We start from the raw sequence: 115,343 nt of genomic DNA on the forward strand, positions 1-115,343 counted from the left end.
TGGCAAAACTCAGTCGTAAGGTGTAATTCTTTAATAAATTCAGACATAAAAATAGGCCACAACTTCTGTTGTAGCCTATTATGAGCCCTTTGAAAGATCGTTCAATTAGCTTAAACGATCTGCATTAGGGCTAGGCTCGGGTTTTTTATTAATACCAATAATATTTTGAATGTTGTTACCAAGCATCTTCGTCTAATGTGAGATTCTCACCTCCAAATCACTCTTTATTTTAGTCATTAAAAAGCCCGACTAAGCTCGGGCTTTTTGGTAACAATTAGCTAGGCTAATAATTACGCTTTGAACGTTACTACAACACACCTACGCCTAAAGTAAGAGCGCCACCTTCATATGACACTTTATTCTAGACATTAAAAAGCCCGAGACTAAGCTCGGGCTTTTTGATAACAATTAGCTAGGCTAATAATTACGCTTTGGACGTTACTACAACGCACCTACGCCTAAAGTAAGAGCGCCACCTTCATATGACACTTTATTATAGACATTAAAAAGCCCGAGACTAAGCTCGGGCTTTTTGGTAACAATTAGCTAGGCTAATAATTACGCTTTGAACGTTACTACAAAGCACCTACGCCTAAAGTAAGAGCGCCACCTTCATATGACACTTTATTCTAGACATTAAAAAGCCCGAGACTGAGCTCGGGCTTTTTGGTAACAATTAGCTAGGCTAATAATTACGCTTTGAACGTTACTACAACGCACCTACGCCTAAAGTAAGAGCACCACCTTCATATGACACTTTATTCTAGACATTAAAAAGCCCGAGACTAAGCTCGGGCTTTTTGGTAACAATTAGCTAGGCTAATAATTACGCTACGATAGTTGCTACAACACCAGCACCTACAGTACGACCACCTTCACGGATAGCAAAACGAAGACCTTCATCCATCGCGATTGGTGCGATTAGAGTTACTGTCATCTTGATGTTATCACCAGGCATTACCATTTCTACGCCATCTGGTAACTGTACGTCACCAGTTACGTCAGTTGTACGGAAGTAGAACTGTGGACGGTAACCTTTGAAGAATGGAGTATGACGACCACCTTCATCTTTCGAAAGTACGTATACTTCTGAAGTGAATGTAGTATGTGGGTTGATTGAACCAGGCTTAGCTAGTACTTGACCACGTTCAACGTCTTCACGTTTAGTACCACGTAGAAGTGCGCCGATGTTTTCGCCAGCACGACCTTCGTCTAGAAGCTTACGGAACATTTCAACACCAGTACAAGTAGAACGAGTTGTATCATTGATACCAACAATTTCTACTTCGTCATTGATGCGGATGATACCAGCTTCAACACGACCAGTTACAACAGTACCACGACCCTGGATTGAGAAAACGTCTTCGATAGGCATGATGAATGGCTTATCAATGTCACGCTCTGGCTCTGGGATGTAAGTATCAAGTGCGTTTGCAAGCTCAACAATCTTATCTTCCCACTCTTTCTCGCCTTCTAACGCTTTAAGCGCAGAACCAGCAATTAGAGGTAAGTCATCACCTGGGAAATCGTATTCTGAAAGAAGTTCACGAACTTCCATTTCTACTAGTTCAAGTAGCTCTTCGTCATCAACCATGTCACATTTGTTCATGAACACGATGATGTAAGGAACGCCAACTTGACGAGAAAGAAGGATGTGCTCACGCGTTTGTGGCATAGGGCCATCAGTCGCAGCAACTACTAAGATCGCGCCGTCCATTTGAGCAGCACCAGTGATCATGTTTTTAACATAATCGGCGTGACCAGGACAATCTACGTGTGCGTAGTGACGTGAAGGAGTATCGTATTCAACGTGAGACGTTGAAATAGTGATACCACGTTCGCGCTCTTCAGGAGCGTTGTCGATTGATGCGAAATCTTTAGCAACACCGCCGTATACTTTTGCAAGTACGTTAGTGATTGCTGCAGTTAGTGTAGTTTTACCGTGGTCAACGTGGCCGATTGTACCAACGTTTACGTGCGGTTTTACGCGTTCAAACTTTTCTTTTGCCATCTTAAAAAATTCCTAATAAAGAAATTAAAGCCTGACTCACTATTGAGCCAGACAAGCTAAAATTATATAACAGCGCGAGCTGAAATTATTGTATCTGCAACGTTTTTAGAGGCTTCAGCGTACTTCACAAACTCCATAGAGTATGAGGCACGGCCCTGTGTTGCAGATCGTAAAGCAGTCGCATAACCAAACATTTCAGAAAGAGGAACCTGCGCATTAATTTGCTTAAGTCCACCTAATGCATCTTCCATGCCTTCGATTATGCCGCGGCGACGGTTTAAGTCGCCAACTACATCACCCATATTTGAATCAGGAGTGAGTACTTCAACCTTCATTACTGGCTCTAGTAGTACAGGGTTAGCTTTAAGCGCCCCATCTCTCATTGCCAGTGAACCTGCTATTTTAAATGCCATTTCATTCGAATCTACATCATGGAATGAACCATCATATAAAGTCGCTTTAACGCCAAGTAATGGGTAGCCTGCCAGTACACCTTGAGACATTTGCTCTTGGATACCTTTGTCTACCGCAGGGACGAACTCTTTAGGAACAGAACCACCTACGGTTTCGTTAACGAACTCGTAAATTGGTGACTCATCATCCGTAATATCCATCGGTTCAAGTTTAATCCAAACGTGACCATATTGACCACGACCACCTGACTGACGTATAAACTTCCCTTCAACCTTAACAGTTGAACGAATAGCTTCTCGGTATGAGACCTGCGGCTTACCAACGTTACATTCAACACTGAATTCACGTTTCATACGGTCGACGATGATATCTAGGTGAAGTTCACCCATGCCAGAGATTATAACCTGGCCTGATTCTTCGTCAGTTTGTACTCGAAAAGAAGGGTCTTCAGCAGCTAGTTTACCCAGCGCGATACCCATCTTATCTTGGTCAGCTATAGTGCGGGGCTCAACCGCAATAGAGATTACTGGTTCAGGGAATTCCATACGCTCAAGCGTAATAATAGAATTCGGATCACACAGTGTTTCACCTGTTGTTACGTCTTTAAGACCAATAGCTGCCGCGATGTCGCCTGCGAAAACTTCTTTGATCTCTTCACGAGAGTTTGAATGCATCTGTACGATACGGCCAAGTCGCTCACGCTTACTTTTTACTGGATTATATACCGTGTCACCCTGTTTAACAGTACCAGAGTAAACACGGAAAAAGGTCAAGGTTCCAACAAACGGGTCTGTTGCAATCTTAAAAGCGAGTGCAGCAAACGGCGCCTTATCATTAGCTGGACGTTCTTCCTCAGTACCATTTTCTAAGATACCTTGGATTTGTTTCACTTGCTCTGGTGAAGGCATATATTCAACAACGCAATCAAGCACAGCTTGAACACCTTTGTTTTTAAATGCGCTACCACAAGTAACTGGAACAATCTCATTAGCTAATGTTCGTTGGCGTAAAGCATTTTTAATTTCTGCTTCACTTAACTCTTCACCTTCTAAGTATTTATCCATTAGTTCTTCTGTTGCTTCAGCAGCGCTTTCAACTAAGTGAGAGCGCCATTCTTCAGCTAATTCCAGAAGTTCTGCCGGTATTGCCTCATAAGAGAAAGTCATACCCTGGTCCGCTTCGTTCCAGTTAATCACTTTCATTTTTATAAGGTCAATGACACCTTTAAAGTCGTCCTCAGCGCCTACAGGCAACTGAATTGGAACAGGCGTTGCTCCAAGACGAGATTTCACCTGGCTAACCACAGCTAAGAAGTCAGCGCCCGTGCGATCCATTTTATTTACGAAGATCATTCTCGGAACTTCGTATTTGTTCGCTTGACGCCAAACTGTCTCAGTTTGCGGCTGTACACCAGATGAAGCACAAAGAACAACTACCGCACCATCTAATACGCGTAAAGAACGCTCTACTTCGATAGTGAAATCTACGTGTCCTGGAGTATCAATAATATTGATACGATGGGCGTCAAATTGAGCGTCCATCCCTTTCCAAAAACACGTTGTTGCAGCAGAAGTGATTGTGATACCACGCTCTTGTTCCTGCTCCATCCAATCCATAGTTGCAGCGCCATCATGTACTTCACCGATCTTATGAGAAAGACCCGTGTAGAACAGAACACGTTCTGTTGTGGTGGTTTTGCCTGCATCTACGTGAGCGACAATACCTATATTACGATAGCGCTCAAGTGGAGTTGTACGTGCCATATGATCCTCTTAAAGGTTAAAGACAGATTACCAACGGTAATGAGCGAATGCTTTATTCGCTTCAGCCATACGGTGAACGTCTTCACGTTTCTTAACCGCAGTGCCTTTATTATCAGAAGCGTCAACGATTTCTTGAGCTAAACGTAAGCCCATAGATTTTTCGCCACGCTTACGTGCAGCGTCTACTAACCAACGCATACCTAATGCGTTACGACGAACTGGACGTACTTCAACTGGTACTTGATAAGTTGAACCACCAACACGGCGAGATTTAACTTCTACCTGTGGGCGGATGTTATCAAGTGCAGTTTCAAAGATTTCTAGGTGCGACTTGCCTGATTTCTCAGCAGCCACGTCTAGCGCACCATAAACAATTTTTTCAGCAGTAGATTTCTTGCCGTCTAACATCACGATGTTAACGAATTTAGCAAGAAGTTCCGATCCGAACTTAGGATCTGGAAGAATTTTACGTTGACCGATTACGCGTCTTCTAGGCATTTTGTATCTCCGGTTTATTCAGGTTTGCTCTTTCGAGTCAATCACCCAAAACAATAATTATAAATATTTAGTGCTTGGCCTTACTAACGGAAAACAATTAGCCTTTAGGGCGTTTTGCACCGTATTTAGAACGAGCTTGACGACGATCGCTAACGCCTGCACAGTCAAGTGCACCACGAACAGTGTGAAAACGCACACCTGGTAAATCTTTAACACGACCACCACGGATTAGGATTACACTATGCTCTTGAAGGTTATGACCTTCACCGCCAATGTATGAAGTTACTTCGAAACCGTTAGTTAAACGTACACGTGCTACTTTACGTAACGCCGAGTTTGGTTTCTTAGGTGTAGTTGTATATACGCGAGTACATACACCGCGCTTTTGCGGACACGCTTTTAGTGCAGCTGAGTTACTTTTCGTAACCTTGCTACGGCGTGGCTTACGCACTAGCTGGTTAATAGTTGCCATTTAAATAGCTCCTGAAATTAAAATTACTACTGAAAAAAATAAAAAATCCGCCCTTTATTTACGAGCCTGCATTAAGCACACAAGTAAATGGGTGGCGGAATTTTAATGAGCAAAGTTTAACCTGTCAACCTAAACTAACCGCAAGACAGCATATAACTGACTTGCGATCACTTAATCTATTGATTAAGAACAGTTTATTGATTTCCAGACAAATCAGCATTTAGAGCGTCTGTAAGTGCTTGAGTTGCCTCTTCTGCACTTACTGTTTGCTCTTCTACTACTACTTTGCTTTGTTTACGGCGAGCCATACGTTCTTGATGATACGCAAAACCGGTACCGGCTGGGATCAAACGACCCACAATTACGTTTTCTTTAAGACCGCGAAGCTCATCGCTCTTACCATTCACTGCCGCATCTGTAAGAACACGTGTTGTCTCTTGGAAAGACGCTGCAGAGATGAAAGATTCTGTTGCTAGTGATGCTTTTGTGATACCCATTAACTGGATTTCAAACTTAGCTGGTATCTTACCTTGTTTTTCAAGGTCACGGTTTGCGATATTAACGCGCGCCACTTCGATTTGCTCACCGGCTAAGAAGTCAGTATCACCGCCGTGCATAATGGTACATTTACGTAACATTTGACGGATAATTGTTTCAATGTGCTTGTCATTGATCTTAACGCCTTGCAAACGGTAAACCTCTTGCACTTCGTTAACGATATAGTTAGCAACATGAGTCACACCACGTAGGCGTAAGATGTCATGCGGTGATTCAGGACCATCGGCGATAACTTCACCTTTAGACACTTGCTCACCTTCAAACACGTTAAGTTGACGCCATTTAGGAATCATCTCTTCGTAATGATCACCCTCAGCTGGAGTAATAACTAAACGCTTCTTACCTTTAGTCTCTTTACCGAAGCTAATTGTACCAGTTACTTCAGCTAATATAGCTGGTTCTTTTGGCTTACGAGCTTCAAATAAGTCGGCTACGCGTGGTAGACCACCCGTGATATCACGAGTTTTCGAACCTTCTTGCGGAATACGTGCTAACACGTCACCTGGGTTTGCTGTAACGCCGTCAATAACTTCAATCGTCGTGAATGAAGGAAGACGTGTTTCTTGCAGACCGCGCTCTTCACTTTCGATGATAAGCTTTGGTTCTTTCGTATTTACTTTAGCAAGATCTTTTACAACTACACGGGTTAAACCAGTTAGCTCATCAGTCTGTGCTTCAGTATTTGAATCATCGATATCGCTGAACGATACTTTTGATTTATGCTCAAGAACGATTGGGTGACTATGCGGGTCCCAAGTAGCAACGATATCGTTACCTAGAACTTCAGCATTGTCTTGCACTGTTAATACCGCACCGTAAGGTACTTTATAACGCTCTTTCTCACGACCATGACTATCAATGATAGTAATTTCCGTAGAACGAGAGGTAATAACAATCTTACCGTCTGTGTTTAATACGTACTTAGAGTTATGAAGTTTTAATGTACCGTTAGTTTTAACTTGTACATTATTTTCTGCAGACGCTCTAGATGCCGCACCACCGATGTGGAAGGTACGCATTGTTAACTGTGTACCCGGCTCACCAATTGACTGTGCCGCGATAACACCCACTGATTCACCAGCGTTGATGATATGGCCACGTGCTAGGTCACGACCGTAACAGTTAGCACAAACACCAAAGTCATTATCACAAGTGATAACAGAACGTACACGAACTTCATCTACTGAATGCTCTTCTAAAAGATCACACAGTTTTTCGTCTAGCATGATATTACGTTCAACAAGCACTGTATTAGTACCTGGAATCACAATATCTTCAGCAACAACACGACCTAGAACACGTTCACGAAGTGCTTCTACAACATCACCACCTTCAATAAGCGGTTTCATTGTTAAGCCATCTTCTGTGCCACAGTCATCTTCATTGATTACCAAATCTTGTGCAACGTCTACTAGACGACGCGTTAGGTAACCCGAGTTTGCTGTTTTAAGTGCTGTATCGGCAAGACCTTTACGCGCACCATGCGTTGAGATGAAGTACTGAAGTACGTTTAGACCTTCACGGAAGTTAGCTGTGATTGGAGTCTCGATGATTGAACCATCTGGACGTGCCATTAGACCACGCATACCCGCCAACTGACGAATCTGTGCAGCACTACCACGGGCACCTGAGTCGGCCATCATAAACACTGAGTTAAATGACGGTTGCTCTACTTCTTCACCTTGTGCATTGATAACTGTGTCTTTCGACAAGTTAGACATCATCTCACGTGATAAGTTTTCGTTTACACGTGACCAGATATCGATAACTTTGTTGTACTTTTCACCAGCCGTTACAAGACCTGATTGGAATTGTTGGTTGATTTCAGTAACTTCAGCTTCAGCTGATTCAATTATCTGTGCTTTAACCGGTGGGATAACTAAGTCATCAATACCGATAGAAACACCTGACTTCATTGCATAATGGAAACCGGTGTACATAACTTGGTCAGCAAAGATAACTGTATCTTTAAGACCTAGACGACGGTAACACTCATTCAATAAGCCAGAAATCTGCTTTTTACCTAGCGGCTGGTTGATTGACGCAAACGGCATGCCTTTAGGTAAAATTAGAGACAGAATTGCACGACCAACAGTTGTATCGATAACAGTAATAGTATCTTCTACTACGCCGTCTTCGTTTTTAACTGATTGGCTAATACGTACTTTCACAATTGCGTGAAGGTCTGCATTGCCACTGCGGTATGCTTTTTCTGCTTCTTTTGGATCTTTAAATATCGCGCCTTCGCCTTTAGCGTTAATGCGGTCACGAGTCATGTAATAAAGACCCAATACAACATCCTGTGAAGGAACGATGATTGGCTCACCATTCGCAGGAGATAGAATGTTGTTTGTTGACATCATTAATGCACGAGCTTCAAGCTGCGCTTCGATTGTTAACGGTACGTGTACCGCCATTTGGTCACCATCGAAATCGGCGTTGTACGCCGCACATACTAATGGATGCAAATGAATCGCTTTACCTTCGATAAGCACAGGCTCAAACGCTTGGATACCCAAACGGTGAAGTGTTGGTGCACGGTTAAGTAATACTGGATGTTCACGAATTACTTCGTCAAGTACATCCCATACTTCCGGAACTTCACGTTCAACCATCTTCTTAGCAGCTTTGATTGTCGTAGCCATGCCGCGACGTTCTAATTTGCCATAGATGAATGGTTTGAATAGCTCTAGTGCCATCTTCTTAGGAAGACCACATTGGTGAAGCTTAAGTGTAGGACCAACTGTGATTACAGAACGGCCTGAATAATCTACACGCTTACCAAGTAAGTTCTGACGGAAACGACCTTGCTTACCCTTGATCATATCAGCAAGAGATTTAAGAGGACGTTTGTTAGAACCTGTAATTGCACGACCACGACGACCGTTATCAAGTAGCGCATCTACCGCTTCTTGTAACATACGTTTTTCGTTACGTACAATAATGTCTGGTGCTGCTAAATCTAGTAGACGCTTAAGACGGTTATTACGGTTAATAACACGACGGTAAAGGTCATTTAGATCAGATGTCGCAAAACGACCACCGTCTAATGGTACTAATGGGCGTAGATCAGGTGGCAATACTGGAAGTACTGTCATGATCATCCACTCAGGGTTATTACCTGATTGGTGGAACGATTCCATTAACTTAAGACGTTTAGTGATTTTTTTACGCTTAGTTTCAGAGTTAATTGTTGGTAACTCTTCACGCATCTCAGCTATTAATTGAGCAAGATCAAGTTCACGAAGCAAGTCTAAAACTGCTTCAGCACCCATCTTAGCTTCAAACTCATCACCGTGCTCTTCTAGTGAATCTAAGTATTCTTCTTCACCTAATAGCTGACCACGCTCAAGCGTTGTCATACCAGGTTCAGTTACTACGAATGATTCGAAGTAAAGAACACGTTCAATATCACGAAGCGTCATATCTAGCATTAAGCCAATACGTGACGGTAATGATTTTAAAAACCATATATGTGCAACTGGGCTCGCAAGGTCGATATGACCCATACGATCGCGTCGCACTTTAGTGAGTGTTACTTCAACGCCACACTTTTCACAGATCACACCACGGTGTTTAAGGCGTTTATATTTACCACATAAACACTCATAATCTTTCACTGGGCCGAAAATACGGGCACAGAATAAGCCATCGCGCTCAGGCTTGAAAGTACGGTAGTTAATAGTCTCAGGTTTCTTTACTTCACCGTATGACCATGAACGAACCATGTCTGGTGAAGCAAGACCAATGCGAATTGCATCGAATTCTTCGGTCTTATTTTGTTGCTTCAGAAACTTAAGTAAGTCTTTCACCTTAGCTCTCCTGTCGGAGTTAATCTTGAGGACGGATAATCTCGTCCCTACATTCTATTCAGCCGTAACAGATGCTGCAGCGTTAACTGCAGCATCTAATTGGCTTAATTTTCTTCCAACTCGATGTTGATACCCAGTGAGCGGATTTCTTTCAACAATACGTTGAACGATTCTGGCATACCTGGTTCCATTTTATGGTTACCATCAACGATGTTTTTATACATCTTAGTACGACCGTTCACGTCATCCGATTTCACTGTTAGCATTTCTTGTAAAGTGTAAGCAGCACCGTAAGCTTCAAGTGCCCATACTTCCATCTCACCAAAACGCTGGCCACCGAACTGTGCTTTACCACCCAGCGGCTGCTGAGTAACAAGGCTGTAAGAACCAGTAGAACGTGCGTGCATCTTATCGTCAACCAAGTGGTTAAGTTTAAGCATGTACATGTAACCAACGGTTACTTGACGTTCAAACTGATCGCCAGTACGGCCATCATAAAGTGTAACCTGACCACTACGAGGATAGCCCGCAAGCTCAAGCATGTCTTTGATTTCGCTTTCTTTCGCGCCATCAAATGCAGGAGTAGCTATTGGTAAACCACCTTTTAAGTTTTCAGCTAGACGACGAATTTCGTCATCAGTGAAGCTAGCAATATCTACAACTTGGCGAGATTCGCCAATTTCGTATGCTTGCTTGATGAAGTCACGTAGCTCATGAAGCTCACGTTGCTCTTTCATCATCTCTTCAATACGTTCACCGATACCACGTGCAGCAAGACCCATATGTGTTTCAAGGATCTGACCGATGTTCATACGTGATGGTACACCTAGTGGATTCAATACGATATCTACCGTACGACCTTTGTCATCGTAAGGCATATCTTCTACTGGTACGATAGTCGAGATAACACCTTTGTTACCATGACGACCCGCCATTTTATCACCCGGTTGGATACGACGTTTAACAGCTAGGTATACTTTAACAATCTTAAGTACGCCTGGTGCTAAGTCATCACCTTGGGTAATTTTACGACGTTTGTTTTCAAACTTCTTATCGTATTCAGCTTTAAGTTCATCGTACTGTGCAGCTAGTTGCTCAAGCTCAGCTTGCTTGTCTTCTTCAGCAAGGCTTTGCGTAAGTACTTTTTCAGCATTTAGAGATGCAAGTTTATCTTCATCAAAACCAGCAGCTATAAGTAGCTTACGTGCACGGTCTAAAACGCCTGCTTCTAAAATACGGAACTCTTCGTTGAAGTCTTTCTTCGCTTCGCGAAGCTGCATGTCTTCAACTTCTAACGCGCGTTTATCTTTTTCAACACCATCACGGGTGAAAACTTGCACGTCAATTACAGTACCAGTTACAGAATTTGGTACACGTAAAGAGCTGTCTTTAACGTCAGACGCTTTTTCGCCGAAGATAGCACGCAGTAGCTTCTCTTCAGGTGTAAGCTGTGTCTCGCCTTTAGGAGTCACTTTACCTACTAGGATATCGCCGCCTTTAACTTCAGCACCAATATATACAACGCCTGATTCATCAAGCTTGCCTAGTGCAGACTCACCCACATTCGGGATATCTGCAGTGATCTCTTCTGGACCTAATTTAGTATCACGGGCAACACACTGTAGTTCTTGAATATGGATAGTCGTTAGACGATCTTCTTCAACTACGCGCTCTGATAACAAGATTGAATCTTCGAAGTTGTAACCGTTCCATGGCATGAATGCCACGCGAAGGTTTTGACCAAGGGCTAAGTCACCTAAGTCAGTCGAAGGACCATCTGCTAACACGTCACCACGAGTAACCGGTTCGCCAACCATACAAGTTGGTTTTTGGTTAATACATGTATTTTGGTTTGAACGTGTGTATTTGGTTAAGTTGTAGATGTCGATGCCCGCTTCACCAGGAATGCGTTCTTCTTCATGTACATTTACAACGATGCGACTTGCGTCAGCATACATTACTTCACCACCACGTTTAGCAACGATAGTTACACCAGAATCTTTCGCTAGTGTTAACTCAATACCAGTACCTACTAACGGCTTATCCGCTTTCAATGTTGGTACTGCTTGACGTTGCATGTTTGAACCCATCAATGCACGGTTAGCATCATCGTGTTCTAAGAACGGGATAAGTGCTGCCGCTACAGAAATCACCTGTTGTGGTGATACATCCATATACTGCTGGTCCATGCGACCCATAAAGGTAGATTCACCTTTGTGACGACATGGGATAAGTTCATCAACAAACTCATTGGTTTCAGTTAAGTTTGAGTTCGCCTGTGCGATAACAAACTGACCTTCTTCAATGGCTGATAAATAATCAACTTCATCAGTTACAACACCGTCTACCACTTTGCGGTAAGGTGTTTCTAAGAAACCGTAGTCATTTGTACGTGCGTACGTAGACAACGAGTTAATTAGACCGATATTTGGACCCTCAGGAGTCTCGATTGGACATACGCGACCATAGTGAGTTACGTGAACGTCACGTACTTCAAAGCCTGCGCGTTCACGAGTTAGACCGCCCGGACCTAATGCAGAGATACGACGTTTATGCGTAACTTCTGATAGTGGGTTATTTTGGTCCATAAACTGTGATAACTGAGACGAGCCGAAGAACTCTTTAACAGCTGCCGAAATAGGCTTAGCGTTAATAAGATCTTGTGGCATTATTGCGTCAAGGTCACCTAAGCTTAAACGCTCACGTACAGCACGTTCAACACGTACTAGACCAACACGGAATTGGTTCTCAGCCATTTCGCCAACACTACGTATACGACGGTTGCCTAAGTGATCGATATCATCAACATCGCCTTGACCGTTACGAATAGCAATTAATACTTTCATAACAGACACGATGTCTTCTTTGCTTAATGTACCAGGGCCTGTGTCTGTATCGTAACCAACACGGCTATTGAACTTCATACGACCTACAGTAGATAAGTCATAACGTTCTTCAGAGAAGAACAAGTTCTGGAATAAGGCTTCAGCCGCGTCTTTCGTCGGTGGCTCGCCTGGGCGCATCATGCGGTAAATTTCTACTAGTGCTTCTAAACGGCTGCTTGCAGAGTCAATGTTTAATGTATTTGACATGTAAGCACCGCTGTCCACTTCATTGATATATAACGTATCAATTTTAGTGTAACCGGCTTTAACCAATTCAGCCATTAGCTCTAGAGTTAGCTCGTCATTTGCATTTGCAATAACTTCACCAGTTGACTCATCAACATAGTTTTTAGCTACAATACGGCCAATGATGTACTCATGTGGTACTTCTAATTGCTTAATGCCTTTCTTTTCGATGCTCTTGATGTGGCGAGCCGTAACACGACGACCGCTTTCAACAAATACTTCACCGTCTTCGCTCTTGATATCAAAAGCGGCAGTTTCACCACGTAAACGCGAAGGTACAAGTTCCATAAGAACTTTACCATTCGTTACTTCAAACGTAGTGTTATCGAAGAACATATCTAGGATTTGTTCGCTAGAATACTCTAGTGCACGTAGGATGATAGACGCCGGTAATTTACGACGACGGTCAATACGTACATATAAGTTATCTTTTGCATCAAATTCGAAGTCTAACCATGAACCACGGTAAGGTATAACGCGTGCGTTATATAATACTTTACCCGATGAATGGGTTTTACCGCGGTCGTTATCAAAGAATACACCAGGGCTACGGTGTAGCTGAGAAACGATAACACGCTCTGTACCATTGATTACAAAAGTACCGGTATCTGTCATGAGCGGAATTTCGCCCATGTAAACTTCTTGCTCTTTAATGTCTTTAACTGTGCCTGGTGCTTCTTTGTCCATAACAACAAGACGCAGTTTCACGCGAAGTGGAGCAGAATAAGTCACACCGCGAATTTGACATTCTTTTACATCGAAAACTGGCTCACCAATACGGTAACTTACGTATTGAAGCTCAGAATTTCCCGAGTAGCTTTTAATAGGGAACACAGAACGGAAGGCAGCTTCCAAACCATGATCGCCATCAGCGTCCGGCACTAAGAATTTTTTAAACGATTCTAACTGTGTAGACAGTAAAAAAGGTATATCCAAAACTTGTGGACGTTTACCAAAATCCTTACGGATACGTTTCTTTTCAGAATAAGAGTAAGCCATGGGGTTCCTCAGCTTGCTGATCTTTGACCCGACCTGTTCTTGTAAGAACAGACTTAACTGGCAGCTATGCCAAGATTTTACAACATTTAACTGTTGTTCTAATTAGATCCCACTTTAACACTAGCAAACTATAAAGCGTTGAAAGTAAAGAAAAAATCAGATTTTATTTGAGCTAAAAGAGTGCATCACTCTATAGCGCAAAAAGGCCGGTGATTAAATAATCACCAGCCCTTGCCTGATTTCTCAGGCAGCGAACTTAGCAAAAGCTAAATTACTTAACCTCAACTTCAGCACCAGCTTCAGTAAGATCTTTTGCAAGTGCTTCAGCTTCTTCTTTAGATACACCTTCTTTAACAGGTGTAGGAGCAGCTTCAACAAGAGCTTTCGCTTCTTTAAGGCCAAGGCCAGTTGCGCTACGAACAGCTTTGATTGCAGAAACCTTGTTAGCGCCAGCGCCAGTAAGGATTACGTCAAATTCTGTTTTCTCTTCAGCAGCTTCAGCAGCTGGACCAGCTACCATTGCAGCTGCAGCAGTTACGCCGAATTTTTCTTCCATTGCTTCGATAAGAGCAACAACGTCCATTACTGACATTTCAGCAATTGCGTCAAGGATTTGGTCTTTAGATACAGACATTACAAATTTCCTAATAATTAACGGACATTACGTCCAAATAAATTTTACACCGAAAGTGAGATTAAACAGCTTAAAATTAAGCAGCTTGCTCTTCTTTCTGTACACGTACTGCTTCAATTGTTTTACACAATTTGCCAGCAGACGCTTCTTTCATAGCACTCATTAAGCGTGCAACAGCTTCGTCGTATGTAGGTAATGTAGCAAGCATTGCTGCATCAACAACATTTCCTTCAAAAGCGGCCGTTTTAAGCTCGAATTTCTCATTCTTTTTCGCGAAATCTGAAAAGATACGCGCAGCAGCACCTGGGTGCTCTGATGAGAAAGCGATTAAGCTTGGACCAACAAATGAATCAGAAAGACACTCAAAATCTGTTCCTTCAAGAGCACGTTTTGCTAAAGTGTTACGGACAACTTTCATCCAAACACCATTTGCACGAGCTTCTTTACGAAGGGCAGTGATTGCGCCAACTGTTACACCACGAGAATCTGCAACAACTGCAGATAGAGCACCATTGGCTGCTTCGTTGACTTCAGCAACTATTGCTTTTTTGCCTTGAAGATTTAAAGCCATGGGTGTTACTCCTGGTTTAATGGGGATACCGATTATCGGATTCCCCTGTTCTACTCTTCCCTACCAAACAAGGTAGAGATGCTTTTTACGGCGAGAGCCAGAAGGATTAGGAAAAATCTATCTGGGGTCTACACCGTCTACGTAGGTGAATATTAAGGCCGAAGCCACCTACGGTCTTGGACGGAAGCCCAATTTATCGTTAACCCCGAAGGCCTAACGAAATTATGGACTTCAACCCGAATTCTTTACTTTGCCAATTAATAAATTAATCAACAAAATGGCGCGAAATTATAGTACAAATTTCACGCCATGTAAACACTGATTAAGCTACAGTTGTGCTTAAAGTGTTTTGGTCAACAGAAACGCCTGCGCCCATTGTTGTAGAGATAGTTACTTTCTTCAAGTAAACACCTTTAGCTTGAGAAGGTTTAGCCTTCTTAAGCGCAACAATTAGAGACTCAAGGTTTTGTTGTAATTGCTCTGCAGTGAAATCAACCTTACCAATAGTAGTATGGATGATGCCATTTTTGTCATTACGGTAACGTACTTGACCTGCTTTAGCATTTTTAACTGCTTCTGCAACGTTAGGCGTTACAGTACCAGTTTTAGGGTTTGGCATTAGACCACGTGGGCCTAAGATTTGACCTAGTTGACCAACAACACGCATAGCGTCTGGTGATGCAACAACAACGTCAAAGTTCATCTCGCCTTTTTTAACTAGTTCAGCAAGATCTTCCATGCCTACTAATTCAGCACCGGCTTCTTTTGCAGCTTCTGCATTAGCGCCTTGTGTGAATACAGCAACACGAACGTCACGACCAGTACCGTTAGGTAGTACAGTAGCACCACGAACGTTTTGATCAGATTTACGAGCATCGATACCAAGGTTAACGGCAACGTCAACACTTTCTACGAATTTAGCTGTCGCTAACTCTTTTAAAAGAGCAACTGCTTCATTGATTTCGTAATCTTTTGTTACTTCCACTTTTTCGCGGATAGTACGCATACGTTTAGTTAATTTAGCCATTTCTTAGTCCTCTACGTTCAAGCCCATCGCACGCGCAGAACCTGCGATAGTGCGAACCGCTGCGTCCATATCGGCAGCTGTAAGGTCAGTTCGTTTTGTCTCAACAATTTCTTCAAGTTGAGCACGAGTTACTGTGCCTACTTTATCAGTGTTAGGACGGCCTGAGCCTGACTTGATACCAGCAGCTTTCTTAAGTAAGTAAGCAGCAGGTGGCGTTTTCATGTCGAACGTAAATGAACGGTCACCGTAAACAGAGATCACTACAGGAACTGGAGCGCCTTTTTCGATAGACTCTGTACGTGCGTTAAACGCTTTACAGAATTCCATGATGTTTACACCGTGTTGACCTAGTGCAGGACCTACTGGAGGACTAGGATTAGCCATACCAGCGGCAACTTGTAGCTTGATTAGAGCTTCAACTTTTTTAGCCATTATAAATACCTCATTTGGTGGGTCTCAGCCTTGTGCGCGCGAGGACGCGTACTCTAACGGCTTCCCAGTTTAAAAATTGGTTTCGTACTTTTTGCACAGTAAAAATAAATTTTACCTTAATACAAAAAGGCCGCTGATTATAAGTTAATCAGCGGCCTTTTTCAAGCTTCATGCCAAAATTTAAATAAAAATTAGCGAAGCTTTTTTAATCAATTACTTATCTTGCTCAACTTGACCGAATTCAAGCTCAACTGGCGTAGAACGACCAAAAATAAGTACAGATACTTTTACGCGGCTCTTTTCGTAGTCAACTTCTTCAACTACACCACTGAAATCTGCAAATGGTCCGTCTGTAACGCGAACAACTTCACCTGGTTCAAATAATGTAGCAGGTTTAGGTGCTTCAGCATTTTCTTGAAGGCGATTAAGAATGCGTTCTGCTTCTTTAGGAGTTATTGGAGCAGGACGATCAGACGTTCCACCAATAAAGCCCATTACACGTTCAGTGCTGTTCACTAAGTGCCAGCTTGCGTCATTCATATCCATTTGTACTAATACATAACCTGGAAAGAATTTACGCTCAGATTTACGCTTTTGGCCAGCGCGCATCTCAACAACTTCTTCAGTTGGTACTAGTATCTCACCAAAGCTCGATTCAAGACCTTCGATTTTAATGTGTTCAGTTAACGTTTGAGCTACACGCTTTTCGTAACCAGAAAAGGCTTGTACTACATACCAACGTAACTTAATTTCTTTGTTCTCGTTCTCATCCGACATGGGATCAGATCTCCAATCCAGTTAAAAAGCCTACAGCGCGGAATAAAATGCCATCTAATCCCCAAAGGATAAGTGCCATAATCACTGTTGCAACCATTACAATTAATGTCGTGTGGGTAGTTTCTTGGCGCGTTGGCCAAATAACTTTGCGTACTTCAATTCGAGCTTCTTTAGCGAAAGCAAGAAAGTTACGTCCCTTAAATGTTTGCGAGGCAATTGCTAATCCGGCCGCTATTGCAACAACAACGCCGATAGCACGTAGTAGTACAGATTGATCTGCATACATGTGATTACCAACAACTGCGCCTGCAAGTAGCGCGATTGCTACTAACCACTTTACTGACTCCATCGCACTTGATGGTGTTTCTACATTCGTGCTCATAATATTATTACCTTAACTACAGACACAACAACCCTACACTACGGTAAGGTTAATCCATTAAAATCTAAACTTAAAAACAGACTTAATTTAAACCGGTTTTTAATCTCAGACTACTCAAACCACAAGTAAAACTGGCAGGGGCGGAGAGATTCGAACTCCCAACCATCGGTTTTGGAGACCGCTGTTCTACCAATTGGAACTACGCCCCTGCAAAGTGGATGCCTATTATACTTACGCAGTCCATTAACACAAGCCTAAAAGATACCCACATTGGAAAATCTCGGCATTGCATTAAAAAATCAATCTTAACATTGATTAAAAAGCAGTTTATGATTGTCCAAATTATAGGGACTCACAATTAGATAGGAAGTCTGTGAAAGCAATAAAAACAATCATAAGATACAAAATTATTAGCTTTTTATTATTATTTCATATTAGTTCTTATGCCCTGCCATTGTACTTAGATACATATACAAATGAACAAGGTTTATCACAAAATTCAATTACCTGCAGTACCACTGATGAAAAAGGGTTTCATTGGTTTGCTACCCAAGGTGGCTTAAACCGATTTGATGGGTATGAATTTAAGCACTATAAATTCAATCCTTCACAACCTAGTATTTCGGGAAATTGGATTACGGACTGCCTGAATTTAGGAAACGGCCACATTTGGTTTGCTACAACAAGTAATGGGCTTAACTTATTAAATACTGAAACAGGAAGTTTTAGTGTTTTTAACCAGTACTCAACCCCTCCTATTACAAACGAACGTATTTCATCAATTTCTTCTAATTCGCCACAAATCATTTGGATTGGTCACGATAAAGGGCAACTTACTCGTTTAGATACATACACAGGTACTACCGAATTATTCTCTTATCAGGGCACGAATCACTTAAATGTTGTTTTTAAGGATGTGCTTTTTGATGATCAAAAAAACCTTTGGTTAGCAAGTAGTATCGGGCTGATTAAGTTCGATACACAAACACATCGGTTCGAACATATATCTAATAGCCCTGAACAGCTCTGGCAATTAAAAAAAGCAGCAAACGGCAAATTTATTATAGGAGGCAAGACTGGTCTAAGTGTTTTTGACTCAAACACACTCGCATTTTATAACTTTGAGCAACTCAAAAATGTTTGGGTCACAGATATACTTTTTGATGATGAAAAAAAATTATGGGTAAGCACTTATGGTCATGGTCTTTATTACCAAGCTACAGATAATTTATTAAGTAGCGAGTTTCGTCAACTTACTCACTCTCCAGATTTAAAACATGGCTTAGCTAACGATCACCTATTATCACTTTACCAAGACCCTCAAGGCATTATTTGGATTGGTACAGACGGCTATGGATTACATCGCTATGATAAAAGGCAGACTCAGTTTGGTCATCAAAAACATCAAAGCAATAACCCAGCTTCTATCTCGAATGACTTTGTAAGAGCAATACTCAAAGACAGTAACAACTTACTTTGGGTGGGTACGCGCGACGGACTTAACAAACAAACTGACACAGGATTTAAACGCTATAAAACAGATAAAAATCAAGATATAGGCTTAACTAATAACAATATATTTAGTCTTTATGAAGATGCCAATAAACGCGTATGGATAGGCACATACGGAGGTGGTTTACTGCTTTACAACCCAATTAATGATAACTTTTCGGCTTTTACTGTGCAAAGCCATCAACTCAGTAGTAACCGTATTTATGCAATCGAAGGTGATCTAAGTGGTAATTTATGGCTGGGCAGTAACGAAGGCTTAACGCGATTTAATCCCGATACTTCACAGGTTACAAATTTTAAATACACCGCAGATAAAAATAGTATCTCAAATAATACTGTTTTTAGTATTACTTATGACAGCGACAATAACGCTATATGGGCAGGAACCCGCGCAGGGTTAAATAAACTTTCTTTACATGATGAAACATTCACTCATTACCAAAGCGATCTTAAAAAGCCTAATAGTTTAACGCATGACATGGTTACATCCTTGCATTTACAAGATAAAAACACTTTATGGGTAGGTACTTTTGGCGGGCTCAATAAATTAAATATCCAAACAAACAAAGTAATAAGCATTACAGAGTTTGATGGCTTACTTAACGATAATATTTTTGCAATTAAACAAGATAGCAGCGGTTACTTGTGGCTAAGCAGCAACCAAGGCCTAACCCGTTACGCTCCTCAAACCCAACAAATGCAGCATTTTTTACCCGCAAACGGTATACAGCATCATTCTTTTATTTTAGGTGCCGCTTTTCAAGCAGATGACGGCGAGCTATTTTTTGGTGGTATTAACGGTTTTAATCAATTTGATCCGTTAAAACTAACCCTAGCAACTCAACCCCCAAAACCCGTTATTACAGACTTACTTATTTATAACCAGTCAGTCGCGACGCAGCAATATATAAAAAACAAGACCCAAACGGCTAAGCTTATAAGCTATACAGACAGACTCTTTTTTAAAGAAGAAGATGGTGTTATCGGCTTTAAATTTTCTGCTTTAAACAGTGCAGAGCCCCCTTATCAATACCAATATGCTTACAAGTTAGCTGGGTTAGATAAGCAATTTTTATACGCAAACAAAAACCAGAGGCAAGTTAGTTATTCTCAACTTCCCGCTGGAAGCTATCACTTTATTGTAAAAGTTAAAGATCAATACGGTCAATGGAGTGATGATAAAACAATGGTTGCGCTTAAAGTTACTCCACCTTGGTGGAAGAACAATGTTGCCTATGTCACTTACATCATGATCGTATTATTTATAATGTGGTTAATTATAACAGCAAGGTATAGAGCTAACGTTGCAGAGCAAGCAAACTTAAAAGAGAAAGAACTTAGCAACTTAAAAACCCAACTATTAGATAATGTTAGCCATGAACTTAAAACACCATTGAGCTTAATATTAGCGCCACTTGAGAGTTTACAAAAAAGCCATAAGGATTCAGACACCCAACAAAAACTAGCGATGATTCAACGTAATAGCTATAAGCTATTGGATCAAATAAACCAACTTTTACAGCTCAGCCAGCGCCCAAGCACAGCAGTGAAACACGTCACACCCTATGCTATAAAGCCGGTAGTTGAACAATTAATTGAAGATTTCACTCCTTTATTTAAACAAAAAAATATTACGTTCGAGTTTGAAGATTTAACACAAAAAACTATTCCCATTAAATTAGAGCTAAATCATACAATTTCTATTATCAGTAACTTATTGAGTAACGCCCAAAAATACACTCCAAACACTGGCAAAGTATTACTTCAGCTATTAACTCAAAAACAAAAATTAATCATCACAGTCTCAGATACTGGTGTTGGTATAGATAAAGAGCACCTTGAGACCGTTTTTCAACGATTTACACGCATAGATACGAGTAATCAAAGCGGTAGCGGTATTGGCTTAGCGCTGGTGAAGCAGCTAGTTGAGCAATATGGAGGAACTATTGAACTTAAAAGTGAATTAAACAAAGGCAGTTGTTTTACTGTTTCACTCCCAACAACTCAAATAGACGAAACCTCTAACCTTACCGCTCTTGCTGTGTCTAAAAGCAATAATTTATGTGCAGTAAAAAGTAATAAGATTCTTATTATTGAAGACAACGATGAAATGCGTGATTTAATAACGTCACTATTTATTAGTAGCTTCACGTGTATAAGTGCAGCTAACGGAGAGCTAGGTTTAGCTTTATGTAAAAACGAAATGCCTGACTTGGTAATAAGTGATGTAATGATGCCCGTTATGGATGGCTATCAGTTTATTAAAGCACTGCGCAGCGACACGGCTATTAGCCATATTCCGGTGTTATTACTTTCAGCAAAGGCAGATACGCACAGTAAATTAAAGGGCCTAGACTTACTTGCTGATGACTATTTGAGTAAACCTTTTGAGCCGCAGCTGTTACTCAGCCGTGTTCAAGGGTTATTAACGATTAGAGAAGTACTTAATCAACATTTAAAACAACAACTACCTGCTTTATCACAAACAACCCAGCTCGACCCACAAATGGCGCAAAGTAAAGATTATGTATTTACCGAGCGTGTAAAAACGACAGTAAAAGAGCATTACCAAGACGAAGCATTTAGTGTAGAGGAATTTGCAGCAGCGCTCTACCTCAGCCCTCGCGCTTTACAATTAAAAATGAAAGCCTTGTACAACCTAACACCAAGCGATTACATTCGAAATATTCGTTTAGAATTTGCACAAGAGCTTTTAAAAAATAGTGAGCTTGCAATTGGCCTGGTAGCACAGCAAGTTGGCTTTAATTCACAAAGCTACTTTGCCCGGTGCTTTAAAGCAAAATATAATATGTCCCCAAAAAAGTTTCGCGAACAATCCTGATAAATTTCGCCTGTGTGACTAAAAATTTCGCACCAGTACTATTATTAACCTACTGATTTAACTAAATTAACATGAATTTAAATATTAAAGGAAATGCACTGCATTTCCTTTGAGCATATTAATTAAGGACAGTCATATGTTAAAAGCACCACAAAAACTATTATTAACGGCACTATTAACTACCACTCTGAGCGCTTGTCAAAGCACCTCCACAAATGTTACGTCAGGTCAAAATTCACCAGACATAAACACTGTCGCCCAAGAACAATACAATGGGCCTAAAGCTCGTATTGCTGTTGCACGCTTTACCGACAAATCAAACAACTCAAAATGGTGGCGTAAAGAAATAGGCGACGGTATGGCTGATCAATTGACTACGGCACTCGTATCAACAAATCGCTTTATTGTTTTAGAGCGCCAAGCGCTTGATGCTGTTTTATCAGAACAAGACCTAGCAGCCTCAGGTCGCGTTAGTGCATCATCGGGTGCCGCTTATGGCGAAATAGAAGGTGCTGAAATAGTCGTTATTGCAGCGGTAACAGAGTTTGACGATGACAGCTCTGGTGCAAGTGTTGGCAGTGGCGGCTTTATGGGCGATGTATTTAGCTCTGTATCAGCTGGTTTTTCAGGTTCTCATATGGCAATTGACCTACGCCTTATCGACACACGCACATCACGAATTTTAGCAGCAACAAGTGTTGAAGGTGGCAGTAAAGATTTTGACTTTACTGGAGCCGCAACCAACTTTGGTGGCGCACTTGTTGGCGGTAATATTAGTGGATGGTCTGATACCCCTAAAGAAAAAGCCCTTCGTGAAGTTATTATTAAAGCGGTTGAGTTTTTAGAAACTAAAATTCCAGATACTTACTATCGCTATAACAGTAACAACACTTTAGCATCGGGTTACACTGCGCCGCCACCGGCAGCTGTACAAGCAAAAACAGCCAGCAAGAGTGCTGTAACAGTCGATGTACCAACCCATAGAATGCCACATTATGAAAAGATGGATTTAGCAATGTCTCGCCTAAGCTTGGTATGTTTGGGTTACCTAAGAAACCAGCCTGATTACGAAGAATTCGAAACACAGGATGTTGAGTACGATCGTAAAACAGTTATCGCACTTCGTGAGTACCAACAAGATAAAAAACTAAAGGTAACCGGTTTAGCTGATGAAACAACTAAGAAGTCACTTGATGATAGTGGTTGTATTGCTAAAACGAACAAATCAAGCCTCGAAAGTATAAGCAACATGTTTAAGTTTAATTAATGGCTTTGACTTGGGTAGCTAATAAAAAGAGCTACCCAAGTACTCACTATCTAGTTAGCGCCTTTAACAAGTGGTACTCCGTTATTACCTACCGGAATATAAACAGTTGTATGATTAGGTGACTCAGCCATTTTTATTTGTGCATTAATAGCTTCATGTTGAATGTAATTAGCTGTTAGTGTTGCGTTAATTATCTTCTGAGCTTGAGCAATCCCTTTGGCTTCTTCAACCCTAATTTCAGCGTCTTTTTTGGCAATCTCTTTTTGTGTTTCTTTTTCCGATAATAGCTGCTGAGCTGCCAATTTTTTCTCAACTGCATTAGCAACAATATCGGGGTAATTAATATTGCCTACTACAACGTTTGCAAGTTTAAACGGCGTTGTCGATAAATAACTTTGCAGGCGCAGAGTCACTTCTTTCGCAATTTTCTCACGATTTGTTTTAAGCTCACCACTATCGTATTTTTGTACTGTATCGCGCACATACGTTCTAAAAGTTTCACGTACAAAGCGTTTATACCAATTTTCGGCGCCGTACTGCTCTACCACAGTTTTAACAGAGCCACTCTCAATAGCAATAACAGCATGAAAATCAAATTTAATATTTAAATCATCATTCGCTAAGATTCTAAATGTCTCGGTATATGTATTAGGTCGCATATCGATGTTTACCACTTCATTTCGCAGTAATGACATACCGTAATTAGATGGGCCCTTCATTGTTCCTTGATAACCACCTTCACCAAATACACGCGGCTTTTCGAATACGTAGCCTTCTTCACCTGCGGGTGTGCTTGGGTTAGTACATGCAGTTAATCCAAAACCAACGACTCCTACAACCAATGCACCTTTAAATAGGTTATTAAACAATGTTTGTGTCCCGGAGTTTCTTGCTCTCATCATCTTTCCTTTAATTACTTTTTAATATTGTATAAACGTCACTTAACAAGCTTGAAGCACCAAATCTAAATGTATTTGCTTGCAAATAATCATCCCCCATTATTGCGCGCGTAAGCGTTAAATAATCACTGGCATCGGCAACAGTTTTAACACCGCCGGCAGCTTTAAAGCCCACACGTTTATCCGAATTTTTAATGGCTGTTAGCATAATTTTTGTTGATTCAAGAGTTGCATTAATGGCCACTTTACCCGTACTGGTTTTTACAAAATCGGCACCACCTTCAATTGCCAATTGAGTAGCCTGCGTTATTAGCGCTTCGGTTTTTAGCTCACCGCTTTCTATTATTACTTTTAGTTGGGCGCGCGACCCACATGCTTTTTTACTTTCGCTTATATAGCTAAGTACTGTTTGAACATCGCCCGCTATGAGTTTTTTGTAAGGAATAACCAAATCAATTTCGTCAGCGCCGCGCTCTATTGCAATAAGTGTTTCGTTAATTACATCACTCAGTGGCGCATCACCCGTTGGAAAGTTAGTGACCGTTGCTACTTTTACGTGGCTTAGTTCTCGTGCCGCTAATGCGATTTTAGCATCATCAACAAAGTCGCTATAAACACATACGGCGGCAGGTGTGCCCAGCGTCGGGTTTATACTATCAACAAGTGCTTGAATGCTTTTGGTGGTATCGCTGGTGTTTAAGCTTGTTAAATCCATCAGTGCGACTGCTAATGCGGCATCTTTTTGGTGTTGTGTCATTAGAGCTCCGTTGCTTATGTAATACCAATTTTATTAAAAACATGATCATTTTAGCGTATTAAATAACTTACTAACTACGTTAAAAATTATTTATATAGAACAACTATGTATCATAATTTTAGCCTTGTTATTGAGCTATTTTCTCGTCGCTATAATAGATCACTAATTTAATGCAATTGGTATAAGTACAAAATTTGATATGCCTCCATATTAACAAATTAAACCAAACTCGCTATAGCTCATAACCAAACACTATAAGCTGTTTATTTTACTTGTAACTCGGCGCAATCCCTTGTTAACTAACTCTTAGGCCTAAAAAGCCCACCTATTATAACTTTTGGTTATATCAACTTGGTTTTAATTATTTTTTACTTATTGATAGCCGCTATATTCTGCTTATCAGAATAAAGCGTTTTCTTATATTTGAATTTGTTTAGGGGTCTTATTAACGTGCAGTATTTACCTATCTTTACCAAACTCGACAACAAACCAGTATTGGTTGTTGGCGGTGGAGAGGTCGCATTACGCAAATGTCGCGCGTTTTTAAAAGCGAGAGCGAGCGTTACTTTAGTAGCGCCTTGGTTTTGCGACGAACTAAAAGAGCATGCGCATAATAATGAAGTAACGCTTATTGATGCTTATTTTGATGAGTCGCATCTCGATGGCAAAATGCTTGTTATTGCAGCAACCGACCGCGATGAAGTAAACAACAACGTATTTGAACTTGCCAATGCCCGCAATGTATTTGTAAACGTGGTTGATGACCAACCTAAATGTACGTTTATATTCCCATCCATTGTTGACCGCGACCCAATTACGATTGCGATATCAAGTGCAGGCACAGCGCCGGTACTTGCACGTCGCTTACGCGAAAAGCTCGAAACCCTTATTCCGCATCATATTGGTCCACTTGCAACACTTGTTGGTGGCTTTAGAGACAAAGTAAAAAAACGCTTTAAACATTTTTCAGACCGCCGCCAATTTTGGGAAGGCGTATTCGACTCATCTGTCGTGAGTAAAGTGCAAACCGGTGATACTCAAGCCGCACAGCAACAACTAGAGCAAATGCTAGATGCTAAAGCAGAACCTGAAGGCGAAGTATATATAGTAGGTGCAGGCCCTGGCGATCCAGAGCTTTTAACACTTAAAGCACTACAACTTATGCAACAAGCCGACGTCGTCGTTTACGACTTTTTAGTGTCTGACGAAATTATGGAATTAGTGCGCCGCGATGCTGACCTTATTTGTGTAGGCAAACGTTTAGGCGATCATAGTGTTGTTCAAGACGACACCAACCAAATGCTGGTCGACCTTGCTAAACAAGGCAAAAAAGTGTGCCGCATTAAAGGTGGCGACCCGTTTATTTATGGTCGTGGTGGCGAAGAAGTACAAGTACTGGCTGCTAACAACGTAAATTATCAAATTGTACCAGGTATTACAGCCGCTGCAGGTTGTAGTGCTTATGCGGGTATTCCGCTAACGCATCGTGACCATGCACAAGCCATTCAATTTGTAACTGGCCACTGTAAAAAAGACGGCCAAGAACTTGATTGGCAATCGTTGGCAAAAGCAAATCAAACGCTTGCTATTTACATGGGCGTAATTAAATCGCCGCACATACAAAGCGAGCTTTTAAAGCATGGCCGCAAAGCCGACACACCTGTTGCCATTATCGAAAACGGTACACGCAAAAATCAGCGTGTAGTAACAGGCCAATTAGGCGAACTTGCCGACTTAATCCAGCGCAACAGCATTATATCGCCTGCGTTACTCATTATTGGTGAAGTAGCCGCCCTGCACTCGCAACTAGCGTGGTTTGGGGAAAACGAACAAACAAGCAGCTTTGCACAGCCGCTAACAGATGTATCAAATACATAACCGAATTTTAAATTTGTAACTTTTAATCATTTTAGTAGGACGACTAACAATGGCTTTAACTCACCTTCAGCAACTTGAAGCTGAAAGTATCAAAATCATGCGCGAAGTCGCCGCTGAGTTTGAGAACCCAGTAATGCTTTACTCTATTGGTAAAGATTCGTCGGTACTTTTGCACTTAGCGCGTAAAGCATTTTACCCTGCAAAAATTCCGTTTCCGTTATTACACGTAGACACCAATTGGAAGTTTCGTGAAATGATTGAGTTTCGCGACCGTATAGCTAAAGAATACGGTTTTGACCTACTGGTACACAAAAATCCAGAAGGCATTGAAATGGGTGTAGGCCCGTTTACGCATGGCTCGGGTAAACATACCGACATAATGAAAACCCAAGGCTTAAAGCAAGCACTTAACAAATATGGTTTTGATGCTGCATTTGGTGGCGCACGCCGCGACGAAGAAAAGTCACGCGCAAAAGAACGTGTTTACTCATTCCGCGATAAGCACCATCGCTGGGATCCTAAAAACCAACGTCCTGAGCTTTGGAACACTTATAACAGCCAAGTTAATCCGGGCGAAAGCATTCGTGTTTTCCCGTTGTCTAACTGGACTGAGCTTGATATTTGGCAATACATTTACCAAGAAAACATCGACATGGTACCGCTTTACCTAGCAAAAGAGCGCCCTGTTGTTGATCGCGATGGCACCCTAATTATGGTTGACGATGAGCGTATGCCACTTAATGAAGGTGAAGTACCGCAAATGAAATCTGTACGTTTTCGTACATTAGGCTGCTACCCACTTACCGGTGCAGTTGAGTCAACAGCAAGTACTTTAACCGAAATTATTGAAGAAATGCTGCTATCTACGTCATCTGAACGTGAAGGTCGTGTTATTGACCATGATTCAGCAGGCTCAATGGAGAAGAAAAAACGTGAGGGGTATTTTTAATGTCTAGCCAAAATAACGATACATTTAACGAAGTAAAAGAAATAGGCATAGACGCCTACCTAGCACGCCAACAAGACAAAAGCTTATTGCGTATGCTTACGTGTGGCAGCGTAGATGACGGTAAATCAACATTGATTGGCCGCCTACTGCACGACAGCCACCAAATTTATGAAGATCAGCTAGCAGCCCTTCATAAAGATAACGAAAAAGTAGGTAATGCAGGTGAAGATCTTGACCTTGCATTATTAGTTGATGGCCTACAAGCTGAGCGTGAGCAAGGCATTACCATTGACGTAGCGTACCGTTACTTTTCAACGGCTAAGCGTAAATTTATTATTGCCGACACGCCTGGGCACGAGCAATACACGCGTAACATGGTAACGGGTGCATCAACAAGTGATGTCGCCATTATTTTGGTTGATGCGCGTTACGGCGTGCAAGTACAAACCAAGCGCCACAGCTTTATTTGTGACTCGCTTGGCATTAAGCAGTTTGTTGTTGCCGTTAATAAAATGGATATCGTTGATTTTGACGAAACCGTGTATGAAAAAATTAAGGCCGATTACCTTAAATTTGCTGAGCAACTTAACGTATCAAACATTAAGTTTGTGCCTATGTCGGCGCTTAAAGGCGACAACGTAGTAACGCGATCTGCTCATACACCGTATTACACCGACAAGCCGCTACTTGAATTACTAGAAGATTCGCCAGCAGCCGAAACAGATACAGGCTTTGAAGCGCGCCTACCGGTGCAATATGTCGTGCGTCCTAACTTAAACTTCCGTGGTTTTCAGGGCACACTTACGTCGGGCAAGATACACGTAGGCGATGCTATAAAAGTATTACCGTCGGGTAAAACATCAAGCATTAAAGAAATTGTTACCTTTGATGGCAATTTAGATAGTGCTGAAGCAGGCCAAGCAATTACCGTTACCCTAAATAACGAAATTGATATTAGCCGAGGCGACGTAATAGTACCTGCAAATTCAACGGCCGTTGTTACTAACCAGCTGCAAGCTAAAATTGTGTGGATGCATGAGTCGCCATTAGTATTAGGTAAAAGCTATAACCTAAAGCTAGGCAGCAAAAACACTTCAGCTATTGTTACAAAAATTGATTACACAATTGATGTGAACACGCTTGAGCACGGCACTAGCGACTCATTACAGTTAAACGAAATTGCGATTGTAACGCTTGAACTAACCGAAACTATTTTGGCAGACGAGTACCACAGCAATCACGAAACAGGCTCGTTTATACTAATCGATCGCTTATCAAACCTAACGGTTGCTGCGGGCATGATTGAACAAGTACTGCAAAGCCAAGCACAGCAAAGTAACTTTAGCGAATTTGAAGTTGAATTTAACAGCTTAGTACGCAAGCACTTTCCGCATTGGCAAGCGCTTGATATTTCTAAGTTATAAGTTAACTTTAGCCTGTTAGGAATTTAAAAGCATGGTAGAACAGCTCGTTTTAACAGGCATTATGCTTACCTTAGTCGGGTGCCTTTTTGGCACCCGTATTAATCCAGCATGGTTATTTGTAAGCGCAATTGGCACCAGCTACTTAGCAGGGCTAATCGATCTTGAGAGCATGTTAATTAATTATGCTAACCCGTCGCTTATCACCTTAGTGCTATTGGTGTTAGTGTCGACCGCAATAGAAAAAACCACCCTAATTCAAAAGTTAGCGCAATCGCTATCTAAAGGTAGTTTAGTAAAATCGGTAACAAAATTGGGGTTATCAACCGCCTTTTTATCGTCGTTTACTAACAATACCGCCGTTGTTGCATCGCTTATTACCGCGATAAAAGACAACCCTAATCACTCCCCTTCAAAGCTATTATTACCGCTGTCGTACACTGCTATTTTGGGCGGCACTATTACGCTTATTGGTACATCAACCAACTTAATCGTCAATGGCTTTGCAGTTGATGCGGGCATGGAACCGCTGGGCTTTTTTGACTTTACCTTAGTGGGTTTAGGCGCGTTAAGCGTAGGCCTAATTACCATTTTAGTGATGCTTAAATACTTACCCGACAACGGTAAAAGCGACCAAGAAGTCGTGCCTTTTTACCTAGAAGGCAAAGTACAAGCAAACTCAAAGTTAATAGGCCAAACCGTTGAAGAAAACGGCCTGCGTGATTTAAAAGACTTATTCCTCGCTGAAATTATTCGCGATGGCAGCCGCATTTGCGCAGTCACCCCGCAGCAAATTATTCAAAAAGATGACGTGCTGCTTTTTGTAGGTGACATAAAATCGGTGCCATTACTTACCCGTTTCGACGGCCTAAAAGTAGTACACGAAAATCATCAAAAAGACATAGAACATTTAGTAGAAGTAGTCGTAAGTCAGTCTTCAAAATTTATAGGTAAAACCGTAAAAGAAGCCCGCTTTAGAGAGCAATTTCATGCTGCTGTTATTGCCATTCGCCGTGGGCACGACCGCTTACAAGGCGGCCTGGGGCAAGTGCAATTACAAGCTGGCGACTCACTTATACTCGCACCAGGTAAAAACTTTTACACCTTGCCTAATTTAAAGCGCGAATTTGTGTATATTTCAGGGTTTGACTTACAAGCCCACCTTGCACCTAAACAATCAAACATTGTGCTACTAAGCTTTGCCGCAGTACTGGGTTTAAGCATTATTGGCATAGTGCCGCTGGTTAAAGGCTTATTAGTATTACTAATTGGCTTAATGCTCAGTGGCACCATAAAACTTAACGAAGTAAAACGCCGTTTTCCTATCGAGTTACTCGTAGTCGTAGGCAGCGCCATTGGCCTTGCTAAGTTAATGATAGGCACCGGACTTGCCGGGCAAATATCCGACGCCATGTTTATGGTACTTGGCGACTTTGGTCCTTACGGCGCATTTATTGCCATATTTTTAATGACCGTATTATTTACCGAGCTTATTACTAATAACGCAGCAGCTGCCTTGTCGTTCCCTGTTGCTTACTCGCTCGCGGTTGGTTTTAATGTAGACCCGCTGCCATTTATTATGGCGGTTGCCTTTGGCGCATCAGCTAGCTTTATATCGCCATTTGGGTACCAAACTAATCTAATGGTTTATAGCGCGGGTAACTATCGCTTAAAAGATTACATAGTGATGGGCTTACCCCTTTCTATTATTTATTCAATCACGGTATTAACCTTGATCCCGCTGGTATTTCCATTTTAATACCTGCGCTCACAGCATAAGAGACTCTCACTATGGATGAAAATATAGTTTGGCATAACTACGCAACTACAAAAGCACAGCGTAGTGAGCAAAAAAAACATAAGCCCGCTATTTTATGGTTTACCGGCTTTTCAGGCTCTGGCAAAAGCACCGTAGCAAACGCACTAGAAGCTGCGCTTAATCAGCAAGGTACGCACACTTACCTACTCGATGGCGACAACGTACGCCACGGTTTATGTAAAGACCTAGGCTTTAGCGACGAAGACCGCATTGAAAACATACGCCGCGTAGGCGAAACCGCTAAATTAATGACCGACGCTGGCTTGTTAGTACTTACTGCGTTTATATCGCCCTTTAGAGCGGAGCGCGACATGGTGCGTAACTTAGTAGATGACGGCGAGTTTATTGAAGTATTTATCGATACCCCGCTGGATGTATGCGAAAGCCGCGATCCAAAAGGGTTATACAAAAAAGCCCGCGCAGGGGAGATAAAACATTTCACGGGTATCGATTCAAGCTACGAAGTGCCAAACAATCCAGAAATAATTTTAGATACAAGTAAAAACACCCTAGACCAATCGGTTACACAACTGATAACGTATCTAAAACAAAAGCACATAATATAGGTTAACCCCATGAATCAAACCGAACTGCTAGAAGAAACCCTCATCCTTGCCCGCAAAGCAGGCCAAGCGATAATGGGAATTTACGAAAAGGACTTTAACGTTGAATACAAAGCCGATGAAAGTCCCGTAACCGACGCCGATTTAGCAGCTCACAAACTGATTGTGGCAGGGCTTCAACAGCTCACACCCGACATTCCAATACTCAGTGAAGAAAACGCCGACATAAGCTGGGATGTACGCCAAACGTGGAAAAGCTACTGGTTAGTTGACCCAATCGACGGCACTAAAGAATTTATTAAAAAGAACGGTGAATTTACCGTAAACATCGCCCTAATTAAAAACGGCACTCCTATTTTAGCCGTAGTAGATGCACCTGCCCTTGGCGTATCGTACTTAGCCGCCGAAGCAATTGGCGCATTTAAAGATAAAGGCGATGAGCGAATTGAGCTTAAAGTAACGACTAAACCTAACAAAGGGTTAATTCGTGTTGTAGGCAGTCGCTCGCACCCATCACCCGATTTAGCCGAGTTTGTGAAACGCTTTGATGAGGTTGAAATGGTGTCTAAAGGCAGCTCACTAAAGCTGTGTTTAGTCGCTGAGGGCAGCGCCGATATTTACCCGCGCTTAGGTCCAACTTGCGAATGGGATACAGGCGCAGGCCATGCAATCGCCGAAATAGCCGGTGCTAAAGTCACTAAGCTTGATGGCAGCCCGCTTATTTATAACACTAAAGATGAGTACTTAAATCCGTATTTTATTGTAAGTGCGATAGAAGAGTAAGCACGGTTTAGCGTAGGTTGGGTTGAGTGAAACGAAACCCAACATCTTTAAATCATGAGCTTTAAGCAGACGCCAATAAGTCTGGATTTTCACTCGTAATAAGATAGCTTAAACCACGAATAGTGCTCCTGTAACTAATTATGCTCTGCGTTCTATTAAAAAACAATTTCACCACCGAGAGCACAGAGTCGCTTCGCTACACAGAGGTTTGAAACCTAAGCTAAAAACATAAGTCGGAATCTCGCCGAAGCTCAACTCTAACTTACTCTTCTGATAAACCTAAATTATCGATGACTTTAAATTTCTGATCTTCTGTAATATCTTGATGTTGAAAACATTGAATTTTGTTTTTTAAGTATACCTTTTCATCTGTCGTAACTTTTAGTAGGTGCTGTCGAAAATAAATAGCTTCAGGTTCAGCAAACTTAGCATTATTTATAAGGAGTAATGTCGCATTTGCTGAAACACTAGCTAGACAAATACTTAAAATATTTTCCATCCTCTTTTCATCAAAGTTGAATTTTGAGTCATCGAATTGTGTAAATACCAAATAATGTATTGTTAACTCAATGGATTCCATATTTAGTTGGTCTAAGTTTTCAAGTAAAAACTCTCTAAAATCTATGCCCTGTGTAAAACTTTTGGCTTTCTCAGCGATCTTCCGGCGTTCTTCTATCTCTTCAACATCAAAATAATGACCTTTAGAGTCTTTTTTAACAAATAAACTAGGTAACTCTCGAGCTATAAAAAGATAATCGTAATGCCAAGTAAGGATCCTGAATAATAAAGGTTGAGCTGATTCAATTCCAGCTAATTTATTTAACACTTTTTCAAAGTGACCTTCAATAACAACTGTTCGTAATAGTGTATCTTCAAAAATACTAGGATATGAAAATAAACCTGACTTTTCAGCCTGTTTATTGTCTAAAACAGCAAAGGCTAACAACTTTCTCTTATTCTTACTTTCAATGTCATCACCAACTCCAAAAACACCATTAAAACGCTCAAAACTAACTAACCAGCGATGATCTGAGCATATATAATTAGCTAACTCTGCTACGTTTTCAGGGGATATCGTTTTAAAATATTTCAACACTTCCTGATCTCTTAGCTCATTTTTAGGAACGGTTTCTAATAAAATTCTATTTAAATAATTCACCGTATCTTGCGAATTACCAACTCCTTGAAGATAACCTCTACCATCTTTTTTAGCGAAATTACCTTCAGCTTCCATCAAGTGGTCAGGTAAATCAACTAAACACTCAAGAAGTGAAGTTAATGCTTTATTTTCAATGGGGGAGGAGTTATTAGTAACTAGGTCATGTAACATTTCTTTAATACTTCTACTACCTTCAACTGGATTTATATTGGAACCTGTACCATTTAGTAGCCTCGGATAGTTACTGATAAACTGATTGAATAATACTGGTTTTAATTCTCTTAAAGTCATTAGTAGCATTAAAGAATCAAATGCCACTTCTCCTAGAAGTTTTTCATTTACCCAACACTTATCAACTCGGCGCATAACACGCTTGAACATGCGCATTGAAATAATTAAATTGCTAGCAATAATTCCAGGGAGGTAACGCTTTTCACTAAAAATATCAGAGGTTAATTTTTTGTATCTATTAAAATTAGTAATAAATGGTTCATTGGTTAAAACCATTTCTTTATTAAATATCTCTTTAGTACTTAATTCTGCCCACTTACATAACTTATCTCTAAAATCTTGCTCTACAATCGTCTCAACATAGTCAGCTATCTTACTCAACACCTCAATATGCTCAATTTTAGTATTACCCATCGCAACGATAAAATTGATATGACTTAAGTTTCTATTTTTCAATCTATCTAGTAGCGCGGCTATAGCATTTAAACGTTTTGCACTTTCTTCATCAGTACCACGATCAACATCTTGCAGAGTAATCAATAATTTATGGTTTGTTGTGTCAAGAACGTCATTAAGCTTTTGAAAACTTCCTTCAATATCAACAGGACCTGCTAGCAAGGTAGATACAAACTGAAATGCACTACCACCTGATTTTAGAGCTTCGGTATAGTGTTTAGGTAGCGCACGAAAGGCGCACATATCAATGTGCTGACTTATATCGTCTATAATATGGCTCAATACAACATGCGCAACGCTACCAGTTTCTGCGCCCCAAGTAGATATATCGCTGTGTATCCAAACACTCTCTTTTTCAGAGTTTCTTGCTAAATCATTCACAATACTTTCGACGATACTGCTTTTTCCGCAACCATAAGGCCCACATAGCGCTATGTGTTGTGCTAAATTTTTTTCATACTTATCACGACCATTTTGCAGCCGCTCGGTGATACGCTTTGCATACACCTGTAAGTCGGGCTCTAATCTTTCTGTACTTTTGATAATTGAATCATCTTTGAACCATTCTCTGAAATCTTCTAACGTTTTTAGTTCTGGGCTTTCTTTAGTTTCAATCGGCTCAATTTCAGAAGTAAAGTTTTGTTGTTTGCTCTGCCTGTGTTCATTGCACAATAAGTAAATCGCTAAAATTAAATAACTAGCAGCTAGGCTGATAAATACATAAAAAGCAGCTGCTATATAAGCAAGACCAACAGCAAAATCTACATACATAGTCGATAGAGCAACCAATACAGCAGTAAAAATTGGCTTTTGGGTATAAAGCTTTGCCTGATAAATGACGGTTATGAGCATGCCAATAAACGTAAGTGCTAGGTATTTTAAGCTCATAAAGCTTTGTGCGTATAACGCAGCTTCATCAAATTTTGGTGCTGTGCTTAGCATATAAAAAGCAGTCAGAAGTAATGACGCTAATACAGCAATTGTTACAGGCGGATATCGCCAGCTAAATACAATACTGCGTTTAGGGTGCGATATATAAAACTTATCAAGCAGGAGCTTTATGCCAATACCTGCTAAAAATGCACTGCTGTAATGTAAAACAGGACTGGCATGTAAAATAGCGCCTAAACTTGAATATGCCTTTTGTACAAGACCGATTTTGCTTAAAAATACAGTAATTGTTGCGGCGGTAATTGCGCACAATAAAAGGGAAAGCCAGCGCGTGGCTGTAATGGGGAGTGTTTTAACTTGCGACAACTTAATATCCTTATCAATACGTTACCTTGCCAGTGTATATCAATTGAATATTATTGGATAAGCAAGTTTAAGAAATAAAGTCGCCTCTTGGCTTTACCGCTAGAATGACGCTATGGCTTGTTGGGTTTCGCTTAGCTCTACCCAACCTACGCTTTGATATAAAAATGGAGTTTTATTCCTTCAGGTCTTGTTTTTAGTTTAGGACGAAAGTCAAAAAGAAAGATCTGACTCTATTCTTTTTCTTACGCTTAACGATTTTGCTGGGCGATAAAAGCAAGCGAGTGCTGATTGAATAAGTCAGGGCGTTCCACATTGCAGACATGGCCGCAATGATGAATAGTTTGCAGTACGCTATTTTTATGACGCTCAACCATTTCTTTAACAGGGCCAAGGAACATATGATCTTCCTTACCCATAATGTACAGAATGGGAATATCAATGTCTTTTTCTTTGAAATATTGCATTAAAGGATTTACGTCCATGGCTAATTTAAACCATTTTATAAACTCTTTTTGGCACAAGCGTTTTGCTTCACGAACAAACAAAAGTCGAGATTCTTTATGGCGCTTTTTAGGCATCATAATAAAAGCAAATAAGCGATACAGCCACATATAAGGCAGGAAGTGTTTAAAAGTATTACCTAAATAAACCAATGTATTACTGCGAGTATTAAAACGAGTAACCGCTCCACCTAGCACCATGCTAGAAACATATTGCGGCGCAATTTCAGCAATATTTCGAATAATAATTGTGCCCAATGAAATGCCAACAAAGTGTGCGCTGGTGATATTGTTATGCTCTAACACATCGATAATGTCTTTAGAGACATTATTAAATGAATAATTATTATCAACAAAGTTTTGTACTAAATTATTCGATTTACCGTGGCCACGAAGATCTAGCAACAACACATTATATTCTTTTTTATAAGCTTTAAGCTGACGAAACCAAATTGCCGAACTACCACCTGCTCCATGGACAAATACAACCCATGTTTTACTGGTTTCGTGCGCAAAAGTAGTATGGAAGAGAATGTCTTTGCTCATTGCAGTTAGCGGCCTATTTACTTCGTTTGGCATATTCAATTGTAGGAAGTATAACGGAGTTTAATAAAAATCTCTTATGAAGTTGAGATCAATGGCTTCTACTTAACAGCTTTTGGGAGCAGATTTTGATTTTTAAATGAAAACCAATAAAAATGACCTTCCTCTATTTTTACGTTATGAAAACCGCCTTCCTCGGCTTTCCTGCTAGCATGACGCTATAGCGTGTTGGGTTTCGCTCTAACCAACCTACCCCGTACAGTAACTCTATAATGTGGCTTGCCATTTAAGGCTTTTGCTCACTTTTACACCACTGTTTCGTATTCATGACACTTACCCTCCAATTGAGTCTAATTAATTAGTCTAAAAATCTCTTCAAAACATGAAAAATGTCTCTAAAAACTATACCCTTCGGCGCAGTTATTATTTAAATAATGGATGAGCACACACATGACAACATCTCAAGATGCAACGCTTTCAAATGCATCACCAAACACACACACAAATTCAAATACAAAAACTAAATGGAACCTGCACGATACGCAGTGGACATTAAGTTTATTTGGTACCGCCGTTGGTGCGGGTATTTTATTTTTACCTATTAACATTGGTATTGGCGGTTTCTGGCCGTTAATTATTATGGCGTGTTTAGCGTTCCCAATGACCTTTTTTGCGCACCGCGGATTAGCGCGTTTTGTACTTTCATCAAAAAATAAAGATGCCGATTTTACCGATGTAGTTGAGGAGCACTTTGGTGTGACTGCGGGCCGGTTAATTTCCTTATTATACTTTTTATCTATATTCCCAATTTTGCTTATTTACGGTGTGGGTTTAACCAATACCGTTGATAGTTTTATGGTTAATCAAATGGGGATGGAATCACCTTCTCGCGTGCTACTTTCGGGCGTATTAGTTGCAGGTATGATTAGCTTAATGATGGGCGGCGAGCGCTTAATGCTACGTGCCTTTGCTATTTTAGTTTATCCGCTTGTGGGCATATTGTTCTTTTTATCACTTTATTTAATCCCAAGCTGGCAGATGCCAGATATGACGGTGCCTGAAATAGGCAGCTTTGGTAAAACGTTGTGGTTATCGATTCCTATAATTGTGTTTTCGTTTAGCCACGCAGCGGCTATCTCAAGCTTTGTAAATGTGCAACGCGGTCATTACGGCGAACAAGCTACACGTAAGTCTGAGGCGATTTTAAAGCGCACTAGCTTGCTACTTATTACCTTTGTACTGTTATTTGTGTTCTCTTGCGTGCTGTCGCTTACAGGCGAGCAAATGGCAGCGGCTAAAGCGGCTAACGTATCGGTTTTATCCTATCTTGCTAATATTACTGATAACTCGTTTATTGCCACACTTGGGCCACTTGTTGCCTTTATTGCTATTACATCGTCGTTTTTGGGTCATTTTTTAGGTGCACGCGAAAGCTTTACAGGATTAGTAACTAAACAAACAGGCTTAAGCGCTGGCGTTACCGATAAAATTGGTGTGTTAATCATGTTTTTAGCTATTTGGTTTTGTGCTGTTAAGAACCCAAGTATTTTAGACATGATGGATCAGTTATCGGGCCCTATCATCGCGATGATTTTATTCATTATGCCAATGATTGCAGTTTATAAAGTACCTGCACTTAATAAATACCGAAATCGCTTTAGCACGCTATTTATATTAGCGGTTGGCTCGCTTGCTGTATTTGCACTTTTATACAGTATGCTTAAGTAATAAAACTATTTATACAAAGCCCGGCTACTTTTTAGCTGGGCTTTTTTGTGTGCTGTTTATCTCAAATTGTTTTTTTATAGTCGCTCTTCAGGCATGTTATAAATTAACTAGCCTAAAAATAAAACAATTATGCACTTTACTAAACAACTCCTACTTTACGTAAGCTTGCTAACTACGCTTGTTTTAAGCCTCTTTGTTAAAGCCGATGACGCTCCCGCTATTTTATCGATGAAAGAGCGCGCTGCTTTTATAGATAAAATAACTGAGCTTAGAGTTAATACCTTAATGCCCTCATTAATGAAGCAGCACAACACTGATATGTGGCTACTTATAAGTCGTGAATATAACGAAGATCCAATATTAAAAACAATGCTGCCTGCAACATGGCTTTCAGCCAGACGCACCACTATTTTGTTATTTGCACTTAATAAACAAGGTGGTATTGATGCTTACGCTATTGCGCCTTATAAAATAGGTAACGTATTTAAAAAAGGGTGGGATAAACAAACACAACCAAGCCAGTGGGAAGCACTCAATACACTTATTGAGCAATACAAACCTCGCAACATTGCGCTTAATACTTCTACCGACTGGGCACATGCCGATGGCCTTGTGCTAGGCGATTACAAAACCTTAATGGCTAACTTGCCCGCCACTTATCACAATAAAATAATTTCTGCAGAGCTGCTTGCTGTTGCGTGGTTAGAGCAACGCATTCCTGAAGAAGTTAAAATGTATAAACATATTGTCGCTATTGCCCATCATATTATTGCAGAGGGGTTTTCGGGTAAAACAATTACGGTTGGTAAAACAACTAGCGATGACTTGGTATGGTGGTTTAGAGAGCGCGTAAAAGAGCTAAAACTACAAACATGGTTTCACCCAAGTATTGCTATTCAGCGCGCCGATGCGAAGTCGTTTAATCATGAAAAAAGCTTTACCAATGGCTACGATGATAACGTTATACAAGCCGGTGACTTACTTCATGTAGATTTTGGGATTACTTATTTACGCTTAAATACCGACACGCAGCAGCATGCGTATGTGCTCAAAGAAAACGAAACGAGTGCGCCTAGTTACTTAGTTGAAGCACTAAAAAGCGGTAATAAACTACAAGACATATTTACCAATCAATTTGCGGTAGGTAAAACCGGTAATGAGGTTTTAGCTGCAGCACGAAAAGCCGCTATTGATCAGGGATTAAAACCCACTATTTATACTCATCCTCTTGGCTATCATGGCCACGCTGCTGGCACTACATTAGGTATGTGGGATTCTCAGCAAGGTGTACCGGGAGATGGTGACTATCCGCTGCATTTAAATACGGCTTACTCAATTGAGCTTAACAATGCTGTGTTTATAAAACAGTGGAATAAAGAAATAAGAATAATGCTAGAGGAAGATGCTATTTTTGATAAAAGCGGTGTCTGGTATTTAAATGGCCGACAAACACAGCTATTGCTTGTAAAATAAAGCATAAAAAAATGGCGCTCACTGAGCGCCATTTTTAATTTAATTCGTTGCTATTATTCTGTATCTGGCAGGTTACGGCCATAGAATATTTCTTGCATTTCACGGGTCAGCTTTGAGCGAATTTCGTCTTCTTCGCCTTCAGATAAATCTGCCGTAGAAAGGCCGAACAAATACGTGTTTAGATCGGTTTCTTTTAACATCATTTTGGTATGGAACAGGTTTTCTTGATACACGTTCACGTCCATCATTTGGTACGCTTCTTTTGTATCTTCTGTCATGAAGTTTTGAATCGAGCTAATAGCATGATCAATGTAGTGCTTAACACCGTTTATGTCGCGGGTAAAACCACGAACGCGGTAGTCAATTGTTACTACGTCTGATTCAAGGCTATGAATTAAGAAGTTTAACGCTTTAAGTGGCGAAATAATGCCACAAGTAGACACTTCAATATCAGCACGGAATGTACAAATACCATCATCAGGGTGAGCTTCTGGGTATGTGTGTACACAAATGTGGCTTTTATCTAGGTGCGCAACAACTGAATCAGGTAATGGGCCTGGTGCTTCGTCAGCATCGTAATTTTGCTGCTCTTCTACTGGTTCTTCTGAAACCAAAATAGTTACACTTGCGCCTTGCGGTTCATAATCTTGGCGCGCTACATTTAAAATGTTAGCACCAATAATATCAACAACTTCACCTAAAATGTCGGTTAGTCTATCTGCACTGTACTGCTCATCGATATATTCAATATATTCTTTACGTTGTTGCTCGGTCTTTGCGTAACAAATATCATAAATACTAAAGCTTAAACTTTTGGTTAAATTGTTAAAGCCATGAAGTTTAAGTTTATCGAAGGGTTTGTTCATAATAAACCAACCTATAAATTAGTGGGTTCTGCACCTGCAGAATGAAAAGTTCGCGGATTTTATACGAATTTCCCTCGTGGAAAAAGCGTTATTTTGCTTGATCTTGCACAACTTCGTGGCTATGCGTAATTTCTACTGTTTTATCAAGCATTAATGCAACTGAGCAATACTTTTCAGCAGAGAGTGAAACCGCGCGTGCAAGGTGCTTTTCAGACACATTATTGCCTTTAACAACAAAGTGTAAGTTGATTTTGGTAAACACACGTGGGGCTGTTTCGGCGCGCTCTGCACTTAGTTGTACTTGTACATCTGAAAAATCTTGTTTGGCTTTTTTTAAAATACTAACCACATCAACTGATGAGCAACAGCCAACTGACATTAAAACCATTTCCATTGGGCTTGGTGCTGCACTATCGCTGCCGCCATCAAACACAACATTGTGGTTAGAATTAGAACGACCAATAAACGTATCGCCTTCAACCCATTTTACATTTGCTTGCATTGTTATATCTCAAAAAAATATTTTCTTGATTGTAAGCAAGTTAGCCGTAGTTGCAAATGAAAATGCAACGCAGGGCTATAAAATGGCTAAGATTGTTGTGTTAAAGCGCTATCAAAGAGGTTTTTTACTAAACCTGCAAATTCATCTATAAAGGCATGCTGTTCAACCGTGACAGGCTGTGAGGTGATGCTGCTGAGGACTTCTTCTAAATCGTAAACAATGCCATCAACTTCGCGTACAATTTGACTACGCTGCTCTGTGTTGAGGTTTGTGTGCTGCTCGCAAATGAGCATCACATTTTGTGCAATAACGTCTTCAATTAACTCCATTACTGTTGGGGCACCTGGTTTTATTTCGCCTGGCTTCTCAAACAATGCTAAATTTTGAGTTAGATACATGATCAAATCATCGTACCCTTGCCTATCTAAAACCATTTTTGTACCACCTTTGTATAATTAATTATTTTTGATTTAAGCAGAAAGCGCTGTTGATTGCTAGCTTTGCGCGTTAGCAATACAAAAAAAGCAGCCGAAGCTGCTTTTATAATAATTAAGTAGTATTACTACTTAATCTATTTTTAAGCCTGGGCTTAGTGTTGCTGGCATAGCTACTTTTTCAAGCTCTACCGAAGCAACTGGGTATGCACAGTAATCAGCTGCGTAATACGCACTTGCTCTGTGGTTGCCCGATGCGCCAATACCACCAAACGGTGCTGCGCTTGATGCGCCAGTAATTGGGCGATTCCAGTTAACAATACCTGCACGAATACGACGTAAGAAATGGTCGTAATCTGCTGCACTGTCACTTAATAAACCAGCCGATAAACCAAAGGTTGTATCGTTTGCTTTATCAATTGCTTGGTCAAAGTCGTCAAAGCGGAATACTTTTAAAAGTGGTCCAAAATGCTCTTCATCTGGGAAGTCACTAATATTTGTACACTCAATAATACCTGGTGTTACAAAGCCAGTATTAGCTGTGTGCTCAAGTTCTACTAATACTTCACCACCAAGTTCAACAAGCTCGTTTTGCGCTTTAACCATACCCGCAGCTGCAGCTGATGAGATCATAGAGCCCATAAATGGCTGGTCTGCATCGTCATAATTACCTACTTTAATCGCTTTAGTTGCTGTGATTAAACGCTCCAGTATCACATCGCCTTTGCTACCAGTTGGTAAAAATAGTTTACGTGCACACGTACAACGCTGGCCACTTGAGATAAACGCTGATTGAATAATATCGTGAACAACCGCTTTAGTATCTTCAACGTCAGTAATAATAAGTGGGTTATTACCACCCATTTCTAGCGCTAAAATTTTACCCGGTTGACCCGCAAACTGTTCATGTAAAATATGACCAGTACGCGAAGAACCCGTAAAGAACAAGCCATCAATACCTTTGTGAGCAGCAAGGGCTTTACCCGTTTCTACTTCACCTTGTACAAGGTTAATGACACCTGCTGGTAAACCTGCTTTTTCCCACAGTTTAAGCGTAAGCTCAGCTACTTTAGGAGTCAGTTCAGACGGTTTAAACACAACCGTGTTACCTGCTAAAAGCGCTGGCACAATGTGGCCATTAGGTAAGTGACCCGGAAAGTTATACGGACCAAATACGGCTACAACACCATGTGGCTTATGACGAATCATCGCACGGCCAAGTGGCATTGCGTTTTCTACGTCGCCAGTGCGCTCTAAAAATGCTTTTTCAGAAATGGCAATTTTACCAACCATAGCACCCGCTTCTGTGCGAGTTTCCCACAGTGGCTTACCTGTTTCTTGTGCAATAGTAATAGCGAGCTCTTCGCTGTTTTCTTTTAATTGCGCTGCAAATGCTTTAATTATTTCTAAACGCTCAGTAAAGCTTTTATCAGCCCATGCATAAAACGCTTCGCGCGCTGCATTTACTGCGGTGTCTACTTGCGCCGCAGTTGCCGATGAAGCCTGCCAAATAACGTCGTTATTTGCAGGGTTTACTGAATTAAATTCTGTGCCTTGGCCTTGTGACCATTGACCATTTATAAATTGTGCAGGATGAGTCATATACTTTCTCCTAAATTAAATCGTGGTTGCACTAACAATATCGCCAGTTTGCAAATGCAGTGCATCTGCTATTTCTTGCGATAAAATAAGGCTTTTTGCGCGCTCGTCAAATGTCATTGGTGCAACGGTTGCTCTAAAATCTTCAAGCTTTTCGTTGGCTAGTAACACCATGGTGTCGCCAGTCATTTCGCCAATTTCAACGTTAAAGTGATTTGCATTACGAATAGTCGCAATATTATCTACTTTTGCTTCAACCGTTGGGCCGCCGTCAAAAATATCTACGTAGCCATTAAACGTAAAGCCTTCGCTTTTTAATAACTCGATTGCTGGGCGAGTGTTGTCGTGTACTTTACCTATTACGGCTTGCGCATCTTTACTTAGCAAGTTTACGTAAATTGGGTATTTAGGCATTAATTCAGCAATGAAAACCTTTTGACCAATACCTGTTAGGTAATCGGCTGTTGGAAAATCCATTGAGAAAAAGTGCTCTTCAAGCCACTGCCAAAAAGGGCTGCTGCCGTTTTCGTCAGACACACCGCGCATTTCTGCGATTACTGTTTGCGCAAAACGCTCTTGGTGCTGTTTTATAAACATAAAGCGCGCTTTTGAAAGTAGCTTACCGTTACAATTTTTACGATAACCATCTTTTAAAAACAATGTGCAAAGCTCTGTAGCACCTGTGTAGTCGTTACATAGCGTTAAAATATCAACCGCTTTATATACGTCTAATGTGCGAGAAGAGTGAATCACTTTACTTAAGTGATAATGATAAAATGCATCATCAAGCCCTACCGCAGCTTCAATTGCAGATGTTCCTACAACGTCACCGGTTTCGCTATCTTCAAGAACAAACAGGTAGCCTTCGTCACCAGGTTGTGACGTTTGTTTAGCAAAAGAGCTTACTGAATGGTCGATCTTTTTTTGCAATAGTTCTTCGTTTAATGGCAAAGACGTAAAACCATGCCCTGATTCGTGGGCAATTTTCAGTAATGCTGAATAATCATTTTGCTGGATTGGGCGAAGGATCATCATGAGTCCGCTTGCTCCCTTATAAATAACGGTAAATAGGAATTGCAGGGCAAGCAGTGCTTGCCCTTAATTGGTTGGCTTAAGTCGCTTATGCGTTTACTACGCTTGCTACTGCTTTTTCAAAGCGTGCCATACCTTCGCGAATGTCCGCTTCAGGAATTACTAAAGATGGAGTGAAACGTATTACGTCTGCACCAGCAACTAATGACATAAGGCCTTGCTCAGTCCCTGCCACTAAAAACTCTTTTGCACGACCTTTATATTGCTCGTTCACTACCGCGCCAATTAATAAACCTTGGCCACGTATTTCGCTAAATACGTTGTATTTTTCGTTAACCGCAGTAAGTAGTTCATTAAATAATGCTGCTTTAGCTTTTACGCCAGCAAGTACTTCTGGCGTATTTACTGTATCAAATGCAGCTTCTGCAACAGCACACGCAAGCGGGTTGCCGCCATAAGTAGAACCATGAGTACCTACTTTAAGATGCTGTGCAATTTCAGTTGTTGTGATCATAGCGCCAATAGGGAAACCGCCGCCAAGTGCTTTAGCTGAAGTTAAAATATCAGGTACTATGTTTAAGCCTTGGTATGCGTATAAATCGCCAGTACGGCCAACACCTGTTTGAACTTCATCAAAAATAAGCAGTGCGCTATGTTTAGTACATAAATCGCGAACGCCTTGAGCAAACTCGTCAGTTGGTGAAACAATACCGCCTTCACCTTGTAGAGGTTCCATCATTACGGCACATGTTTTATCGCTGATAAGCGCTTCAAAAGCAGCTAGGTCGTTGTAATCACAATGTACAATGTCGCCAGGCTTAGGACCAAAACCATCTGAATATGCAGCTTGGCCACCAACAGTTACGGTAAAGAATGTACGACCGTGGAAACCTTTGTTGAACGCGATGATTTGTGATTTTTCTGCGCCAAACTTATCAAGTGCAAAACGACGCGCTAACTTAAGCGCTGCTTCGTTTGCTTCTGCGCCTGAGTTGGCAAAATAAACTTTTTCAGCAAATGTAGCATCAACCATTTTTTTAGCTAGGCGAAGTGCCGGCTCATTGGTCATTACATTTGATAGATGCCAGATTTTTTCGCCTTGCTCTTTTAATGCGCCTACTAATGCAGGGTGGCAATGGCCAAGACAGTTAACTGCAATACCACCAGCAAAGTCGATAAACTCTCGACCTTCTTGATCCCATACGCGAGAACCTTCGCCTCGAACAGGAATTACGCTTGAAGGTGCGTAGTTAGGAACCATTACGTGATCAAATAATTCGCGATTGACTGTCATTTTATTTCCTCTTAATTGTGAGCAACACAAAACATCAAAATAGGTGTTTGGTTAATATTTGTAACCAACTTTATAGGCAAGATCAGTAACCTGATAATTGCGCAAAATTGCTTTGTGGTTCAATTTTCAGACGCACATTATTTCAGAATTACTTATATCTGTCTCGTTAAAAACTTTCATGTATCCCTTGAAAATAAAGGGCTAAAGATATTATTTCATAGATAGTGAATAACTATTTGCATAGCCATTCATACTTGGTTTTAGACAACTAACCGCATGAGCGCAGAGGCAAGCACGCTTTAATCGGCAAATATGCAATATAACAATAGAGTGAGAATGAATGGTTAGTCGCAAAAAAATTAACAAAAAATTCAGATTTTTAGTCAATTTGAATAGCTAAATTGGTAAAATTACTCGATTGGAGGGTTTTTAGTTCCGCTTTAGTGAACTTAAAGTACGAAAACCAGCTTAGAGTTTCATCAGGCTCAATAAGTTGATGCTCTTTTAAATTAAGATATTGAGAGTAGCACCGTGCCTTTAGCATTACTTCTGTTAATGGCAGTAATGTATCGCCTTTATCTACCCCATTTACTAGCTGCTGCATTACACCTTTAAACGGTAAATATTTAAAAGCCATTTTGTCTATTACTTTGGCGCTTACTTCTATCGACTTATTGCTAAGTAGAGTGGTTAAAAATAGCGGGTCGGGCTGTAGCTCTAACAATGCGGTGTGTAAATCTTTTTGGTTTTCATTTCGGGCTAACTGCACTTTGCGTTGCCATACTTTCTCAAACGTTTTTAAGTACAAGCGCACTAATGCAATTCGTCCTACATCTAAAAGCATTCCAAGGGTAAATGCATGTACGTCATTCACATTATTAATTTGTGCAATTTTTTGCGCTGCAATCGCGTTTGCCATCGCGCTGTCGCGTAGCCGGCGTTTTAATAATGAAAATGGTTCGGTGCTATGTGGCATCCAATGACGCGCAGCAAATGTAGGAATCACTAGCTGTAAGTTATCAAGGCCAATATAACGAAGGGCAAGCGATGGTTTATCTACTTTTACAGACGTGTTTTTACTACGTTGATTACGGTAGTAAGGTAAATTAACAAGCGTTACTAATTCTCTACCCAACCAGCTTATATCATTAACCAGTGGCTCTAAACGCCCTACCGATGCCGACTTTACAGCTAATATATCGAGTATATTGGCAATGCCATCTTCAATACCTATAGTACTGTGAATTACGCCATCTATATCTTCGAGCTGCTTATATATAGCTGTTTCAATTGTTTTGTGCAGTTGCTCACTCGCTTGAGCGCGGTACTTATGATGTGCAGTACTGCTTTGCTGGCGTTTATTCTGTGCGGCCACTTCAACCTGAAGCAAAGTACGTTGCTTCATGGGTTCGCCGTAATCTATATCTAATGTATGAATGAAACCAATTTGCTGATGCGCAAAGCTGTGCCCAAGCAATAAGTCATGAGCCCGTTGGCTTAGTATTTTGGCAGTACGCTGCTGGGCTACAAGTTCAGTCATGACATCCATTAATAAAGTATTAAATGCTCTGTGTATTATAACATTAGAAGCGAGTTAAAAAGTTATCAAGCAGTTCTAAGCCTTGATTAGTTAGAATAGCTTCGGGGTGAAACTGCACACCTTCGATTGCTAGTTCATTGTGTAACAACCCCATAATTTCGTCAAACTCGCCTTGCTCAGTCTGAGTCCATGCGGTTACTTCAAGTTCTTTAGGTAGAGTTTGCTCTTTAACCACTAAAGAATGATAACGACATACTGTTAACGGGTTAGCTAAGCCTTTAAACACCCCTTTATTAGTATGAACTATGGGTGATGTTTTACCGTGCATTACTTTTTTAGCACGAATTACATCTCCACCTAAAGCTTGTGCAATAGTTTGATGCCCCAAGCAAATTCCTAAAATAGGATATTGCCCTTTTAGTTGCTCAACAACATTTAGTGAAATACCCGCTTCGTTAGGGGTGCATGGCCCTGGCGATAACACGATGTGCTGCGGGTTTAACTGTTTTATTTGCGCAATGCTTAGCTCATCATTACGTTTTACTAAAACGTCTTGATCTAAACGCTGAAAATATTGCACTAAGTTGTAAGTAAACGAATCGTAGTTGTCGATCATCAACAGCATTACACAACAGACCTTATAAATTATTGACCACTACTTTACACAAGTGGTACTAAGCGCTGCATTCTACCACTATTAATTCGTCAACATAAATGAGGTTTGTTTATCTTACGTTAGAGCTATCTTTAGAAGGAATATTAGAATTATAAAGAAGCCGGCTAAAAAGCCGGCCTTAATGCATTATTGTACGTTTATAACCACTTTACCCAGTGCTTGGCCACTTGCTAAGCGGTCATGCGCTTTAGCTGTATCTTCTAATGTAAAATCTTGCTCATCAAGTACTGGGCGCATACCGCCTGCTTCAACAATTTGCGCAAGTTTAGTAAGTTTGTCGCCGTGGTCTTGACGGTTAAAGTCATGGATCATTGGAATAAGCATAAAGATTACGTTTAACGATAACCCTTTAAAGTGTACTGGGCTTAAGTCTACTTCTAATAAAGAGAGCGTTGTAGATACCTGGGCATTTAGCTTTGCTGCTGCAAACGAGTTAGTAAGGTTACCGCCTCCTACTGTATCAAATACCATGTCAAAGCCCACATTGCTGGTATGTTTTTCAACGTATTGCTCTACAGTTTCGTCTTTAAAGTTAATGCCTGTAGCGCCAAAGCTTTCTATTAGTGCTAGTTGCTCTGCGTTACCGCCAGTTGAGTAAACATCAGCGCCAAAGTGTTTAGCTAGTTGTACTGCTAAATGGCCTACACCACCTGCGCCACCGTGCACTAACACTTTTTGACCTGCTTTTACATTTGCACGCGTTAAGCCTTCAAGTGCAGTAATACCTACAAGTGGAATAGCGGCTGCTTCTTTCATTGTTAGATTTTTAGGTTTGTGAGCAATTAAGCGCTTATCAGCAAGCATAAACTCAGCAAGTGCACCTGGTAAATCGCCTAGGCCACCAGCACAACCGTAAATTTCATCACCTACAGTAAACTCTGTTACACCGTCTCCCACAGCTTCAATAGTGCCCGCAAAGTCCATACCTAAAATGCCTGGTAACTTTGGAGCAAATGGTAAATCGGCACCCATTTGACGAATCATCATATCAATTGTATTTACGCTAGTTGCAGCAATGCGAACCAATACGTTACCTGCGGTTACTTGTGGTTTTGCAACCTCTGCTGCTACAAACTCTTCAGTGCCACCAAAATTATTAATTGTCATTGCTTTCATGAGTGTTGCCTCTATTAGCTGTTTATAGTTAATGTGTAATGAGGTTCCATTGTAGCTTTGCCTTTAATAAATGATAATAAGGCTAAATACACAATCTGTTTCAACATAATATTGAGAATCGAGTATGAATAATGACCACCTTGCTTTGTTTGTACGCATTGCTAATACATATAATATAAGCCTAGCAGGAAGAGAGCTTGATTTATCACCAGCAGTAGCGAGTGCATATATTAGTAAGCTTGAGGAGAACTTAGGAGTACGACTTATTCATCGTACTACGCGCAAGGTGTCGCTGACCGAAGAAGGCGAGGCATTTTTACCTCATGCACAAGAGGTGCTAGCAACATTAGAAACCGCACGCGCCTCGGTAGGTGCAGGAAGCTTAGTGCCGCAAGGTACATTACGTATCACTGCGCCTGCTTCTTTTGGACGAATGCATATAGTCCCTGCCTTAAAAAGCTTTATGCAAAAATACCCAGGGCTGACTATAGATTGCCGCTTTAGCGATACTATTGTTGATTTAGTAGAAGGCGGTTTTGATATTGCAATTCGCGATGCGGCACTTAAAGATTCAAACCTAATTGCTCGCAAACTGGCATCTGATAACCGTATTGTATGCGCATCGCCTGAGTATATAGCTAAAAACGGCTTGCCTAAAACACCGCAAGATTTAGTTAATCATCAAATTATTAACTTAGCCAGTATAGAGAGCTGGGGTTTTAAATCAGGTAAAGACACTCTTAATATTAAAACCAAAGGCGCACTTCGTTTTGATAACGGTGAAGCCGTTCGTGATGCGAGCGTACAAGGGTTAGGTATTACTATTAGTTCAAATTGGTGTAGCTATAAATATTTAGAAGATGGCAGCCTAGTAGAAGTGTTAAAAGACTTTCCGCTGGTAGCTAATGCCGATATTTGGGCTGTATATCCAAGCAATAGATTATTAGCCCCTAAGGTGCGTGCGTTTATCGATCATTTTATTGCCTACTTTGGTGAAGTCCCTTATTGGGAAAAGCAGTAACGGCTAAAAAGTAAAAACGGTTGTTTGTGCTACATCAAATTAGCGGCTCGATGGTTGAATTATATCTATGTAAGCCCCAGTGTATTATATGAAAGGCAGTAATTCACTTATACAACTCACTTACTTGTGAGCTCATTTATATCCTACTAAGGAGCGAATATGTTAGGCGAAGACCACTCATTAACAAATGACTTTCCAGAGTACTTAAAGACCATTGCCGAGTTAAATGAAAGCGATACTGAATTTGCAAAAAAAGCAGATAAGTACGACAAGCTAGATAAAGAGATTAGGGTATTAGAGCTCAAAGATGCGCCCATAAGCGATGAGCAAATGCATCAACTAAAACATGAACGTACAGAACTAAAAGATTGGCTATACGAACGCTTGCAGCAAGAGCAGTAATGCCACTAAAAAAAGAGCTCACTGATGAGGTGAGCTCTTTAGATCAACAATGGGTATTTTCTCTAAAACTTTACAAAGCCACCCACAGGTTTCATAAATACACTGCTTGGGCCTGCAAAGGCTTGTGCAAACTCTTCTGATAATTGACTAAATACCGTTACTTTATCCATATCAACTACGCTTAAAAATAGTGGGCCACTTTCGCCCCAACCAGCAAGATGCGCTTTAGCAGCATCTTCATCTTGGTAACGCTCGTAAATATGTACACTGCGTTTGCCTTCACTTACTGTCCACTCATACATTAAAGTGCCCGCTTCACTTTTAGCCAAAGTAACTAATCGCGCCATTACCAGTAAAAACTCATCGTATTTACCTTCTTTAATTTGGCCTTGTACTGTCCAGGTAACATGATTTTTCATTATGCTTTGCCTAATTTAAGCTGTGCTAAAATACTGCCTAACGTATCTACTAGTTGTTGATTTTTAGCATTATCAAGTGCATCAACATGAGGAGGCGCAAAGCGTCCTGTATCGTTATCAAAATACAGGCCTGCGGCATCTTTAAATTCATCACTAAGCGCTGCGCGACAAAAAATATTTGCGCCAATTTTTAAATCCCCACCATCTATACCGTAAGCGTCTTTTACCATTTTGCTTCCCAGTAACGATTTAGGGTTTACCGATACAACTAATGGCCCAGTATCTTTAAGCTCAAGCCCTAAATGACGCGACCACATAGTAATAGCCAATTTACTTTGTGCATAAGCCGCACTATCAGAAAGTTCAGTGTTACCTATAAGTGCATTTAAGTTAACGCTTGATTGCGCAGCTGATGACACATTAACCACTCGCGAATCATGACCAAGAACAGGTAACAATAGTTTTGTAAGAAGATATGGCGCAATCGTGTTTACAACAAAGCGAGCATCAAGGCCGTCAATTGTTGTAGCATCAACTAATTGATAAACGCCTGCATTATTAATAAGTACGTCAAGCTGGTTATTATTTTCGGCCAAATCGGCTAATACATTTTTTGCCAAAGTTTGAACTTGGCTCATATCGCTTAAATCAGCAATATAAGTATGTGTACTTGCATTTGGGTATTGCTCGGTTAAAGCTACTTGTAGCGCATTTAGCTTTGCTTGGCTGCGGCCATGTAATAATACGGTGTGACCTTGTGCTAATAACATCTTTGCCGTTTCTAGCCCAATGCCATCGGTAGCACCGGTAAGTAAAATTGTTTTGTTCATGTTGATCTCTCCTTACTTTATTTTCGCTATATTAGCACCCCGACTTACTGCTGATAATTAGGCCAATAGTTGAATCAGTTTATAGAATTAATTGATAAAGCTAAGCCTATGTTAGTTAATATAAAAGCATTCCTTTAAAAGGCAGGTAAGTGTTTAAGCTGAATGTTTTTTATGCTTTTATTTGAATTACCCAGCAATCATAACTATTGTTTTTAAACCTCCTTAATAGTAGTATTTATCATATAAATACACTTTTCGAGAAATAACATGAAAGTTTTAGTTACTGGCGGCATGGGTTACATAGGTAGCCACACATGTATTGCATTGCATGAAGCAGGTATTACGCCTGTTATTTATGATAACTTGTCTAATGCAAGTGCGCGGGTACTTGACCAACTCGAAAAGATTACAGGTACTCGGTTTGAGTTTATTTTGGGTGACATTCAAGACGAGCAACAATTTAAACTCGCCCTAAAACATACTAAAGCCGAAGCTGTTTTTCACTTTGCGGCTTTAAAAGCCGTTGGCGAATCTACCGAGCAACCGCTGCGTTATTATCAAAATAATGTGTCGGGCACATTAAGCATGCTACAAAACATGCAAGATGAAGGCGTTAACCATATTATATTTAGCTCATCGGCTACTGTGTACGGCGAGCCAGACTACCTCCCTATTGACGAAAAGCATCCTATACGCGCAACTAACCCATATGGTTGGACTAAAGTTATGGTTGAACAAGCCATGCAAGATGTATGTAATGCCAACAGCAAATTTATGGGCATAGCGCTTCGTTACTTTAACCCAGTAGGTGCACACCCAAGTGGTTTATTAGGTGAAAGCCCTAATGGTATTCCTAATAACTTAATGCCATTTATTGCTCAAACTGCAGTAGGCAAACGCGACATGGTTAATATTTTTGGTGACGACTACGACACCGAAGATGGCACAGGCGTGCGCGACTATATTCATGTTTTAGATTTAGCTAAAGGTCATGTTGCGGCATTTATGCAACATAAAACAGATACCGCCTTCCATGCTTACAACTTAGGCACAGGGCAAGGTTATTCTGTGCTTGATATGATTAAGGCATTTAGCGCATCAGCCAATAAAGATATTCCGTATAAGATTGCACCGCGCCGTGCAGGTGATATTGCCTGTAACTACGCCGATGCCACAAAAGCGCAAAACACACTTAACTGGCACGCAGAACTAACACTTAGCGACATGACAAACGACACATGGCGCTGGCAAACTAATTACCCAAGTGGGTTGGAGAGTTAATATGGCTTTATTAGAAAGTACTCACAGACGTAAAAATCCGCTAACGGGTCGTTGGGTATTAGTGTCACCACATCGTAATAACCGCCCATGGTTAGGCGCAACAGAAGCCGTTAACGAAAACGTATTACCAAAACACGATGACAGCTGCCCACTTTGCCCAAGTAATACCCGTGCAAATGGCGACAGTAACCCTGATTACAAATACACACACGTATTTAGAAATGACTTTGGCGCATTAACGCCTAATGCCAGCGAGCAATTACAAAGCTTAGAGTCAGACAGCGATTTATTTATTGCCGACGAAGCCAGTGGCGAATGCCGCGTAATTTGTTTTTCTCCAGAGCATAATAAAACACTACCAGAGCTTAGCCAAAACGCATTGCACGAAGTAGTAAAAACCTGGAAACAAAATTATACAGAACTTGCACAGCAGTACGAATGTGTACAAGTTTTTGAAAATAAAGGCGAGATCATGGGTTGTTCGCAACCTCATCCTCACGGCCAAGTATGGGCTCACTCGCATTTATCAACCGAAATAGAAGCCGAAGATAACCAGCAGCTTGCCTATTATAAAAAGCATGGCACAGCCATGCTTGCCGATTACGCGCAAAAAGAGCAAGCAGATCAAACACGTGTTGTATTTGAAAACGAACATTGGCTTGTTGTTGTGCCATTTTGGGCAGCGTGGCCGTTTGAAACAATGCTAGTAACTAAAGATAACATTCAAAACTTTAGCCAGCTAAACGATGCGCAAACCGACTCTTTGGCTCAGGCACTTAAAGTATTAACCACTAAGTACGACAACGTATTTAATTGCAGCTTCCCATACTCAATGGGATGGCACAATGCACCGGCTAATAGAGGCTCTGATGAGCAACATTGGCGTTTGCATGCACATTTTTATCCGCCGCTACTTCGCTCTGCTACTGTTAAAAAACACATGGTAGGCTACGAAATGCTAGGCGAAAGCCAACGCGATTTAAGCGCAGAAACCGCTGCTTCTATTTTAAAAGCAGCCAGTACAACACACTATAAAGATACAGCAGGACACACAGATGAAGCTTAACGAATTCCAACAACAATTTTTGTCACTGTATGGCGCGCCTGCTCAAGGTATTGCTGCAGCACCGGGGCGTGTAAACCTCATTGGCGAATTTACCGACTACAACGACGGTTTTGTTTTACCGTGTTCGTTAGAGTTTCGTACCCAAGTAATGTTTAAAGAGCGCGACGACAATATTATTACTGTGCATTCTTTAAATTACCCAGGCGAAAAAGACAGCTTTAGTGTTGATGAAGAAATCACTGAAGGCCAGTCGCAATGGGGTAACTACATTCGTGCTGTTACTTATGTTCTTAAAAGAGCGGGCTACACACTACGTGGTGCCGACCTACTAATTGACAGTAACTTACCGCAAGGTAGTGGCTTGTCGTCATCGGCAGCACTAGAAGTTGCAGTTGGCGGTATGTTTAACCATATTGCACAGCTTGGTTTACCGCCAGAGCAAATTGCGCTATTTGGTCAAGAAGCCGAAAACGACTTTATGCATTGCCAATGCGGCATTATGGATCAGCTTATTTCAGCTAAAGGCGAGAACGGTCATGCGCTATTAATCGACTGTGAAAACCTCGCAACTAAATCAGTTAAAGTTCCTGATGATTTAAATATTGTTATTGTTAATTCAAACTACCCGCGTAAGTTGGTTGATAGCGAATACAACCAGCGCCGTATTGACTGCGAACAAGCTGCTGTAAAAATGGGTGTAGAAACACTTCGCCAAGCCACCATGGCTGGCCTGCAAGCAGTAAAAGCGACATTTAGCGAAAACGAATATAAACGTGCACACCACGTAATTAGCGAAAACGACCGTGTAATTGCAGCAACTACTGCACTACAAAATAACGATATGGATGCACTTCGCACGTTAATGGCAGCATCGCACCAATCACTTAAACACGACTTTGAAGTAACCGTACCTGCAACCGATGGCTTAGTAGAAATTTGTAAAGAAGCGATGGGCGATCGCGGCGCAGTACGTATGACGGGTGGCGGCTTTGGTGGCGCAATTGTATGTTTGTGTCGTGATGCTGAAGTACCACTAATTAAAGCTGCGGTAGAAAAGCATTACTTTGAGCGTTTTAGCCTAAATGCTGATATTTACGTATGTTCAGCGGGTTCAGGATTACAAATTACGTCTTTTTAAATAAACTTAAGGAATAAGCATGGCAAAGGTTAATTGGGGAATTATTGGGTGTGGCAATATAGCTCACACCTTTGCTAAAAGCATTGCGCATTGCAGTGATGCACAGCTTATTGGCGCGGCATCAACGAGTATGCAGCGCGCTAAAGAATTTGCCACACCGTACAATATTCAAGGCTATGAGAGCTATCAAGCTCTTATGCAATGCCCAAATATAGATGCCGTATATATTGCCAATACCCACGATCAACACTTTAAAACTATCGCCCAATGCTTAACACACAATAAGCACGTGCTAAGCGAAAAACCAATTACCGTTAATACTAAGCAATTGCAAAACCTCACTAAGCTTGCCAAGCAACAAAACTGCTTTTTAATGGAAGGCGTTTGGATGCGGTTTTTACCAGCTATAGTAAAATTACAACAGCTCCTAAGTGGAGGTGTTATTGGTAATGTGCACAGTGTTAATGCCAACTTTAGTTTACCTGGCAGCTTTGCCGACACTCACCGATTAATGAACCCTACAACAGCCGGTGGCGCCCTGCTCGATTTAGGTATTTACCCTATTTCGATTGCTGATGTGGTATTTAATAAAGCCCCTGAACACATCAAATCCTTTGTATATAAAAGCACAACCGGCGTTGATGAGCGAAGCACTGCTATAGTGGATTACGGTAACGGGCAATTTGCATCTCTTGCCAGCGCACTACAGCAAAATGGCCCAACAGAAGCATGTATTAATGGTGAGCTTGGCTATATTCGAATACCTCAGTTTGTAGGTGCAAAAACGCTAGAGCTACACATAAACGGCCAAGACCCTCAGTACTTTGAATACGACTTTAGCGACGATGAAAATTTTAAGTTTGAAATTGCACATGTCACGCAGTGTATATTACAAAAACAAACCCAAAGCTGTGTATTACCACTGGGTACTAGCTTACGGGTTATGAACATAATGGATACCTTACGAGCACAATGGCAGCTGCAATATAGCAATGCCGTCGAGTCGGCTGAACTGACAAATTAAAAAATAAAAATACACAACAAGGACACACAATGACACACACTCTCAAGGCGCTTTCAAAAGCTATATTACTTGCTACGTGCAGTTTATCTGCCAGTGTAGCTGTTGCTGAATCTAATAAACCAGAGCAGCTATATCCGCCAATCACTAGCGAAGTACTCCCAGAGCTTGCAGCTAAAGGTAGCTACAATGTAGGTGTGCAAACACTTGATTTAGTTAACCCTGCGCAATTTGACCCCGCTACACAAGGCCAAAAAGATCGTCCTTTAAAAGTAGAAGTGTGGTATCCGGCTGCAAATACAGCAAAAGCGCCACTTAGCAGCTACACCGATCAAACTCGTTCAGGTAAAGAATTTACTCTGCAAGCCGATGCAATGCGTGATGTCGCCATTAATAATAAAGAGCACTACCCTGTGATAGTGCTTTCGCACGGTTATACCGGTTACCGTACGATTATGTACTACCTTGGCGAGCACTTAGCGTCACACGGTTACATTGTGGTAGCTATTGATCATACTGACTCAACCAATGCCGATGTTGATTTTAATAATGCGCCGTTCTCTGGCTTTTTTAGCACGCTTATAAATCGCTCACGCGATCAGCAGTTTGTTATTAATTACTTTAATGAGCAAAACAACTTTGCAAGCAAGCAAGTAGACAACAAAAGTGCAGGCGTAATTGGTTACTCAATGGGTGGTTATGGCGCGGTAAATACGATAGGTGGTTGTTACGCTTTTAATGAGCAAACTACAGCTATGTTTACGGGTATGAAAGACCCTGCTCAAATTAAACAAGTACAGCAATTACTAAACAGCTGCGCTGGTGGGCAATACCAAAACCCAAAAGTAGACCCACGTATAAAAGCGATGGTGGCCTTTGCACCATGGGGCGGACAGCACGCTATATTTGATGCCAAAGCAATGGAAAATATTAAAGTACCTTCGCTTTATATAGCCGGTAACTTAGATGACATTTCAGGCTATGAAGGCATTAAAAGTCTTTATGAACAAACAGGCAGCAAAGATAAGTACATGCTTACTTACAAAAATGCACGCCACAATATTGCACCACACCCAGCCCCTGCTATTGCACAAAGCAGCAGTGAGCTAGATATAGGCCATTACTACGAGCCTTCGTGGTCTATGCGTACACTAAACGAAATCAACAAACACTTTGTACTTGCCATGATGGATTGCCACGTAAAAGGCATAGCCAGCGAGTGTAAATACTTAGATTTACCACAAAACGGCGACCAAGCTGTTGTTGATGGTAAACCGCTGCCACAGTGGCGCGGGTTTGATAATCGCTTTTCTACCGGTATGGATTGGCAACAAGCTAAACCTCACACCAAGTAATAATAAACTTTAAGCGGCTGTTTTAATCAATAGCCGCGTACGCCCTTAAAATAATGCAAAAATAAAACGCCTTTTATATAAAAGAGTTACCAGAAAATATTAGCGTGTTTATTTTTTAATCTGCTATTTTAAGAAAAAACCATTGCCATTAACTTCGGTTAAAGGCAATCTAGTCATATATAAGATAAGATAAATAACACAAATATCATGTCCAAATACATACTCTCAATTGATCAAGGAACCACAAGCTCTCGGGCCATCTTGTTTACAAAAGATGCAGACGTTTTTGGTACAGCACAACAAGAATTTTCGCAGCATTTTCCACAAAATGGTTGGGTAGAACACGACCCTAACGATATTTGGCAAACAGTGCTTAGCACTAGTCGCGAAGTGTTAACTAAAAACGATGTAAAGCCTGAAGAAATTATTGCCATTGGCATCACCAACCAACGCGAAACCACTTTAGTGTGGAACAAAAAAACAGGCAAAACAATTTATAACGCTATTGTATGGCAAGACCGTCGCACAAGTGACTATTGCGAAAGCCTAACAACTGATGAGCTTTGCCAAACGATAAGCGAAAAAACAGGCTTATTGCTCGACCCTTATTTTTCGGCCACTAAAATTCGTTGGATTTTAGATAACGTTGAAGGCGCACGCGAACAAGCCCTTGCAGGTGAGCTCGCCTTCGGTACGGTTGACACTTACCTACTTTGGCAGCTAACAGGCGGCAAAGAGCACCGCACCGATGCAACCAATGCATCGCGCACCATGTTATTTAATATTCACACCCAGCAGTGGGATCAAGAGCTTCTAGAGTTATTCGATATTCCAGAATCTATGCTGCCAGAAGTAATGGATTCAGCTGACGAGTTTGGTTCAACCAGTGCTGACATTTTTGGCGCGCCAATTCGTGTTTGTGGTATTGCAGGCGATCAGCAAGCTGCGCTTGTAGGACACGCATGTTTTGAACAAGGCATGGCTAAAAGTACATATGGTACTGGCTGTTTTTTAATGCTTAACACTGGCGAAAAAGCACTGACCTCAGAAAACCGCTTATTGACCACTGTTGCTTATAGATTAAACGGCAAGCCAACTTACGCCATCGAAGGCAGTATATTTATGGCTGGCGCAACTATGCAGTGGATTGTTGAAGGCTTAAAACTACTTAGCCATGCTGGCGAAAGTGAGTCGATGGTTAAAGATGTACCGCTCGATCATGGTGTATTTTTAGTGCCTTCGTTTACGGGTTTAGGTGCTCCTTATTGGGACCCTAATGCACGTGGCGCTATTTTAGGGCTAACACGCGATTCGGGTATTAGCACCATAGTTGCCGCAGCGCTGCAATCAGTTGGTTACCAGACCAAAGATTTACAAAAAGCGATGGAGCGTGATGGTCTTCGCCCAAGTGTGCTTCGTGTAGATGGCGGTATGGTAAAAAATAATTGGGTTATGACCTTTTTATCAAACATTTTAGGCGCAACAGTTGAGCGCCCAACTGTGACCGAAACCACTTCTTTAGGCGTAGCATATTTAGCTGGCTTACAAACAGGTGTGTACGAGTCGACTGAGCAGTTATCTAAAATGTGGACATGCGACCGTCGTTTTGAGCCAACCATGAGTGCCGACGAGCGTAACGACCTATACGCAAAATGGCAGCACTGCGTAGCTCAAGTATGCTTAACGAATAAAAACTGCCCATAGTAAATACTACGTGGTTAAGGCCAATACTTTAACCACTTTGCTTTTTTAACTTAGCTAAATGCTAGATTTAAAAAGCATGCTTTACTGCTTTAAATTGAAAATGGATTGGCGTCAAAATTAACGAATAAAAATCTGGGTTTTCTATTGTCAAATGAAAACAGCAGCTTTATGATGCTTATGTCTTATTTATATTACAAATAAAAAGGTTAGCTCGGTGGAATTAGCAGATAACGAATATGACTTACTAGTCATCGGTGGCGGTGTAAACGGCACTGGAATAGCAGCTGATGCAGCAGGCAGAGGATTAAAAGTACTCTTGTGCGAACAATCAGACCTTGCCTGTGCAACATCTTCAAACAGCTCTAAGCTGATCCACGGTGGTCTGCGCTACCTTGAGCACTACGAATTTAGATTAGTAAAAGAAGCCCTAGCAGAGCGAGAAGTGCTACTTAAGAACGCACCTCACATTATGTGGCCACTTACTTTTAGATTGCCGCATCAAAAGCATTTACGCCCTGCGTGGATGATTCGCATTGGCTTGTTTATGTATGACAACCTAGCGAAACGCGAAACACTAGCGGGTTCTCGAAGCATTAAATTTGGTGAAAATAGCGTTTTAGAACCCTCTATTACTAAAGGGTTTGAATACTCTGATGGCTGGGTTGACGATTCTCGCTTAGTCGTTTTAAACGCCCTTGCAGCGCAGGAAAAAGGCGCCGTTATTACCACACAAACTAAGTGTGTAAATGCTAAACGTGAGCAAGGTAAATGGCAGATAACGCTTGAGCAGCAAAAGAGCAAAGCTAAATACACCATTTCTGCCAAAGGCATTGTTAATGCTGCGGGTCCTTGGGTAGCTAAATTATTTGATGAAGCCCTAACAGAAAAATCACCACAAAATATTCGCCTTGTAAAAGGCAGTCATATTGTAGTGCCTCGCATTCACGATGAGAAACAAGCTTATATTTTACAAAATAAAGATCAGCGTATTGTGTTTGTTATTCCGTTTGAAGATGACTTCTCACTTATTGGCACAACCGATGTAGAACACAAAGGTGAAGCACAAGACGTTAAAATTAGTGATGAAGAAATTGATTACTTAATTGATATTACTAATACCTACTTTAAACAACCGATTAAACGCGAAGACATAGTACATACCTTTTCAGGCGTACGCCCATTACTTGATGACGAATCAGTTAATGCACAAGCCGTTACTCGCGATTATAAATTAGAGCTTTCGAGTGATGCTAAGCAAGCACCTCTATTGAGTGTGTTTGGTGGAAAAATTACAACTTATCGCAAACTTGCCGAAGCTGCGGTTAATAAGCTTGAAGACTTTTACCCACAAATGAGCAAAGCGTGGACCAAGCATAGCTCGCTCCCTGGTGGTGATTTTAGCTCTGTAGAAGCACTTAAATCAGAGCTAAAAGCAAAATATGAATGGCTACCTGAAATAACACTTAAACGCTTTGTACGCACTTATGGTACTCGTGCTAAAAATATATTAGGTAGTGCAACTGGGTTGAGTGATTTTGGCCAAGATTTTGGCCATGGTTTATTTGCAGCAGAAGTAGATTACTTGCTAAATGAAGAGTGGGCAGAAAACGCATACAATATTTTATGGCGCCGCAGCAAATTAGGACTACGTTTTAATGAGGCACAAGTTGCTGCGCTCAATGATTACATTGAGCATAACCAAGCAGCTAAAAGCGCTTAACTATTAAGTTATAATAGCTTCCTGTTAACCCCTTTATAATTTAATTTTTATAGAGGGGTTTATTTTTTTGACTCTAAATTAAATAAATAATTAAAACCGCTAAGCGTCGCTGTTTTAATATCAAACTCAACACACTTCACACCTATTTGATTAAGCGCCGTAGTAAAACACTTATTCAGCTGCTTTGTGCCAATCACTACAACTTGTGTATCACTCAATAATTGCCATTCGCTAGCATGGCGAGCTGCTCGTACATCGCTGCCAATTAATACACCCGACAAATAGGCTTTGGCTTGTACTGGCGTTAACTCCTTTGAAAGCTGGCGTGTACGCACACTAAAAATACCATGTGCCAAGTTACCGCTATCACTACCTAAAGTTAGCTCACAGCCTTGCTCAAATGCTTTAAAGTCAAACTCACCTTCTGCACAGTCGTTAGGAATTAAAACACTTTGATGACATAACAAATCATATAACTCGCCGGTCATGGCTGTTTTAAAGCAAATGATTTCGCCGTTGTTTATAAGCACCCATTTAGTATGTGTACCAGGTAAACATAATAATATTTTACCTTGTTGATACTCTGGATTTTGTTTTAAAAACCCTAAAATTTGCAGCTCTTCGCCGCGCATTACATCAAATAAGCTATTTTGCAGCGTACACTTTGTGCCTGGTAGCGCTTTAATTGTATGCCCATCGCAATCAAAGCTAACCGCAGCATTAAGTAGCCCTTCGGGATTAATTGGGCATTCTAAATAAGGCGTTTCGTGCCAGCCGATGCTTGAGGTAATTTGCCCTGCAATATATATAGGTAAACTGCCATATTCTTGCTTCCACACCGAAATCGTGTCGATTAGGGTTTGCTCAAAATTTTGATTCGCTTTAACAACGCCAGGGCCATCACGTTGTGCTAATAATTTAAGTGTTGATTGCGCTTGTACTTCGCACAAATAAGCACGTAAATGGCTCGTGCCCCAGTCAACAGCAATAAAAAGAGATGAATTAGCCAAGCTTTAAAGCCTCCCACCGTCAATTTTAATACTCTGCCCAGTGATCATACTGCTTTCATCGGCGGCTAAAAAGAGTGCCAAATTAGCAACATCTTCAGGGGTAACTAATTTTTTAAGCGCCATGGCTTCCATCCACTTAACTTGCTCTTCTTCGGTAAACCAACTTGCTAGTTGACGGTCGGTGGCCACCCACCCTGGCAAAATAGCGTTAACGCGAATACCAAACTCGCCGTAATCGCGAGCCAATGCCTTAGTCATACCAATTAGCCCTGCTTTTGCGGTTACATAGCCTGCCATTTGTGGCTGGCCCATAATCGCGTTAATAGAGCTAAAATTAATGATACTGCCGGCTCCATCGCCTTTCATAAAAGACATAGCAACTTGAGAGGCAAAAAATGCAGGGTTTAAGTTTATTTGTAAGCACTGATCCCAGTCTTGCACTGTAACGTCTTCGCTCGCTTGGCGGCGGTCGTTCGCTACATTATTAACTAGTACATTAATGGCACCGAAAGCGGCGCATGCATCCACAAGTGATTGCTGAAGTGCATGAGAGTCAGTTACATCAACTTGCCTATACCATAGTTTTGCATTGGGTAAATCACGAATAAGCGATTGCGCTGCCTTATCATCAATATCTATAAATGCTACTTTTGCATTTTGGTTTACAAAGGATTTAACCATTGCTCTACCAATGCCTGATGCACCGCCTGTAATAAAAATAACTTTACCAGAAAGACTATGATATTGAGCTAGGGTGTTCAAATTCAACTCTCCATACAGCGCATTTTCAATTTCATTTAAACTCTTTATAAACTTACATTTACAGTATAAAGAGCCAAACTAAGTTGTTATTGCTGTGTTAAAATATTTAGCTAATTAAAAGTTTATATCATATCCTTGAGTACATTAATATGATATATGATATATAATAAAGCAATATATCAACTCGGAATCCTGCGCAATGAAAAGCCAACCCCGTCAAAATTTAACACAACAATTAACCCACGATTTGGGTTTTGCTATTGTGCGTGGTGTTTACCCTGTAAGCGAAGGCCTGCCTTCTGAAGCCGATTTATGTATAAAGTATGATGTAAGTCGCAGCGCTACCCGCGAAGCGGTAAAAATGCTCTCTGCTAAAGGATTAATTTCTTCTCGTCCTAAGCAAGGTATTCGTGTATTACCTGAAAGTAGCTGGAACATGTTTGATACCGACGTACTACGTTGGATTTTAAGCAGCAAGCCATCACTGTCATTATTAAAAGAGTTTACTCAAGTACGCGTTGCCCTTGAACCACAAGCAGCCGCTCTTGCTGCACTAAATGCAACTGCTGAACAACTCGCTGAAATTGATAACGCCTTAGCCCGTATGGCTGAAGCAGACGAAGGCTTGGACGACCCACTAGAAGCCGACATTGCTTTTCATACCAGCATATTAGTTGCCAGTAACAATCGCTTTTTTGTGCAGTTAACTGAGTTTATTAGTACAGCCCTTAGAGTAAGTATTCGCTATACAAACCACATTAAAGGTGTACCGGGCGCAGATGTTGCTAAGCACGCTGATATTTTAGAGACCATAAAGTCACGCGATCCTGAGCGCGCTAAAAAAGCAGTAGAAACAATTTTAGAAGAAGCACTACAGTTAATTGAATCTAAATTAGTGTAATGTTGGTTCAACATATTATATAAATATTGAGTCCATCGAATTTACTCTTTGCAGTATATTTTATGGACTTTTTTATTGCCTATAAGGCTTAATACCAATCCGCAATAACACTTAATCATTTTGCGGGGCTAAACGCGTCGCTACCTGCGTTAAAAAATTCTCATTTACGACTGCATGGATGCAGAAGGTAGAGCAATGCAGGAGCAATTGCCGAGAACAACTAAATAGCGAATTTTTTGCCTAGCTACCAACACGTTTTTCCGCCCTCAAAATAGCTCATTTAATTGAGCGAATTGGTATAAATTACAGGCATTAAAAAATCCGATATCAGTCTCCTGATATCGGATTTTTAATTATTTAAATCAGATTAATAACTCTGGTTATTAACTGAGATAAAACGCCTTTTTCAGGCTAGAATTACAATCCTAATTTCTTCTCAAGGTAGTGGATGTTAGTACCACCATTTTGGAAGTTTTCATCTGCAAGAATTCTCTTATGCAAAGGAGTATTAGTTTTAATTCCGTCAATTACTAGCTCGTTAAGTGCATTGCGCGCGCGGGCAATAGCTACATCACGGTTTTCACCGTAAGTAATTAACTTACCAATCATTGAATCGTAATGTGGTGGAACCGTGTAGTCAGCGTAAATATGGCTGTCCCAACGAATACCTAAACCACCTGCTGGATGGAAACGTGTAATTTTACCCGGTGACGGGATAAACGTTTCAGGATCTTCAGCATTAATACGACACTCAATAGCATGACCACGAATAACAACGTCGTCTTGAGTGAATGATAACGGTTGACCCGCTGCAATTTTTAACTGCTCTTTCACTAAATCGATACCAGTAACCATTTCAGTTACAGGGTGTTCAACCTGAATACGTGTATTCATTTCGATGAAGTAAAACTCGCCGTTTTCGTATAAAAACTCAAACGTACCTGCACCGCGGTATCCAATTTCGATACATGCACGTGTACAGCGCTCGCCAATGAATTTACGCGTTTCAGCAGTAATTCCTGGTGCTGGAGCTTCTTCAACTACTTTTTGGTGACGACGTTGCATAGAACAATCACGTTCACCTAAATGTACTGCATTACCTTGGCCGTCTGCTAATACTTGAACTTCGATGTGGCGTGGGTTTTCAAGGAATTTTTCCATGTAAACCATGCTATTACCAAAGAATTGCTTAGCTTCTTGCTGTGTTAATGCAATTGAATCAATAAGTTCAGATTCGCTGCGAACAACACGCATACCACGACCACCACCGCCACCAGCGGCTTTGATGATTACCGGGTAACCGATACGCTTAGCGATTTGCATGTTGCGTTCTTTATCATCTGATACCGGACCGTCAGAGCCAGGAACACATGGAACGCCTGCTTTACGCATTGCTGCAATAGCAGACACTTTATCACCCATAAGGCGAATAGTGTCGCCACGAGGACCGATAAATACAAAACCACTTTGCTCAACTTGGTCGGCAAAATCAGCATTTTCGGCAAGGAAACCGTAACCAGGATGAATCGCTACAGCATCAGTTATTTCAGCCGCAGCAATAATGCGCGGAATATCTAAATAACTTTCAGTTGCTGATGGTCTACCAATACAGATGGTTTCATCTGCAAGCAATACATGCTTAAGATCGCGATCTGCCGTTGAATGCACAGCAACCGTTTTGATCCCAAGCTCTTTGCAGGCGCGCAATATACGAAGTGCAATTTCACCTCGGTTTGCAATGACTACTTTATCTAACATTAGAGTTGGCCTTTTAGGTTACGCTATTATTCAATGATGAATAGAGGTTGATCAAATTCTATTGGCTCGCCATTTTCAGCTAAGATAGCTCTTACTGTACCGGCTTTATCTGATTCAATTTGGTTCATCATTTTCATAGCTTCGATAATACAAAGTGTATCGCCAACTTTAACTTGCTGACCAACTTCTACATATGCTGGAGCTTCAGGAGACGCAGCTGAGTAAAAAGAACCAACCATTGGTGATTTAACTTGATGACCCGTAGGCTCAGCTGGTGCTGCTGCTTCAACAGCTACAGGAGCCGCTGCAACTGGTGCTGCTGGCGCTGGTGCATATTGCTGTGGAGCAAATTGCGGGTAACCAGGGCCTGCGCTCATGTTGTTACGGTTAATACGTACTGATTCTTCACCTTCAGTGATTTCTAGCTCAGCAATACCTGATTCTTCTACTAATTCGATAAGCTTCTTTATCTTGCGAATATCCATTACACGACCCGCCTATTTGTTTGTGTGTTAATTTAAAATTAAATTGCGCTTTGCAACCGGCTCACAGCGGCATTCAATGCTGCGTGATAACCCATTGCGCCTAATCCACATATCACGCCTTGTGCCACATCAGAAAAATACGAATGATGACGAAAGGCTTCACGTGCGTGCACATTACTTAAGTGCACCTCAAAAAACGGAATATCAACACTCAACAGTGCATCACGTAATGCGACGCTAGTATGCGTAAATGCAGCTGGGTTGATAATTATGTAATCAACCGCTTGCCAAGCATCGTGAATTCGTTCGATGAGTGCTTGCTCACTATTACTTTGAAAATGCGTTAACTCAACATCTAGACTATTAGCAGCACTGGTTAGCTCCTCCATAATCTCACTCAGCGTCTGAAAACCGTATTTATCCGGTTCACGTTTACCAAGCATGTTTAAATTTGGACCATTTATAACTAAAAGGTTAAATTTTGCAGCCATAATACGCGATATATCCTATAAGTAATGAGTTAAGCGGTTACTAACTAGTTTTTCACTTTTAAGTAAGCAGAAAAAGCAATGTAGCAACAATTTCTCACGTTAACCAACTATTATAGTGATTTCGACGTAAATAGCAGCAAAATACTGGTCTTATCAGTGTCGAGGGTACAAATATAAGAAGAATTAAGAAGGTGCCACTTAGTCAATTCAAGTGGCACTATTGCACTATTATTGTGCGCTGGCGCGCACAACTGCTAGGTGTTTAGCAAAGTCCTCAGCATTTAAAAAGCCCGTTACGCGCTGCGTACTAAGCTCTTGTCCTTGAGTATTAAAAAACAAAATACTAGGTAAACCAAACACCGTGTACTCTTCCATTAGCTCAATTGTTTTATTATCACTCTCAGTTAAATCAATTTGAATAAGCTGATAGTGGCTAAACTCATTTTGCACTTTGGCATCTGGAAAGGTGTAATGTTCAAACTCTTTACACGCCACACACCAGTCGGCATATAAATCGACCATAACCATTCGACCTTCGTCGTTTGCTTGTGCAACTGCTTCTTTTAATTCTGCTAAATCAGCAACCTGTTTAAACTCATTATTTTGTGAGCTTACCTGTACTGTTTGTACTTGTACCGGCCAAAGGTAGTTTTTAGTTAACGTAAAGCCTGTAATAACTAATAGAGTTGCAGCAAACCATAATGCAGTTTTTAACTTGCTTTGTGTTTGGCTACTTTGCCAATGATGTAAGTACAGTGCTGTTGCTAATGCAAGCACACCTGCCATTAATAATATAATGTCGGCGCTGATTAGTCGCTCAAGTAATATAAGCGGCACAACGAGCATCACAAAACCAAACAAGGTTTTAACTTGCTCCATCCAACCACCCGCTTTAGGCAGCAATTTACCGCCAGATGTACCAAGTAATAACAATGGCAATCCCATACCCAAACTGAGCACGTACAGAGTTAAACCACCTACTAAGTAATCACCACTTTGCGCTACAAATAAGAGCGCCGCCGACAGTGGCGCAGTAGTACAAGGTGATGCTATTAAGCCCGAAAGTACACCCATTAAAAATACGCCAACGTAGTTGCCGCCTTTTTGGTTGTTACTTACTTGGGTTAGCTTGCTCATCATACTGCTTGGCAGTTTAATTTCGTACCAACCAAACATCGACATAGCCAATAATACAAATAATAAACTAAAGCTGATTAACACAAATGGATGCTGTAAATACCCCTGCACTTGCCCACCAAGCGCAGCAACAACTAAGCCAAGCGCTGCATAGGTAACTGCCATACCTTGTATATATACAAACGACAACGCAAACGCTTTTTTAGTTGAAAGGTTTTGCTGACCCGCAATTAAGCTCGACAAAATAGGAAACATTGGAAATACGCATGGCGTAAAAGCAAGGCCTACACCAACAGCAAAAAATATGAGTAAATTAGTTATTAAGCTCTGACTGGCTAATTGCTCAGTAAAAGTCAGTTCTTTTTCGGTGTCATCCGAATTTGTTGTAGGTTCAGCTGCTGGATCGTTAAGTGCTGCAAATGTACTTTGCGCTGTTGCCGCTTCATCGGTAGCGCTATTTTGATCTACATTTTTAATCTGTGCGCCACTAATTACACTAAGTGGAATGCTAATCACTTCTGGTGGATAACAAAGCCCTGCTTTTGCACAGCCCTGATAGCGAACTTTAACAACCGCTCCCTCAGTGATATTACTTAACTTACTAACAACGCTCGCGGTATTAAAAAAGACTTCTGTTTTACCAAAAAATTCATCTTCAATAATTTCGCCACTACCAGAGTCACCTACTTGGATGTTTGCACCCTTGGCAATGATTTCTATTTTCTTTTTATATAAATAATAGTCTGGTGCTATATCCCAACCTACAAACAAGGTGCTGCCTTGCTGATCAAAGTCAAATACAAACGCTTGGTCTACAGGTAAAAAAGTGTGTTGAGGAGGCCCAAGTAGATCACCAAGCACATTATTAGTCGCAGCCTTTACAGGTACGGTTAATAATGTAACCAACAATAAAAAGAAAAAACGCATTAATTCAGTACCTCGTCCATCCAATTAAAATACGCCAAATTTCCCGTAGAAACTTCTAAAACCTGAATCTCTGGCACTTCGTAGCTATGTAACTCTTTTATTGTTAGAAACACATCGTTCATTTTATCTGATTTCGTTTTTATAAGTAGCTTAGCCTCAGTTGCTTCTGCAACTTCGCCTTCCCACATATAAATAGAGCCCATGTTAGGTAAAATATTTACACAAGCAGCTAGTTTTTTTTCTACCAACGCCCTTGCAAGTGTGCGTGCTTCTGCTTCGTCTTTGCAGGTCGTAAAAATCATTTTAAAATGCGTAGTCATTATGAACCTATACTTATTGGACAGTGTCTATCATCATAGTATCTGATAGCCGATACAATGTGTAGACGCTAAAATATCAGTAAAATGACGATACCTATGCCCTAACCTTGAAAAGAGACCTCGTCACCCTCATTTATATTTCATCAACTCTTTTGAGTGTCATTATTTAGAGAGCGCTATGTTTAGATTTTTATTTGTGTTGTTTATTCTCATCCCTATTATCGAAATCGCTTTGCTGATTCAAGTAAGCGACGTGATTGGCGGATTTGCAACAATTGCACTTGTTGTTGTTACTGCGATTTTAGGTGCCAAAATGGTTAAAACACAAGGTATGGGTGCGCTGCAAAACGTACAAGCGCAAATGGCGCAAGGGCAAATGCCAGCCAAAGAATTATTTACCGGAATATGCGTTGTAATTGCAGGTGTATTACTCCTTACTCCTGGCATTATGACTGACGTATTTGGGCTACTATTATTAACCCCTGCAATTCGTAACAAATTGGCTGCAGGCCTTGCTAGCCAAGCAACTGTTAGAATGAGCGCAGGCATGCAACAAGGGCCATCGCCGTTTGCTGGGCAGCAACATGCTGAACGAGAGCAAGGGCAAATGGAACGACCAACTACTATTGATGGTGAATATGAGAGAAAAGATTAAAAATTTATCGTTTTTTCTCTTGGAATTTTTCACTCTACCCCCATTAATGAATGCAAATTAGAAAAGCTTTTTTCTGTACTGTTCAGAAACTGTTAGGAGAACTAAAAAACATGAACATTCGTCCTTTACAAGATCGCGTAATCGTTAAACGTCTAGAAGAAGAAACAAAATCTGCTGGCGGTATTGTATTAACTGGCTCTGCAGCTGAAAAATCAACTCGCGGAGAAGTTGTAGCCGTAGGTAATGGTCGCGTTTTAGAAAACGGTGACGTGAGAGCGTTAGAAGTTAAAGCCGGTGACACTGTGTTATTTGGCTCATATGTTGAAAAAGTTGAAAAGATCGAAGGTCAAGAGTACCTGATCATGCGTGAAGATAATATTTTAGGCATTGTAGGCTAAACCTACTTTTCGTTTATAAACATTTAAGAATTTAGAGGAATTTAAAACATGGCAGCAAAAGAAGTACTTTTTGCAGGTGACGCACGCGCTAAAATGCTAACTGGCGTAAACATCCTGGCAAACGCAGTAAAAGTTACATTAGGTCCTAAAGGCCGTAACGTTGTACTAGATAAATCATTTGGCTCACCAGTTATCACTAAAGATGGTGTATCTGTAGCAAAAGAAATCGAACTTGAAGACAAGTTTGAGAACATGGGCGCACAAATGGTTAAAGAAGTTGCATCTAAAGCAAATGATGCAGCCGGCGATGGTACAACTACCGCTACAGTACTTGCACAGTCTATTGTTAATGAAGGCCTTAAAGCTGTTGCAGCGGGTATGAACCCAATGGATCTTAAGCGCGGCATCGACAAAGCAGTTATTGCTGCTGTTGCAGAGCTTAAAGCGTTATCTGTTCCTTGTTCTGATACTAAAGCAATTGCACAAGTAGGTACTATTTCAGCTAACTCTGATAAAGAGATTGGCGACATCATTGCACAAGCAATGGAAAAAGTAGGCCGTAACAGTGGTGTTATTACTGTAGAAGAAGGTCAATCACTTGAAAACGAACTAGATGTTGTTGAAGGCATGCAGTTTGACCGTGGTTACTTATCTCCTTACTTCATCAACAGCCCAGAAAAAGGCACTGTTGAACTAGATAACCCATTTATTCTACTTGTAGATAAAAAAATATCTAACATCCGCGAATTATTACCAACATTAGAAGCGGTTGCTAAAGCAAGCAAACCACTACTAATCATCGCAGAAGACCTTGAAGGCGAAGCACTAGCTACATTAGTAGTTAATAACATGCGCGGTATTGTTAAAGTATCAGCAGTTAAAGCACCTGGTTTTGGCGACCGTCGTAAAGCAATGCTACAAGATATCGCTGTATTAACTGGCGGTACTGTTATTTCTGAAGAAATCGGCTTAGAGCTTGAAAAAGCAACAGTTGAAGACCTAGGTACAGCTAAGCGCGTAATTATCACTAAAGATGATACAACAATCATTGATGGTGCTGGTGAAGAAGCGGGTATTAGCGGTCGTGTTTCACAAATTAAAGCACAAATCGAAGAAGCAACATCAGACTACGATAAAGAGAAACTACAAGAGCGCATGGCTAAACTAGCTGGCGGTGTTGCAGTAATCAAAGTAGGTGCTGCTACTGAAATGGAAATGAAAGAGAAAAAAGACCGCGTTGAAGATGCATTAAATGCAACTCGTGCAGCGGTTGAAGAAGGCGTAGTACCTGGCGGCGGCGTTGCACTTGTACGTGCAGCTAGCAAGCTGGTAGATTTAGTTGGCGACAACGAAGATCAAAACCACGGTATTAAAGTTGCACTTCGTGCAATGGAAGCACCACTTCGTCAAATCGTAACTAACGCTGGCGAAGAAGCATCAGTTGTAATTAACGCAGTTAAAGGCGGCGACGGTAACTTTGGTTACAACGCAGCAACTGGCGAATACAACGACATGATTGAAATGGGTATCCTAGATCCAACTAAAGTAACACGCTCTGCATTACAGTTTGCAGGGTCTATTGCGGGTCTAATGATCACTACTGAAGCAATGGTAGCTGAAATCCCAAAAGATGAAGCTGGTGGCGCTGATATGGGTGGCATGGGCGGAATGGGTGGTATGGGCGGAATGATGTAAATCATCCCCTAAACACCTAGCTCAAATAAAAACCCAGCTTCGGCTGGGTTTTTAGCTATTGGGCACAAATAAAGTAAAAGCCACAGGTGTGGCTAATTAATAAAATGACTTCGCGTATCCCTTTGCTTCTTAAATGCATGCCAAGCCATACTCAGAGTTAATTTTATTTATTAAAAATTATTAAGGATATTAAGATGAATAAAAAACCTGAACTGATCATCTCATCACTCGATGCAGATAGATTGTATGACTTAATGGAATCATTGCCTGCAGGTAGCTTTGCTAATAAAGAAGAATTGGAAGCTGAACTGGCACGAGCAACAATAGTCGAACCTAAAGATATGCCATCGTCAGTTGTAACGATGAACTCAACTGTAAACTTTATTGTTGAGTCTTCTAAAGAAGAATTTACGTTAACCTTGGTGTACCCAAAGAACAGTGACTCTAGCGGCGATAAAATATCGATATTATCACCTGTAGGTAGCGCATTACTTGGGCTAAACCAAGGCGACGAAATTGAGTGGCCTAAACCGAGTGGCGGCTTAATAAAGGTAAAAATAAAAGAAGTAACCTATCAACCAGAACGTGCTGGTGAATTACACAGATAAACACTTTATGCACTTAGTACTAAAAATCGATTTAAAGTAAACCCAGCCTCGGCTGGGTTTTGCTTTTTATTATAAAGCAGATTGATATTGTTTAATTTATACCCACATCTAAGTTACGTATAACTCAGGTTTATATTAAATGGATTTATTAAGTAATAACACAATATTCACCTTCTTTATTTTTGTTGCCCTTGTGACTGGGTTATTCTTATTCGTAGTTTGGATTATGCTCAAAATGGTCACGTGGGGTAAAAGTATGTCTAAGGGGGCTTATTTATTTTTAGCATTCTTTCCGCTTATTTCTATTATTCCTATCCCACCGCCTACATACGAAAATGTACAAAAAGCAAAACAAGAACAAAGAAAACGCAAAGAAGACTCAGGTGATCCACCCGATGATGAAGACGAACTCGCAAGTTAATTCACACTACATACTGCGAGCATATACCCTACTTGATCGCTTACTGAATATGATAAAAAGCACATTTATTTAATAGTACGGAGTGAGCTAAACATGACTAACGTTCAACAGCATATTGGCAGCATTGCATTAGTTGTTAAGGACTACGACGATGCCATTGAGTTTTATACTCAAAAGCTAAATTTTGAATTAGTTGAGGATACTGATTTAGGAGAGGGTAAACGCTGGGTGTTAATTTCACCTCCAAATTCAAACGGGGCTAGTTCAAACGGGACTTGTTCAAATGGGACTAATTCGAGCAGGACTAATCTACTGCTTGCTAAAGCCACAACGCCCGAACAGATGAGTGCTATTGGTAATCAAACGGGTGGTCGCGTGTTTTTATTTTTGCATACCGATGACTTTTGGCGAGATTATAATTTAATGCTTTTTAAAGGCGTTACATTTAACGAAGAGCCTAGAGTAGAACCCTATGGCACCGTAGCGGTTTTTGAAGACTTGTATGGTACAAAATGGGATCTACTACAGCTTAATAATTAGCAAGATAAAGTGACGCTTAAACTCACGTCACTTTATTAACTAACTCTCTTACAATTGCGAATAAATCACTGGGTAGCATTCCCCTTTGCCCGTCTCGCTCACTTGCGATATCACCGGCTTTAGCATGCAGTATTACACCATAGCGTGCTGCTTCATCAATAGTTAAACCTTGAGCAAGTAAGGCACCAATAATACCAGTAAGTACATCGCCACTGCCGCCAACGGCCAATGCCGGGTTGCCATCTTCACATACCCACGTTTGCTGGGCATTATCTATTAATGTTCCCGCGCCTTTTAATACACAAGTCGCGGTATAGCGCTTGGAGCAAAGACGAGCATAGTTAAAACGATCAGATTCGATTTCGCTGGTGCTAACACTTAGCAGTCGCGAAGCTTCGCCGGGATGTGGAGTAAGTACGCATTGCTCTAACGTGTATGATGAAGCTTGCTTAGCCAGTAAATTAAGGGCATCTGCATCTATAACCAATGGCATTTTATTGTTTTGGCAATATTGCATTACTTCATCGAATGTTTGTTGTGCCCACTCGTCTTGCCCAAGCCCTGGGCCAATAACAATGCAGCTTGCCCACTCTAGCGCTTGATGTAAGTTATTACTGCTTACCATAAGTTCTGGTCTGCCAATACTAATAGGCGTTATTGAGCTTTCGTGTGTATACACTCTTACCATGCCAGCACCCGTTCTGAGAGCTGCTTCACTACTTAACCTAATTGCACCTGCAGTACCTTGATTGCCACCAACACATAAAAGTTTACCGTGGCTTCCTTTGTGACTATTGATTGCCCGCGTGGCTATTCCTTTAAAGCTATTGATATTAACAAGGGTTCCTGAAGATTGAGTGATACAAGTAAACGCATCACCAATTGCTAAATCATCAAATACTAACTTACCGCTATATTGTTTACCTGCCGTCGTTGTGAGCCCTTGCTTTATACCTACAAAAGTAACGGTTGAAGTCGCTTGTACTGCGCACCCTAAAGGCTGTCCTGTATTTGCTTCAATGCCTGACGGTATATCAATGCTTATTACGGGCTTATCACTGTTATTTACAGCGTTAATTATATTCGCAAAATTATCGCGTACGGCGCTATTAAGCCCAGTACCAAGGAGCGCATCAATAACGATATCGCACTCATTAAGAGCATCTTTTGTAAAATGAGAAACCACCCCACCCGCTTCTATCCATAGCTGCTTCGCTTTTGCAGCATCACCTTTTAATGTTTTTTCGGGTTCAGCAGCGCATACTGTTACCTTTTTACCTGATTGCATAATAAGCCTAGCTACAACGTAACCGTCTCCAGCGTTGTTACCATGGCCAACAATAACTAATGTATGCTGTGCATCAAATAACTGCCATTGCTTATATACAGCCTCGCCTGCTCGCTGCATTAGGGTAAATAAATCGCAATGACTATTTTTAGCCGCTAAAGCTTCATTATCTCTTACTTGTTGTGCGGTAAATAAGGTTTTATTAAGCATAAAGGCTCCTTTAATAGGTGATACTTCACCTTATCAAATACTTATATCTAGCGGCTAGTTCTGTTGGCAATTTTAAATTGCAATTTTATTTAAAGTCTAACACTGCCACTTCAATTTGGGCATGGCTCACTTGAGCACGTCTAACTTGAGCAAGGTGAGCTAATTAAAGTACAATGCAGTTAATTAAAGGCTTGGTTTACTTGTAATCCAAGCCTGTTTATTTTTAGGTAGAGAAAAGCATGGCACAAAATCGCGGTAACTTATTTATTTTATCAGCCCCTTCAGGTGCTGGTAAATCAAGCTTAATCAATGCGTTATTAAAAAAACACGCTGACATGAAAGTATCTGTATCACATACAACTCGCGCCCCTCGCCCAGGCGAAGAAAATGGTGTGCATTATCACTTTGCATCTACAGATGAGTTTAAAGCGCTTATTGCCAAAGATGACTTTTTTGAATGGGCCCAAGTGTTTGACAATTACTACGGCACATCAAAGCAGGCTATTGAGTCGCAACTTGATGCGGGTATTGATGTGTTTTTAGATATTGATTGGCAAGGCGCTCAGCAAGTCCGCAAAATTATGCCAAGCGTACAAACTATTTTTATTCTACCGCCTTCAAAAGAAGAGTTAGAACAACGCTTAAATAACCGTGGCCAAGATTCGGCAGAGGTTATTGCCTCTCGTATGGCAAAAGCACAATCTGAAACATCACATTATAACGAATACGACTTTGTAATTGTTAATGATGACTTTGAGGACGCACTTGCCGACATAGAAATGATTGTAATGGCTCAGCGCTTAACACTAAAAGCGCAAGAAGATCGTCATCAAGTTTTACTAAATAGTCTGCTTAAATAATTTAAGCCTACTTAAATTAGGCTTAGGCAAGTAAAACTGATAAAAATTGAACACTGGCTATTGGCGAAAGTGGCTCCTTGGAGTAAACTACGTCTTTGCTTTTAAATTATTTTTGGAGTGCTGTGATGGCCCGCGTAACAGTTGAAGATGCAGTAGATGCAGTTGGTAATCGTTTTGACTTAATTTTAGTTGCGGCTCGTCGTGCCCGCCAAATTGCTGTTGGTGGTAAAACTCCACTAGTAGACCCTGAAAACGATAAGCCAACGGTAGTTGCTTTACGTGAAATTGAATTAGGTTTAGTTGATAGCGCTTCAATGGACTTAATTGACCGTGAAGAACAACAACACCAAGAAGCAGCAGAATTAGCTGCTGTTGCTGCCATTGTTGGTGGCAACCAATAATCGACCTCCCGGTCTGATTTAGCCAACGGCGCAGTATTTCTACTATAGCCGTTGGCAATCCTTTCATTTCATCGTATATTCGTAGCTTACCTAATTTGCTTCACTAGGGCCTGTTTATCTTTCGAGGTTAAATTTGCAGCAGTATGCTTGGTATTTAGGCAAGGCAGAGTCTATGTAGTGTGGTTATTTCCCATAAATAGGCGATAACGCAGCATAAATGCAAAACATGCGCTGCCCAAAGGGTTCTGCCTAGGGGCAATTTACTCTTTGTTGCTCGATTTTTACTTAGCCCGCTAGGCTAAAAACCTCGCGCCGCGATTAAATCGCCCCTAGATTGAACAAATTTTAATCCTGAAAGGTCAACAGGCCCTAGAACATTGGAGTGTGAATGTATCTTTTTGAAGGTCTTAAAAAGAAAATTTCAGAATACTTGCCCGCTGCTGATGTAGAGCTGGTTCAAAAATCTTACGTGGTAGCCCGAGAGGCCCATGAAGGACAAACTCGCTCAAGTGGCGAACCTTACATAACTCATCCAGTAGAAGTAACCCAAATTCTTGCAGGCATGCATCTTGACCATGAAACGCTCATGGCCGCGCTAATGCATGATGTAATTGAAGATACTGATTTTAGCCAACAAGATTTAGCCGAAATTTTTGGCGAAACTGTGGCAGAACTCGTTGAAGGTGTAAGTAAGCTCGATAAGCTCAGCTTTAAAGATAAAAAAGAATTCCAAGCTGAAAACTACCGCAAAATGATTATGGCAATGACTCAGGATATTCGAGTTATTTTAATCAAGCTTGCTGATAGAACGCACAATATGCGTACTTTAGGGGCACTGCGCCCAGATAAGCGCCGCAGAATAGCACGTGAAACGCTTGAGATTTACGCGCCAATAGCAAACCGCTTAGGTATTCACGATATTAAAAATGAGCTTGAAGACTTAGGTTTTCAAGCTTTATATCCTATGCGTCATCGCGCACTTAAATCTGAAGTAGCTAAAGCACGTGGTAATCGCAAAGAAGTTATCACTAATATCCAACATGAAATAGAAGCACGTCTTGAAGAATCAGGCATTAAAGCGACTGTGTCAGGCCGTGAGAAACATTTATATAGTATTTATAAAAAAATGCTTAATAAAGAACTGCTATTTAACGAAGTTATGGATATTTACGCGTTTAGAATTGCAGTTGATTCTATGGATACGTGTTATCGCGTATTAGGTGTGGCTCATAGTCTTTATAAGCCTATAGAAACACGCTTTAAAGATTATATTGCTGTACCAAAAACTAATGGTTACCAATCGCTTCATACTTCATTAGTTGGCCCACACGGAATACCTGTTGAGATTCAAATTCGTACTCACGATATGGATCAGATGGCCGACAAAGGTGTAGCGGCGCACTGGATGTATAAAAAATCAGGTGATGGTGCCGGTAATACTTCGCAGCAACGTGCTCGCCAATGGATGCAAAGCTTATTAGAGCTTCAGCAAAGTGCGGGTTCATCGTTTGAATTTATTGAAAACGTAAAAACTGAGCTATTCCCAGAAGAAATTTACGTATTTACACCTGATGGTCGTATTGTTGAGCTACCAATGGGCGCTACCGCAGTCGATTTTGCGTATGCGGTTCATACTGATGTAGGCAACACTTGTGTAGGCGCTCGCGTTAATCGCAAGCCACATCCTTTAAGTAGGCCATTAGATACAGGGCAAACCATAGAGATAATAACAAGCTCAGGTGCCCACCCTAATGCAACATGGCTAAACTTTATTGTTACTGGTAAAGCACGCTTAGGTGTTCGTAATTACCTTAGAAGCCAGCATCATGAAGAGGCTATGCTTTTAGGACGTCGTTTACTTGATTCGGCATTAGGCGAAAACAAACTAGATAGCATTGCTGATGAAAATATAGCGAGAGTACTTGAAGAGCACGAACTAACTACGCTTCTTGAATTACTTGTAGAAATTGGCTCTGGTAACTTAATGAGTATGTTAATTGCCAAGCGCTTATTGCAAAATGACAATGACGATTTAACTGATATAACAAGCCAAGCTAAAGCGACCATTATTGGTACTGAAGGCATGTTAGTGAATTACTCTAAGTGTTGCCGACCTGTACCAGGCGATGCCATTACGGCTCATATAAGCCAAGGTAAGGGCCTGACCGTTCACCGCCAAGAATGTAAAAATATTCGTGGTTGGGAAAATGAGCGTTCTAAATACTTAGTTGTAAAATGGGACGATAACCCAGAAAAAGAATATATTGCAGCTCTGAGAGTTGAAATTATTAACCATCAAGGCGCGTTAGCTAAGCTAACCAATGTTGTCGCTACAACCCAAGCCAATATTGTCGAAATTGCCACCGATGAAAAAGAAAGTAATTTATACGTGATAGATTTAGGGGTTACCGTTAAAAACCGTATCCACGTTGCTAACATTATGCGCCGCATTCGCGTTATGCCTGATGTACAAAAAGTCTATCGTAAAAAATAAAATAGGAAACACATGAATAAAGCATTTATCTCTACCGACAAAGCACCTGCAGCTATTGGCACTTACAGCCAAGCAGTTAAAGTAGGTACCGCTGTTTATTTATCTGGTCAAATTCCATTAGTTCCAGAAACGATGGAAATGATTTCAGAAGATTTTAGCGAGCAAACGCATCAAGTATTTAAAAATATTGCTGCGGTATGTGAAGAAGCAGGCGGAAAAATTCACGATTTAGTTAAAATCAATATTTACCTAACTGATCTATCTAACTTCGCCACAGTAAATGAAGTGATGAGCCAATACTTTAAACAACCTTACCCAGCTAGAGCTGCATTAGGTGTTCGTGCACTACCAAAAGGTGCACAAGTTGAAATAGACGGAATAATGGAATTACCTTCTACCAATTAAGTATTACAGGCTATAGAGCTTCTCTATAGCCTTTATTTTTCACTCCACACTTCGTTTTATCTGACTTCTTGACTCAAATGTAAATTTCTAGCAATCTGTAGTTGTGTTTTAAAAAACAAACTTAACTTAAGTAGTAAAAAAGGATTAACTCGTGTTTAAGCTTGCCAACAATGGAAATGTTTTACTTGATGTAAAAGAACATATTCCTCCCAGCGCTGCATTTATTTTAGAGGCTCTCGAAAAGTCAGCTTTTTGCGACTGTAAAATAGATCATGACGCTATTAATGATTTTTTTAAAAACGAAAACACACAACAAACTCTCGTTGTAGCAACAAAACACAATGCCACTTTAAATGTAACAATTAGCGACGATAAAATGCTGGCCATAGGCGAGCTAACGCTTGCCCAAGGTGGAAAGTTATTAAGCTTAGAAGATGCAAAAAAACAACTCGTTAAAGCAGGCATTGTGCGTGGGTATAAACAAGCTTTTTTAGAACAGCTGCTACAAAAACAATCTGAACACTCTGCGGGATCTGTCGTTAAGGGGATATTAGCTAAAGGTAGGCTCCCAAGCGATGGTTTAGCCACTAAACTAATAACAACCGTAGAGACTTTAAAAGACCGTTTAAAAGCGCCCAAGCTCAAAGAAGATGGCAGTGTGGACATGCGCGATTTTGGCAAGCTTGCAAGCGTAGAACCTGGCTCTGTACTTATTCGCCAGCAACCAGCAACTCCCGGTAAAGAAGGCTTTACCGTAATAGGTGACATACTGCCCGCAAAGCCCGGAGAAAATAAACAATTAGTGGCAGGCGAAGGCACTGAAATATCAAAAATGAATCCGCTTGAGTTAGTCTCTACTATTGCTGGTGTTCCGGTTGAAATTAATAATGGTATGCGTGTCGACGATATTTTTACCATTTCAGATGTAAATGTAAAAAGCGGCCATATTGACTTTCAAGGCAGTGTTATTGTTACTCGCAATATAGACCCTGGGATGAAAGTAACTGCCAAAGGCGATATTACTATATTTGGCACGGTTGAATCAGGTGAGCTTACCGCAGGAGGAAACATCACGGTTAAACAAGGCATTATTGGCCATCAAAAAATGGATAGTAAGTCACTTTCTTGCAAGCTAATTGCGCTAGGTGATATTCATGTATCTCACTCGCAGTATTGTTACCTCGATGCAAATAATATTTTTATTGATCGCCAAACAAGCCATTGTGTAATAAAAGCTAAGCGCTTACTGCAAGTTGGTCAATCAGACTTACCTAAGGGTAAAATATTTGGTGGTGAAATACTTGATGCAACAACTCTCATTGCTGGCGAAATAGGGAATGAATCAGGCGCTAAAATGATTATTAACCTAGCGGCTTCTGGCGCTGAAATAACAGCGGATACTGATAATTGCTTTAAAGACTTAGCTAAAACAGATGCACAATTAGATACGCTGCAAGCAGCGCTAGAAAAAACTGATTTAGTGAAGGATGCCGAAAAGAAGAAAATATTAATTACTAAAATTGGAGCTACTCAGAAACATTACTGTGAGCAAGCAGAGCTATTAGAAAAACGTCTTTCAAACTTAGATCACGACTTACACGATTTACTTAGCGACGCTAATTTAACGGTGAATTCTGTTTTGCATTCAGGTGTAGAGATTCATATTTTTGATAAAGTACTTAAAACAATCCGCAATTACCCTCCGTGCAACGTTAAACTTTTAAATAATAAAATTGAAATAGAGTTTAAAACACACTAAAAAATTGAGTGCTCTATTGAGCACTCAAATTAACTCACTTTTTTACAATTTAAAGTAAGCCACTTACCGTATCATAAGTTTGACTTGGCCATACACCCACTTGTACTTGGCCAATATGCTGCTTTTGTAGCAATAGCATAGCCAAGCGAGACTGCCCTATTCCACCGCCAATCGTTTGCGGAAATTTACTTTGTAGTAGCGCTTTATGCCAATCAAACTCTAAGCGGTCTTCATCTCCAGTTGTACTTAACTGCGCTTTTAAAACCTCAGGGCTTACACGTATACCCATTGATGATATTTCAAATGCATCTTCAAGTACTGGGTTCCATACTAAAATATCACCATTTAAACCCATATATTGATCGCATGTTGGCGTAGACCAATCATCGTAATCTGGGGCTCTTACATCATGAATTTTACCATCTCCAAGCGCGCCACCAATACCAATCAAAAATACAGCACCATATTCTTGTGCAATGGCTTTTTCGCGTTGCTTAGCACTAAAGTCAGGATACATTTTACGTAGCTCTTCACTGTGCACAAACTTAATATCGTCCGGTAAAAAAGGCGTTAAGCCATAAGACTCTCTTACAAAAGCTTCCGTCTCTTTTATCCCTTTATAAATAGATTGAACAGTTTGCTTTAGTGTTGCCAGCGAACGCTCTGTCGTTTCGCTAATTACTTTTTCCCAATCCCACTGATCAACATATACAGAATGAATAGGACTTAATGAATCTTCATCTGGGCGCAAAGCCTTCATTTGAGTGTAAATACCCTCACCAACACTAAAGCCATAAGTTGCCAGTGTTTTACGTTTCCACTTAGCCAGTGAATGCACCACTTCGTAGCGGCTATCTGTAATCGCTTTCACATTTACAGCAACTGCGTTTTCATGTCCACTCAAGTTATCTTGCGTGCCGTCGCCAACCTTAGCTAAAATTGGGGCTTGAACCTCAACCAGCCCAAGTTGGGTTTCTAGTTGTTGTGAAAAAAATTGCTTAACTTTACTTATTTGCTGCTGTTGCTGCACATAGTGTGAACTCATAATAATTGGCCTCATTCCCAGTTATTGTTACTTGCTTAATTGATAAAAAGCGATCTAATTAACGCCCTTAATGAAGTTAATGTAACGATTTAAAGGATTAATTCAACATCCCATAACAAAAATAGCTTTAATATATAAAAACCATCAATTAAGTGGTATAAAAACCATATATTCGATAATTTCATGAGAAAAATACAATGGAAAATTATTTAATCGATAATCTCGATAAACAGATACTTCATGCGTTAATGGCAAATGCCCGTACTGCGTATGCCGAATTAGCAAAAAGATTTAATGTAAGCGCAGGGACAATTCACGTAAGAATTGAAAAAATGAAGCAAGCAGGGATCATTACAGGCACCCAATTAACGATTAATACTAAACAGCTAGGCTACGATGTATGCTGCTTTATAGGCATTAATTTAAATAACGCACGTGATTACCCGCAAACGCTTATAAAGCTAGAAGCATTGGAGGAAGTGGTAGAGGCTTATTACACAACAGGTAACTACAGCATATTTATAAAGGTAATGACAAAGTCCATTGATCACTTACAAGATGTGCTGATTAATAAAATACAGGCAATAGAAGCCATTCAGTCAACAGAAACACTTATTTCTCTACAAAACCCAATTAGCCGTACGGTAATGCCTTAACTGCAAAAATCTCGTATAATTGCCGAAAAAAGAGGATAACCATGCAGCAAACTCGCTATCAAAGAATCGAAGACGTACTTTCGCGCCGTCAAACAGACCTAACCGTGTGTTTAGAAGACGTGCACAAACACCATAACTTATCTGCAATAGTACGAAGTGCTGATGCGGTTGGTTGCCATCACGTACATGCTGTATGGCCTGAAAAGCAAAAATGGCTAACAAACAATACCTCAGGCGGCAGTAAAAACTGGCTAGAGACGCACCTGCATAGAAATATTGATGATGCCGTTACTGCAATGCGTGAACGCAATCCAGAAATACAAATATTAGCGACTCACTTATCAGAAGATGCCGTTGATTTTAGAGAAGTAGATTACACCAAGCCAACGGCTATTATTGTTGGACAAGAAAAAACAGGGATATCAGAAAAAGCACTAGAATATGCCGATCAAAATATTATTATTCCAATGCAAGGCATGGTGCAATCGCTAAATGTTTCGGTTGCTGCTGCGCTAATATTGTTTGAAGCACAGCGCCAACGTGAGCTGGCTGGTTTATATAATAGAGATATGTTGAGCGCCGAAGTTAAGCACCCACTTTACTTTGAAGGCTGCCATCCTATTATTGCAAGGCAGTGTAAACAAAAAAAATTACCCTACCCTGCACTTGATGAAAACGGCGAAATAGTCGCTGACGAGCAATTTTGGCAAGCTTTAAAACATACTTGATGGACTAAAGCTCTGTAAGTACACTTAGCCTACTCACAAATAATAAGATTGATACACTTTGTCTAAACCTAGCTTAAATCAATACCCAATTACAGAGCTCAAAGGGGTCGGCCCAAAAATGGCTGAGCGTTTGTTAAAGCTAGGTATTTTAACTGTGCAAGATATGCTTTTTCATTTGCCACTTCGCTATGAAGATCGCACTCGCTTATACGCGATTAATGAACTGGCATTACATAGCCATGTGAGTGTTGAAGCAACAATTGAAACAAGCCAAATTACGTTTGGTAAAAGGCGCATGCTTGTTTGCCAAATCAATGATGGTACTGGCAGGCTAACATTACGATTTTTTAATTTTACCGCCGCACAAAAAAACGCATTTAGTGCTGGTAAAATAATACGTTGTTTTGGTGAAGTGCGCCGTGGCCGTGTTGGCTTTGAAATGAGTCATCCTGAATACAGCATCAGCGATACCTCTAACGAGCAGCCGGTAGCGACAACATTAACGCCCGTTTATTCAACAACCGAAGGCTTAAAGCAACTATCGATTAGAGCTTTAAGCGAGCAAGCCATTGATTTACTAAATAAATACTCAGTAGAAGAACTACTGCCTTCACAGTGGCAGCCATCAAATATGCCGCTAAGTGACGCCTTATTATTACTGCACCGCCCACCAAGTGATGTTGATGTAACTGCATTAGAGCAAGGTACTCACCCTGCCCAACAGCGCCTTGTATTTGAGGAGTTACTTGCTCAAAACCTCAGCTTATTAAAAGTACGAGAGCAAGGGCAACAAGTTAAAGCCGTGGCATTAAATCCGGTAAACACATTAGAAAGCCAATTTTTAGAGCAACTTCCTTTTGCACCCACAAATGCGCAAAGCCGCGTAGTTGCTGAAATTAAAGGTGACATGCAACACGCGTATCCAATGATGCGTTTAGTACAAGGTGATGTAGGTTCAGGTAAAACCCTAGTAGCAGCACTTAGTGCACTAACAGCCATTGCGCAGGGCTTTCAAGTAGCTTTAATGGCTCCTACTGAAATTTTATCAGAGCAACATGGCGTTAATTTTACAACGTGGTTTAATCAACTAGGTATAACCGTTGCTTGGCTTGGCGGTAAAACAAAAGGCAAAGAGCGCGTAGCAACACTTGAAAAAATAGCCTCTGGTGAGGCGCAAATGATTGTAGGTACTCACGCTTTATTTCAAGATGAAGTTAAGTTTAATAACTTAGTGCTTATCGTTATTGATGAACAACACCGCTTTGGTGTCCACCAGCGTTTATCACTGCGCGAAAAGGGTAAGTTTGGTGATTGCTATCCTCATCAACTAGTTATGACCGCAACACCTATCCCACGTACGCTCGCTATGACAGCCTATGCCGACTTAGAAACCTCTGTGATTGACGAGCTACCACCTGGGCGTACGCCAATTACAACAGTGGCACTTCCTGATACTCGCAGGGACGATATTATTGCTCGCGTTAAATTAGCGTGTAACGAGCAAGGCCGCCAAGTTTATTGGGTGTGTACACTTATTGATGAATCTGAAGTACTGCAATGCCAAGCGGCCGAAGACAGTGCACTACAGTTAAAAGAAGCGCTACCAGAGCTAAACGTAGGTTTAGTACATGGGCGAATGAAATCAGCCGAAAAACAAGCCATTATGAGCGAGTTTAAAGCAGGTAATATACATGTTTTAGTTGCCACGACGGTTATTGAAGTTGGTGTAGATGTCCCTAATGCGAGCTTAATCATTATAGAAAACCCTGAGCGCTTAGGCTTAGCACAGCTGCATCAGTTACGTGGGCGAGTTGGCCGTGGCGCTACTGCATCGCATTGCGTGCTTTTATACCATGCGCCGCTGTCTCATACCGCTCAAAAGCGATTAGGCGTACTACGCGATAGTAACGATGGTTTTGTAATAGCAGAGCGCGATTTAGAAATTCGTGGCCCTGGTGAAGTGCTCGGTACAAAACAAACAGGGTTAGCCGAGTTTAAAATTGCCGATCTTACCCGCGATAAGCACATCCTCAACCAAGTAAGACCGATTGCACAGCAAATGCTTAAGCAACACCCAGAGGTTGTTGACCCACTAATTCAACGCTGGTTGGGTAACAAGCAAAATTACGCGCAAGCGTAACCACTCTATTTTCGATAGTTTTGAATTGACCGAGTTAGAAGTGCTAAATTTATTCGTTAGCATTTATAAAGGATATAAAAAAGTCAGCTCTAAACAATATAGAGCTGACTACTGATATCTAAGCTAAGCAGCATAAAAGCGATTAGCGCCTTTTACTGCTCTTAGTTAAATTTAAGCTTTATTAAGCTCAAAAATAAGCGATGTTTGCGGAAATGATATTGGCATTTGTAAGCCAAACTGCATTAACGCTTCACCTGTAAATGTTTGACCATTTACCGCAGCAATAGAAGATGGGCGATACTCTTCAAATTTTACCGGCCACACTAAATTAAGTGTGTACTGCGCATCGGCATCTAGGCCAACAAAACGAAGCTTATTAGGCGCTGTACGCGGTGTTTCGCGAACGCTGTTATAGGCAAATAACGCTTTTGTTTTTTGCTCATCGATTAAACCAAAGTTAATTGATAAATCGTCGCTATCTAGGCGGTATAAATCGGCGCTATGAATAAACTCACGATGCTCTTTGTGTAGTGCTATTGCCGCTTTAAGTGCATTGTATTCGTGATCGGTCAGCTCACGTGGGTCCATTTCAATGCCCATGTGGCCAAACATTGATACCGCAGCACGCATTTCAATGCTCACATTACGCCCTGTGATATGACAATCACGTGGGCCTACGTGTGCACCCATAACCGACGATGGGAAAAAGAACGAACATCCACGCTGTATTTCAAGGCGATCTAGCGCATCGTTTGAATCTGACGTCCATACACGGTCTGTGTGTGCAAGTACGCCGTAATCTACACGTGCACCACCTGACGAACAGCTTTCTATTTCAAGCCCTGGGTGCGCCGCTTTAATACGGTCAATTAAACGATAAAGTGCTAATGTTTGCTGGTGCACTGCTGGCTTACCATCAAAATTACCCGCATGGTTAATATCGCGGTTCATATCCCATTTAATGTACTTAATAGTTGGGTATTCAACTAAAATATCGTCAATTGCTTTGTATAGGTACTCAACAACCTCAGAGCGCGTTAAATCAAGTACTAGCTGATTTCTAAAGCTTAACTGTTCGTTGTTTTGGGAGCCTAAAACCCAATCAGGATGCGCGCGGTATAAATCGCTATCTGGGTTAACCATTTCTGGTTCAAACCAAATACCAAACTCCATACCTAAGCTATTCACATGATCTATAACTGGTGATAAACCATCGGGGTAAATTTTGTAATCTACTGTCCAATCACCTAAGCCTGCATTGTCGCCACGGCGGCCTTTAAACCAACCATCATCAAGTACAAAACGTTCAATACCTAACGGGGCCACTTTGTCGGCTAGTTGCTTAAGCGTATCTACGTCGTGATCAAAGTAAATGCCTTCCCATGTGTTGTAATGCACAGGGCGCGCTTTTTCACGCTGTGCTTGGCTAAGTAAATTAGCTTTAACAAAACGATGAAAATTACGAGAAAGCGCACTAAAACCTTCACTCGAAAACGAGCCATAAATGCTCGGGCTTTGATACGTTTGACCTTTAGCAAGCGTAAGCTCACCAGGAAGTAATAGCTCACCCATTTGTACATAACGACGACCTTCAGCTAAAAGCTCTGCGCGTAGTTTATTATTACCACTCCAACCTAAATGAAAGCCGTAACATTCGCCGTGCTGCTCGCCTGCATTTTCGTTATGCACTAATAAACCAGGAAATACATCGTGTGATGTTTTGCCTTTACGGTTTTCACGAACAAAACTGCCTAAGACTAAATCAACCGATTGACGCTGGAATTCGTTTGACCAACGACCTTCAAAGCTCACTATTTTGCTTACGCTATCTGGCAATTGAAATGTTGGCGCGGCGCAAAAATTAACGCCCAGTGGTGAGTCGCCTAAATTAGTTAATACAGTATGTCCACTTAAAACATTTGTGCTGTTATCAAGCGTGATACTGTGCACGACTTCAATACCACGAAGCTTATCTACGCTTACAAATTCAAGTGTTGCGGCTGAAGGCTGACGAACTTCTTGAAGTTGTGGACCTACTGACCATGCGATTGAATCATTTACTAGCTCAAGCCCTGGCGCGCCAGTAAAGCCTTCGCCTAATAAAGGAGATAGAGAAATAGGCGCTTCTTCAACCACGGCACATTTTACTTCTTGACGGGTAGCAAGCTGAGTAAGCATTGTTTCTGTTGTTTGCTCAGATAGGCGTTTACCAAAGTACAGTAACGCCGGTGTTTTGCTCTGGCAGTCGAAAATAACGGTGCTGTTTACACTGTCTAATCGATAAAATGATTTAGTGTCGGCCATGATTTTCCTATCCTCTTGTTCATTGTGTGAGTTATAAATATAACGAAAATTAGTAAGCTACACTATGTACTAAATGTATCTCTTTGCTTGAGCCACAATCTATCAGACAGTGACATTCAATAATAATAGTATATATCATATAAATTAGGTTTTGATAGTCTTTACATCGCAAATAGTCAGATAAACTCACTGGAAGTACCACTGTAATAAAAAGTATTAAACTAACCTTCGCTTTGAAGTTCTCATGTTGCTTTTAATACATATAAAAAATCGGCCAGAGTTTCCCCATGACCGATTTTGTCAGCTTAAACTATTTATACGTTATTTTTGTACTTGTGCTTGGCCTGCGTCATCAAGTGCCGGTGTTTTACCTGCCCACTGCGCATTCAAACCAAATACCACTTTATTTACTATCAATGCAAAGGCTACACATACAATCAGTGTAATTGGCATTAAGTGAATGTAATGAATGTCAGTATGTAGTGGTGAGTTTGCAAATGTAAGCATGCCGTACATTACAACACCTAAAATTACTGCTGCAATACCCGCTCGTGCATCAACATTTTTAAATAATAAGCCCACTACAAAAATAGAGAATATAGGCATACTTAATAAGCCATTTAATTGCTGTAGCAAGTTAATAATGCTGTCTGCTTGCTGGTAAATTGGTACAAGTACCAGTGTTAAGCTTGTTAGTAGCAATGTTACGTAACCACTTAGCTTTACAACACTTGGCTCTTTATTAAAGTACGCTTCGTGAATGTCACACACATATAGTGCTGTAGCTGAATTTAATAAGCTGTTGTAAGTAGAAAGTACAGCTGCTGCCATTGCCGCTGCGAACACACCGGTTAACCATGCTGGCATTACATCACCCACAATTCGACCATAAGCAGCGTCGCCAATATCGCCATAAAGTTTAAACGAAATAATACCCGGTAAAACCACAATTGCAGGGACGATTAAAAAACGAATACCCGCAGCTGCAAATATACCTTTTTGCGCTTCTTTAACATTAGGTGCTGCCATTGCTCGCTGTGTGATTGTTTGGTTAGTACCCCAGTAATACATTTGAATAAAGATCATACCGGTTAAAAGTGTTGGCCAAGGAATAGGTGAATCAGCATCGCCTATGAGTGTTAAGCGCTCCTCAGGAATACCCGTAAAGTCATAATCAATCGCATTAAGTGCTAAAAACACGACTAAAACAGCCATGCCTAGTACAAGTATGCCATTGTAGGTATCCGATACAGCCACTGCTCGCAGGCCGCCAAAAAACGCATAAACAGCACCAATAATGGCAAATGCGGTGGCAATATACATTAGCGGAATATCAACCTTAAACATGGTTTGCATAAATAGCGCGCCAGAATAAATAACCGCTGGCATATAAATAAGTGCATTACCTAAAAAGAATAAACCACCAATAACAGCGCGAATATGTTTGTTGTTATAGCGCTTTTCTAAAAGCTCTGTGGTCGTTGTGCAGTTGTATTTGTAATAAACAGGAATGAACACTTTGGCTAAAATAATCAAACCTATAATTGCTGCAAGCTCCCACCAAACCAGTAAAGCCATTTGGTTACCATTCATACCTACAAGCTGATCAGTACTTAAATTAGTTAATGTGATTGAACCTGCAACAAACATCCAAGTAAGGCCACCGCCCGCTAAAAAATACTCTTTGGTTTGGCTTTGTCCGTTATTGCGATTTTGGCCTCGGCATTTCCAATAAGTAAGGCCACCAATTAAAGCGGTGACAAAAACAAAAACCACCAGCTGTAAAATGTTATCTGACATGTGTGTGTCTCCTGCGCGTTATGCGCAATGTCTGTGTAATAAAAAAGTGCACGCTACAGCGCGTGCGCATCTCGACTTAGTTCTAACTTAATCTGCTTTAAAGGCATAAGTTCGGGACGTTGGTTATGCAGCTTTACCAATGCATTTAACTGAAACAGTGAAATAAGCATGCTGTTAAGCACACTCAAGTAACCCTGCTTTTGTAGTTCTGCAATGGTATTGCTATCTAATGTTTGCAGTTTGTCTTCATCAACGGTGCTCAAACCTTGAATAGTTTGGGTTTCGCCTTGTTCAAACTGCAATACAATATCTATGTTTTTAATGAGCCCTAACCGCGCAACTTCTTGGGTAAATTGATACGTTTGATAGTCATTTTTTAAGTCGCTTTCTAACAGTTTTTGCTGTGCACTTAAAAATAAACTCGGATTACCTTTAGCATCAAATAGTGCCTCACCTTGCTGCGTGTTTACGGCTGAGCTTTGATCATCAATCGCGATAAAATAATCGCTACTATTTGTTTCTCGAGTCATTAAATAAAGAGGCTGGGTTTGCATACATACCGGTGTGTAAAGTGCCTGCCATTGGTTGTTATTAACCAATAAACTTTGACCTGCACTAAAGCTGGTTAACGCTGATACTGTACAACTGCCATTTTGTGTATTGCGTGCTAAAAAAATAGGTAAGTCGCAGGCTGCTTTTGCTATTTCATTTGCTCTTAAATTAACTAAATGCTGCGTTTTTGCATATTCAACGGCTGCATTGGGGTTAATTTTTAATGTTTGGTGTTTGGTGTTTACTAGTTCACTAATAGCCATAGTTACACATCCTTAAACTGGGTTAGCTGCTAACCACTGCTCTATAAAAGCACGGTGAGGTGGCAAAGTTTGCAACATCTGCTGTGTAAGCTGGCTGTTACGTTCAATTATTTGTTTGGCTTGCACATGCTGTGAATACAAATATGCTTGTTTAGTAAAGTCAGGCTTAAAGCCCATACCGTACAAAACATACTGATAACTGGCGGCAGGGAATAACTCTAATGCGCCATGAAAATCCTGAATAAGCGGGCCACGGCTTCCCCAAAGAAGTAAATCTTCTTGCAGGGTTTGTGGAATAGTATTGGGCTGTACATGTGCTTGCCAGTATGGTTCTGGGCGCTTGGTTAGCATGTAATGCAGCTTTAAAAAGTCGATAATACGCTGCCAGCGGTAATCCATCTGCTCGTTAAAGCGTTTAGCTACAATAGGCATTACTTGTGTGTCTGCTGGCATGTGCTCAGCTACAAAGCGTGCTGAAATTTCAACAAGCATAATAGCGGTTGCTTCAAGCGGCTCTACAAACCCTGCCGACATACCAATGGCAACACAGTTTTTATGCCAAAACTTCTCACGGTATCCTGATTCAAAACTAATTTTACGGGCAGTTAAACCGTTTGCTGCATCGCCTAAATAGTCTCTTAGGTTTTGCTCTGCTTCATCGTCTGATAAAAATTTGCTTGAATAGACATGCCCTACACCACGGCGATGCGTTAAACCTATATCCCAAATCCATCCTGCGTTTTGCGCTGTTGCTATGGTATGGCTGGCTAAGGAGTTATCGTTTTCATCGTAAGGGACTTGCATCGCCAGTGCGCTGTCGTTAAATAGCACGTGGTCCATTTTTTTAAACGGTACGTTGAGCGCTTGGCCTAATAACAATGATGAAAAACCAGTACAGTCTATAAATAAATCGGCGCTTATAATGTGGGTTTTATCTTTTAGAGTAAGCTCATTTATTGCACCATCGTCATCAAGTTTTACCTGATCAACAGTACCAATAATATGCTCTACGCCAAGCTTACTTTTACAATGCTGTTTAAGCATTTGTGCAAAAGCGCCGGCATCTAAGTGATAAGCGTAATTACAGTTACCTTGATATTCACCCTGCGCTATACCTCTTGGGGCTAAGCTTGCTTGGCAAATATCATGTTGAAAATTAGTTTGCTGTGCAAAGTCTTCAACATTATCTAAATAAGGGGCTAAATCTATGCGGCCGTAGCCTAGCGGTACAGTAAATGGATGGTAGTAAAAGTCGTTGTTGCCGTGCGTCCAATTTACAAATTTACCGCCTTGTTTAAAGGTGGCGTTACAGGCTTTAAATACATCAACTTCACGCAAACCTATTTGCTGAAGTGTGTTTTTCATCGTGGGCCAGGTACCTTCACCTACACCAATTGTTGGAATATCTGACGATTCAACCAACATCACTTTTAAGCCATCACCATTTTTACCTTGGTGATACGAAGCTATAATTGCAGCGCTCAACCATCCTGCTGTGCCGCCACCAATTACTGCGATTGTTTTTATTGCTTTATTCATAATGGACTACTCTTTGAGTATTTTTTGATAACGTTTTATACAACAAATGCCCGTTAGGGCATTTTGATTTAATGTGTATTCATTTTAGTCAATTAGGTTAACTAATATACATTACTGCTAAATTAACCTAATTGGTATTAGCACCTTGGTGCTGTAATGAAAACTAAGAGGCGAAAAATACGCCTCCATCATTAATTAAAACGATCCGCGAATACCAAACGCGTAACGTGAGCCATTATCTTCAACTGAATAGATTTGGTTAGCAAAACGACCTGTTTGTACTAGCTCTTCTTCAGTAATATTGATGCCTTCGGCAAAAATAGTGAAGTTTTCGTTAATATCGTAGCTTGCACTAATATCCCACTGACCGTAAGTTTCTACGTTCACTGGTTCACCGTTAAAGCCGTTATCAACTAAGCGTAAAAAGCCTTCACGGTTGTTAAATGCAACACGTGCTTGCCAGTTATCTTGCTCATAGAAAAATATTAAGTTTTGTGAATCGCCTAAACCTTCAAGTGCAAATGTTTGTGTAGTGTCTGCGCCCACACTAATGTCGCTGTTTACTACTGTTGCATTGGCAATAAAACCAAAGCCATTTTCAAACATATGAGTTACACCAACTTCGTAACCCGTTACTTTAGCTGATTCGCCATTTTGAGGACGAGTCACTGTGTAAACTTCTGAGCTACCAATAAGTTCGTCATCTGCTTGGTCTGTACATGTAGTACACGCAAAATCAGGACCTGAACGGTCAGACATTTCGTATGTTTCTGCACCTGTTAGGGTAACAATAAAGTCATCTACTTCTTTACTAAATACTGCAAAGCTAAATAAGTTAGCATCGTTGTAGTACCACTCGTAAGAGATATCCCAGTTTTCTGATTGGAATGGTTTAAGTGCAGGGTTACCGCCACTTGCGGTTAAGTTTTGACGACGTGGCTCGTTAAAGTTTGTCGCAGGAGATAACTGAGACATCGTTGGACGAGTAATACTGTCGTACGCTGCAAAGCGTAGAATCATGTTGTCTTGCAGCTCTAACTTAACATTTAAAGACGGTAATAAGTTTGAGTAGCTAGTACCTTGTTCAATGCTTGTAGCTGGGCCAAATACGTTAGCAAACAATGTCGCATCTGACGTTGGTATTACATCGCTAATAAAGCTTTGTATTGCAGCAACTTCAATATCAGTTTCTGAGTAACGCGCGCCAAAGTTAACTGTTACAGGCATATCTGAAAGGTCAAAACCAAGCGTAAAGTCCATGTATAAGCTAGTGATGTCTTCGTTAATTGTGTAACGGTTATTTTGTAGTGTTGGTTCTACTGGGAAACCTTGATCGGCTAAGTAATCAAGCATTTTATCGCCATCGTAGCTATAAAATGTATCGATTAAACCAGGGAAGTAGTTACTCGCTGTATAAGCTTCAAAATCAATTGCATCAAGTGGCGCTTCTGTCCCGTAACCACAAAATTGACATTGGCTACCAAATACTTGGAAGCTTGATTTTTCACGTTCTTGGCGATAAGCACCAAAGTTAATACGCTCTACTGGGCCTTTATCTGGCACATATTCAAAATCAGCTTTTACTTCAGTAATTTCATCTTCATCTGTAAATTGAAGACCAATTTCGTTGTAGTGAAGACGCGCTAGGCTTGGATCAGGCAACGAACCATTTTCAAAACCATCATGCTGTACAGTAGGAATACTGCCAGTACCGTCAAAAGTATAGCTATTAATAATACCTACAACGTTAAAACGGTCAGTACCTGCTCGGTCATTTTCGGCTGTTGAGCGAGATACATCAAATTTTGCTTTTAATGACTCGTTTACTTGCCAGTCAACGTTAATACCGAATGCTTTATTAGTTACATCACGTGAGTTACGTGTATGTGATACAAAATCACTTGCAGGGTCGCCACTTGGTGCGCCTAAGCCAACTTCTTGAGAGAAAGTTAAAAGAGTACCTGTTTCTGGATCAATCGTTGCACTACCTACGCGGTCTGGTTCAAACCAAGATGCTAAATCGCGTACTGTTGAATCAACTTCAAATTTTGAAATCATGCCATCAACAGTAATCGTAACATCGTCAGACGGTGCATATTGTAGTACTAAACTTGCGTTTGTTCGTTCGCGGTCTTGCTCATCAACAACTTGATCCCAGTTACGTGGAATGTAGGCATTTTCAAACAATACACCATCCGTTGGATTAGAGATTGTTTGGCCACCGCGCCAACCAGCCGTTAAAATTTGGTTATTTTGAAGTTTACGTTGTTGATTAGTGATGGCAAAAAGCACACCTAGCTTGTCATCGTTAAACGTATTACTTATTAAGAATGATGTTGATGGAGATACTTCTTCAGAAAGGCTTTCATACATACCTTTAACTGAACCTAAAATATGTAAACCACCAAAATCAAAAGGACGTGCTGTAGTTACGTTAACCGTACCACCAATGCCGCCTTCTTGAAGAGTTGCTGTATTACTTTTATAAATATCAGCACCGGTGATTTGATCCGCCGCCAATACATCAAAATTAAATTCACGACCTGCACTGTCTGTCGCAATTTGACGACCATTAACAAGTACAGTATTAAATTGTGGACCAAAACCACGAATAGTTACCGCTTGGCCTTCACCACCACTACGGTCAATTGCTACACCTGTAATACGTTGCAGAGATTCTGCTACGTTTAAATCAGGAAATTTACCAAGATCTTCTGCTTTAATCCCGTCTGTAACAACATTAGATGCTTTTTTATCTAACATTGATGAACGTAAGCTGCTGCGGATACCCGTTACTGCGATAACTTCAACATCTTCATTTACTACTGTAGGCGTATTGCCTTCAGCGCCTTGAGCTGCAACGTTTCCGCTTGCCAATATGCCTGTGATAGCAATACTGATCGCGGTTTTCTTGTTGAACGATAACTTATTGTTAATTATCATTTTTTAAAAACTCCTGATTGTGTGTAGTCGTTGTGTCGTTGTGGTAGTGCATATAGTTTCAAATACTATTTATATTATAAATACTTTAAACCAGCAAAAAGTGCAACCTTTTCCTGAATTATGGATAGCATTTAATTACTGTATTTTTGCTTTTAATTTTCTTTAAATTAACATTAGAATGCTGTATTCATTCAGAAAAAGAGTAAATAATAACCTGTTCGTAATCCTCTCCCGGCAATAAATTAGCTTTTGGAAAATTTTCACGATTTGGCGCATCTGGCCAATTTTGTGCTTCAAAACACAAAGCTTGCCGTGCTTTAAAAGGCGAACCAACAAAGTTTGCGGTATAAAGCTGCATGCCTGGCTGCGTACTTTTGAGCGTTAAATTAACCTTCGTGTGTGGCGAAGTTAATGTAGCCATCGTCTTTAAACTGCTGTCATCATTAAAAATATAGCAGTGATCAAAGCCATTTCCAGCTTCTAGTTGAGGATGAACGGCGCTTAAGGCCTCACCAACTTGAGCTGGCTTGGTAAAGTCAAAGCAGGTACCGGTGACTGATGCAGATTCATTAAGTGGAATACTAGTTGTATCAATAGGAAGATAGTAATTGGCATTAACTTGCACAAGGTGCTCATTAATTGATTCGCTGCCATCAAGATTAAAGTAGCAATGGTTAGTAAAGTTAACGAGCGTTTCTTTATTGGTTAGCGCTTTAAAGTGCAGAGTAAGCTCGCCGTTTTTAGCGCTAATAGTTTGCCAAACCTGCAACTCACCGGGGAAACCTTGTTCGCCGTCGGGCGAGCAATAATAAAGTTCAACTTCACTTTCAGTTTGTTTGGTTACTTGCCACAGTACTTTATTAAAGCCTTTAACGCCGCCGTGCAGGCTATTAGGGCCGTTATTTGCTTCTAGTTGATACTGTGTACCAGATAAGCTAAAACGCCCCTTTGCAATGCGATTAGCGTATCGACCTACTGTAGCGCCAAGATAAAATGGGTTTTCAAGATAGTATTGAGGATCATCGACGCTAAGCGTCATTTCTTGTTTTTTAAATTTAATGCTTTTTATTATTGCGCCAAATGGCAAAATTTCAGCTGTTAAATTTTGACCATCACTGAGCTGAATAACTTGTAAAGGTTGGTTATTGGCAATAGATGTCACACGCATTCTCCAATCAAATTACCGAATTAACATTTCCTGTTATAACGGCGCAATAATATATAATATAAATAGTATATAATTGAAGCCTGTAACTCAATCTAAATACGTTAAAATTTCTCGACAAAAATTTACAGCTGCCATTATATATTTACAATAATTCAGCTCAGTATGGGCTTATGTAAAATATAAGCCTCGTAAGGTTAACTGCTTTGGTAAATATGCTCGTTAAGCGCTGCTTTTTCGTCAATGCTAAGTGCTTGCTTTGATTTAGCAATAAAATCGTACCTCACCATAACGGCCTTACCTATTGCGCAGCATTTATCGTGTTGCCATGCTTCCTGTCTCAGCGTAAAAGAGCTAGTGCCTATATGCTCTACAGAGGTTTTTACGGTCACTTCGTGGCCATAAAATAATTCGCCTACAAACGACACTTCAACTTTGGCGATAATCAATTTCCAATCATGTGGATTTAAGTCCGGTGTAAAAAACTTAAAAATAGGTCCACGTGCGACTTCAAACCATACAGGTAGTACGGTATTGTTAATGTGTCCGAGTGCATCTGTTTCGCTAAAGCGCGGCATCACTTTTTCAATAAACATAAAAATCCAATAATAATTATATAAAGGTAAACCATGACGGACTTTATACGCGTTGTTGATAACGCATTAAGCGATGAGTTTTGCGATGAATTTATTACCACATTCGCGCAAAGCCCGCATGTAAAACAAGGGGTAACATCGGGCGGTGTCGACTTAAAGAAAAAAGACAGTCACGACCTACACTTAAATAATCACCCCGAATATGCACAACAATTAAAACATATACAACAAACGACTGCACAGCATGTTTTTAAGTATGTTGAAGAGCATATTTTTATGATGATTGGGGCATTTGGCTTAAAGGTCTATCACCCAAAAACAGGCGACGTTGTCGATTTAACCCAAGAAAATTTTGAAGAAGTGGGTAAACCGCAATTACCTTTGCTAGTTCAGCAAATTTTTAGACTTGGTAATATTCAAGCGCAAAAATATGAAGTAAACAAAGGTGGCTACCCTTACTGGCATAGTGAAGTTTACCCGCAGCTACAGCACAATGAAGCACTACATCGCGTGTTGTTATTTATGTTTTATTTAAACGATGTTGATGAAGGCGGTGAAACGGAGTTTTACTATCAAAATCGTAAAATAGCACCTAAAAAAGGCACTATGGTAATAGCTCCTGGCTACTTTACACATACCCACAGAGGTAATAAGCCAGTATCAAACGATAAGTATATTTTAACATCGTGGGTATTGTTTAACCGTGCAGAACAAATATATGGTGCGCCAAAGAGTTAGCGCACCAAAATCAGTATTATTTAACCGAGCAGTTCATCAAATAAATTAAACAACTGATCTAGCTCTTCAATGGTGTTGTAGTGCATACAACCAATGCGCACTACACCGCCTTTATCAAGCACATCTAATTGCTTGCACAAACCTTGCGCGTAAAAATTACCATCCCACACACAAATATGCTGCTTACCTAAAAATTCTGAAACGGCGCGTGGCTCAAGCCCTTCAAAAATTAAAGCAAAAGTAGGTGTACGCTCATTTAAGCGATCAAAGTCATCAATACCAAACAACTTAATGCGTGGGTAGTTTACCAAGCGCGTTAAAAAGTGCTCACTAAGCGCCATTTCGTGCTGCTTAGTTTTAGCAAAAGCCACGCTTAACTTTTCGCGGCGTGAATGGCTATTATCAAGCTCACTAATCGCCGCAATGTAATCAACAGCAGCAATAAAGCCCGCCATTGCTTCAAAGCTTTGTGTGCCGGTTTCCCAACGACCTGGTGCTACGTCTTTAGCGGGTTCTACTTTATAAGGTGTAAACCCGTCTAAATGTTCTTTTTTACCGTAAACCATACCTAAATGCGGGCCAAAAAACTTATATGCAGAGCAGGCTAAAAAGTCGCAATCAAGCGCTTGCACGTCAACAAGTTCATGCGGTGCGTAATGTACGGCATCAACATAAACAAGTGCGCCTACAGCGTGAGCAAGCTCTACAATACGTTTAATATTATTAATTGAACCTGTGGTATTTGAAGCATACGTTACCGCTACAAGCTTAGTGTTGCTGTTTAATAAGCTTTCAAACTGCGCCATATCTAAGCTGCAATCTGCTTCGTTAATAAGCGCTGTATTTACCTTTACGCCTTTATCTTCTGCAGCTTGTTGCCACGACGATACATTTGAGAAGTGATCAGCATTGGTTACAATTATTTCATCACCAGCCTGCCAGCCACGTGAAATTGCACGGCTAAAGCTAAATGTTAGGCTGGTCATGTTTGGACCAAACACAATTTGTTGTGAGCTAGGTGCATTAAGTAAATCAGCGGCTGCTTGACGCGCATTCGCCATCAACTCAACCGTTTTATCACTTGAAAAAAACGCGCCACCTAAGTTCGAATTATAATGACCTAAATAAGCTGTCATCGCATTAAGCACCGATGTTGGTACCTGCGAGCCACCTGGTCCGTCTAAAAATATTGGCGATTTACCATCAACGTTTTGCATTAATGCAGGAAACTGCTCACGTAATTGCGTTATGTTCATGCTTATTCCTTAAGACGTTAATACAAAACAATCCAGGTAACCTGGTTTGCTAGCATCAATTTTGTTCATAGGTGTTGCGTTATGCCACACTTGACGGTCGTTTATTAATGCAAACATGCCGTCTTTTATTTCCATTTTAAAACAAGGCTCAGCTTGCTTGTTTTCGTATACAAGTAGCTCGCCGCCTTCTAAGTTTTCATGAGAAACGCCGCATATACATACATGGTCAAAACCATCTTGATGCACGCCTTCTGGCGCTGCAGGTGTATCACTGTTAATTGCAAGCATACGGAACTGATGAATTTCAATATCACGCTGTTCATCAATACCGGTAAGTTGGCGAAACTCATTTACAATGCTTTTCATGCCTTCTGACTCAAGTAAACTTTGCTCTAGGTTTTCGTAAGTACGCTCTACATTACCTTGAAAAGTATTAATTGAATCGTCTTGAACAAATGCTTTGGTTTGTTGTAACTTTATTTCACCATTTTGCATTTTAACTACTGAGTAACGACGTTTACGAAAGGCACCATCTGCATATGGATTTGCAGGCAGGTTATCAAAAGAAGGCTTAACCAAATCAATATTTGCTTGGTTAACAAAACGTAGTTGCAGTAAATTCTGGTTGTTTAATGCTGTCATAAAATCTCGCCTAAAATAATGAGAATATTGATGAGGATTTTAATGCATTTTGATAGGAATTTTTGCGCGATTAATTACTTTAAAAGTAACTTAAGACTAGATTTAATACAATAATATAAAAAAAGAAGCATGAACTATCTAATATTTATTTTAGCCAATAAAAAACCCGCCTAAGCGGGTTTTTAAACAAACTCTAAAAATTATACAGCTTGTTGAATAATCACGTTGTCTGCTTTTTTAGTGTAAGCAGGCATACGGTGGAAGTTCAAGTAACGGTATGTATCTGACGCCGTTGCATTGATCTTCGCAGCATATTCTTGGTACTCAGCAACTGTTGGTAATTTACCAATGATTGCAGCAATTGCAGCAAGCTCAGATGATGCTAAGAATACGTTTGCGCCATTACCTAAACGGTTAGGGAAGTTACGTGTAGAGGTAGACACAACCGTTGCTTTATCTGCAACACGTGCTTGGTTACCCATACATAGTGAACAACCTGGAGTTTCGATACGTGCGCCAACACGACCAAAAATACCGTAGTAACCTTCTTCTGTAAGTTGGTCTTTGTCCATCTTAGTAGGTGGAGCAACCCAAAGCTGAGTCGGAAGTTGACCTTTAAAGCCATCAAGCAACTTACCAGCAGCACGGAAGTGACCAATGTTAGTCATACAAGAACCGATGAATACTTCATCAATTTTCTCGCCAGCAACATCAGAAAGAAGACGCGCATCATCTGGGTCATTTGGAGCACAAAGAACAGGTTCTTTAATCTCAGCTAAATCAATTTCAACGATATGCTTGTACTCTGCATCAGCGTCAGCTTCCATTAGTTCTGGGTTAGCTAACCAATCTTGCATTGCAGTAATACGACGTTCAATCGTACGTACATCGCCGTAACCTTCAGAAATCATCCACTTAAGCATAACAATGTTTGACTCAAGGTATTCAGAGATAGACTCTTTAGATAACTTAACAGTACAACCTGCTGCCGAACGCTCTGCAGATGCATCTGATAATTCAAACGCTTGCTCAACAGTTAGGTGCTCAACGCCTTCAATTTCTAGTACGCGACCAGAGAATTCGTTAATTTTACCTTTTTTCTCAACTGTTAATAAACCTTGTTTGATACCGTAGTAAGGGATTGCATGAACAAGGTCACGTAGAGTGATACCTGGTTGCATTTCGCCTTTAAAACGAACCAAAATAGATTCTGGCATATCAAGCGGCATAACACCGGTTGCTGCTGCGAATGCTACTGCACCCGAACCTGCTGGGAATGAAATACCTAATGGGAAACGTGTATGTGAATCACCACCAGTACCTACGGTATCTGGTAATAACATACGGTTTAACCACGAGTGAATAATACCATCACCTGGACGAAGTGAAACACCGCCACGGTTCATGATGAAATCAGGAAGCGTATGGTGAGTGCTTACATCGATAGGCTTAGGATAAGCTGATGTATGACAGAAAGACTGCATTGTTAAATCTGCAGAGAAACCTAAACATGCTAGATCTTTAAGTTCATCACGTGTCATAGGACCTGTTGTATCTTGTGAACCAACAGTTGTCATTTTAGGCTCACAGTACTGACCTGGGCGAATACCTGCAACGTTACATGCTTTACCAACCATTTTTTGCGCTAGTGTGAAGCCTTTATCAGAAACTTCTGTTGCTGTTGGTACTTTAAATGTATCAGTTGCGCCTAAGCCAAGAGATGTACGCGCTTTATCAGTTAAACCACGACCGATGATTAGTGGAATACGACCACCAGCACGAACTTCATCTAAAATCACATCAGATTTAAGCTCAAAAGTAGAAATCACTTTATCAGTACCATGTTGCTTAACAACACCTTCGTACGGATAAATGTCGATTTGCTCGCCCATGTTGAGTTCATCAACATTTAATTCGATTGGTAATGCGCCTGAATCTTCCATTGTGTTGAAGAAGATTGGAGCAATTTTATTACCTAAACATACACCGCCAACACGCTTGTTTGGTACGAATGGGATATCATCGCCCATAAACCAAAGTACAGAGTTAGTTGCAGACTTACGAGAAGAACCCGTACCAACAACATCACCTACGTAAGCAAGTGGTAAACCTTTAGTTTTTAATTCTTCAATCTGAGTAATTGGACCAACTTCGCCCGCTTTATCAGGTGTAATACCATCGCGTTCAATTTTTAGCATTGCTAAAGCATGAAGTGGGATATCTGGACGAGACCATGCATCTGGTGCAGGAGACAAGTCATCAGTATTTGTTTCGCCAGTTACTTTAAATACAGTAACTGAGATCTTTTCAGCAACAGCTGGCTTATTAGTAAACCATTCTGCATTTGCCCAAGACTCAATAATTTGCTTAGCGAATGTATTACCTGCTTTTGCTTTTTCTTCTACATCGTAGAACGCATCAAACATAAGTAATGTATTTGAAAGGCCTTTAACTACGATTGGTGCAAGTGTTTCGTCATCAAGTAGGTCAATCATTGGTGCGATATTGTAACCGCCCAACATTGTACCTAATAATTCTGCCGCTTTTTCTTTAGAAACAAGTGGAGAATTAGTTTCACCTTTAGCTACAGCTGCTAAGAAGCCCGCTTTAATGTAAGCAGCATCATCAACACCTGCTGGTATACGCTGAATGAACAAATCTAAAATGAATTCTTCTTCACCTGCAGGTGGAGTTTTGATTAATTCAATAAGATCAGCAGTTTGCTGAGCATCTAATGGCGCTGGTACGATACCTAACGCGGCACGTTCTTCTACGTGTTTACGATATTCTTGTAGCACAATATTGCCCTCTTGGTGACGTGAAAGTATCCGGTAGCGCTTCAAGCGCAAATAAGTTACCCAATACTTATAGTATTCTAACGCGTAATTATAAAGCTTTTATGGATAGATGAAAATCCATCCAGTTACGCAACTGATTATACCGATTATAAATACTATGAATAGTGGTTGTAGTAAAAACTATTTTCATGAATACTTGTTAAGTAAGAATCATTACCATTAACCAATATTAATTTATTACAGGCATAAAAAAACCCAGCACTTGGCTGGGTTTTTATTACAAACTATTTAATTAACGTAAAACTTTAACGTTTTTGATAGTTTTGATATGCGCTTCTACACGACGGTTTTCTGCGTTTGCAGCTTTAGTGTTTGCATCATTTTTAAGACGCTCTTCACCTAAACCAACTGTAGTAATACGGTCTTTAGCAATGCCATCAGAAACTAATTGCTTAGCTACTGCATCAGCACGTTTTTTAGATAACCATTTGTTGTAAGTTGCTTTACCTACAGAAGAAGTGTGACCTTCTAAAAGTACTGTTGTATCTGGGTACTCTTTTAAGAATGCAGATACTTTTTCAATATCGTTTAAGTACTGAGTAGATACTGCTGAAGCATTGTTAGGGAAAGTCACTAATAAGCTTACAGTTACTTCTTTATCTTCATATAAAGTACAACCAGTGCCATCAACTGCATCAGTCATAGGTGTGTTAGCACACTTATCATCTGCATCAGGAATGTTGTCGTTGTCGCTATCTGTAGGAGCTACAGCTACTTCAATTACCTTAGGCTCTGGAGCTGGTTTAACTGGCTCTACAGGAGCTGAATTTTGGCCAAATAAGTAGTTAATACCAATTTTAGCGCCTACATCTGTGTAACCACGGTCAAGACCTTGGTATACAGCTGTTTCAGCATTTACAAATAAGCCATCTGTAATGAAATGTTGGTAACCAACACCTGCATTTAAGAATGTGTTGTCATCTACTACGTCCATTTCTTTAATACCGAAAAGACCGTAGAAAGGACCACCATTTAAATGGTAAAGAGCATCAATACCGTAACGCTCGCCATCAATACTGTTGCGGTTGCCAGCAACTTTATCAAAAGCATTAAAATCCATATCTGCATATTCAAGACGTGCGCTCCAGTAATCACTGAAACGGTAACCGGCTTCAACACCCCAGCCAGTTGATTCATTTACGTCAAGACCAGCTTGAGCACGCATGTTTTTCCAAGATGCGTCATAGTAGTCGCCAAATGCGCCAATGTAGAAACCTTCTTCTTTATCAGCAGCGAATGTAGATGCGCTAGTTGCAGCCAACGCGATTGCAATTGTAAGTGATTTTAATTTCATTGTTTTCTTCCCATTTGAACAATTTTAAATTGTAGCTAATCGATACTAGCTCAATCAGTTTTATATAGACTAACTGAGCCTTTGTTAATCAATACTTAACGAAAAATAAAGTTTATAACTTTTTTCTATGCCCAGTCACAACACACATCCACTTACTATAGGCGAAATTAAAACTTTATTGAAAAATAAATATAGTAGTTTTTTGTAAATTAGTACTTAGCAAGGAATGTAAGAGCAATTAAATTAAATGCACTTATAAATGTAAATGCAAAGAAACATTGCTTGGCTTTAATTCGGCGCATAATACCACCAGAATTAACATTCCCCTAGATATATGCGCATGTTTGATTAAAAAATGACTCTTTTTAATCATGTGGTTATATTTAAAGTTAAGAGTTAAGTACCACAAAAAGTCTGGTAATCATTCTCATTTATCGGCGTAGTTTGAAATTCTGATAATTTTTCACTGTCAGAATATGGGTTACTGGCTATTTTTATAAAGCGCTGTAGCAACTCACTAGACCCAGTAGCGTTATATTGTGCAATTATTTCTTCGATCACATGATTACGCGGTATTACACGAGGATTTGCAGCTCTCATTACTTCATAACTATTATCGTCGGTTAAGCCTACCCACTTAGCTCTCCATTCAATTAGCGACTCTGGTATTACTACTTCTTCTTTTAAGGATTCAGTAAGCGCATCGAAAGTATTGATGTAGTCGAGCTGGTTATCTTTTAATAGTGTTAACAACTCTGCGATTAACTCGCCGCTACTATTACAAGATTCATTTAAACCCAGTTTTTGTGCCCACATAGCCGTAAATTCAGTATTAAACTGCTCAGCAAAACTATTAATAAATGGCGTCATTAATGAAACCGCTTGCTCGTCATCATCGCTAATAAGTGGTATTAAACTCTCAGCTAAACGAGCACAGTTCCAGTTAGCTATATTAGGTTGATTACCAAATGCATACCGACCTTGTTTGTCGATAGAGCTAAATACGGTATCAAAGTCAAAGCTATTCATCATGGCACACGGGCCGTAATCAATGGTTTCTCCGCTTACTAGCGTATTATCGGTATTCATTACTCCGTGAATAAAGCCAACACGCATCCAGCTCACAACTAGCTTAACTTGGTTTTTAATCACAGCGCCTAAAAATGCTAAATAACGCTGCGATCCTGTATCGGTTATTTCTGGGTAGTGTCGCTCTATAGCTAAATCGGCTAAATTTTTAAGCCCTTCCACATCGCCTTGCGTCGCTAAATATTGAAACGAGCCAACACGAATATGGCTCGTTGCTAAACGAGTCACTATGGCGCCTGCTTGTGGTGGATTGCGATAAACCGTTTCACCACTACCAACAACCGCTAAGCAGCGTGTGGTTTTAATGCCTAGTGCATGCATTGCCTCGCTCATTACGTATTCACGAATAGCAGGACCAAGAGCACAACGTCCATCTCCCCCTCTTGAGTAAGGAGTAGCACCAGAGCCTTTTAATTGAATATCCCACAACTGGTTTTTATCATCATTAATAGCGCCCAATAAATGCGCTCGCCCATCGCCTAAACGTGGTGAAAAATGCCCAAATTGGTGCCCAGAGTAACCAAGTGCTACCGCAGGAATCGCTTGTTTCTCGTTACCGCTAAAAGTGCTAGCACGCAAATCAGCTGCAACGTTAATATTAAACTCTTTTGCTAAGCTCTCGTTCCACAGCAATAACTGAGGAGAGGCAACACTTGCAGGGAAATCTTCTATCGCAAAGTTTTCCGTAATGTCTGTGTATCTTGGCACTAATTTCATGGTAATTCCTATTATTGCTGACTTATACCAACACGGTTGTCACCAACGCCATAAGCAACAATTAAACTTAACTCTTGCATACTTAAGCCGCTTTGCTTTTGCATTTCATTAAAAAAAGCTTGGGCAGCACTCAGTGATTTTTTAGTTTGTAAGCCGCCGTCTATAATTTTATGAGCACGTAAGTAATTCTCTACATCGCGTGATAGTAAAAAAGTATCTTTACCAAGTGCTCGTAGCGCATAAGGCCCTGTATTTCCGCCTAAACGCGAACCATGTTTTTTTAAATACGCCCATAAACCAATAATATCGTCTGCTGGCCAATTAGCGACAAACTGGCTAAAACTGCCATGTTCCCCTGCTATTTCGTGGATCATGTAAGCATTTTCGGTAATTGTTTTTACTTTTTTATAGTTACGAACAATTCGCTCATCCGTTGCTTTTTGTTCCAGCATATCAGGTGGCATCATTAATAACTTATCAACGCTAAAATCCCAAAAAACCTCTCTAAAGCCTGGCCACTTATTATTAATGACTGACCAGTAAAAGCCGCTTTGAAATACTTTTCGAGTAAATTCCTCAAGCCAATCGTCGTCACTTAATGTGCTTAGTTGTTTTTTAGATAGCGGTTTTGCAAGTAATAACTTAAGCATTTTTTCGGAGCCTTTTCGCTCTACCGCTCGCTTATAAATATCGCTAAATTTTTCCATACTAATTAAATACCTCACTACTTATATTGCTAGTGTACGAGAAAAGCACCCAATACGTAACCACTCCCATTATGGATGAATGAATATGCATTTAGTCGCTTGACACCTAGACGGCTAAAATGCTTTAATCGCCGTAATTACCCTATTTAAATTGCACAGGTTTGTAAGTTTTTACTCTACAAACAGGTGTAAAGGGCTAGAAGAGGTGCGTTATTCAGGTAGCGTATGTTAGGAGCGCAAACTCCAGTGAGCATACGTGAGGGGAATTAACGCCGAGAAGTAACCACTTTTGCGAGGTGTTTATTTCGGGCGACTAGGTTGAACCCTAGCGACTGTCACCAATAGCTGCTTATAAAAGCAGCTTGTTAGTTTGGTGGAGAGCTTCTGGTCTTAAATATTAAGGCCGTGCGCCCTATTATTTTAAGCCCATTCGCTCTTCGAATTATTAGTTCGAACGACGTTAATGCGGCTCCTTCCATAAAGCTTTTTAACTCTTCGAATAATACCAATTACATTAAATTAGTTATCGCTAAAATGATCACGTTTTTAATAAAATTGGTACAAATTATAAGTTCGTGAGAGATGATCAACAACTTCAATTTAAACGACTACTCACTGTGGACCGCGCTCGTTACGCCATTTGATCAACACGGCGATGTTGACTACAACACGTTAACTAAGTTGGTTAGCGATCAAGAAGCGGCACATAACGGTATTTTGCTACTTGGCAGTACGGGCGAAGGTTTAGCACTAACGCTAAAAGAACAACAAGCCATTGTTGAGCACGTATGCCAGCTAAAACCAACAGTACCACTCATGGTAGCTGTGGGCGGTAGTAACTTAAAGCAACAAATTGAGTGGGTTAACTACTGTAATACACTCCCAATTCATAGCTTTTTACTTGGCTCACCGCTTTATGCAAAGCCTGGCGCTATAGGTCAAACTCATTGGTTTGAAAGCCTACTAAATGCAAGCGCTCACCCATGTATGCTTTATAACGTACCCGGTCGAAGCGCTGTTAGCATCCCAGCGGCAACAATTCAAAACTTACAAAACAATAAAAATTTATGGGCGTTAAAAGAAGCGAGCGGCAGTATTGCTCAGTTTGAAGCTTACCGCCAAGCGGCGCCTAATTTAGCTATTTTTAGTGGCGACGATGCGCTAATGCCTTATTTTGCTCAAGCTGGCGCAAAAGGTTTGGTGTCGGTAGCTGCAAATGCATGGCCCGCACAAACTCACGAGTTTGTTAAGCGCAGTTTAAGTGGTCAACACCCTAATTTATTTGCCCAGTGGTCAAGCGCTATTAATAGCCTATTTGCTGTTGCAAACCCTATTCCCGTAAAGGTATTGATGCATTTGCAAGGTCGCTTAAGCAGCCCGCAACTTCGTCCACCTTTAACACACCTTGAGTTAACTCAAACCGATTGCATCACAACTGCAAACAACACCATTTTATCTTGGCATTAAATACAGGTTTTTATAATGAGCTGGTTAGAACTATTAAATAATTTAGAATCGGGCGCAGTACGCGCAGCATCACAAAACGAAAGCGGCCAATGGCAAGCTAACGTAGAAGTAAAACAAGGCATTTTGGATGCCTTTAAAAATGGCACTAATACTGAGTTTGCAGGCGGCTTTGTTGATAAACATAACTTAGCTCCACAAGAATTTAGTACTGATGATGGCGTGCGTATGGTGCCGGGTGGCTCTAGTGTTCGCCGTGGTGCTTATGTTGCTAAAGGCACGATTATTATGCCACCAGCGTATGTAAACATTGGCGCATATATCGACGAAGGCACAATGGTAGATAGCCACGCATTAGTTGGCTCGTGTGCACAAGTAGGTAAAAACGTACATTTAAGTGCTGCAGTACAGCTTGGTGGTGTACTTGAGCCAATTGGTGCAAGCCCAGTAGTTGTAGAAGACGACGCCTTTATTGGCGCTGGCTGTATTATTGTTGAAGGCGTAGTCATTAAAAAAGGCGCAGTACTTGCCCCAGGCGTGCGTTTATCAGCAACTATTCCGGTATACGACTGCGTAAACGAGCGCCAACTTGATAAAGGCGAGCCAATCCCTGAGTACGCTATTGTAATACCAGGCTCTCGCCCTGCTTCAAACGAATGGGCGCGCGAGCAAGGCTTAAGCATGTCGTGTGCGTTAATTGTTAAATACCGCGATGAGAAAAGCGATGCATCGTTATTGCTTGAAGAGGTTTTACGATAATGAGTTTTTTGAGCACGCCTATCAAAGCTGCTGTAAATACAATTACACAACAACTTGATACACCTTTTTTTGTTTACGACTTAGATAAACTAAACACGCACCTTACGCGTTTAGTTGCGCAAACCGACGTAAAACTATGGTACGCCGTAAAGGCAAACCCATTGTCTAAAATTATTCAAAGCTTAGACAACGCTGGTTTTAATTTTGACGTAGCAAGTAAAGGTGAGCTTGAGCAGGTACTCGCACAAGGTATTAGCTCACAGCGCGTGCTCAACACAGGCCCTGCAAAAAGCCCTAAACAAATTAAACACTTTATTGAGCGCGGCGTGCGTATATTCGTAGCCGAAAGCCTCAATCAAGTACGTTGGTTAAACCAACAAGCACAATTACAAAATACGCAGTTACAAGTATTACTGCGTGTACAATTACGTTGGCCTGAAGGTGAAAAAAACCCACTGGGCGGCGACAGCCTTACGCCGTTTGGTTTAGGTTGTGATGAGTGGCAAGCACTCAATGTAACCGACTACCCTGCACTTAAGTTTGACGGCTTACATATTTTTCAGTGGGGCAACATGCTTAGCACGCAAAAGCTAAGCGAATTGTGGTCACAAATGATTGCACCACTTAGCCAACTTGCCAGCGATTTAAATATTAGCCTTAAAATTCTCGATTTAGGTGGCGGCTTAGGTATTCCTTATACACAAAGCGAAACAACACTTGATTGGGATGACTTAATAGCTGCACTCGCTAAAATTAAAAATGATGCGGGCGTAGAAGAGCTATGGATGGAACTTGGTCGTTATGCTGTTGGCGAATGTGGTCATTACGCAAACCCAGTAATAGAGCGCAAACAAAACTATAATCAACAGCAAGTCATTTTAAGCGGCGGTATAAATCACTTATTACGCCCTGCTGTTACCAGACAAGATTTTCCTGCTGCGTTACTGCGTGAATCCAGTGCTAAAACTCAAGCGGTCACTTTATACGGCCCACTTTGTACAGCGCTTGATTGCTTGGGTGAACATAACCTGCCAAGCGATTTAAATGAGCACGACTGGCTAGTGTTTAGCCAATGCGGTGCTTACGGATTTACCGAAAGTATGCCGTATTTTTTATGCCATGAGCTCGCCGGCGAGTACACATTGCAAAACGGTGAACTTACCTGTGTTCGCCAAGCCGAAAATGCCAGCCACTACTTAAGGTAATAAGCATGAGTAATACAACACACATCAGCCAAGAGAACATTGTAGTAGGGGAAGTTGCAAACGGCTTACCGCTTACAATTCCGGTGTATCGTTTAAAAGGCGATGGCACAGGGCCTAGTGTTTATGTTCAGGCCAATATGCATGGCGCTGAAGTGCAAGGTAACGCAGTTATTTTTCAGCTACTTGAGCAATTAAAACACCTTAATCTTAATGGCGATATTACATTAGTGCCTTATGCTAACCCAATTGGTTGTAATCAAAAATCTGGCGAGTTTACCCTTGGCAGGTTCGATCCGATTACGGGCACTAATTGGAATCGCATGTATCACTACAATAAGAATTTAGTGGCACAGTTTGCACAAAATCATACCCAGTATGACGACGCTACATTAAAAAGTAACTTCAAACAGGCGCTTATTGACGAAGTAGATAGAAAACTTAACGGCCCGGCTTATTTACTTAATACGGGTAAACGCATTGCGCTTAACTTACAAAAGCTCGCTCATCAGGCTGATATAGTACTCGATTTACACACAGGCCCTATTTCAAGCAAGCATTTGTACTGCCCAACCTATGCAACCGACAGCGCACGTTACTTTAATATTGAGCATGTATTGCTTATTCCTAGTGATTTTGACGGTGCTATGGATGAAGCTAACTTTTGCCCATGGTGGCATTTGAGTGATGCACTTAGCGAGCAAGGTCGTGAATTATCAATACCTGTAGAAGCATTTACTGTAGAGCTAGGCAGCCAAGAAAAAATAGACTTAAAAGAAGCACTAAACGATGCTAACAGTATTTTAAGTTACTTAAATCACAAAGGTGTTTTACAAAATGCACCGCATACGCCAGCTAATATGACTCGCTATGCATGTAATTTAGATAACTACTTTGCTTATTACGCCCCCATTGGCGGCATGGTTGAATACATAGCCCCACTTGGTGGGCACATTAAAGCCGGTGAGCCTATTGCTAATATTTTGCGCATGGAGTGCTACTTAAGCGAGCAACCACTGCAAACACTTACTCTCGATTGCGATGCAATTGCCATTTTGCACTTTGCCTCGGCGAGTGTTAACCAAGGCACCGAACTTTATAAGTTTTTTACTAACATATTTGAGCTTTAGCTCACCCTTCTCATTGCGTGAGAGCACATTAACTAAAATAGTTAATTTGCATTAGAAAAGCGGCCTAGGCCGCTTTTTTTTCTGATCTATATTTACTTTGTATACGTATAGACCTTGTTATAAATACAAATTCAGTAAAAGTTCACCGTTACATATGTAAAAAGACGTTATAATTAAATTAACGCATACAACACAACCCGAACCCACAAGGAATTACAATGAGCTGGCGCCACTGGATCACACTTTCTGCCTTAATAAGTACAGCTACCTTCGCACAAGAAGAAGTTGCTACAAATGAGCAAGACAACGACATCGAACTTGTAAAGCAGTGTATTTTAAATGAGGTAATTGGCGGAGATGGTAAACAAACATTAGACGATCTTCGTAAAAAGTGTTCAGCTCTTGAAGAAAACAAACAACTTACCGCGCTTGATAAACGCCAAGCTCGTGAAGAAGTAGGTAAAAAAAATAGAAATGTAATTACGCCACATAAGCGTAACTATATTTTGCCTCTTTCGTACGTATCACACCCAAACGATCGCCCATTTGATGGCTTTGATGCACTAACAGACGATAACGACGGTGAACCGCTCGACAACTTAGAAGCAAAATACCAGCTATCGATAAAAGTGCCTCTTTACGATGATTTTTCGGATAAAGACCAAGCCATATTTTTTGGCTTTACACTGCAATCATATTGGCAGATTTATAACTCAGAAATTTCTTCTCCATTTCGTGAGACTAACTACGAACCAGAGATATTTTGGATAAATTACCTCGACCCAGAAAACGTATTATGGGGCGACGAAATGGCAATCGCATTAGGTATTTCGCATCAATCAAATGGTCGAAGCCAACCAAACTCACGTTCGTGGAACCGTATTTATGCAGACTTTATCTGGGAAAACAGAGGCTTTGTTTTTAGCTTCAAACCTTGGTACCGAATAGCTGAGGACGAAAAAGAAGATATTTTAGAAGCTAAGGGCGATGACAACCCAGACATATATAAATACATGGGTTACTTTGAGTTTAGCGGCGCGTATCGTTTTCATGACCATGAATTTAGCTTTATGACACGTAACAATTTAAATTCAGATAATCGTGGTGCAATTCAACTCGACTGGTCGTTTCCTTTATGGGGCCGCGTTCGTGGTTATGCACAATACTTTAACGGTTATGGCGAAAGCTTAATTGATTACAATGCGGATGTAGAACGTATTGGTGTAGGTATATTATTAACCGATCTGCTGTGATACTTCTCTAAGTTTTACACACAAAAAAGCCAAGCATCGCTTGGCTTTTTTGTGTTTTGAACAGCTAAACAGTTATTTTTTTACTACAAACTGCCCTTCAAATTCTGCAACCACGTTATCACCATCGTAAATAGTTACAGGCACTACGTAACTTGCTTTACCGTCGGTTTCTAAATCGCTTAACTTGCCCTTACAGGTTTGTATATCAACACAACCACGTGGGTCGGTAGTAAGCGGCTTTAAGTACTTAATGTTAGCATCGGCTAATACAATATTACCTTCAAGCCCAGCTTCTTTAAGCGCTAAGTACGTAGCGCCCCAACCTGTTAGCGTGGCCAAGCTATAAATAGAGCCTGCAAACATGGTGTTATGTAGGTTTAAGTTAGCGTCTAGGTCGGCGCTGGTTGTAAATTGCCAATCGGTATAGCTTTCTACCTTAATACCCATCGCGTCACTAATTGGAATAGACTCACGCCACGTATTTTGTAGTACTTGCGTCCAATTTGGATGACGGAACCAGCCCGGCTCAGACGGTTTTTGCTTTACCATTTTAAAGTGTTGTACATCGCCATACGCTAAATGTGCTTTTTCTTTTAGTTCGTAACCGTGGCGTTTATAAAACTCAAGCGCACGTTCGCGAGCAAATAAAACCAGTTCATCGGCATTTTGTGTCCATGCTATTTTTTCAAGCTCATGTAATAAACGACTACCAATATGTTGATTACGATTCCCTTCAGCAACGGCCATGTAACGCACTTGTGCCTGTTCATGATTGTTAAAGTGCAAACGTGCTACGCCTAGTACTTCGCCTTCTTTATTTTTTATAAAGCGGTGCTCAGAGTCTTGTTCCATATCGTCTTGTTCAGAGCCACGAGGCTCGCCCCAAGGCGCGCGTAATACCTGCCAACGCAATTGGTAATACGCTTGCCAATCTTCGCTACTTTGTGGGGTGCTTACCTGAAACATACATACTCCTGTTGTTATATAAGCCGTAAATAAAAGTCAAAAAAAGGCTACGGCGCTATACTAATAGTATTGGTTATCTACCAAGCTAAAAAAATAAAATAATTAAATTGATTGGCATTATTATGGCAAATACCATACTCCATCTTAAAAAAACTGCAAATACGACTTTGGTGATGGCTGTAAAATAACGTAAAAAAATAATGACAAAGGCCATTGCGCTTTAACGTTGCTAGTTTATGCTGAGAATATGACTGAAAAAATCAATTATATAAATTCACTGACGGGTTTGCTAAGCGATCAATTTATTGAAAATAGCCACAGCATTGGTCAGTTAATCTATTGGCATAAATGCAGTGGCGATCACATTCAAGTACGTGAGCACGAGCAGTTACGCTGGTTACTTATTAACGACACTCTTCAATCTGTTATTGATTTAAATAACCCGGATTTATTACTTTTTCCACATTTATTGTACCTAGATAAGCACTGGCAAGCTCTTAAGCCGCCACAAAAAGTGTTAGAAATCGGCCTTGGCGGCGGTGCAATTCGTAATTATTTACAACACAAATACCCTAAAGCACAAATAACATCGGTTGAAAAAAACGCCGATATTATTGATTGCTATACCCAGTTTTTTTCGTCAAATAAGAATGAGCAACTGCTGTGCGCCGATGCGCAACAGATTTTAAAAAGTGTGCAAAATATTGATTGGATTATTCTAGATTTATTTAGCCAAATAGACGCGCCTCGATTTTTATTTGAAGAGGCATTTTATAAAAAAATCTACTCGGCTTTAAATAACAACGGCGTGCTATTTATTAACTTTTTATCGCAGCATGAGTCGCAATTAAAGCAACTTCAGCAGCTATTACTCGATGTATTTGGTTGTAATGTTAGCCCGCAGAAAATTACGGGCTATGTAAATCATATTGTCGTGGTAACCAAAAACTTAAACAGATAAGTTAAACGTAACGGGCCCATCGTTACACAAGCTTACTTGCATATCAGCACCAAACTCACCTGTGGCTATTGTAAGCCCCAACTCTTTAGCTTGAGCTACAAAGTATTCGTAAAGCTCGTTAGCTTGGCTTGGCGTTGCCGCAGATGAAAAACTAGGGCGCATACCCTTTTTAGTATCAGCCGCTAGCGTAAATTGCGAAACAACAAGTAACTCACCTTTAATATCTTTAAGGCTTAAGTTCATTCTGTCGTTTTCGTCAGTAAAAATACGATAATTACTTACCTTGTGTAAAAGCTTATCGGCCGTTTGTTTGTCGTCGTGTTTTTCAACGCCCAGCAACAACAATATACCTTGGCTAATTTCGCCTACCACGTGGTTGTTAATTTCTACTTTGGCATGCTTTACACGTTGTATTAAACCTTGCATTTAAACTGTGTCCTTTACTGCTGGTTCATCATCTTCTAGTTCAAGCTCTGGTGTTTCTGGAATATCATTTGGGCTAATGCACGCAGTAAATTCAGCGCCAAGCAAAACAACGACCCACGACAAATACACCCATACAAATAAAATAGGAATAGTTGCTACTGCGCCATAAATAACTTCGTACGACGGAAAATGGCTAATATAAAGTGCAAACCCTTTTTTAGTCAGCTCAAATAAAAGTGCCGCAAAAAAAGCGCCAGGTATTGCCGCTCTAAACGACACGCGCGTATTAGGCACTAAGGTGTAGAGCATAATAAAGCCCACCATCGAAATTCCATACGGCAATAACTTTAACAAAAACCCGCTAAACCCAGGAATCCCCTGATCAGCAAACGACACCAACGATACAATATAAGAGGTAACACCAATACTGGCACCGAGCAACATAGGCCCTAAGCTCAAAACCATCCAGTACACAGCAAATGAGATCATCATTGGGCGCTTTTTCTTTATGCGCCAAATTCGGTTCAATGTGGCATCTACATTACGTATTAACAGCAATGCAATTGCAGCTAAAAAGCCAATACCTACCGCCGTCATTTGGTTGGCATTGCCCGCAAAGGAGCTAATGTGCTCTCTAATAACATCGGTAGAGGTGGGTACAAAATTAGTAAACAAAAAGCTCTCAATTTCCATGCGAGTAGATTCAAAGCCCGGGAAAGCTGAAAATATAGCAACACCCACCGCAATTAATGGCACTAAAGAAAGAAGGGTTACGTAAGCAAGGTAACCTGCATTAACCGTTATTTGATCGTCTATACAACGATTAAAATACTGCATCCACCAACCAGGTTGCTGGCGTATAAAGGACTTAACTTGCTGTTTGTAATGTGAGAGCTTATCATTCATACAATTGACTTGTGCTTATATAGTTTTGATTATAATAACAATCAGCGCCATAATTTACAGCACTAACGCTCGTAAACAGGAATTCAAATGAAAAAACAAACATTACTCAGTGTTTCAATGCTTGTAGTAACACTTACTTTAACTGGCTGCCAATCAGCTTATTATTCTGCGATGGAAAAAGTGGGTGTTCACAAACGCGATATTCTAATTGACCGCGTAGAAGAAACCAAAGACTCGCAACAAGAGTCACAAGAAGAATTTAAATCGGCACTAGAGCGCTTAACTACTCTAATTGATTTTAATGGTGGCGAACTACAAGACACTTACAATCAATTAAACGATGATTACGAGTCGAGCTTAAATGCCGCTAACGAAGTCTCAACTAACATCAATAAAGTAGAAGACGTGGCAGAAGCGCTATTTGATGAGTGGGGCGATGAGTTAGAGCAATACAAAAGCGCATCACTTAAGCGTGAAAGCAGCAAAAAGCTAGCCGCGACTAAGCGTCAATTTGATCAGCTATTACGCTCAATGCGCAGCGCAGAGAGTAAAATGGAGCCAGTATTAACCTCGCTTCATGATAACGTTTTATACTTAAAGCATAACTTAAATGCACAAGCGGTATCGGCTATTAAAGGTGAATTCACTAACCTTAAACGCGATATTCAATTGTTGATGAACGACATGAACAAATCGATTGCCGATTCAAACAAATTTATTGAACAAATGAATAGCGCTGGCTAATTATTTGTTACTTTAACAAGCCTGCTTAATTGCAGGCTTTTTTATGTTAAAGGGAATGCTAAAAGGGATTTACAATGAAACGCTTTTTAATCGCAACAACGCTCTTATGTATATTAACGGCCTGCGGTGCACCTAATAATATTAATCGTATTACCAGCCCCGACTCAGTTATTGTTATTAATGATAAGAACGGTCGTTATAAAAATTTATACGCAGGTGAAAAAACATATCCTACTACCTGCACTGAAAACTGCTACCCAGCCCACCCAGACTTACTATGCAAAACCGGCAGCGAAAACTGCCAGTACCAAGGCCAGCAAACTAAACCACAACTTAGCACCGGCTATACCGTACGCTGGCTTGGCCACGCTAGTTTTGTAATTAACACCCCAAATGGTCAAAGTGTGCTGTTTGATCCGGTAAAAAATCAGTTTGATTCTC

General features: G+C 40.7%; 95 protein-coding genes, 1 tRNA gene and 1 riboswitch (1 of these 97 running past the window's edge). Of the genes, 43 read left to right on the forward strand and 53 right to left on the reverse strand.

Annotation, left to right across the window (positions count from 1 at the left end; all coding sequences use genetic code 11):
- Positions 1 to 826 precede the first annotated feature (826 nt).
- The 13 genes from tuf to QL995_RS10950 all read right to left on the reverse strand — a co-directional run bounded on the left by tuf (position 827) and on the right by QL995_RS10950 (position 17,690).
- On the reverse strand, positions 827 to 2,011 hold the full coding sequence (gene tuf, locus QL995_RS10890; protein ID WP_024589451.1) for an elongation factor Tu: 1,185 nt from the start codon (positions 2,009 to 2,011) through the stop codon (positions 827 to 829).
- Positions 2,012 to 2,073: 62 nt separating this feature from the next.
- Complete coding sequence (gene fusA, locus QL995_RS10895) at positions 2,074 to 4,188, reverse strand: elongation factor G (RefSeq protein WP_007580132.1); 2,115 nt, start codon at positions 4,186 to 4,188, stop codon at positions 2,074 to 2,076.
- Between the two features lie 27 nt (positions 4,189 to 4,215).
- Complete coding sequence (rpsG, locus tag QL995_RS10900; protein ID WP_010555004.1) at positions 4,216 to 4,686, reverse strand: 30S ribosomal protein S7; 471 nt, start codon at positions 4,684 to 4,686, stop codon at positions 4,216 to 4,218.
- A 97-nt stretch (positions 4,687 to 4,783) separates the two neighbouring features.
- Complete coding sequence (gene rpsL, locus QL995_RS10905) at positions 4,784 to 5,158, reverse strand: 30S ribosomal protein S12 (RefSeq protein ID WP_002958885.1); 375 nt, start codon at positions 5,156 to 5,158, stop codon at positions 4,784 to 4,786.
- Between the two features lie 194 nt (positions 5,159 to 5,352).
- Positions 5,353 to 9,528 (reverse strand): DNA-directed RNA polymerase subunit beta', encoded by a 4,176-nt coding sequence (gene rpoC / locus QL995_RS10910; RefSeq protein ID WP_007580130.1) that lies wholly within the window; start codon positions 9,526 to 9,528, stop codon positions 5,353 to 5,355.
- A 104-nt stretch (positions 9,529 to 9,632) separates the two neighbouring features.
- Entirely contained in the window at positions 9,633 to 13,658 is a 4,026-nt protein-coding gene (gene rpoB, locus QL995_RS10915; RefSeq protein WP_007580127.1) for a DNA-directed RNA polymerase subunit beta, read from the reverse strand.
- A 271-nt stretch (positions 13,659 to 13,929) separates the two neighbouring features.
- The gene (gene rplL / locus QL995_RS10920) at positions 13,930 to 14,292 is read right to left on the reverse strand and encodes a 50S ribosomal protein L7/L12 (RefSeq protein WP_002958882.1); all 363 of its coding nucleotides are present in this window, start codon (positions 14,290 to 14,292) and stop codon (positions 13,930 to 13,932) included.
- A gap of 76 nt (positions 14,293 to 14,368) precedes the next feature.
- Positions 14,369 to 14,863, reverse strand: a complete 495-nt coding sequence (gene rplJ, locus QL995_RS10925; RefSeq protein ID WP_002958881.1) for a 50S ribosomal protein L10 — start codon at positions 14,861 to 14,863, stop codon at positions 14,369 to 14,371.
- Positions 14,864 to 15,185: 322 nt separating this feature from the next.
- The gene (gene rplA / locus QL995_RS10930) at positions 15,186 to 15,890 is read right to left on the reverse strand and encodes a 50S ribosomal protein L1 (protein ID WP_007580124.1); all 705 of its coding nucleotides are present in this window, start codon (positions 15,888 to 15,890) and stop codon (positions 15,186 to 15,188) included.
- Positions 15,891 to 15,893: 3 nt separating this feature from the next.
- Entirely contained in the window at positions 15,894 to 16,322 is a 429-nt protein-coding gene (rplK, locus tag QL995_RS10935) for a 50S ribosomal protein L11 (RefSeq protein ID WP_002958879.1), read from the reverse strand.
- A gap of 213 nt (positions 16,323 to 16,535) precedes the next feature.
- Positions 16,536 to 17,099 (reverse strand): transcription termination/antitermination protein NusG, encoded by a 564-nt coding sequence (gene nusG, locus QL995_RS10940; protein ID WP_007580122.1) that lies wholly within the window; start codon positions 17,097 to 17,099, stop codon positions 16,536 to 16,538.
- Positions 17,100 to 17,103: 4 nt separating this feature from the next.
- A complete protein-coding gene (gene secE, locus QL995_RS10945; protein ID WP_002958877.1) occupies positions 17,104 to 17,481 on the reverse strand; it encodes a preprotein translocase subunit SecE in 378 nt (125 codons plus the stop codon).
- A 132-nt stretch (positions 17,482 to 17,613) separates the two neighbouring features.
- Positions 17,614 to 17,690, reverse strand: a tRNA-Trp gene (locus QL995_RS10950).
- A 164-nt stretch (positions 17,691 to 17,854) separates the two neighbouring features.
- Between QL995_RS10950 and QL995_RS10955 the strand changes: the two genes are divergently transcribed.
- On the forward strand, positions 17,855 to 21,835 hold the full coding sequence (locus QL995_RS10955; RefSeq protein WP_290294156.1) for a hybrid sensor histidine kinase/response regulator transcription factor: 3,981 nt from the start codon (positions 17,855 to 17,857) through the stop codon (positions 21,833 to 21,835).
- 136 nt (positions 21,836 to 21,971) lie between these two features.
- The gene (locus QL995_RS10960) at positions 21,972 to 23,102 is read left to right on the forward strand and encodes a CsgG/HfaB family protein (RefSeq protein WP_101164436.1); all 1,131 of its coding nucleotides are present in this window, start codon (positions 21,972 to 21,974) and stop codon (positions 23,100 to 23,102) included.
- A 50-nt stretch (positions 23,103 to 23,152) separates the two neighbouring features.
- Here the strand turns inward: QL995_RS10960 and QL995_RS10965 are convergent, their stop codons facing one another.
- Positions 23,153 to 24,001 (reverse strand): SPFH domain-containing protein, encoded by an 849-nt coding sequence (locus QL995_RS10965; protein WP_007580116.1) that lies wholly within the window; start codon positions 23,999 to 24,001, stop codon positions 23,153 to 23,155.
- Positions 24,002 to 24,011: 10 nt separating this feature from the next.
- A complete protein-coding gene (gene deoC / locus QL995_RS10970) occupies positions 24,012 to 24,758 on the reverse strand; it encodes a deoxyribose-phosphate aldolase (RefSeq protein WP_290294157.1) in 747 nt (248 codons plus the stop codon).
- Between the two features lie 450 nt (positions 24,759 to 25,208).
- Between deoC and cysG the strand changes: the two genes are divergently transcribed.
- From cysG to cysQ, 6 genes are read left to right on the forward strand one after another with little or no spacing between them, the layout of a single operon-like run.
- The gene (gene cysG / locus QL995_RS10975) at positions 25,209 to 26,636 is read left to right on the forward strand and encodes a siroheme synthase CysG (protein ID WP_290294159.1); all 1,428 of its coding nucleotides are present in this window, start codon (positions 25,209 to 25,211) and stop codon (positions 26,634 to 26,636) included.
- A gap of 49 nt (positions 26,637 to 26,685) precedes the next feature.
- Entirely contained in the window at positions 26,686 to 27,585 is a 900-nt protein-coding gene (cysD, locus tag QL995_RS10980; protein WP_008133447.1) for a sulfate adenylyltransferase subunit CysD, read from the forward strand.
- Complete coding sequence (cysN, locus tag QL995_RS10985; protein WP_007580108.1) at positions 27,585 to 29,009, forward strand: sulfate adenylyltransferase subunit CysN; 1,425 nt, start codon at positions 27,585 to 27,587, stop codon at positions 29,007 to 29,009. Before cysD ends, cysN begins: the two co-directional genes overlap by 1 nt.
- A 31-nt stretch (positions 29,010 to 29,040) precedes the next feature.
- Positions 29,041 to 30,765: an SLC13 family permease gene (locus tag QL995_RS10990; protein ID WP_010555007.1), complete on the forward strand. Its 1,725-nt coding sequence runs from the start codon at positions 29,041 to 29,043 to the stop codon at positions 30,763 to 30,765.
- A gap of 32 nt (positions 30,766 to 30,797) precedes the next feature.
- On the forward strand, positions 30,798 to 31,391 hold the full coding sequence (gene cysC, locus QL995_RS10995) for an adenylyl-sulfate kinase (RefSeq protein ID WP_149605738.1): 594 nt from the start codon (positions 30,798 to 30,800) through the stop codon (positions 31,389 to 31,391).
- Between the two features lie 9 nt (positions 31,392 to 31,400).
- A complete protein-coding gene (gene cysQ, locus QL995_RS11000; protein WP_007378438.1) occupies positions 31,401 to 32,171 on the forward strand; it encodes a 3'(2'),5'-bisphosphate nucleotidase CysQ in 771 nt (256 codons plus the stop codon).
- A gap of 262 nt (positions 32,172 to 32,433) precedes the next feature.
- On the opposite strand, the gene QL995_RS11005 is transcribed toward cysQ, so the two are convergent.
- Positions 32,434 to 35,274 carry a P-loop NTPase fold protein gene (locus QL995_RS11005; RefSeq protein WP_290294160.1) on the reverse strand — a complete coding sequence of 947 codons (2,841 nt, stop codon included), beginning with the start codon at positions 35,272 to 35,274 and terminating at the stop codon, positions 32,434 to 32,436.
- Between the two features lie 248 nt (positions 35,275 to 35,522).
- Positions 35,523 to 36,320 (reverse strand): alpha/beta hydrolase, encoded by a 798-nt coding sequence (locus tag QL995_RS11010; RefSeq protein ID WP_356947985.1) that lies wholly within the window; start codon positions 36,318 to 36,320, stop codon positions 35,523 to 35,525.
- Positions 36,321 to 36,767: 447 nt separating this feature from the next.
- On the opposite strand from QL995_RS11010, the gene QL995_RS11015 reads away from it, so the two are divergent.
- Positions 36,768 to 38,045, forward strand: coding sequence for an aromatic amino acid transport family protein (locus QL995_RS11015; protein ID WP_101216819.1), 1,278 nt, complete (start codon positions 36,768 to 36,770; stop codon positions 38,043 to 38,045).
- A gap of 129 nt (positions 38,046 to 38,174) precedes the next feature.
- A complete protein-coding gene (locus tag QL995_RS11020; RefSeq protein WP_290294162.1) occupies positions 38,175 to 39,518 on the forward strand; it encodes a M24 family metallopeptidase in 1,344 nt (447 codons plus the stop codon).
- A gap of 53 nt (positions 39,519 to 39,571) precedes the next feature.
- On the opposite strand, the gene speD is transcribed toward QL995_RS11020, so the two are convergent.
- From speD to QL995_RS11065, 9 genes are all read right to left on the reverse strand, one after another.
- Positions 39,572 to 40,384: an adenosylmethionine decarboxylase gene (gene speD, locus QL995_RS11025; RefSeq protein ID WP_007376266.1), complete on the reverse strand. Its 813-nt coding sequence runs from the start codon at positions 40,382 to 40,384 to the stop codon at positions 39,572 to 39,574.
- 88 nt (positions 40,385 to 40,472) lie between these two features.
- Positions 40,473 to 40,886, reverse strand: coding sequence for an OsmC family protein (locus QL995_RS11030; protein ID WP_002958863.1), 414 nt, complete (start codon positions 40,884 to 40,886; stop codon positions 40,473 to 40,475).
- 86 nt (positions 40,887 to 40,972) lie between these two features.
- Positions 40,973 to 41,320: a DUF3802 family protein gene (locus tag QL995_RS11035; protein WP_007580087.1), complete on the reverse strand. Its 348-nt coding sequence runs from the start codon at positions 41,318 to 41,320 to the stop codon at positions 40,973 to 40,975.
- Between the two features lie 132 nt (positions 41,321 to 41,452).
- Entirely contained in the window at positions 41,453 to 42,922 is a 1,470-nt protein-coding gene (gene astD, locus QL995_RS11040; protein WP_007580085.1) for a succinylglutamate-semialdehyde dehydrogenase, read from the reverse strand.
- A gap of 15 nt (positions 42,923 to 42,937) precedes the next feature.
- Complete coding sequence (gene astA / locus QL995_RS11045) at positions 42,938 to 43,954, reverse strand: arginine N-succinyltransferase (RefSeq protein ID WP_007580083.1); 1,017 nt, start codon at positions 43,952 to 43,954, stop codon at positions 42,938 to 42,940.
- 85 nt (positions 43,955 to 44,039) lie between these two features.
- Positions 44,040 to 45,245, reverse strand: coding sequence for an aspartate aminotransferase family protein (locus QL995_RS11050; RefSeq protein WP_290294163.1), 1,206 nt, complete (start codon positions 45,243 to 45,245; stop codon positions 44,040 to 44,042).
- Between the two features lie 379 nt (positions 45,246 to 45,624).
- Positions 45,625 to 46,785, reverse strand: a complete 1,161-nt coding sequence (locus QL995_RS11055) for an HDOD domain-containing protein (RefSeq protein WP_290294164.1) — start codon at positions 46,783 to 46,785, stop codon at positions 45,625 to 45,627.
- A 43-nt stretch (positions 46,786 to 46,828) separates the two neighbouring features.
- Positions 46,829 to 47,410, reverse strand: a complete 582-nt coding sequence (locus tag QL995_RS11060; RefSeq protein ID WP_290294165.1) for an aminodeoxychorismate/anthranilate synthase component II — start codon at positions 47,408 to 47,410, stop codon at positions 46,829 to 46,831.
- A gap of 177 nt (positions 47,411 to 47,587) precedes the next feature.
- Positions 47,588 to 48,577, reverse strand: a complete 990-nt coding sequence (locus QL995_RS11065) for a zinc-dependent alcohol dehydrogenase family protein (RefSeq protein ID WP_165725983.1) — start codon at positions 48,575 to 48,577, stop codon at positions 47,588 to 47,590.
- Between the two features lie 124 nt (positions 48,578 to 48,701).
- On the opposite strand from QL995_RS11065, the gene QL995_RS11070 reads away from it, so the two are divergent.
- Both QL995_RS11070 and QL995_RS11075 read left to right on the forward strand, forming a co-directional pair.
- Positions 48,702 to 49,598 (forward strand): LysR family transcriptional regulator, encoded by an 897-nt coding sequence (locus tag QL995_RS11070; protein ID WP_290294166.1) that lies wholly within the window; start codon positions 48,702 to 48,704, stop codon positions 49,596 to 49,598.
- Positions 49,599 to 49,757: 159 nt separating this feature from the next.
- A complete protein-coding gene (locus tag QL995_RS11075; protein WP_007580070.1) occupies positions 49,758 to 50,000 on the forward strand; it encodes a YdcH family protein in 243 nt (80 codons plus the stop codon).
- A 62-nt stretch (positions 50,001 to 50,062) separates the two neighbouring features.
- Here the strand turns inward: QL995_RS11075 and QL995_RS11080 are convergent, their stop codons facing one another.
- Both QL995_RS11080 and QL995_RS11085 read right to left on the reverse strand, forming a co-directional pair.
- Complete coding sequence (locus tag QL995_RS11080) at positions 50,063 to 50,419, reverse strand: antibiotic biosynthesis monooxygenase (RefSeq protein WP_290294167.1); 357 nt, start codon at positions 50,417 to 50,419, stop codon at positions 50,063 to 50,065.
- Positions 50,419 to 51,249, reverse strand: a complete 831-nt coding sequence (locus QL995_RS11085) for an SDR family NAD(P)-dependent oxidoreductase (protein ID WP_290294168.1) — start codon at positions 51,247 to 51,249, stop codon at positions 50,419 to 50,421. The genes QL995_RS11080 and QL995_RS11085 overlap by 1 nt, the downstream gene beginning before the upstream one ends.
- 267 nt (positions 51,250 to 51,516) lie before the next feature.
- On the opposite strand from QL995_RS11085, the gene galE reads away from it, so the two are divergent.
- The 7 genes from galE (at position 51,517) to glpD (ending at position 60,534) form a co-directional block, all read left to right on the forward strand.
- Positions 51,517 to 52,530, forward strand: a complete 1,014-nt coding sequence (gene galE / locus QL995_RS11090) for a UDP-glucose 4-epimerase GalE (RefSeq protein WP_290294169.1) — start codon at positions 51,517 to 51,519, stop codon at positions 52,528 to 52,530.
- Between the two features lies 1 nt (position 52,531).
- Positions 52,532 to 53,596 (forward strand): UDP-glucose--hexose-1-phosphate uridylyltransferase, encoded by a 1,065-nt coding sequence (locus tag QL995_RS11095; protein WP_165728294.1) that lies wholly within the window; start codon positions 52,532 to 52,534, stop codon positions 53,594 to 53,596.
- Positions 53,586 to 54,734, forward strand: coding sequence for a galactokinase (gene galK / locus QL995_RS11100; RefSeq protein ID WP_290294170.1), 1,149 nt, complete (start codon positions 53,586 to 53,588; stop codon positions 54,732 to 54,734). The genes QL995_RS11095 and galK overlap by 11 nt, the downstream gene beginning before the upstream one ends.
- A 19-nt stretch (positions 54,735 to 54,753) precedes the next feature.
- Entirely contained in the window at positions 54,754 to 55,758 is a 1,005-nt protein-coding gene (locus QL995_RS11105; protein WP_290294171.1) for a Gfo/Idh/MocA family oxidoreductase, read from the forward strand.
- Positions 55,759 to 55,787: 29 nt separating this feature from the next.
- Positions 55,788 to 57,110 carry a dienelactone hydrolase family protein gene (locus QL995_RS11110; protein ID WP_290294173.1) on the forward strand — a complete coding sequence of 441 codons (1,323 nt, stop codon included), beginning with the start codon at positions 55,788 to 55,790 and terminating at the stop codon, positions 57,108 to 57,110.
- Between the two features lie 207 nt (positions 57,111 to 57,317).
- Complete coding sequence (gene glpK, locus QL995_RS11115) at positions 57,318 to 58,814, forward strand: glycerol kinase GlpK (protein ID WP_032826852.1); 1,497 nt, start codon at positions 57,318 to 57,320, stop codon at positions 58,812 to 58,814.
- Positions 58,815 to 59,028: 214 nt separating this feature from the next.
- Complete coding sequence (glpD, locus tag QL995_RS11120) at positions 59,029 to 60,534, forward strand: glycerol-3-phosphate dehydrogenase (RefSeq protein WP_290294174.1); 1,506 nt, start codon at positions 59,029 to 59,031, stop codon at positions 60,532 to 60,534.
- 59 nt (positions 60,535 to 60,593) lie between these two features.
- Here glpD and QL995_RS11125 read toward each other — a convergent pair whose 3' ends face one another.
- Positions 60,594 to 61,544 carry a 2-dehydro-3-deoxygalactonokinase gene (locus tag QL995_RS11125; RefSeq protein ID WP_222713767.1) on the reverse strand — a complete coding sequence of 317 codons (951 nt, stop codon included), beginning with the start codon at positions 61,542 to 61,544 and terminating at the stop codon, positions 60,594 to 60,596.
- A 3-nt stretch (positions 61,545 to 61,547) separates the two neighbouring features.
- Positions 61,548 to 62,306, reverse strand: a complete 759-nt coding sequence (locus QL995_RS11130) for an SDR family NAD(P)-dependent oxidoreductase (protein WP_002958845.1) — start codon at positions 62,304 to 62,306, stop codon at positions 61,548 to 61,550.
- A 199-nt stretch (positions 62,307 to 62,505) separates the two neighbouring features.
- Between QL995_RS11130 and QL995_RS11135 the strand changes: the two genes are divergently transcribed.
- Positions 62,506 to 63,207 carry a FadR/GntR family transcriptional regulator gene (locus QL995_RS11135; protein WP_007580047.1) on the forward strand — a complete coding sequence of 234 codons (702 nt, stop codon included), beginning with the start codon at positions 62,506 to 62,508 and terminating at the stop codon, positions 63,205 to 63,207.
- A 417-nt stretch (positions 63,208 to 63,624) separates the two neighbouring features.
- On the opposite strand, the gene accC is transcribed toward QL995_RS11135, so the two are convergent.
- The 5 genes from accC to cutA form a co-directional block, all read right to left on the reverse strand.
- Entirely contained in the window at positions 63,625 to 64,965 is a 1,341-nt protein-coding gene (gene accC / locus QL995_RS11140; RefSeq protein ID WP_007580045.1) for an acetyl-CoA carboxylase biotin carboxylase subunit, read from the reverse strand.
- A 26-nt stretch (positions 64,966 to 64,991) separates the two neighbouring features.
- Positions 64,992 to 65,450, reverse strand: coding sequence for an acetyl-CoA carboxylase biotin carboxyl carrier protein (gene accB, locus QL995_RS11145; RefSeq protein ID WP_007580042.1), 459 nt, complete (start codon positions 65,448 to 65,450; stop codon positions 64,992 to 64,994).
- A gap of 38 nt (positions 65,451 to 65,488) precedes the next feature.
- Entirely contained in the window at positions 65,489 to 65,941 is a 453-nt protein-coding gene (gene aroQ, locus QL995_RS11150; RefSeq protein ID WP_007580040.1) for a type II 3-dehydroquinate dehydratase, read from the reverse strand.
- Positions 65,942 to 66,169: 228 nt separating this feature from the next.
- Entirely contained in the window at positions 66,170 to 68,005 is a 1,836-nt protein-coding gene (locus QL995_RS11155) for a protein-disulfide reductase DsbD (RefSeq protein ID WP_290294175.1), read from the reverse strand.
- Positions 68,005 to 68,325 (reverse strand): divalent-cation tolerance protein CutA, encoded by a 321-nt coding sequence (gene cutA / locus QL995_RS11160; RefSeq protein ID WP_007580036.1) that lies wholly within the window; start codon positions 68,323 to 68,325, stop codon positions 68,005 to 68,007. Before cutA ends, QL995_RS11155 begins: the two co-directional genes overlap by 1 nt.
- 178 nt (positions 68,326 to 68,503) lie before the next feature.
- Between cutA and QL995_RS11165 the strand changes: the two genes are divergently transcribed.
- The 6 genes from QL995_RS11165 to QL995_RS11190 all read left to right on the forward strand — a co-directional run bounded on the left by QL995_RS11165 (position 68,504) and on the right by QL995_RS11190 (position 72,642).
- A complete protein-coding gene (locus QL995_RS11165) occupies positions 68,504 to 68,980 on the forward strand; it encodes an FxsA family protein (RefSeq protein WP_290294176.1) in 477 nt (158 codons plus the stop codon).
- A 110-nt stretch (positions 68,981 to 69,090) separates the two neighbouring features.
- Positions 69,091 to 69,378: a co-chaperone GroES gene (locus QL995_RS11170; RefSeq protein WP_007580032.1), complete on the forward strand. Its 288-nt coding sequence runs from the start codon at positions 69,091 to 69,093 to the stop codon at positions 69,376 to 69,378.
- A 48-nt stretch (positions 69,379 to 69,426) separates the two neighbouring features.
- The gene (gene groL, locus QL995_RS11175) at positions 69,427 to 71,073 is read left to right on the forward strand and encodes a chaperonin GroEL (protein WP_007580030.1); all 1,647 of its coding nucleotides are present in this window, start codon (positions 69,427 to 69,429) and stop codon (positions 71,071 to 71,073) included.
- A gap of 194 nt (positions 71,074 to 71,267) precedes the next feature.
- Positions 71,268 to 71,681, forward strand: a complete 414-nt coding sequence (gene rnk, locus QL995_RS11180) for a nucleoside diphosphate kinase regulator (protein WP_010555031.1) — start codon at positions 71,268 to 71,270, stop codon at positions 71,679 to 71,681.
- Between the two features lie 139 nt (positions 71,682 to 71,820).
- On the forward strand, positions 71,821 to 72,102 hold the full coding sequence (locus QL995_RS11185; RefSeq protein WP_290294177.1) for a hypothetical protein: 282 nt from the start codon (positions 71,821 to 71,823) through the stop codon (positions 72,100 to 72,102).
- 93 nt (positions 72,103 to 72,195) lie between these two features.
- Positions 72,196 to 72,642 (forward strand): VOC family protein, encoded by a 447-nt coding sequence (locus tag QL995_RS11190; protein ID WP_290294178.1) that lies wholly within the window; start codon positions 72,196 to 72,198, stop codon positions 72,640 to 72,642.
- A 22-nt stretch (positions 72,643 to 72,664) separates the two neighbouring features.
- Here QL995_RS11190 and QL995_RS11195 read toward each other — a convergent pair whose 3' ends face one another.
- Positions 72,665 to 74,140 carry an NAD(P)H-hydrate dehydratase gene (locus QL995_RS11195; protein WP_290294179.1) on the reverse strand — a complete coding sequence of 492 codons (1,476 nt, stop codon included), beginning with the start codon at positions 74,138 to 74,140 and terminating at the stop codon, positions 72,665 to 72,667.
- A 239-nt stretch (positions 74,141 to 74,379) separates the two neighbouring features.
- On the opposite strand from QL995_RS11195, the gene gmk reads away from it, so the two are divergent.
- The 5 genes from gmk (at position 74,380) to QL995_RS11220 (ending at position 80,059) form a co-directional block, all read left to right on the forward strand.
- The gene (gmk, locus tag QL995_RS11200) at positions 74,380 to 75,000 is read left to right on the forward strand and encodes a guanylate kinase (protein WP_290294180.1); all 621 of its coding nucleotides are present in this window, start codon (positions 74,380 to 74,382) and stop codon (positions 74,998 to 75,000) included.
- Between the two features lie 125 nt (positions 75,001 to 75,125).
- The gene (rpoZ, locus tag QL995_RS11205; protein ID WP_007378835.1) at positions 75,126 to 75,401 is read left to right on the forward strand and encodes a DNA-directed RNA polymerase subunit omega; all 276 of its coding nucleotides are present in this window, start codon (positions 75,126 to 75,128) and stop codon (positions 75,399 to 75,401) included.
- A 388-nt stretch (positions 75,402 to 75,789) separates the two neighbouring features.
- Complete coding sequence (gene spoT, locus QL995_RS11210) at positions 75,790 to 77,895, forward strand: bifunctional GTP diphosphokinase/guanosine-3',5'-bis pyrophosphate 3'-pyrophosphohydrolase (RefSeq protein WP_007580016.1); 2,106 nt, start codon at positions 75,790 to 75,792, stop codon at positions 77,893 to 77,895.
- Positions 77,896 to 77,907: 12 nt separating this feature from the next.
- Positions 77,908 to 78,300 (forward strand): RidA family protein, encoded by a 393-nt coding sequence (locus QL995_RS11215; protein ID WP_007580015.1) that lies wholly within the window; start codon positions 77,908 to 77,910, stop codon positions 78,298 to 78,300.
- Positions 78,301 to 78,451: 151 nt separating this feature from the next.
- Positions 78,452 to 80,059, forward strand: coding sequence for a FapA family protein (locus tag QL995_RS11220; RefSeq protein ID WP_007580013.1), 1,608 nt, complete (start codon positions 78,452 to 78,454; stop codon positions 80,057 to 80,059).
- 49 nt (positions 80,060 to 80,108) lie between these two features.
- Here the strand turns inward: QL995_RS11220 and asnA are convergent, their stop codons facing one another.
- Positions 80,109 to 81,104, reverse strand: a complete 996-nt coding sequence (gene asnA, locus QL995_RS11225; RefSeq protein WP_101164414.1) for an aspartate--ammonia ligase — start codon at positions 81,102 to 81,104, stop codon at positions 80,109 to 80,111.
- 197 nt (positions 81,105 to 81,301) lie between these two features.
- On the opposite strand from asnA, the gene asnC reads away from it, so the two are divergent.
- From asnC to recG, 3 genes are read left to right on the forward strand one after another with little or no spacing between them, the layout of a single operon-like run.
- Positions 81,302 to 81,760, forward strand: a complete 459-nt coding sequence (asnC, locus tag QL995_RS11230; RefSeq protein ID WP_002958822.1) for a transcriptional regulator AsnC — start codon at positions 81,302 to 81,304, stop codon at positions 81,758 to 81,760.
- A gap of 41 nt (positions 81,761 to 81,801) precedes the next feature.
- A complete protein-coding gene (trmH, locus tag QL995_RS11235; RefSeq protein WP_007580009.1) occupies positions 81,802 to 82,488 on the forward strand; it encodes a tRNA (guanosine(18)-2'-O)-methyltransferase TrmH in 687 nt (228 codons plus the stop codon).
- A 58-nt stretch (positions 82,489 to 82,546) separates the two neighbouring features.
- Positions 82,547 to 84,628 carry an ATP-dependent DNA helicase RecG gene (gene recG / locus QL995_RS11240; RefSeq protein WP_290294182.1) on the forward strand — a complete coding sequence of 694 codons (2,082 nt, stop codon included), beginning with the start codon at positions 82,547 to 82,549 and terminating at the stop codon, positions 84,626 to 84,628.
- Positions 84,629 to 84,799: 171 nt separating this feature from the next.
- Here recG and QL995_RS11245 read toward each other — a convergent pair whose 3' ends face one another.
- From QL995_RS11245 to QL995_RS11275, 7 genes are all read right to left on the reverse strand, one after another.
- Complete coding sequence (locus QL995_RS11245; RefSeq protein ID WP_290294183.1) at positions 84,800 to 86,932, reverse strand: alpha-galactosidase; 2,133 nt, start codon at positions 86,930 to 86,932, stop codon at positions 84,800 to 84,802.
- 321 nt (positions 86,933 to 87,253) lie between these two features.
- Positions 87,254 to 88,732 (reverse strand): SLC5 family protein, encoded by a 1,479-nt coding sequence (locus QL995_RS11250; RefSeq protein ID WP_007580003.1) that lies wholly within the window; start codon positions 88,730 to 88,732, stop codon positions 87,254 to 87,256.
- Between the two features lie 53 nt (positions 88,733 to 88,785).
- Positions 88,786 to 89,547: a SapC family protein gene (locus QL995_RS11255; RefSeq protein WP_290294185.1), complete on the reverse strand. Its 762-nt coding sequence runs from the start codon at positions 89,545 to 89,547 to the stop codon at positions 88,786 to 88,788.
- A gap of 12 nt (positions 89,548 to 89,559) precedes the next feature.
- Positions 89,560 to 91,086: a tryptophan halogenase family protein gene (locus QL995_RS11260; RefSeq protein WP_290294186.1), complete on the reverse strand. Its 1,527-nt coding sequence runs from the start codon at positions 91,084 to 91,086 to the stop codon at positions 89,560 to 89,562.
- Between the two features lie 195 nt (positions 91,087 to 91,281).
- On the reverse strand, positions 91,282 to 94,029 hold the full coding sequence (locus QL995_RS11265) for a TonB-dependent receptor (protein WP_290294187.1): 2,748 nt from the start codon (positions 94,027 to 94,029) through the stop codon (positions 91,282 to 91,284).
- A gap of 187 nt (positions 94,030 to 94,216) precedes the next feature.
- Complete coding sequence (locus QL995_RS11270) at positions 94,217 to 95,191, reverse strand: aldose epimerase family protein (protein WP_290294188.1); 975 nt, start codon at positions 95,189 to 95,191, stop codon at positions 94,217 to 94,219.
- Between the two features lie 200 nt (positions 95,192 to 95,391).
- Complete coding sequence (locus tag QL995_RS11275) at positions 95,392 to 95,790, reverse strand: acyl-CoA thioesterase (RefSeq protein WP_024589549.1); 399 nt, start codon at positions 95,788 to 95,790, stop codon at positions 95,392 to 95,394.
- Between the two features lie 33 nt (positions 95,791 to 95,823).
- Here QL995_RS11275 and QL995_RS11280 point away from each other — a divergent pair, with 33 nt between their 5' ends.
- Positions 95,824 to 96,528, forward strand: coding sequence for a 2OG-Fe(II) oxygenase (locus QL995_RS11280; protein ID WP_024589548.1), 705 nt, complete (start codon positions 95,824 to 95,826; stop codon positions 96,526 to 96,528).
- 20 nt (positions 96,529 to 96,548) lie between these two features.
- Here QL995_RS11280 and QL995_RS11285 read toward each other — a convergent pair whose 3' ends face one another.
- From QL995_RS11285 to QL995_RS11310, 6 genes are all read right to left on the reverse strand, one after another.
- A complete protein-coding gene (locus QL995_RS11285) occupies positions 96,549 to 97,784 on the reverse strand; it encodes a cysteine desulfurase-like protein (protein ID WP_290294189.1) in 1,236 nt (411 codons plus the stop codon).
- A 9-nt stretch (positions 97,785 to 97,793) separates the two neighbouring features.
- Positions 97,794 to 98,426, reverse strand: a complete 633-nt coding sequence (locus tag QL995_RS11290; protein ID WP_007579988.1) for a 2OG-Fe dioxygenase family protein — start codon at positions 98,424 to 98,426, stop codon at positions 97,794 to 97,796.
- Positions 98,427 to 98,626: 200 nt separating this feature from the next.
- A complete protein-coding gene (gene acnB, locus QL995_RS11295; protein ID WP_007579986.1) occupies positions 98,627 to 101,224 on the reverse strand; it encodes a bifunctional aconitate hydratase 2/2-methylisocitrate dehydratase in 2,598 nt (865 codons plus the stop codon).
- A gap of 292 nt (positions 101,225 to 101,516) precedes the next feature.
- Positions 101,517 to 102,578, reverse strand: coding sequence for an OmpA family protein (locus tag QL995_RS11300; protein ID WP_007579984.1), 1,062 nt, complete (start codon positions 102,576 to 102,578; stop codon positions 101,517 to 101,519).
- Between the two features lie 396 nt (positions 102,579 to 102,974).
- On the reverse strand, positions 102,975 to 104,384 hold the full coding sequence (locus tag QL995_RS11305; RefSeq protein ID WP_290294190.1) for a protein adenylyltransferase SelO family protein: 1,410 nt from the start codon (positions 104,382 to 104,384) through the stop codon (positions 102,975 to 102,977).
- 11 nt (positions 104,385 to 104,395) lie between these two features.
- The gene (locus QL995_RS11310; protein WP_024589543.1) at positions 104,396 to 105,091 is read right to left on the reverse strand and encodes a DNA-3-methyladenine glycosylase I; all 696 of its coding nucleotides are present in this window, start codon (positions 105,089 to 105,091) and stop codon (positions 104,396 to 104,398) included.
- A 192-nt stretch (positions 105,092 to 105,283) separates the two neighbouring features.
- Positions 105,284 to 105,483: riboswitch (Lysine riboswitch) on the forward strand.
- Between the two features lie 190 nt (positions 105,484 to 105,673).
- Between QL995_RS11310 and dapA the strand changes: the two genes are divergently transcribed.
- The 5 genes from dapA to QL995_RS11335 all read left to right on the forward strand — a co-directional run bounded on the left by dapA (position 105,674) and on the right by QL995_RS11335 (position 110,899).
- On the forward strand, positions 105,674 to 106,558 hold the full coding sequence (gene dapA / locus QL995_RS11315; RefSeq protein WP_290294191.1) for a 4-hydroxy-tetrahydrodipicolinate synthase: 885 nt from the start codon (positions 105,674 to 105,676) through the stop codon (positions 106,556 to 106,558).
- Between the two features lie 15 nt (positions 106,559 to 106,573).
- Complete coding sequence (locus QL995_RS11320; RefSeq protein ID WP_007376223.1) at positions 106,574 to 107,314, forward strand: 2,3,4,5-tetrahydropyridine-2,6-dicarboxylate N-succinyltransferase; 741 nt, start codon at positions 106,574 to 106,576, stop codon at positions 107,312 to 107,314.
- The gene (locus QL995_RS11325; protein WP_290294192.1) at positions 107,314 to 108,519 is read left to right on the forward strand and encodes a PLP-dependent decarboxylase; all 1,206 of its coding nucleotides are present in this window, start codon (positions 107,314 to 107,316) and stop codon (positions 108,517 to 108,519) included. The genes QL995_RS11320 and QL995_RS11325 overlap by 1 nt, the downstream gene beginning before the upstream one ends.
- Before the next feature lie 5 nt (positions 108,520 to 108,524).
- Positions 108,525 to 109,646: a succinylglutamate desuccinylase/aspartoacylase family protein gene (locus QL995_RS11330; RefSeq protein WP_290294193.1), complete on the forward strand. Its 1,122-nt coding sequence runs from the start codon at positions 108,525 to 108,527 to the stop codon at positions 109,644 to 109,646.
- Positions 109,647 to 109,864: 218 nt separating this feature from the next.
- Positions 109,865 to 110,899: a phospholipase A gene (locus QL995_RS11335; protein WP_024607652.1), complete on the forward strand. Its 1,035-nt coding sequence runs from the start codon at positions 109,865 to 109,867 to the stop codon at positions 110,897 to 110,899.
- 72 nt (positions 110,900 to 110,971) lie between these two features.
- Here QL995_RS11335 and QL995_RS11340 read toward each other — a convergent pair whose 3' ends face one another.
- Positions 110,972 to 111,865, reverse strand: a complete 894-nt coding sequence (locus tag QL995_RS11340) for a bifunctional GNAT family N-acetyltransferase/hotdog fold thioesterase (protein ID WP_290294194.1) — start codon at positions 111,863 to 111,865, stop codon at positions 110,972 to 110,974.
- A 247-nt stretch (positions 111,866 to 112,112) separates the two neighbouring features.
- Here QL995_RS11340 and QL995_RS11345 point away from each other — a divergent pair, with 247 nt between their 5' ends.
- Positions 112,113 to 112,826 (forward strand): fused MFS/spermidine synthase, encoded by a 714-nt coding sequence (locus tag QL995_RS11345; RefSeq protein ID WP_290294195.1) that lies wholly within the window; start codon positions 112,113 to 112,115, stop codon positions 112,824 to 112,826.
- Here the strand turns inward: QL995_RS11345 and dtd are convergent.
- Positions 112,815 to 113,252 (reverse strand): D-aminoacyl-tRNA deacylase, encoded by a 438-nt coding sequence (gene dtd / locus QL995_RS11350; RefSeq protein WP_290294196.1) that lies wholly within the window; start codon positions 113,250 to 113,252, stop codon positions 112,815 to 112,817. The genes QL995_RS11345 and dtd overlap by 12 nt on opposite strands.
- The gene (locus QL995_RS11355) at positions 113,253 to 114,158 is read right to left on the reverse strand and encodes a virulence factor BrkB family protein (RefSeq protein ID WP_007582159.1); all 906 of its coding nucleotides are present in this window, start codon (positions 114,156 to 114,158) and stop codon (positions 113,253 to 113,255) included.
- 87 nt (positions 114,159 to 114,245) lie between these two features.
- Between QL995_RS11355 and QL995_RS11360 the strand changes: the two genes are divergently transcribed.
- Positions 114,246 to 114,902, forward strand: a complete 657-nt coding sequence (locus tag QL995_RS11360) for a DUF2959 domain-containing protein (RefSeq protein WP_010554796.1) — start codon at positions 114,246 to 114,248, stop codon at positions 114,900 to 114,902.
- Positions 114,903 to 114,976: 74 nt separating this feature from the next.
- On the forward strand, positions 114,977 to 115,343 hold the 5' end (the start) of the coding sequence (locus tag QL995_RS11365; RefSeq protein ID WP_024593451.1) for an MBL fold metallo-hydrolase. It continues 713 nt past the right edge of the window; 367 of the gene's 1,080 nt are visible here — the first part of the coding sequence; it begins with the start codon at positions 114,977 to 114,979; its stop codon lies off the right edge, out of view.

The organism is Pseudoalteromonas sp. APC 3358, assembly GCF_030408075.1.
In the GTDB taxonomy this organism is placed as follows: Bacteria; Pseudomonadota; Gammaproteobacteria; order Enterobacterales; family Alteromonadaceae; genus Pseudoalteromonas; species Pseudoalteromonas arctica.

Excerpts from the sequence above, each read along its gene's own strand:
- tuf (WP_024589451.1), bottom strand. The coding sequence starts at position 2,011 with ATGGCAAAAGAAAAGTTTGAACGCGTAAAACCGCACGTAAACGTTGGT.
- fusA (WP_007580132.1), bottom strand. The coding sequence starts at position 4,188 with ATGGCACGTACAACTCCACTTGAGCGCTATCGTAATATAGGTATTGTC.
- rpsG (WP_010555004.1), bottom strand. The coding sequence starts at position 4,686 with ATGCCTAGAAGACGCGTAATCGGTCAACGTAAAATTCTTCCAGATCCT.
- rpsL (WP_002958885.1), bottom strand. The coding sequence starts at position 5,158 with ATGGCAACTATTAACCAGCTAGTGCGTAAGCCACGCCGTAGCAAGGTT.
- rpoB (WP_007580127.1), bottom strand. The coding sequence starts at position 13,658 with ATGGCTTACTCTTATTCTGAAAAGAAACGTATCCGTAAGGATTTTGGT.
- rplL (WP_002958882.1), bottom strand. The coding sequence starts at position 14,292 with ATGTCTGTATCTAAAGACCAAATCCTTGACGCAATTGCTGAAATGTCA.
- rplJ (WP_002958881.1), bottom strand. The coding sequence starts at position 14,863 with ATGGCTTTAAATCTTCAAGGCAAAAAAGCAATAGTTGCTGAAGTCAAC.
- rplA (WP_007580124.1), bottom strand. The coding sequence starts at position 15,890 with ATGGCTAAATTAACTAAACGTATGCGTACTATCCGCGAAAAAGTGGAA.
- rplK (WP_002958879.1), bottom strand. The coding sequence starts at position 16,322 with ATGGCTAAAAAAGTTGAAGCTCTAATCAAGCTACAAGTTGCCGCTGGT.
- nusG (WP_007580122.1), bottom strand. The coding sequence starts at position 17,099 with ATGTCGGATGAGAACGAGAACAAAGAAATTAAGTTACGTTGGTATGTA.
- secE (WP_002958877.1), bottom strand. The coding sequence starts at position 17,481 with ATGAGCACGAATGTAGAAACACCATCAAGTGCGATGGAGTCAGTAAAG.
- QL995_RS10960 (WP_101164436.1), top strand. The coding sequence starts at position 21,972 with ATGTTAAAAGCACCACAAAAACTATTATTAACGGCACTATTAACTACC.
- QL995_RS10965 (WP_007580116.1), bottom strand. The coding sequence starts at position 24,001 with ATGAGAGCAAGAAACTCCGGGACACAAACATTGTTTAATAACCTATTT.
- deoC (WP_290294157.1), bottom strand. The coding sequence starts at position 24,758 with ATGACACAACACCAAAAAGATGCCGCATTAGCAGTCGCACTGATGGAT.
- cysD (WP_008133447.1), top strand. The coding sequence starts at position 26,686 with ATGGCTTTAACTCACCTTCAGCAACTTGAAGCTGAAAGTATCAAAATC.
- cysN (WP_007580108.1), top strand. The coding sequence starts at position 27,585 with ATGTCTAGCCAAAATAACGATACATTTAACGAAGTAAAAGAAATAGGC.
- QL995_RS10990 (WP_010555007.1), top strand. The coding sequence starts at position 29,041 with ATGGTAGAACAGCTCGTTTTAACAGGCATTATGCTTACCTTAGTCGGG.
- cysC (WP_149605738.1), top strand. The coding sequence starts at position 30,798 with ATGGATGAAAATATAGTTTGGCATAACTACGCAACTACAAAAGCACAG.
- cysQ (WP_007378438.1), top strand. The coding sequence starts at position 31,401 with ATGAATCAAACCGAACTGCTAGAAGAAACCCTCATCCTTGCCCGCAAA.
- QL995_RS11010 (WP_356947985.1), bottom strand. The coding sequence starts at position 36,320 with ATGAGCAAAGACATTCTCTTCCATACTACTTTTGCGCACGAAACCAGT.
- QL995_RS11015 (WP_101216819.1), top strand. The coding sequence starts at position 36,768 with ATGACAACATCTCAAGATGCAACGCTTTCAAATGCATCACCAAACACA.
- QL995_RS11020 (WP_290294162.1), top strand. The coding sequence starts at position 38,175 with ATGCACTTTACTAAACAACTCCTACTTTACGTAAGCTTGCTAACTACG.
- speD (WP_007376266.1), bottom strand. The coding sequence starts at position 40,384 with ATGAACAAACCCTTCGATAAACTTAAACTTCATGGCTTTAACAATTTA.
- QL995_RS11030 (WP_002958863.1), bottom strand. The coding sequence starts at position 40,886 with ATGCAAGCAAATGTAAAATGGGTTGAAGGCGATACGTTTATTGGTCGT.
- QL995_RS11035 (WP_007580087.1), bottom strand. The coding sequence starts at position 41,320 with ATGGTTTTAGATAGGCAAGGGTACGATGATTTGATCATGTATCTAACT.
- astD (WP_007580085.1), bottom strand. The coding sequence starts at position 42,922 with ATGACTCATCCTGCACAATTTATAAATGGTCAATGGTCACAAGGCCAA.
- astA (WP_007580083.1), bottom strand. The coding sequence starts at position 43,954 with ATGATGATCCTTCGCCCAATCCAGCAAAATGATTATTCAGCATTACTG.
- QL995_RS11050 (WP_290294163.1), bottom strand. The coding sequence starts at position 45,245 with ATGACAGTCAATCGCGAATTATTTGATCACGTAATGGTTCCTAACTAC.
- QL995_RS11055 (WP_290294164.1), bottom strand. The coding sequence starts at position 46,785 with ATGACTGAACTTGTAGCCCAGCAGCGTACTGCCAAAATACTAAGCCAA.
- QL995_RS11060 (WP_290294165.1), bottom strand. The coding sequence starts at position 47,410 with ATGCTGTTGATGATCGACAACTACGATTCGTTTACTTACAACTTAGTG.
- QL995_RS11065 (WP_165725983.1), bottom strand. The coding sequence starts at position 48,577 with ATGAAAGCAATGACAATTAATAATTTTGGTGGCACTGAAGAGTTTGTA.
- QL995_RS11070 (WP_290294166.1), top strand. The coding sequence starts at position 48,702 with ATGAATAATGACCACCTTGCTTTGTTTGTACGCATTGCTAATACATAT.
- QL995_RS11075 (WP_007580070.1), top strand. The coding sequence starts at position 49,758 with ATGTTAGGCGAAGACCACTCATTAACAAATGACTTTCCAGAGTACTTA.
- QL995_RS11080 (WP_290294167.1), bottom strand. The coding sequence starts at position 50,419 with ATGAAAAATCATGTTACCTGGACAGTACAAGGCCAAATTAAAGAAGGT.
- QL995_RS11085 (WP_290294168.1), bottom strand. The coding sequence starts at position 51,249 with ATGAACAAAACAATTTTACTTACCGGTGCTACCGATGGCATTGGGCTA.
- galE (WP_290294169.1), top strand. The coding sequence starts at position 51,517 with ATGAAAGTTTTAGTTACTGGCGGCATGGGTTACATAGGTAGCCACACA.
- QL995_RS11095 (WP_165728294.1), top strand. The coding sequence starts at position 52,532 with ATGGCTTTATTAGAAAGTACTCACAGACGTAAAAATCCGCTAACGGGT.
- galK (WP_290294170.1), top strand. The coding sequence starts at position 53,586 with ATGAAGCTTAACGAATTCCAACAACAATTTTTGTCACTGTATGGCGCG.
- QL995_RS11105 (WP_290294171.1), top strand. The coding sequence starts at position 54,754 with ATGGCAAAGGTTAATTGGGGAATTATTGGGTGTGGCAATATAGCTCAC.
- QL995_RS11110 (WP_290294173.1), top strand. The coding sequence starts at position 55,788 with ATGACACACACTCTCAAGGCGCTTTCAAAAGCTATATTACTTGCTACG.
- glpK (WP_032826852.1), top strand. The coding sequence starts at position 57,318 with ATGTCCAAATACATACTCTCAATTGATCAAGGAACCACAAGCTCTCGG.
- QL995_RS11135 (WP_007580047.1), top strand. The coding sequence starts at position 62,506 with ATGAAAAGCCAACCCCGTCAAAATTTAACACAACAATTAACCCACGAT.
- accC (WP_007580045.1), bottom strand. The coding sequence starts at position 64,965 with ATGTTAGATAAAGTAGTCATTGCAAACCGAGGTGAAATTGCACTTCGT.
- accB (WP_007580042.1), bottom strand. The coding sequence starts at position 65,450 with ATGGATATTCGCAAGATAAAGAAGCTTATCGAATTAGTAGAAGAATCA.
- aroQ (WP_007580040.1), bottom strand. The coding sequence starts at position 65,941 with ATGGCTGCAAAATTTAACCTTTTAGTTATAAATGGTCCAAATTTAAAC.
- QL995_RS11155 (WP_290294175.1), bottom strand. The coding sequence starts at position 68,005 with ATGCGTTTTTTCTTTTTATTGTTGGTTACATTATTAACCGTACCTGTA.
- cutA (WP_007580036.1), bottom strand. The coding sequence starts at position 68,325 with ATGACTACGCATTTTAAAATGATTTTTACGACCTGCAAAGACGAAGCA.
- QL995_RS11165 (WP_290294176.1), top strand. The coding sequence starts at position 68,504 with ATGTTTAGATTTTTATTTGTGTTGTTTATTCTCATCCCTATTATCGAA.
- QL995_RS11170 (WP_007580032.1), top strand. The coding sequence starts at position 69,091 with ATGAACATTCGTCCTTTACAAGATCGCGTAATCGTTAAACGTCTAGAA.
- groL (WP_007580030.1), top strand. The coding sequence starts at position 69,427 with ATGGCAGCAAAAGAAGTACTTTTTGCAGGTGACGCACGCGCTAAAATG.
- rnk (WP_010555031.1), top strand. The coding sequence starts at position 71,268 with ATGAATAAAAAACCTGAACTGATCATCTCATCACTCGATGCAGATAGA.
- QL995_RS11185 (WP_290294177.1), top strand. The coding sequence starts at position 71,821 with ATGGATTTATTAAGTAATAACACAATATTCACCTTCTTTATTTTTGTT.
- QL995_RS11190 (WP_290294178.1), top strand. The coding sequence starts at position 72,196 with ATGACTAACGTTCAACAGCATATTGGCAGCATTGCATTAGTTGTTAAG.
- QL995_RS11195 (WP_290294179.1), bottom strand. The coding sequence starts at position 74,140 with ATGCTTAATAAAACCTTATTTACCGCACAACAAGTAAGAGATAATGAA.
- gmk (WP_290294180.1), top strand. The coding sequence starts at position 74,380 with ATGGCACAAAATCGCGGTAACTTATTTATTTTATCAGCCCCTTCAGGT.
- rpoZ (WP_007378835.1), top strand. The coding sequence starts at position 75,126 with ATGGCCCGCGTAACAGTTGAAGATGCAGTAGATGCAGTTGGTAATCGT.
- spoT (WP_007580016.1), top strand. The coding sequence starts at position 75,790 with ATGTATCTTTTTGAAGGTCTTAAAAAGAAAATTTCAGAATACTTGCCC.
- QL995_RS11215 (WP_007580015.1), top strand. The coding sequence starts at position 77,908 with ATGAATAAAGCATTTATCTCTACCGACAAAGCACCTGCAGCTATTGGC.
- asnA (WP_101164414.1), bottom strand. The coding sequence starts at position 81,104 with ATGAGTTCACACTATGTGCAGCAACAGCAGCAAATAAGTAAAGTTAAG.
- asnC (WP_002958822.1), top strand. The coding sequence starts at position 81,302 with ATGGAAAATTATTTAATCGATAATCTCGATAAACAGATACTTCATGCG.
- trmH (WP_007580009.1), top strand. The coding sequence starts at position 81,802 with ATGCAGCAAACTCGCTATCAAAGAATCGAAGACGTACTTTCGCGCCGT.
- QL995_RS11245 (WP_290294183.1), bottom strand. The coding sequence starts at position 86,932 with ATGGCCGACACTAAATCATTTTATCGATTAGACAGTGTAAACAGCACC.
- QL995_RS11250 (WP_007580003.1), bottom strand. The coding sequence starts at position 88,732 with ATGTCAGATAACATTTTACAGCTGGTGGTTTTTGTTTTTGTCACCGCT.
- QL995_RS11255 (WP_290294185.1), bottom strand. The coding sequence starts at position 89,547 with ATGGCTATTAGTGAACTAGTAAACACCAAACACCAAACATTAAAAATT.
- QL995_RS11260 (WP_290294186.1), bottom strand. The coding sequence starts at position 91,086 with ATGAATAAAGCAATAAAAACAATCGCAGTAATTGGTGGCGGCACAGCA.
- QL995_RS11265 (WP_290294187.1), bottom strand. The coding sequence starts at position 94,029 with ATGATAATTAACAATAAGTTATCGTTCAACAAGAAAACCGCGATCAGT.
- QL995_RS11275 (WP_024589549.1), bottom strand. The coding sequence starts at position 95,790 with ATGTTTATTGAAAAAGTGATGCCGCGCTTTAGCGAAACAGATGCACTC.
- QL995_RS11280 (WP_024589548.1), top strand. The coding sequence starts at position 95,824 with ATGACGGACTTTATACGCGTTGTTGATAACGCATTAAGCGATGAGTTT.
- QL995_RS11285 (WP_290294189.1), bottom strand. The coding sequence starts at position 97,784 with ATGAACATAACGCAATTACGTGAGCAGTTTCCTGCATTAATGCAAAAC.
- QL995_RS11290 (WP_007579988.1), bottom strand. The coding sequence starts at position 98,426 with ATGACAGCATTAAACAACCAGAATTTACTGCAACTACGTTTTGTTAAC.
- QL995_RS11300 (WP_007579984.1), bottom strand. The coding sequence starts at position 102,578 with ATGAAATTAAAATCACTTACAATTGCAATCGCGTTGGCTGCAACTAGC.
- QL995_RS11305 (WP_290294190.1), bottom strand. The coding sequence starts at position 104,384 with ATGAAATTAGTGCCAAGATACACAGACATTACGGAAAACTTTGCGATA.
- QL995_RS11310 (WP_024589543.1), bottom strand. The coding sequence starts at position 105,091 with ATGGAAAAATTTAGCGATATTTATAAGCGAGCGGTAGAGCGAAAAGGC.
- dapA (WP_290294191.1), top strand. The coding sequence starts at position 105,674 with ATGATCAACAACTTCAATTTAAACGACTACTCACTGTGGACCGCGCTC.
- QL995_RS11320 (WP_007376223.1), top strand. The coding sequence starts at position 106,574 with ATGAGCTGGTTAGAACTATTAAATAATTTAGAATCGGGCGCAGTACGC.
- QL995_RS11325 (WP_290294192.1), top strand. The coding sequence starts at position 107,314 with ATGAGTTTTTTGAGCACGCCTATCAAAGCTGCTGTAAATACAATTACA.
- QL995_RS11330 (WP_290294193.1), top strand. The coding sequence starts at position 108,525 with ATGAGTAATACAACACACATCAGCCAAGAGAACATTGTAGTAGGGGAA.
- QL995_RS11335 (WP_024607652.1), top strand. The coding sequence starts at position 109,865 with ATGAGCTGGCGCCACTGGATCACACTTTCTGCCTTAATAAGTACAGCT.
- QL995_RS11340 (WP_290294194.1), bottom strand. The coding sequence starts at position 111,865 with ATGTTTCAGGTAAGCACCCCACAAAGTAGCGAAGATTGGCAAGCGTAT.
- QL995_RS11345 (WP_290294195.1), top strand. The coding sequence starts at position 112,113 with ATGACTGAAAAAATCAATTATATAAATTCACTGACGGGTTTGCTAAGC.
- dtd (WP_290294196.1), bottom strand. The coding sequence starts at position 113,252 with ATGCAAGGTTTAATACAACGTGTAAAGCATGCCAAAGTAGAAATTAAC.
- QL995_RS11355 (WP_007582159.1), bottom strand. The coding sequence starts at position 114,158 with ATGAATGATAAGCTCTCACATTACAAACAGCAAGTTAAGTCCTTTATA.
- QL995_RS11360 (WP_010554796.1), top strand. The coding sequence starts at position 114,246 with ATGAAAAAACAAACATTACTCAGTGTTTCAATGCTTGTAGTAACACTT.